101 protein-coding genes and 1 other annotated feature (2 of these 102 cut by a window edge) are annotated in these 115,343 nt (G+C 28.4%); of the genes, 18 read left to right on the top strand and 83 right to left on the bottom strand.

From position 1 onward, the window contains the following. Together ACTG45_RS05320 and ACTG45_RS05315 are read right to left on the bottom strand one after the other, a co-directional pair. A protein-coding gene (locus ACTG45_RS05320; RefSeq protein WP_479919972.1) for a hypothetical protein crosses the window boundary here: on the bottom strand, window positions 1-139 show its 5' portion. 485 nt of this gene lie to the left of the window's left edge; 139 of the gene's 624 nt are visible here — the first part of the coding sequence; it begins with the start codon at window positions 137-139; its stop codon lies off the left edge, out of view. A gap of 54 nt (window positions 140-193) precedes the next feature. Then, window positions 194-1,273, bottom strand: a complete 1,080-nt coding sequence (locus tag ACTG45_RS05315) for an amidohydrolase family protein (RefSeq protein ID WP_479919971.1) — start codon at window positions 1,271-1,273, stop codon at window positions 194-196. 205 nt (window positions 1,274-1,478) lie between these two features. Here ACTG45_RS05315 and ACTG45_RS05310 point away from each other — a divergent pair, with 205 nt between their 5' ends. Together ACTG45_RS05310 and ACTG45_RS05305 are read left to right on the top strand one after the other, a co-directional pair. Beyond that, on the top strand, window positions 1,479-3,035 hold the full coding sequence (locus tag ACTG45_RS05310) for a PucR family transcriptional regulator (protein ID WP_479919970.1): 1,557 nt from the start codon (window positions 1,479-1,481) through the stop codon (window positions 3,033-3,035). A gap of 72 nt (window positions 3,036-3,107) precedes the next feature. Beyond that, a complete protein-coding gene (locus ACTG45_RS05305; RefSeq protein ID WP_479919969.1) occupies window positions 3,108-4,190 on the top strand; it encodes an immunity protein Imm33 domain-containing protein in 1,083 nt (360 codons plus the stop codon). 189 nt (window positions 4,191-4,379) lie between these two features. On the opposite strand, the gene ACTG45_RS05300 is transcribed toward ACTG45_RS05305, so the two are convergent. The 3 genes from ACTG45_RS05300 to ACTG45_RS05290 all read right to left on the bottom strand — a co-directional run bounded on the left by ACTG45_RS05300 (window position 4,380) and on the right by ACTG45_RS05290 (window position 8,404). Next, window positions 4,380-5,993 (bottom strand): sensor domain-containing diguanylate cyclase, encoded by a 1,614-nt coding sequence (locus tag ACTG45_RS05300; RefSeq protein WP_479919968.1) that lies wholly within the window; start codon window positions 5,991-5,993, stop codon window positions 4,380-4,382. Window positions 5,994-6,210: 217 nt separating this feature from the next. Beyond that, window positions 6,211-7,698, bottom strand: a complete 1,488-nt coding sequence (locus ACTG45_RS05295) for a HAMP domain-containing sensor histidine kinase (RefSeq protein ID WP_479919967.1) — start codon at window positions 7,696-7,698, stop codon at window positions 6,211-6,213. After that, window positions 7,688-8,404 carry a response regulator transcription factor gene (locus tag ACTG45_RS05290; RefSeq protein WP_479919966.1) on the bottom strand — a complete coding sequence of 239 codons (717 nt, stop codon included), beginning with the start codon at window positions 8,402-8,404 and terminating at the stop codon, window positions 7,688-7,690. The genes ACTG45_RS05295 and ACTG45_RS05290 overlap by 11 nt, the downstream gene beginning before the upstream one ends. A 482-nt stretch (window positions 8,405-8,886) precedes the next feature. Here ACTG45_RS05290 and ACTG45_RS05285 point away from each other — a divergent pair, with 482 nt between their 5' ends. Next, window positions 8,887-9,306, top strand: a complete 420-nt coding sequence (locus ACTG45_RS05285; RefSeq protein ID WP_021383785.1) for a hypothetical protein — start codon at window positions 8,887-8,889, stop codon at window positions 9,304-9,306. Window positions 9,307-9,396: 90 nt separating this feature from the next. Here the strand turns inward: ACTG45_RS05285 and nagB are convergent, their stop codons facing one another. The 3 genes from nagB to ACTG45_RS05270 all read right to left on the bottom strand — a co-directional run bounded on the left by nagB (window position 9,397) and on the right by ACTG45_RS05270 (window position 12,127). Further along, window positions 9,397-10,146 (bottom strand): glucosamine-6-phosphate deaminase, encoded by a 750-nt coding sequence (gene nagB, locus ACTG45_RS05280; RefSeq protein WP_479919965.1) that lies wholly within the window; start codon window positions 10,144-10,146, stop codon window positions 9,397-9,399. 103 nt (window positions 10,147-10,249) lie between these two features. After that, window positions 10,250-11,383 carry an N-acetylglucosamine-6-phosphate deacetylase gene (gene nagA / locus ACTG45_RS05275; protein ID WP_479919964.1) on the bottom strand — a complete coding sequence of 378 codons (1,134 nt, stop codon included), beginning with the start codon at window positions 11,381-11,383 and terminating at the stop codon, window positions 10,250-10,252. Between the two features lie 9 nt (window positions 11,384-11,392). Beyond that, window positions 11,393-12,127: a GntR family transcriptional regulator gene (locus ACTG45_RS05270; RefSeq protein ID WP_021383802.1), complete on the bottom strand. Its 735-nt coding sequence runs from the start codon at window positions 12,125-12,127 to the stop codon at window positions 11,393-11,395. A gap of 293 nt (window positions 12,128-12,420) precedes the next feature. On the opposite strand from ACTG45_RS05270, the gene ACTG45_RS05265 reads away from it, so the two are divergent. Next, window positions 12,421-13,263: a CvfB family protein gene (locus tag ACTG45_RS05265; protein ID WP_021383740.1), complete on the top strand. Its 843-nt coding sequence runs from the start codon at window positions 12,421-12,423 to the stop codon at window positions 13,261-13,263. 409 nt (window positions 13,264-13,672) lie between these two features. Here ACTG45_RS05265 and ACTG45_RS05260 read toward each other — a convergent pair whose 3' ends face one another. Both ACTG45_RS05260 and ACTG45_RS05255 read right to left on the bottom strand, forming a co-directional pair. Next, a complete protein-coding gene (locus ACTG45_RS05260) occupies window positions 13,673-13,936 on the bottom strand; it encodes a zinc ribbon domain-containing protein (RefSeq protein WP_021383769.1) in 264 nt (87 codons plus the stop codon). Window positions 13,937-14,060: 124 nt separating this feature from the next. Then, on the bottom strand, window positions 14,061-14,945 hold the full coding sequence (locus tag ACTG45_RS05255; protein WP_479919963.1) for an AraC family transcriptional regulator: 885 nt from the start codon (window positions 14,943-14,945) through the stop codon (window positions 14,061-14,063). Window positions 14,946-15,240: 295 nt separating this feature from the next. On the opposite strand from ACTG45_RS05255, the gene ACTG45_RS05250 reads away from it, so the two are divergent. Beyond that, window positions 15,241-16,020: a class I SAM-dependent methyltransferase gene (locus ACTG45_RS05250; protein WP_021383800.1), complete on the top strand. Its 780-nt coding sequence runs from the start codon at window positions 15,241-15,243 to the stop codon at window positions 16,018-16,020. A 102-nt stretch (window positions 16,021-16,122) separates the two neighbouring features. Here ACTG45_RS05250 and ACTG45_RS05245 read toward each other — a convergent pair whose 3' ends face one another. The 37 genes from ACTG45_RS05245 to ACTG45_RS05065 all read right to left on the bottom strand — a co-directional run bounded on the left by ACTG45_RS05245 (window position 16,123) and on the right by ACTG45_RS05065 (window position 60,667). Further along, entirely contained in the window at window positions 16,123-16,503 is a 381-nt protein-coding gene (locus tag ACTG45_RS05245; protein WP_479919962.1) for a GNAT family N-acetyltransferase, read from the bottom strand. A gap of 215 nt (window positions 16,504-16,718) precedes the next feature. Beyond that, on the bottom strand, window positions 16,719-17,900 hold the full coding sequence (locus ACTG45_RS05240; protein ID WP_479918318.1) for an NAD(P)-dependent malic enzyme: 1,182 nt from the start codon (window positions 17,898-17,900) through the stop codon (window positions 16,719-16,721). Window positions 17,901-17,966: 66 nt separating this feature from the next. Next, a complete protein-coding gene (locus tag ACTG45_RS05235; protein ID WP_021383770.1) occupies window positions 17,967-18,515 on the bottom strand; it encodes a Fe-S-containing hydro-lyase in 549 nt (182 codons plus the stop codon). A 12-nt stretch (window positions 18,516-18,527) separates the two neighbouring features. After that, on the bottom strand, window positions 18,528-19,367 hold the full coding sequence (locus ACTG45_RS05230) for a fumarate hydratase (protein ID WP_021383781.1): 840 nt from the start codon (window positions 19,365-19,367) through the stop codon (window positions 18,528-18,530). A gap of 198 nt (window positions 19,368-19,565) precedes the next feature. Further along, on the bottom strand, window positions 19,566-20,036 hold the full coding sequence (gene ybaK / locus ACTG45_RS05225) for a Cys-tRNA(Pro) deacylase (protein WP_021383743.1): 471 nt from the start codon (window positions 20,034-20,036) through the stop codon (window positions 19,566-19,568). A gap of 121 nt (window positions 20,037-20,157) precedes the next feature. After that, window positions 20,158-20,856: an ABC transporter ATP-binding protein gene (locus tag ACTG45_RS05220; RefSeq protein ID WP_479919961.1), complete on the bottom strand. Its 699-nt coding sequence runs from the start codon at window positions 20,854-20,856 to the stop codon at window positions 20,158-20,160. Then, window positions 20,844-21,629, bottom strand: coding sequence for an ABC transporter permease (locus ACTG45_RS05215; RefSeq protein ID WP_479919960.1), 786 nt, complete (start codon window positions 21,627-21,629; stop codon window positions 20,844-20,846). The genes ACTG45_RS05220 and ACTG45_RS05215 overlap by 13 nt, the downstream gene beginning before the upstream one ends. After that, window positions 21,601-22,596, bottom strand: a complete 996-nt coding sequence (locus tag ACTG45_RS05210; RefSeq protein ID WP_479919959.1) for an ABC transporter substrate-binding protein — start codon at window positions 22,594-22,596, stop codon at window positions 21,601-21,603. The genes ACTG45_RS05215 and ACTG45_RS05210 overlap by 29 nt, the downstream gene beginning before the upstream one ends. A gap of 106 nt (window positions 22,597-22,702) precedes the next feature. Next, entirely contained in the window at window positions 22,703-24,637 is a 1,935-nt protein-coding gene (locus ACTG45_RS05205) for a YgiQ family radical SAM protein (RefSeq protein WP_479919958.1), read from the bottom strand. Between the two features lie 183 nt (window positions 24,638-24,820). After that, on the bottom strand, window positions 24,821-28,369 hold the full coding sequence (locus tag ACTG45_RS05200) for a sensor domain-containing diguanylate cyclase (RefSeq protein ID WP_479919957.1): 3,549 nt from the start codon (window positions 28,367-28,369) through the stop codon (window positions 24,821-24,823). Between the two features lie 677 nt (window positions 28,370-29,046). Further along, window positions 29,047-30,297, bottom strand: coding sequence for a DUF1015 domain-containing protein (locus tag ACTG45_RS05195; RefSeq protein ID WP_021383787.1), 1,251 nt, complete (start codon window positions 30,295-30,297; stop codon window positions 29,047-29,049). A 30-nt stretch (window positions 30,298-30,327) separates the two neighbouring features. Then, window positions 30,328-31,269, bottom strand: a complete 942-nt coding sequence (locus ACTG45_RS05190; RefSeq protein WP_479918310.1) for a D-2-hydroxyacid dehydrogenase — start codon at window positions 31,267-31,269, stop codon at window positions 30,328-30,330. A 226-nt stretch (window positions 31,270-31,495) separates the two neighbouring features. Beyond that, window positions 31,496-32,572, bottom strand: coding sequence for a pyridoxal-phosphate-dependent aminotransferase family protein (locus tag ACTG45_RS05185; RefSeq protein WP_021383755.1), 1,077 nt, complete (start codon window positions 32,570-32,572; stop codon window positions 31,496-31,498). Window positions 32,573-32,924: 352 nt separating this feature from the next. Continuing rightward, entirely contained in the window at window positions 32,925-33,440 is a 516-nt protein-coding gene (locus ACTG45_RS05180) for a PaaI family thioesterase (protein ID WP_044212935.1), read from the bottom strand. A gap of 282 nt (window positions 33,441-33,722) precedes the next feature. Then, a complete protein-coding gene (gene leuB, locus ACTG45_RS05175; RefSeq protein WP_479919956.1) occupies window positions 33,723-34,793 on the bottom strand; it encodes a 3-isopropylmalate dehydrogenase in 1,071 nt (356 codons plus the stop codon). A gap of 6 nt (window positions 34,794-34,799) precedes the next feature. After that, on the bottom strand, window positions 34,800-35,291 hold the full coding sequence (gene leuD, locus ACTG45_RS05170) for a 3-isopropylmalate dehydratase small subunit (protein WP_021383791.1): 492 nt from the start codon (window positions 35,289-35,291) through the stop codon (window positions 34,800-34,802). A gap of 14 nt (window positions 35,292-35,305) precedes the next feature. Continuing rightward, window positions 35,306-36,583: a 3-isopropylmalate dehydratase large subunit gene (leuC, locus tag ACTG45_RS05165; RefSeq protein WP_479919955.1), complete on the bottom strand. Its 1,278-nt coding sequence runs from the start codon at window positions 36,581-36,583 to the stop codon at window positions 35,306-35,308. Further along, window positions 36,540-38,282 (bottom strand): 2-isopropylmalate synthase, encoded by a 1,743-nt coding sequence (gene leuA, locus ACTG45_RS05160; protein ID WP_479919954.1) that lies wholly within the window; start codon window positions 38,280-38,282, stop codon window positions 36,540-36,542. Before leuA ends, leuC begins: the two co-directional genes overlap by 44 nt. 127 nt (window positions 38,283-38,409) lie before the next feature. Continuing rightward, window positions 38,410-38,656, bottom strand: a binding site (T-box leader). A gap of 156 nt (window positions 38,657-38,812) precedes the next feature. Further along, a complete protein-coding gene (locus tag ACTG45_RS05155) occupies window positions 38,813-39,259 on the bottom strand; it encodes a hypothetical protein (RefSeq protein ID WP_021383765.1) in 447 nt (148 codons plus the stop codon). Window positions 39,260-39,279: 20 nt separating this feature from the next. Beyond that, window positions 39,280-39,999, bottom strand: a complete 720-nt coding sequence (locus ACTG45_RS05150) for a phosphatase (RefSeq protein WP_021383759.1) — start codon at window positions 39,997-39,999, stop codon at window positions 39,280-39,282. 117 nt (window positions 40,000-40,116) lie between these two features. After that, window positions 40,117-41,382: a 30S ribosomal protein S1 gene (locus ACTG45_RS05145; RefSeq protein WP_021383773.1), complete on the bottom strand. Its 1,266-nt coding sequence runs from the start codon at window positions 41,380-41,382 to the stop codon at window positions 40,117-40,119. A gap of 210 nt (window positions 41,383-41,592) precedes the next feature. Then, complete coding sequence (locus tag ACTG45_RS05140; protein ID WP_021383746.1) at window positions 41,593-42,960, bottom strand: MATE family efflux transporter; 1,368 nt, start codon at window positions 42,958-42,960, stop codon at window positions 41,593-41,595. A gap of 253 nt (window positions 42,961-43,213) precedes the next feature. Continuing rightward, window positions 43,214-43,651, bottom strand: a complete 438-nt coding sequence (locus ACTG45_RS05135; RefSeq protein WP_021383745.1) for a COG2426 family protein — start codon at window positions 43,649-43,651, stop codon at window positions 43,214-43,216. A 31-nt stretch (window positions 43,652-43,682) separates the two neighbouring features. After that, window positions 43,683-44,312, bottom strand: a complete 630-nt coding sequence (locus ACTG45_RS05130) for an HAD family hydrolase (RefSeq protein WP_021383778.1) — start codon at window positions 44,310-44,312, stop codon at window positions 43,683-43,685. Between the two features lie 21 nt (window positions 44,313-44,333). After that, window positions 44,334-45,221, bottom strand: a complete 888-nt coding sequence (locus ACTG45_RS05125; RefSeq protein ID WP_479919953.1) for a decaprenyl-phosphate phosphoribosyltransferase — start codon at window positions 45,219-45,221, stop codon at window positions 44,334-44,336. 28 nt (window positions 45,222-45,249) lie between these two features. Next, on the bottom strand, window positions 45,250-46,470 hold the full coding sequence (locus tag ACTG45_RS05120; RefSeq protein WP_234781101.1) for a DUF6080 domain-containing protein: 1,221 nt from the start codon (window positions 46,468-46,470) through the stop codon (window positions 45,250-45,252). A 307-nt stretch (window positions 46,471-46,777) separates the two neighbouring features. Then, complete coding sequence (locus tag ACTG45_RS05115) at window positions 46,778-47,920, bottom strand: aldo/keto reductase (protein ID WP_021383748.1); 1,143 nt, start codon at window positions 47,918-47,920, stop codon at window positions 46,778-46,780. Between the two features lie 140 nt (window positions 47,921-48,060). Then, window positions 48,061-48,927, bottom strand: coding sequence for a cation diffusion facilitator family transporter (locus ACTG45_RS05110; protein ID WP_021383688.1), 867 nt, complete (start codon window positions 48,925-48,927; stop codon window positions 48,061-48,063). A 252-nt stretch (window positions 48,928-49,179) separates the two neighbouring features. Beyond that, a complete protein-coding gene (locus tag ACTG45_RS05105; RefSeq protein WP_479919952.1) occupies window positions 49,180-50,727 on the bottom strand; it encodes an ABC transporter permease/substrate-binding protein in 1,548 nt (515 codons plus the stop codon). Then, complete coding sequence (locus ACTG45_RS05100; protein WP_479919951.1) at window positions 50,720-51,856, bottom strand: ABC transporter ATP-binding protein; 1,137 nt, start codon at window positions 51,854-51,856, stop codon at window positions 50,720-50,722. The genes ACTG45_RS05105 and ACTG45_RS05100 overlap by 8 nt, the downstream gene beginning before the upstream one ends. A gap of 340 nt (window positions 51,857-52,196) precedes the next feature. Next, the gene (gene dinB, locus ACTG45_RS05095) at window positions 52,197-53,294 is read right to left on the bottom strand and encodes a DNA polymerase IV (protein WP_021383701.1); all 1,098 of its coding nucleotides are present in this window, start codon (window positions 53,292-53,294) and stop codon (window positions 52,197-52,199) included. Window positions 53,295-53,684: 390 nt separating this feature from the next. Next, complete coding sequence (locus ACTG45_RS05090) at window positions 53,685-55,190, bottom strand: DUF1846 domain-containing protein (RefSeq protein WP_021383690.1); 1,506 nt, start codon at window positions 55,188-55,190, stop codon at window positions 53,685-53,687. A 261-nt stretch (window positions 55,191-55,451) separates the two neighbouring features. Next, entirely contained in the window at window positions 55,452-55,802 is a 351-nt protein-coding gene (locus ACTG45_RS05085; protein WP_021383697.1) for a DUF6483 family protein, read from the bottom strand. Between the two features lie 222 nt (window positions 55,803-56,024). Next, window positions 56,025-56,216, bottom strand: coding sequence for a hypothetical protein (locus ACTG45_RS05080; RefSeq protein WP_021383686.1), 192 nt, complete (start codon window positions 56,214-56,216; stop codon window positions 56,025-56,027). Between the two features lie 119 nt (window positions 56,217-56,335). Then, complete coding sequence (gene blaAHM / locus ACTG45_RS05075; RefSeq protein ID WP_021383692.1) at window positions 56,336-57,250, bottom strand: AHM family subclass B3-like metallo-beta-lactamase; 915 nt, start codon at window positions 57,248-57,250, stop codon at window positions 56,336-56,338. 162 nt (window positions 57,251-57,412) lie between these two features. Beyond that, entirely contained in the window at window positions 57,413-58,909 is a 1,497-nt protein-coding gene (locus tag ACTG45_RS05070; RefSeq protein WP_021383683.1) for a 4Fe-4S dicluster domain-containing protein, read from the bottom strand. A gap of 267 nt (window positions 58,910-59,176) precedes the next feature. Beyond that, window positions 59,177-60,667, bottom strand: coding sequence for a 4Fe-4S dicluster domain-containing protein (locus ACTG45_RS05065; RefSeq protein WP_479918300.1), 1,491 nt, complete (start codon window positions 60,665-60,667; stop codon window positions 59,177-59,179). Between the two features lie 466 nt (window positions 60,668-61,133). On the opposite strand from ACTG45_RS05065, the gene ACTG45_RS05060 reads away from it, so the two are divergent. Then, on the top strand, window positions 61,134-61,334 hold the full coding sequence (locus tag ACTG45_RS05060; protein ID WP_003418660.1) for a cold-shock protein: 201 nt from the start codon (window positions 61,134-61,136) through the stop codon (window positions 61,332-61,334). Between the two features lie 173 nt (window positions 61,335-61,507). Here ACTG45_RS05060 and speB read toward each other — a convergent pair whose 3' ends face one another. The 4 genes from speB to ACTG45_RS05040 are packed head-to-tail and all read right to left on the bottom strand — an operon-like array spanning window position 61,508 to window position 65,210. Further along, window positions 61,508-62,386, bottom strand: a complete 879-nt coding sequence (gene speB, locus ACTG45_RS05055; protein WP_479919950.1) for an agmatinase — start codon at window positions 62,384-62,386, stop codon at window positions 61,508-61,510. Continuing rightward, on the bottom strand, window positions 62,376-63,227 hold the full coding sequence (gene speE, locus ACTG45_RS05050) for a polyamine aminopropyltransferase (RefSeq protein ID WP_479919949.1): 852 nt from the start codon (window positions 63,225-63,227) through the stop codon (window positions 62,376-62,378). Before speE ends, speB begins: the two co-directional genes overlap by 11 nt. 35 nt (window positions 63,228-63,262) lie before the next feature. Next, complete coding sequence (gene speD, locus ACTG45_RS05045; protein WP_003418655.1) at window positions 63,263-63,676, bottom strand: adenosylmethionine decarboxylase; 414 nt, start codon at window positions 63,674-63,676, stop codon at window positions 63,263-63,265. A 58-nt stretch (window positions 63,677-63,734) separates the two neighbouring features. Continuing rightward, window positions 63,735-65,210 carry an aminotransferase class I/II-fold pyridoxal phosphate-dependent enzyme gene (locus ACTG45_RS05040; protein ID WP_479919948.1) on the bottom strand — a complete coding sequence of 492 codons (1,476 nt, stop codon included), beginning with the start codon at window positions 65,208-65,210 and terminating at the stop codon, window positions 63,735-63,737. A 711-nt stretch (window positions 65,211-65,921) separates the two neighbouring features. On the opposite strand from ACTG45_RS05040, the gene ACTG45_RS05035 reads away from it, so the two are divergent. Both ACTG45_RS05035 and ACTG45_RS05030 read left to right on the top strand, forming a co-directional pair. After that, a complete protein-coding gene (locus ACTG45_RS05035) occupies window positions 65,922-66,356 on the top strand; it encodes a MarR family winged helix-turn-helix transcriptional regulator (protein ID WP_479919947.1) in 435 nt (144 codons plus the stop codon). Then, entirely contained in the window at window positions 66,349-67,680 is a 1,332-nt protein-coding gene (locus ACTG45_RS05030; protein WP_479919946.1) for an MATE family efflux transporter, read from the top strand. Before ACTG45_RS05035 ends, ACTG45_RS05030 begins: the two co-directional genes overlap by 8 nt. 146 nt (window positions 67,681-67,826) lie before the next feature. Here the strand turns inward: ACTG45_RS05030 and ACTG45_RS05025 are convergent, their stop codons facing one another. From ACTG45_RS05025 to ACTG45_RS04975, 11 genes are all read right to left on the bottom strand, one after another. After that, a complete protein-coding gene (locus tag ACTG45_RS05025; RefSeq protein ID WP_479918296.1) occupies window positions 67,827-69,131 on the bottom strand; it encodes an MATE family efflux transporter in 1,305 nt (434 codons plus the stop codon). Window positions 69,132-69,228: 97 nt separating this feature from the next. Continuing rightward, window positions 69,229-70,023, bottom strand: a complete 795-nt coding sequence (locus tag ACTG45_RS05020; RefSeq protein ID WP_479918775.1) for a MerR family transcriptional regulator — start codon at window positions 70,021-70,023, stop codon at window positions 69,229-69,231. A 190-nt stretch (window positions 70,024-70,213) separates the two neighbouring features. Continuing rightward, entirely contained in the window at window positions 70,214-70,852 is a 639-nt protein-coding gene (locus tag ACTG45_RS05015) for a GntR family transcriptional regulator (RefSeq protein ID WP_021383687.1), read from the bottom strand. 240 nt (window positions 70,853-71,092) lie between these two features. Then, window positions 71,093-72,958: a glycoside hydrolase family 13 protein gene (locus ACTG45_RS05010; protein WP_479918295.1), complete on the bottom strand. Its 1,866-nt coding sequence runs from the start codon at window positions 72,956-72,958 to the stop codon at window positions 71,093-71,095. 4 nt (window positions 72,959-72,962) lie between these two features. Next, window positions 72,963-75,383 (bottom strand): glycogen/starch/alpha-glucan phosphorylase, encoded by a 2,421-nt coding sequence (locus ACTG45_RS05005; protein WP_479919945.1) that lies wholly within the window; start codon window positions 75,381-75,383, stop codon window positions 72,963-72,965. Between the two features lie 13 nt (window positions 75,384-75,396). After that, a complete protein-coding gene (gene glgA / locus ACTG45_RS05000; protein ID WP_021383699.1) occupies window positions 75,397-76,839 on the bottom strand; it encodes a glycogen synthase GlgA in 1,443 nt (480 codons plus the stop codon). A gap of 28 nt (window positions 76,840-76,867) precedes the next feature. Further along, window positions 76,868-77,998: a glucose-1-phosphate adenylyltransferase subunit GlgD gene (gene glgD, locus ACTG45_RS04995; protein WP_021383704.1), complete on the bottom strand. Its 1,131-nt coding sequence runs from the start codon at window positions 77,996-77,998 to the stop codon at window positions 76,868-76,870. Window position 77,999: 1 nt separating this feature from the next. Next, complete coding sequence (locus ACTG45_RS04990) at window positions 78,000-79,160, bottom strand: glucose-1-phosphate adenylyltransferase (protein ID WP_021383694.1); 1,161 nt, start codon at window positions 79,158-79,160, stop codon at window positions 78,000-78,002. A 771-nt stretch (window positions 79,161-79,931) separates the two neighbouring features. Beyond that, window positions 79,932-80,975: an SPFH domain-containing protein gene (locus ACTG45_RS04985; protein WP_021383684.1), complete on the bottom strand. Its 1,044-nt coding sequence runs from the start codon at window positions 80,973-80,975 to the stop codon at window positions 79,932-79,934. 20 nt (window positions 80,976-80,995) lie between these two features. Beyond that, window positions 80,996-81,442, bottom strand: coding sequence for an NfeD family protein (locus ACTG45_RS04980; RefSeq protein WP_479919944.1), 447 nt, complete (start codon window positions 81,440-81,442; stop codon window positions 80,996-80,998). A 181-nt stretch (window positions 81,443-81,623) separates the two neighbouring features. Continuing rightward, on the bottom strand, window positions 81,624-83,210 hold the full coding sequence (locus tag ACTG45_RS04975) for an NAD(P)H-hydrate dehydratase (RefSeq protein ID WP_479919943.1): 1,587 nt from the start codon (window positions 83,208-83,210) through the stop codon (window positions 81,624-81,626). A gap of 801 nt (window positions 83,211-84,011) precedes the next feature. Between ACTG45_RS04975 and ACTG45_RS04970 the strand changes: the two genes are divergently transcribed. The 7 genes from ACTG45_RS04970 to ACTG45_RS04940 all read left to right on the top strand — a co-directional run bounded on the left by ACTG45_RS04970 (window position 84,012) and on the right by ACTG45_RS04940 (window position 91,441). Beyond that, complete coding sequence (locus tag ACTG45_RS04970; protein ID WP_284181726.1) at window positions 84,012-84,914, top strand: ABC transporter permease subunit; 903 nt, start codon at window positions 84,012-84,014, stop codon at window positions 84,912-84,914. Then, on the top strand, window positions 84,901-85,656 hold the full coding sequence (locus tag ACTG45_RS04965; RefSeq protein WP_021383681.1) for an ABC transporter ATP-binding protein: 756 nt from the start codon (window positions 84,901-84,903) through the stop codon (window positions 85,654-85,656). Before ACTG45_RS04970 ends, ACTG45_RS04965 begins: the two co-directional genes overlap by 14 nt. A gap of 97 nt (window positions 85,657-85,753) precedes the next feature. Next, a complete protein-coding gene (locus ACTG45_RS04960; RefSeq protein ID WP_021383680.1) occupies window positions 85,754-86,791 on the top strand; it encodes an ABC transporter substrate-binding protein in 1,038 nt (345 codons plus the stop codon). Window positions 86,792-87,586: 795 nt separating this feature from the next. Then, window positions 87,587-88,489 carry an ABC transporter permease gene (locus ACTG45_RS04955; protein WP_479918289.1) on the top strand — a complete coding sequence of 301 codons (903 nt, stop codon included), beginning with the start codon at window positions 87,587-87,589 and terminating at the stop codon, window positions 88,487-88,489. Continuing rightward, on the top strand, window positions 88,476-89,231 hold the full coding sequence (locus tag ACTG45_RS04950; protein WP_021383597.1) for an ABC transporter ATP-binding protein: 756 nt from the start codon (window positions 88,476-88,478) through the stop codon (window positions 89,229-89,231). The genes ACTG45_RS04955 and ACTG45_RS04950 overlap by 14 nt, the downstream gene beginning before the upstream one ends. Before the next feature lie 139 nt (window positions 89,232-89,370). Beyond that, window positions 89,371-90,393 carry a CD0873 family tyrosine ABC transporter substrate-binding lipoprotein gene (locus ACTG45_RS04945; RefSeq protein WP_021383586.1) on the top strand — a complete coding sequence of 341 codons (1,023 nt, stop codon included), beginning with the start codon at window positions 89,371-89,373 and terminating at the stop codon, window positions 90,391-90,393. Between the two features lie 31 nt (window positions 90,394-90,424). Further along, entirely contained in the window at window positions 90,425-91,441 is a 1,017-nt protein-coding gene (locus tag ACTG45_RS04940) for an ABC transporter substrate-binding protein (RefSeq protein WP_479918287.1), read from the top strand. 211 nt (window positions 91,442-91,652) lie between these two features. Here the strand turns inward: ACTG45_RS04940 and ACTG45_RS04935 are convergent, their stop codons facing one another. From ACTG45_RS04935 to modA, 4 genes are all read right to left on the bottom strand, one after another. Continuing rightward, window positions 91,653-92,210, bottom strand: coding sequence for a sugar O-acetyltransferase (locus ACTG45_RS04935; RefSeq protein WP_021383565.1), 558 nt, complete (start codon window positions 92,208-92,210; stop codon window positions 91,653-91,655). Window positions 92,211-92,215: 5 nt separating this feature from the next. Beyond that, a complete protein-coding gene (locus tag ACTG45_RS04930) occupies window positions 92,216-93,292 on the bottom strand; it encodes a sulfate/molybdate ABC transporter ATP-binding protein (RefSeq protein WP_021383641.1) in 1,077 nt (358 codons plus the stop codon). Further along, the gene (gene modB, locus ACTG45_RS04925; RefSeq protein WP_021383675.1) at window positions 93,293-93,976 is read right to left on the bottom strand and encodes a molybdate ABC transporter permease subunit; all 684 of its coding nucleotides are present in this window, start codon (window positions 93,974-93,976) and stop codon (window positions 93,293-93,295) included. A gap of 148 nt (window positions 93,977-94,124) precedes the next feature. Beyond that, window positions 94,125-94,937 (bottom strand): molybdate ABC transporter substrate-binding protein, encoded by an 813-nt coding sequence (modA, locus tag ACTG45_RS04920; protein ID WP_479919942.1) that lies wholly within the window; start codon window positions 94,935-94,937, stop codon window positions 94,125-94,127. Window positions 94,938-95,129: 192 nt separating this feature from the next. On the opposite strand from modA, the gene ACTG45_RS04915 reads away from it, so the two are divergent. Next, window positions 95,130-96,059, top strand: coding sequence for a helix-turn-helix transcriptional regulator (locus ACTG45_RS04915; protein ID WP_021383601.1), 930 nt, complete (start codon window positions 95,130-95,132; stop codon window positions 96,057-96,059). Between the two features lie 164 nt (window positions 96,060-96,223). Here ACTG45_RS04915 and ACTG45_RS04910 read toward each other — a convergent pair whose 3' ends face one another. From ACTG45_RS04910 to ACTG45_RS04845, 14 genes are all read right to left on the bottom strand, one after another. Beyond that, window positions 96,224-96,667 carry a hypothetical protein gene (locus ACTG45_RS04910; RefSeq protein WP_021383644.1) on the bottom strand — a complete coding sequence of 148 codons (444 nt, stop codon included), beginning with the start codon at window positions 96,665-96,667 and terminating at the stop codon, window positions 96,224-96,226. Window positions 96,668-96,868: 201 nt separating this feature from the next. After that, the gene (locus tag ACTG45_RS04905) at window positions 96,869-97,849 is read right to left on the bottom strand and encodes an alpha/beta hydrolase (RefSeq protein ID WP_479918283.1); all 981 of its coding nucleotides are present in this window, start codon (window positions 97,847-97,849) and stop codon (window positions 96,869-96,871) included. Window positions 97,850-98,024: 175 nt separating this feature from the next. Further along, entirely contained in the window at window positions 98,025-98,879 is an 855-nt protein-coding gene (locus tag ACTG45_RS04900; RefSeq protein ID WP_021383563.1) for a protein-ADP-ribose hydrolase, read from the bottom strand. A 294-nt stretch (window positions 98,880-99,173) separates the two neighbouring features. Next, complete coding sequence (locus ACTG45_RS04895) at window positions 99,174-100,502, bottom strand: 6-phospho-alpha-glucosidase (RefSeq protein WP_021383595.1); 1,329 nt, start codon at window positions 100,500-100,502, stop codon at window positions 99,174-99,176. A 147-nt stretch (window positions 100,503-100,649) separates the two neighbouring features. Then, window positions 100,650-100,979 carry a PTS lactose/cellobiose transporter subunit IIA gene (locus ACTG45_RS04890; protein ID WP_479919941.1) on the bottom strand — a complete coding sequence of 110 codons (330 nt, stop codon included), beginning with the start codon at window positions 100,977-100,979 and terminating at the stop codon, window positions 100,650-100,652. A 23-nt stretch (window positions 100,980-101,002) separates the two neighbouring features. Next, window positions 101,003-102,292, bottom strand: a complete 1,290-nt coding sequence (locus ACTG45_RS04885; RefSeq protein WP_021383625.1) for a PTS sugar transporter subunit IIC — start codon at window positions 102,290-102,292, stop codon at window positions 101,003-101,005. A gap of 17 nt (window positions 102,293-102,309) precedes the next feature. Further along, window positions 102,310-102,636, bottom strand: a complete 327-nt coding sequence (locus ACTG45_RS04880; protein ID WP_479919940.1) for an NAD(P)-dependent oxidoreductase — start codon at window positions 102,634-102,636, stop codon at window positions 102,310-102,312. A gap of 72 nt (window positions 102,637-102,708) precedes the next feature. Further along, the gene (locus ACTG45_RS04875; RefSeq protein ID WP_021383615.1) at window positions 102,709-103,338 is read right to left on the bottom strand and encodes a mgsA AAA+ ATPase; all 630 of its coding nucleotides are present in this window, start codon (window positions 103,336-103,338) and stop codon (window positions 102,709-102,711) included. A gap of 236 nt (window positions 103,339-103,574) precedes the next feature. Further along, window positions 103,575-106,187, bottom strand: coding sequence for a sigma 54-interacting transcriptional regulator (locus ACTG45_RS04870; RefSeq protein WP_021383607.1), 2,613 nt, complete (start codon window positions 106,185-106,187; stop codon window positions 103,575-103,577). 351 nt (window positions 106,188-106,538) lie between these two features. Next, window positions 106,539-107,483, bottom strand: coding sequence for an ABC transporter ATP-binding protein (locus ACTG45_RS04865; protein ID WP_479919939.1), 945 nt, complete (start codon window positions 107,481-107,483; stop codon window positions 106,539-106,541). Then, window positions 107,476-108,501 carry an ABC transporter ATP-binding protein gene (locus tag ACTG45_RS04860; RefSeq protein WP_021383619.1) on the bottom strand — a complete coding sequence of 342 codons (1,026 nt, stop codon included), beginning with the start codon at window positions 108,499-108,501 and terminating at the stop codon, window positions 107,476-107,478. Before ACTG45_RS04860 ends, ACTG45_RS04865 begins: the two co-directional genes overlap by 8 nt. 74 nt (window positions 108,502-108,575) lie before the next feature. Next, a complete protein-coding gene (locus ACTG45_RS04855) occupies window positions 108,576-110,144 on the bottom strand; it encodes an ABC transporter substrate-binding protein (RefSeq protein WP_021383674.1) in 1,569 nt (522 codons plus the stop codon). 112 nt (window positions 110,145-110,256) lie between these two features. After that, the gene (locus ACTG45_RS04850) at window positions 110,257-111,168 is read right to left on the bottom strand and encodes an ABC transporter permease (protein ID WP_021383569.1); all 912 of its coding nucleotides are present in this window, start codon (window positions 111,166-111,168) and stop codon (window positions 110,257-110,259) included. Then, a complete protein-coding gene (locus tag ACTG45_RS04845; protein ID WP_479919938.1) occupies window positions 111,152-112,138 on the bottom strand; it encodes an ABC transporter permease in 987 nt (328 codons plus the stop codon). The genes ACTG45_RS04850 and ACTG45_RS04845 overlap by 17 nt, the downstream gene beginning before the upstream one ends. 325 nt (window positions 112,139-112,463) lie before the next feature. Here ACTG45_RS04845 and ACTG45_RS04840 point away from each other — a divergent pair, with 325 nt between their 5' ends. After that, window positions 112,464-112,898, top strand: a complete 435-nt coding sequence (locus tag ACTG45_RS04840) for a MarR family winged helix-turn-helix transcriptional regulator (RefSeq protein WP_479919937.1) — start codon at window positions 112,464-112,466, stop codon at window positions 112,896-112,898. Between the two features lie 2 nt (window positions 112,899-112,900). Beyond that, on the top strand, window positions 112,901-113,299 hold the full coding sequence (locus ACTG45_RS04835) for an HsmA family protein (RefSeq protein WP_021383588.1): 399 nt from the start codon (window positions 112,901-112,903) through the stop codon (window positions 113,297-113,299). Window positions 113,300-113,429: 130 nt separating this feature from the next. On the opposite strand, the gene ACTG45_RS04830 is transcribed toward ACTG45_RS04835, so the two are convergent. The 3 genes from ACTG45_RS04830 to ACTG45_RS04820 all read right to left on the bottom strand — a co-directional run. Further along, entirely contained in the window at window positions 113,430-113,654 is a 225-nt protein-coding gene (locus ACTG45_RS04830) for a NifU family protein (protein ID WP_009888660.1), read from the bottom strand. Window positions 113,655-113,688: 34 nt separating this feature from the next. Further along, window positions 113,689-115,056 carry a M20 family metallopeptidase gene (locus ACTG45_RS04825; protein ID WP_479919936.1) on the bottom strand — a complete coding sequence of 456 codons (1,368 nt, stop codon included), beginning with the start codon at window positions 115,054-115,056 and terminating at the stop codon, window positions 113,689-113,691. An 82-nt stretch (window positions 115,057-115,138) separates the two neighbouring features. Further along, a protein-coding gene (locus tag ACTG45_RS04820; RefSeq protein ID WP_479919935.1) for a DUF6179 domain-containing protein crosses the window boundary here: on the bottom strand, window positions 115,139-115,343 show its 3' end. 1,307 nt of this gene lie beyond the right edge of the window; the window shows 205 of its 1,512 coding nt (coding positions 1,308-1,512); its start codon lies off the right edge, out of view — the gene reads right to left on this strand; it ends in the stop codon at window positions 115,139-115,141.

The raw sequence follows: 115,343 nt of genomic DNA, 5'->3' as shown, positions 1-115,343 counted from the left end.
ATTCCTTTGCAAAGCATTTTTTCATTTCATCCCATAATGCATTATCCCTACAAAATCTCTCAAATTCTATAAGTTCTTTTACACTATTTTTATCTATTATATCTTGCATAGAATTCTTTCCTGGTCTACTTAATAACATGTTCTCAATCTCCTTTAACATAAATTTCTTTTATTTTTAACACTACTCGGTTTACTATCTTACTTTATTGCCTTTTATCCATACACCTTTTATATTTCTAGTTGCTGTTATATCTTTAATTGGGTCACCTTCAACCATTACTAAATCAGCTCTTTTTCCTTCTTTTATTAATCCACGGTCATTAAGACCTAATAGTTTTGCTGGCAAACTTGTTGCACTCTCAAGTACCTCAATTGTATTAAGACCTGCCTTAACTAATAATTCAAATTCACGATGAAGGGACTCCCCATGTTTCACTATACTAACAGAATTCTCATCATTATTTGCATCAGTTCCAGCTAATATCACCACTCCAGCTTTTTTCAATGTAGCTGTATTTTCTATTGCTGTTTCTAACCTAACCTCTTCTCTTCCTGTAGCTTTTTTTATATTTGATATTATACTTTCCATCATAACTATAGTTGGAATTGATATAAGATTTTTCTCTTTTATCCTTTTTACTACATCATCAGATAATTTCCCTATAAAAGGAATATGATTTATTACATCAACATTTGCTTTTTCTGCATATTCATAAGCTATAGTTGTAGGTGCATGAGCAAATACTTTTTTCCCATTTTCATGAGATATTTCAACTACTCTTTTTATTGTCTCAAAATCAAAAGCTATTTTAGATGCTTTTGGGTCTTCTATTATAATTTTTACGAAATCTGCTCCTTGTTTAATTTGTTTCTTAGCAAAATGTTCAGCATCTTTAATAGTATGTATTTTACTATCTTTAAACCCCATGCCCATAAGATGAGGGTGTGATGCTGGTGCAACAGGTTCATATACACTACGAATATCTGTTAGTCCATCTATATTTCTTAAAGATTCTACTATCTCTTTGCTATTAGTTGCCATATCAAGCATAGTAGTTATCCCCCAGTTAGTTGCATCCTCCAAGTTTTTTATACTATCTAAATGCACATGAGAATCAATAAATCCTGGAAGTAAGGTACATCCTTCCCCATCTATAATAATATCAGCAGTTGTTTTTGATGATATTACTCCCTCTTCTATTACAATACTCTTTTGTTTTGAAAGTTTTTCTCCATCAAATATTTTAATATTTGTAATTTTAGTTATTGCCATACTCCACACTCCCTTTATTTTTATTTACTAAAAACCTTATTCTTATTTAATTAAAATTTTTTACTTTGATGCTTTCTTAGTTTATATAACTAATTATATATAAATTAATTTGCTTAAACTATGTGTTAGAATCTAAACTTTGATGTAAAATATACTATATCTATTGTGTTATAGTACAATCAGATATAATAAGAGGAGGTTTCCCATGAAATTAGTATATTTAATGAAAGGTATATCTCAATATATCTCAGTATTAAAGCCATTTCTAGATGAATATATAGATATCACTAGCTTAAATATTTATAAAAATAATCAAACTGAATTTAATACTGGATGTTTATATTTAGGAAATATAACAGATATTTCTGTAGATTTGACCAATATGAATTTTTTAGGTATCTTTATACAAAATGAAGTTAACATTGATTTAGAAAGATATAATTTAAACCCAAATATTTGTATCATAAAATCTAAAAAAGAAAAGTATGACCTTTTTGGTGAATTGTTAAATATCATGAATCAAGAAGTACATCTTAGTTTATGTTCTCAAAAGTTTTTTGATGTAGTTTCTGAGAATAAAGGCATACAATATTTAATCGACATAGCACATGAAGAATTCGGCTATCCTATAATAATTCGTGACTCTAGCTTCAAAGTTTTAGCTTATTCTTATGATGTCAGTGATATATTACAACTTACTGAGGATTCTAATGGAGATAAATATTTAGACGAAGAAACTATAAATTACATAAAATATCAAAATATCCATAAAAAAATACATTATAATAAATCTACTAAAGATGAAAATAAACCAGATAACTGGCTTGGAACATTAGTCTCATCCGTATGTGTAGAAGAAATTGAAGTAGCTCATATAGCTATCTGTGAATGGAAAAAACCACTTAATGAGTTTCACTTTAAATTATTAGAATCACTTAATAAAGCTTTATCTCTAGAACTACAAAAAAATAATTTGTTTAATATAGATAAAAAACTTATTCCTAATTATATACTTTCTGATTTGTTGGAAAAAAAGTACCTAGATGATGATACTATAAGCAAAAGATTCCATTATTTAAATTGGACTAAGTCAAATTCATTAAATATAATGGTAATAGTAAACAAAGATAACAATTATTTTGATAGTAAAGTTCCTTTTATCATGCAATCTTTAAGTGCATTTATACCATCTAATAACTGTGTAGTACATAAATCTGCTTTAGTCGTTTTTATTAATGATTCTTTAATTCATAATTTAATTGACAATGAGAATAAAGAATTTATTAATTACTTAAAACTAAATTCACTTTATGCTGGAATAAGTTCAAGATTTTCAAAGCTATCTGATAGTTGGAAGTATTATATTCAAGCTAAAAGAGCTAGTGAAATTGCTCAAAAATATGATATAAACTTTTCTCCATTTGGGAAAAGCATACCATATATACTCTACGAGCTACTTAGTACTAATTATGATTTATATGACCTCAATCATCCAGCTGTAACCAAACTAATTGAAGAAGATAAAAAAAATGGTTGTAATTTATTAGAGACCTTAAAACAATATATATACTTTAATAATTCACCAAGCAAGGCTGCTAAAATCTTAAATATTCATAGAAATACTCTGTTTTATAGAATTAATAAGATAAAAGAAATCACAGGTATTACACTAGACTATGCTGATGAAATACTTCAGATTTATATTTCTATAAAAATGATTGAAATTAACTCAAGAAATAAAAGCTATGAAACACATAATTAAACTATATACTTTATAGCTTTTATTTTTTATATGTATGTGCTTTTACAAATATAAAAAGTAAGGAGAATTTATATGAAATTATCTAGTAAAAAGGAACAAAATGTCGAAAACTCAGAAATGAAACAGTATATAACTGGAGCAGGAGGTTGTATTGTCAGTAAATCAATTCTCAATGGAACATCAAAATTGAAGTGGCTTTTTAGAGAAGACAGTGAATTTGGAAATGGATGGATTGCTTTTGGAGATACAGATACACAGGAGTATGTTGATAATCCTAAAAACATGACAATTGTAGATTTCAATACTCTTGTTAATATTGAACCAACTACTTTAAATATTTTTTATATGCCTATAGGAACAGACCTAGAATTTCGCTCTGATAAAAGTGGAAAATATTTTATTGACACAAACACAAGGAAAGAAATTAGAGAACCAGTTAAGCATCCTGCACAAATAGCCTTTGAAAAAAACCTAAAATTTTTAAATCAGGAAAATTATCCAATAGAATTTTTTAAAAGCTTGTTTCAAAAAAGTGACAAACTTGAACCATTTATCGTGGGGGAAACAGATTTTCCAAGCGGAGAAGTTGTCCTTGCAGACCCTCTTGCATATTTAGGGAGTGAGTATGAAACTTGTTTAGAAAGAAAAATACCAGTTGGAAGTTATTCTGTAGAAATATCTATTTGTCATTCTAAAATTGCTGGACTTAGAATTGCAGCAGCTAGATTAATTATTAGTGACAAGCAACCTATTACATATGAAATTGCTATGCCAAAAGGAAAAGGAATCGAAGACTTTGGAAAAGCAGGAGCATGGACTTTTTTTGGTGTGGATACAGGATTAGCTTGCTTTTCAGACGCAAAAGTTGCAAAGGAATATGCTAGTTTTACAACAAAATGGCAAAATGAAAATCCAGATAAAAATAAATATCATGATTATTTTTCAGCACTTTTTAAAAAAAGCTATGAAATGTATCCAAACATCCAGAATAAAGATGGCAATTTCTTAATTTGGCAATTGCCACAAACACCCTATAGATTAATTATGTTAACAAGTGGCATGGGTGATGGTATTTACAGTGGATATTGGGGACTTGATGCATATGGAGAGGTCACAGAACTTATAATACCATTTATGAATCCAATATATTTTTAAGCTATAAAACTTATTGTGGGTTTAGGCTTGCTAAATAATCTCCTTTTAAAATATATAATACTTAGTTGAATAGAAAAGTAAGGCTATGCTTTTTATTACCATAGCCTTGCTAATAAATGTTTATAAATTCAGCTACATGAGCCAACTTTTTAATAATTTATCTATATACTTAAACTATATATTCTAAATTCACTGTATATATAGTTCCTCCTCAAACAAACAATAAGAATTCTTACCAGATGCTTTTACATTATAAAGTGCTCTATCTGCATTTTTGAACAATTCTATAAATGAATTTCCATTTTGGGGATATCTTGCAATACCTATACTAACAGAAGCCTCAAAACTAAAACTTAAATCATTATAATTATCATAAAGAACTCTGTTTAATTCTTTTGCTTTTTTATGCAAGTTTACTTCTGAATGATAATCTTGCATATATACTACGAATTCATCACCACCAATTCTTCCAACTAAATCTTCATTACCAAAACTGGCTTGTATCTTCTCAGCAAAAGTTTTTAACACAAAATCACCAAATGGATGACCGAAATTATCATTTATTTCTTTAAAATCGTCTAAATCAATAATGAATAAAGCATCTTTCTTGTTACTTTTATTTGTAGATATAACTTCTTCTACTAGTTTTTCAAATGTACCTTTATTATATATATTTGTCAATGAATCACTTTCTGCTCTAGTTTTTAACTCTTCATATTTTTTTATATCACTATCTACATCTACAATCACGCCTACAACCTTTAAAAGTTTATTTTCATCATCAAAAATCTTTGTCACTGATGTTCTACACCAAATGTATTCGCCATTAGATTTTTTTAAACGATATATTACTTGATTATGTTTGTCATTTTCTTTAATACTTTCAAGAAAATCTTCAAATACACTGTAATCTTTACGATGAACTAATTCTTTATCTCTAATCTCTTTTAAAAGATTTTCACATTTACTGCTATATCCAAATTTTTCAGTCCAGGCCTGAGATACAAATGATTTATCTTCTTTAAGATTCCATTCAAAGACAACAGAGTCAGTCTGTTCAACAATAATCTTATAACGTTCATTACTAAGTCTTAATTCTTCCTTATGAATTATTTCTTGCTCAAGTATTTCATACTTCATAGATAATTTAGTTTTATCTATAATAGATTTAAATAGATAAAATACAATAAAATTAATATATAAAATACCAATACTTGATATTAAATTTAGAAATTTTAAACTTTCAGAACTAAAGAACTTGTTTATATCAAATATAGAAATAGCTAGAAATAAACTAAATAAAGGTATTGCAAGTAAAATAATCCAATACTTTATTGGCATATCTGAATGTACATCTTTTTTAAATAAACAAACAATCTTACATATAAATAAAAAAACGATTTTAGATAAAATTGTGGCTAATACTCTTATACCATTGTTTTCAAACATTATTTCAAAGCCTTCTTTTATAAATAAGACAAAAATACTTGTGACCACAATTTCTGATAATATAAAGAATACATTTAATAAAACAGTAGCAAATAATCGTGTCTGTATATTTCCTTCATATAAAAATGATGATGAAAAAATAAGGATGAAAATTAAAGGTATTGTGATTGCAGGATTTAAAGTTATTAAATTACAGACTCCTAAGCATATTATAAAACCCAATCTAGCATATCTTATAGCTCTTGTATATCCTTCTTTCTGACCTAAAAAATCTGATAAAAACATATGGACAACAAAAGCTTCAAATATAACAGTTACTAAATTTGTAATATCAAAAAGCAGTTGTTCTTTCATACATATTTTTTATAAAATAAGAAGCTTACTTAAGCTAAATACACTTCAGATTTTACTTTTCCTTTCTGCATATATATTTAAGCTTCTACTTTAATTGTCAACCATTATAATATATGTCAGCTTAATATTGTTCTTTTTTCAACAGTATACAATAGATATATGTAAAAAACAACTTCAAATATTGACATACTTTCTTTAATATTTCTTTATATTGTCTTTATAACTTGAATACTATAGTAAACTTAGCACCTTTTTTACCATTTTCCGCATATATGCGTCCACCATGTTTATTTACAATAGATTTAACTATTGATAATCCAATTCCATGATTACCCCCAACCCCCTTATAAAATCGTTCAAAAATATGAGGTAAATCTTCTTTATTAATCCCAATCCCATCATCTTCAACTATAACAACTATATTTTTTTGATTATGTTTACATACTATTTTAATTTCACTCTTAGCATATCTTAAAGCATTTTCTATAAGGTTCATAAATGCTTTTGACACATTTTTTTCATCACATTCAAACAAAACCATCTCTTCATCAAACTCATAAATAAATCTTATACCTTTATTCATTGCTCTTACATTTTGTCTAGAGCCACAATTTGAAAGTACTTCTCTTAAATCACATTCTACGAGGTCATAATCTTTAGTTATATTATCTATTTTAGATATATATAACAAATCTTCAACCATATCACTCAATCTATCACTTTCTTCAAGTATTATATCACTTGCATGTTTACTATCTATTACATTATACTTTATAGCTTCTGCATAACCTTTAATGGACATAAGTGGTGTCCTAAGTTCATGAGATGCATTTTGGAAAAATATTTTTTGTTCATTATCATACTTATCAAGATATTCAGCACTCTTATTCATAATATTTGAAAGCTCTACTAGTTCTTTATCTGAAAAATCAAAGTAAGTTCTTTTAAAATCTCCTCTACCCATTTTTTTTGCAAAACCACACAACTCTTTTATAGGTTTAGCGATTTTCTCAGATAAAACTACAGCTGTAAAAATTGCTAATATACCAGCAAACCCCATTACAAATATTAATACAATATTTATCTTTTGGACTAGATTTAAAGTTTTTGATATATCTATAAAAAGAATTAAATACTTATCTTGTTCTCCATATATACTAGTTATTTTTACAGTCGAAATATAGTAATCCTTACTTCCAGTAGATATACGTGTATTTTCATCTGAGTTTAAATCTAGTTTTTCATTTTGAATACACTTTTTAATCGATTCCATCTCGTCAATATTCTTTAAGAAGTCATCCTCTCTTGTTGGAAATATCAAGTTATACTTTGAATCAACCACCATAGCATCAGCATCTGATTGTGTTTCTGCCATCCTAACTTTATCTTGTACATTTCTCATAAAATTAGATAATGCTTTTGGAGGAAGCTTTCCATCATCTTGAGGAGGCTTAATAGGTCTAAAATTGCTATCCATATGTTCTACTATTTCTGTAGACTTTGTTAGCTCTTCATTTGCAGTTGTTTTTATGTACGTATCAAGCAATATATTAAAAGATACTAATATTATTATAAATACTACAATTATTAAACACAATATGCTCAATAAAATCCTAGTTTTTATGCTTATATTTTTCTTTGAAAATTTTAATTTAAATATGGATTTAATCTTATTTGCTCTCTTTTTATCATTTTTATTTTCCATCTGAATTTTTCTCCTTTAATCTAAACCCAAAACCCCAGACAGTTTCTATCAAAATATTTGTATCTAAAATCTTTTTACGTAGTCTTTTAACTGTATCATCAGCAGCTCTTGTCTCAACTTCTATATCATATCCCCATATTTTATTTAATAATTCATCTCTAGAAACTGCCCTGTCTCTATTTTCAAACAGATAAGTTAATAGATTGTATTCATTTGGTGTTAAGTCTATATTGTCACTTTTATTTGTAACGATTTTATTTTTTTTATTTATTGTTATATCACCAAATTTTAATTCCATATCGACAGAATCACCATACTTATCATAATTTTGTTTCTTTTCAAATTCTATCCTTCTAAATATAGACTTTACTCTCATAACTAAAGACATTGGACTAAATGGCTTTGTAAAATAATCATCACTACCTAAAGTTATCCCTGTAATATAATCTATATCTGTATCTCTTGCAGTAAGCATGATTATTGGAACGGTACTCTTCTCACGAAGTTTCGTACATACATCAAAACCACTTAAACCAGGCATCATTATATCTAGTATTACTAAGTCGCACTCATTTTTATTAAATTGCTCCAAAAGTTCATCACCTGTCTTAAAATCCATAACATCATGGCCTTCATTTTTTAAGAATGTCTTTACCAAATTTCTTATATTATCTTCATCATCTGCTATATAAATTAACTTCTGCATAAAACTCACTCCTTAATAGACTTTTATTATAAATTGAATAGTATAAATATATTGATTAAACAATTAAATCTCAATATATAAGATAAATTTTATTTTTTTACTATATTTAAATTATATCAGTTTTTTATGGCACATTAGTTTTAAAATTGTTTAGATTTTAAGGCAATTTTAAGGCAAAATAAATGATTATAAAATTTATTAAACTCAGTACAGAAATGTCATAAAATAATAATCCAATATTTAACTATATTTATTCATTTTTTATCAAAATTGCTATTTAAAAAACTTTTCATTGAATATTCAAACAATTAATATTATAGTTATATTAAATAATACAGTTTACTTCAAGCATAAAAAACATTTATTAATATGTCATACTTAGTCCATTCTCAACTAATTTTATGGATTTCTTAAACTCATTGGCAAAACTAGATTTCAACAGAATAAAACTAGATAAAGTCTTTATGAAAGGAGAATTTAAGATGAAAAAAGCTCTTAGATATTTTTTATTTTTAATTATTCTATTACTCATGTATTTTTTAGCTGTTAAATTAAATTTTGATTACTATCAGCAAATTCATACCAGTTTTACACAAGACTTTAAAAAATTTGTTTTTATTAATTTGATTTCCTCTGGTGGTATTGGTTTATTACTAGGCGTTGAATTATTTATTAATGAATATAAAAAAAGTGGTAATTGGTATCTTGATATTCCAAGATTAGTTATTATCTGTATTCCATCTTTTTTTCTAGCATTAATGCCTATGCTAATCTTTATATTTCCAGTTGGAAATATTCCAATTATAGGTAGTTTTATTATGCTTGACCGAATACCACTGAATATAACAATTTTTAATATCTTACTTGGATACTTCTTGATAACGAGTTTTCGTAAAAAGTAATAACTAAATAACTTAAATAAGAATAGCTGTCTTTAAATAAATTTGATTATTTAAAAGACAGCTATTTTTTACTTAAGTTATATTCTATTCTTATACTAATTTATAATCTTTTGGATTCAGTTTACTTGCTGCTGCTTCATCTATTATAACTATAGTATCCTTGTGAAGTTGAAGTATAGAACCAGGAACTTCTGGAGTTATATCTCCATAAACAGTTTTATATACTGCATCAGCTTTTTCTTCCCCTGAAGCTAAAAGTAATATTTTTTTAGATTTTAATATTGAACCAATTCCCATACTTACAGCCTTTTTAGGAACATCTTCTCTTGATTCAAAGAATCTTGCATTGGCCTCTATTGTAGATTCTGTAAGTTCAACTACATGAGTTCTTTTTGCAAATTTATTATCAGGCTCATTAAAACCTATATGAGCATTACGACCTATTCCAAGTACTTGTACATCTATACCACCGGCTGCATCTATAGAAGCTTCATAATTTATACATTCTTCTTCAATATCATCAGCCATCCCATTTGGTAGATGGGTATTTTCTGGCTTAATATTTACATGATTGAATAAATTTTCTTTCATAAAATAATCATAACTTTGGTCATTAGATACTGGTAACTTATAATATTCATCTAAATTAAAACTAATTACATCTGAAAAATCTACTATATTATCATTATATTTCTTTACTAAATCTCTATACATACCTACTGGTGTGCTTCCTGTAGCTAGTCCCAATATTGAATTTGGTTTTAAAACTATTTGAGCTGCTATCATCTCAGCTGCTTTTTTACTCATTCCATCATAATCTTTGCATACTAATACTCTCATTTTGTTCCTCCTAAATTTTAGCTAATACTTTAATTGATATAAATTTAATTTACTGTTACTTTTTTATGTTACTTTTATCTTCTTTAAATTTTGTTTTTATATATTATATATTTTTATATACTACTTCACCTAAACAAAGAGTCATCTTACAATCCAAATTCTCATCAAATACAGCTATATCTGCATCTTTACCGATTTCTAAACTTCCTTTTTTATCATTTATACCTAAAGACGTTGCTGGATTTAGAGATGCTAAATTAATTGCTTCATTCACCTTAAGATTTGTATTCTCTAAGAAGTTAAATACCATTTTATTTAAAGACAATACACTTCCAGCTAATGCTCCATTTTCAAGTCTAGCCTCATTACCTTTAACTATGACTTTCTGACCTCCAAGAGCATAATCTCCATCTTCAAGCCCACCAGCTTCTATAGAATCTGTTATTAAAATCAATCTTTCTTTCCCTTTATTATTCAGTATAAATTGAAATAAATCTTTATTTATATGGATTGTATCTGCTATTAACTCACTGTATACATTAGTTGTAAGTGCAGCACCAACAACCCCTGGGTCTCTATGGTTTAAACCAGTCATTGCATTAAACATATGAGTTACATTTGTTACCCCTAAATTTATAGCTTCTTTAGCTTGCTCATAATTTGCATTACTATGACCAATAGACAACACTATATCTGTACATCTTTTTATTTCCCTAGTAAAATCAAAATCAATGTCTTTTTCTGGAGCATAAGTTATGACTTTTATAACATCTTTATATTCTTTGATAAATTCGTATTTTGAATTTATTATAAATTTTTCGTTTTGTGCTCCTTTATAATTTTCATTTATAAAAGGCCCTTCTAAATGTGCTCCTAATATCTGTGCTCCTTCAAGTTTTCTATTTTGAGCTTTTTTAATGACTTCAAGAGCATCATAAACATGTTCTTTATCCATGGTCATTGTAGTTGGAAGAAAAGAAGTCACTCCATGTCTCATTATTGATTTTGAAATTGTTTCAATAGATTCATCAGTCGAATCCATTGTATCTTTTCCCATATTTCCATGTATATGAATATCAATAAGCCCTGGAGATATATACTTTCCATTAGCATCTATAACTTCACAATCTTTTGGTGCACTATCAGTTATATCCATTATTTTTTCATCAAATACTAGTACTTTATTTTCCAATATTTGATTCTTTAATATTATTTTTCCATTAATTAAACATTTCATATTATTCACCTACTCACTCAATACTATTTCATATTGATATTTATCTGTCCTAAATATTGATATGGTATATTCTATTGGATTACCTTCTCTATTATAAGAATTTCTATGAAGCTTAAGAGCCAAAGCGCCTTCTTCGGTCTCTAGAAGCTTACTTTCTTCATCTGAAAGTATTATTGGCTCCATTACTTGCTCAGCTTTTTGTATCTTATAACCATACTTTTCATTTAAAACTCCATATAATGAAGAATTATCTAATATCCCTTTTGTAAGACCTTTACACATTTCTTCTGATAAATATACTATTTCCAATCCAAATGGCTCTCCATCAGTATATCTAAGTCTAACAATCTTATATATATTTGTGGTGTTGTCATTTATTCCAAGCTTTCTTTTAACTAAATCATCAGGTAGTTCCATCTCAAAGGATAATATATCCGTTTTTATGTTTACTCCCTTTTCTTTCATAACATCAGTAAAACCTTTTACATTTGAAAACTGGTATTTCTTTTTTTGCTTTGCAACAAAGGTTCCTTTACCTTGTACTCTATAAAGAAGACCTTCTGTAACTAATCCAACAATAGTTTTATTTACTGTCATACGACTTACATTTTGTATGTTACAAAGTTCTCTCTCTGGCATTATTGCATCACCTTCTTTAAGCTCACCTGTCTCTATCATTTCTCTTATTATTGAACTTAATTGAGTATGCAATGGTATGTTATTAGATTTATCTACTATTTTCATATAATCACCACTTTTCGATATGGTATATACCAATTTTGGTATATACCAATTATACTTTAAAAGAAATTTTATTTCAATACTTTTAACTTATTTTGTAAAAATTTTAGTAAAATCTAAAGACAAAAAAGAAATTGGAGTTTATACTATATAGGAAGCTAGAGAATTGAAAAATGCATAAATAACTACATTATTTATTTCAAATTTCACTAATACTAATACATATACTGTGACAAACTACTACATAAGTATATTATGGCTAAATTATAAATATAAAATGAGAGGATGATTTTAATTTGATAAACATAGGTGATTTTAATAAACTTACAGTGAAAAGAAAAACTGAGTTTGGATATTTTTTGGATGGACAAACTAATAACACAAAAGACGATATACTTCTTCATAATAGATTAATCGGAAAAAATGAAGTAAATATAGGTGATGAAGTAGATGTCTTCATATTTAAAGATTCTGATGATAGAACTGCTGCTACTTTAATACCTCCTTTAGCTAAGGTTGGAGATGTAGCACATTTGAAAGTAGTTGACAATACAGATATTGGAACTTTCATAGATATGGGACTTTCTAAGGATATACTAGTTCCTTTTAAAGCTAAGACTTATCCATTATTTAGGGATGAAAAATATTTATTTTATATATATTTAGATAAAAGTAAAAGAATTGCTGCTACTACAGATATAGATTCGTATTTATCAACAGACCATACTTATAATGTTGGAGATGTTGTAACTGGAATTGTATATGGATTCCAAACCAATAACTCTGCCATGATATGTGTAGATAATAAATATGCTGGTGTAATACTTCATAATGAATACTTTACTGAATTAAAAACTGGTGATGTTCTTGAAAATTTACATGTTATAAAGGTATATGAAGATGGAAAACTAGGTCTTTCTCCTAGAGGAAATAGAAAAGATGAACTTGATACTTTAGAAAATAAAATCTTAAGTTATTTAGAAGGCTCTGATGGATATATGAGATTTAATGATAAGTCTGACCCTAAAGATATTTCTATATTATTTAATTCAAGCAAGAAAAATTTTAAACGTGCTCTTGGAGTGCTTATGAAAAAAGGATTAATTTATCAAGATGAAGAAGGAACTTATCTAAAGTAGAATAAAAATTTTATACTGTAAAAAAAGAAGTAAAAATGAAAGATATTTTCTATTTCATATTTACTTCTTTTTTAATCTGATAATTGGCTAAAGATTCTTAATCAGATAAATCTTGAGGTAAAAAAGACATGGATAGATAAATAGCGTAGAAAGGACATATTTTAAGCTTTGCCGTTTGAGGATAATGTAGATTTAACCATACAATAAGAATTGAACTCTCAGCCAACAACAAGTGGTATGCCATAAGGCATACCACTTGTTGTTAATATCATATTTTATATTCTTCTGCATACACTTCCTTGTAAACTGACCTAATACATTATTTAAATAAATCTAATCAGCATTCAGAATCAATATATTTATTATTAATTTTTATAAATTTTATGCTATCTACGAATTTTGTATAAATTTACTTCCAACGTTTTAATGTTGGAAAGAAACTATTCATCATTGTTCTTGCTTCATCTTCAGTCATGCCTTTATTACTTTCAAGCATAGGAGGTATACAAACCTCTATCATCTCTTTCATACTTATATCTGCTATAAATTCACCATCTTTAAAACAATAGCTACAGTAATCAGTACTTTTACTTCCATCTTTATTTGTCCCATATAATTCATCAGTTTGTCCCATTGGCATAGCACAACATTGGCAAAATTTAGTTTCTTCCATTTTAAATCACTCCTTATATTTTTCTTTGGCTCCTAACCATATTCAAATTATATCAAGACTAATATGACATTATTATGTCATATTAAAAATAAAAAAACTAATAAAATTATTCCATATAAAAAACTCATTTCAAGTTTTCCATATCTCTATATTCTTTTGGAGAATATCCTGTTTTTTCTTTAAAGCATTTACCAAAATGGCTCATTTGGTTAAACCCAATAGTTACAGCTATATTACCAATAGGTTCATTTGTATGTTTCAGCAGTTGTGTTGCTTTTAATAAACGAATTTCATTTAGATATTTATATGGTGTAGTATTTAAACTGGATTTAAAACATCTTGAACATTCTGATTTACTAATATTTGCACTCTTTGCTAAATCCTCTAAGGTTAAATTTTCTGAGTAGTTTTCTTCAATATATCGAAGTATTTTTTGTATACGGATATTCACTATATTTTTTTGTTTTCTTTTTGGGAAATTAATATTCTTTATCATTGTAAGCCAAAGAGAAGAAAGGCAAACTAGTACCTCATATATATAAAATTCTGTTTTATTATTTTCTATATCTGCTAATTGACTCAAAACAGACAATATTTCGTCATGCCAAACACTCCCCTGTATAAAGTGATAGAAAGTAAATTGTTCGTTCTCTACCACACTATCAACAAACGATTTTACATAAGCTCCAGCATAAAATTCTAAAAAATAGTTTGGAAAAATAAAACTATTATAATGACAATCTTTAATACGTTTTACATGATGTATAACATTTTTGTTGATGAAGATTCCTTCTCCTGTTTTAACTTGAACAATGTCATCAAGAGTCGTAACTTCGATTGCTCCACTCAGTACATATATAAATTGTAAATCATCATGCCAATGCATGACTTGAAAACCGAGATTTTTCGGATAAGATTTGTCATTGACTACATCAAGAGCAAGATAAGGAAAATCAGTATTTATATTCAGATTTATGGAATTGATGTATTTTTCTTTTTCTAAATCCAATGTTCATCTCTCCTTTGGTAATATTGTGATAATAATTGGTGTTTTTTTAATATTTTTTTGAAGTTTATCGTGATAAAATCATAATATGAACAATGATAAAAGTCAATATAACAATGAAGATATGACTATGATTTTCACATATGGAGACATGTAAATAGATACAGATTTATTCTCTTACACACTACATTATCAGTCAACAAATATCAATAAGAACACAAATTATAGTCTGTAAAAAGATTTAAAAAAGATAAAATAAGGAGGAAACTAACATTGAAAATAAGAAAGGAACCGCACTATGAAACCATCAAATTTAGAAATACTTAATCAGTCTTTCGATGTACAAGCCCCTAATTTTGAAAGTGATACTGTACAATTTTCAAAACAAGATTACTTAGATTATACTCTGTCCAATATAGCTCCCAATAAACATGATACTATTTTAGAAGTAGCTTCGGGAACTTGTATTTGTGGACGTTTCTTCTCACCTTTTGTACAAGCAGTAGTATGCTTAGACGCAACAATATCTATGCTACAAGCTGGAAAGAAAGAAGCAGATAAAAATCACTTAGATAATATGTTTTTTATGAAAGGTTGTGCAGAGGAACTTCCATTTTTAGATAACAGTTTTGATATTGTATTTTCTCGTCTTGCTTTTCATCATTTCACAAACGTAAGCACTGCATTTTCAGAAATGGTAAGAGTATTAAAACCTAATGGTAAATTAATAATGATTGACATGGAAGCTCCTCACGAAACATTGAGAAGTATAGAGGATAAACTTGAAACTTTGCGTGACCCATCTCATGTAAAAAACTTAAGTAGAGATGAAATGCAAAAACTATTTGAAAATTATGGTTTACACATAGAAAAATGTGACTCAAAGAAAATCGAGCAAAATTTAATGGCTTGGCTAGACTTAACCTTTACCAATGAAACAGCAAAAGAAAAGATTATCACTTGTATGCAGGAAGATATAAATGGTAAGAGAAAAACTGGCTTTTATCCTTTTCAAAATGATAAGGGCATATGTTTTAATCAAAATTGGGTTTTTATATTGGGAAGAAAAAGTATATAGTAAATATCATAACTTGTGTTAATAAAGATAGAGAGATACACAGATTAGCTGTGTAATCTCCCTTATCTTGTATCATCATATCAAGACTAATTCAATTGCCAACTATCGTTTCTTTTTTATTGTGTAGGATTGTAAGCTCCTTTGGCATCCGTTTTTTTCATAGAACTCTTCTACTCCTGATTGTGCACCAAAGTACAACATGGTTGGTGTATTTTCTTTGGCAAGCTGTAGAAGTCTACTGCCAATACCTTTTTTCTGATACTCTGGAAGAACAAGTAATTCTGTAATTGTTCCAAAATAATAGCCATCCGAAAGAATTCGTAGGCAGCCCACAAGCACTTTATCATCATAAGCAGTTATATTCAATGTTTTCGATAATGCTGTCTGTGTTTTATCCATATCATAATCACCTGGCCATATTCTGTTAACGAATGGTATAAATATTGATACATTAAGTTCTTGGTCATTAACTTTATATTCCATTATTTATTGCACCTCCACAAATTTAAATTTTTCACTTTATCATACCCGTATTATATCACTCACATATAAGCACAACAATAAAAATCAACACGACAAAATATAATGAGTATCATTAGATAGTAAAAATGCCCATATATCCAATAAAATAAGGATATACGAGCATTTATAAATATTTTTAAAAATAAGACAAATCATATATAAAGTTTATAAAAAGATTATATTCTATTTACTTTAGTTTTTATAGCTGCTTCTTTAACTGCCTCAGCAACATTTTTTACAACATTTTTATTAAATACATCTGGTAATATGTACTCTGGACATATTTCCTCATCACTTATAGTATTGGCAATTGCATATGCAGCAGCTATCTTCATCTCTTCATTAATTTCTTTAGCCTTAACATCAAGTGCCCCTCTAAATATTCCTGGGAAAGCCAATACATTATTTACTTGATTAGGAAAATCTGAACGACCAGTTCCCATTATAAATGCTCCACCTAATTTTGCTTCCTCTGGCATTATCTCTGGAGTAGGATTTGCCATTGCTAATATTATTGGCTTTTCAGACATACTTTCAACCATTTCCTTTGTAACAGCTCCTGGACCTGAAACACCTATAAATACATCTTTTCCTTTTATAATATCTTTTAAAGAACCTTTTTCATTTCTTATATTTGTTACTTCCAACATTTCTTTTTGAACATAATTTAGATTTTCTATACTAGCTTCTAATGCACCACTTCTATCACATAATATTATATTCTTAACATTCATATTAAGTAATATCTTTGCTATAGCTATACCAGCAGCTCCTGCTCCATTTATAACTATTTCTAAATCTTCCATTTTTTTGTTTTCAATTAACTTTATTGAATTTATTATAGCTGCTGCAACTATTATCGCTGTTCCATGTTGGTCATCATGAAAAACAGGTATACCTAAAGATTTTTTTAGTCTCTCTTCTATCTCAAAACATCTTGGAGAAGATATGTCTTCCAAATTTATTCCTCCAAATACTGGTTCCATCAATTCAACAGATTTAACTATCTCATCTACATCATTAGTCTTTAAACAAATTGGAAAAGCATCTACATTTGCAAATTGTTTAAATAATATAGCCTTACCTTCCATAACAGGTATAGATGCTTCAGCACCAATATTACCCAATCCAAGCACAGCACTTCCATCGCTAACTACTGCTACTAGATTACCTTTAGAAGTATATCTATAAACATCATCTTGACTTTCATGTATTTTTAAACAAGGTTCTGCAACACCTGGCGTATATGCTGTTGATAAATCGTCCTTAGTTTTAATTTCTACCTTACTTTCTACACTTACTTTTCCTTTATTAATTTCATGCATTTCTAATGCCAATTTTGCATAATCCTTATACATCAATTTTCCTCCTTAAAATATATACAACTGTTTTTAAATTTTGATATGCATATAAATTTCTAAACTTTATTTACATTCATAAAGTGCTCGACCTTGCTCATATATATTATTCCCATAGCTATCTATAGCTACTGTAAGTTTAAGGTCTTCTACTACAATCTTTCTTATAGCTTCAGCTCCTAAATCTTCATATGCAATAATTTCACATGATTTTATTGAATTTGAAATATATGCTCCAGCTCCACCTATCGCAGCAAGGTAGACTGCTCCATATTTTTGCATACCTTCTATAACTTCATCACTTCTTTTTCCTTTGCCTATCATCAATCTAAGACCTCTTTCTAAAAGAGGTATAGTTAAATCATCCATTCTATAACTTGTTGTTGGACCAGCAGCACCTATAATTTCGCCTGGCTTTGTAGGAGTAGGACCTACATAATATATTCCTTGACCATATACATCAAATGGTAATTCCTCTCCTTTATTTATACACTCTATCAATCTTTTATGAGCAGCATCTCTTGCTGTATAAAGTATACCACTCAAACTAATTGTATCTCCACAATTTAATTTAGCTATATCAATTTCACTTACAGGCGTAGTTATCTTTATCATTTTATTTTCCTCCTAAATTACTACCTTTTTATGTCTTGATGCATGGCAGTTTATGTTTACAACAACAGGAAGACCTGCTATATGTGTAGGAAAAGTCTCTATATTTAGACCTAAAGCTGTTGTAGTACCTCCCAAACCTTGAGGTCCTATTCCAAGCTTATTAATAGATGCTAATAATTCACTTTCAAGTTTAGCTATATTTTCATCTTTATTAAATTCTCCTAATTCTCTAAAAAGTGCTTTTTTAGCTATTTGAGCACATTTATCCACAGTTCCGCCTATACCAACTCCTATTACCATAGGAGGACATGGGTTAGGTCCAGCTTCTGAAACTGTATCTATTATAAATTTTTTAATTCCTTCCAGACCATCTGATGGTTTTAACATTTTCATCTTGCTCATATTTTCGCTTCCAAATCCCTTGGCTGCAAATTCTATTTTAACTTTATCACCTTTCACCATCTCATAATGAATAATAGCTGGTGTATTATCTTTTGTGTTCACTCTGCTAATTGGGCTTACAACAGATTTTCTTAGGTACCCTTCTTCATATCCCTGTCTTACTCCCTCATTTATAGCATCAGTAAGCGTATCACCTTCAATTACAACCTCTTGTCCTAATTCAACAAAAAATACAGCCATACCAGTATCTTGGCATATTGGTATATTTTTTTCTTTTGCTATTTCAGCATTTTCAACTAATATATTTAATATATTTTTTCCAACTTCACTCTTTTCACTTTTAGCTCTTTCTTTTATACAGCTTAAAACATCTTCTCCTAAATATAAACTTGCTTCTATACAAAGTTTTTTTACATGTTCAATAATTTGTTCAGACTTTATTTTTCTCAAGCGAACATCCCTCCATTACTTTATAAAAAATATTCGTGATTATACTTACACTTTACCATTATTCTTAAAATTTCTCAATATTTTTGTACAATTACATATAAGTAACTGAATATTTATTTCAGAGTTATTACTAATGTTATAAACAATATAACTCTTATCATTAAGCATATAGTCTCTATGTTTTTTATGTAATTTTTATTATTTTATTACATCTACAAATTCTACTTGTATAAGCTTTTGTAAATCAAATGGTGACAGTTCTATTTGATATCCTATTTTACCTGCACTCACGATAATTGTATCTAAATTTTTTGCACTTTCATTTACAAAAGTTCTATAAAGTTTTTTCATACCTATAGGAGAACATCCGCCTCTAATGTATCCTGTAAACTTATTTATATCTTTTACATGAATCATCTCCACACTTTTCTCCTTAGCTACTTTTGCAGCCTTTTTTAAGTCCAAGTTTTCATGTACTGGTATTACATATACATAGATATTCTTACTAACTCCTTGAGTTACTAAAGTCTTATATACTTCATTTACATCTCTTCCTATATCATGTGCTACCTCAACACCATCTACATGTTCACTTTTCACTTCATAAGACATTACTTTATAATCAATTTTATTTGAATCTAAGATTCTCATAGCATTAGTCTTAACCATATATTCACTTCCCTCTCATAAAATACGAACATTATACATCTTTTCGAATATTCTGTACTATTTTAATGTAGTCTTATACTTTTAAATAAGCATATTTTAAAATAACAGTATTATTATAACTCTATATTAACTTCAAAACTTCATTTTTTTCCAATTCCTTAGAATTTTTTAGTATTTTTTTTATTCTAATAGGAGAATCACCTAAAATAAATATTCTATCCGCTAAAAATAATGCTTCCTCAATATTATGAGTTACAAATAACACAGTTCTATTTTCTTTTTTTAGTATATCTCTAAAATTATCCATTATAATTTGTGTATTTTTTGCATCAATAGATTTAAATGGTTCATCCATAATAATATTTCTTGATGGATATATAAAAGCTCTAGCGATATTTACTCTTTGTCTAAGACCTCCACTAAGCATTTGAGGATAGAATTTTTTATATTCACTAATTCCAACCAATTCTAAATACTCGTCACAAATTTTATTTAGTTGAGTTTTATTATAGTATCTATTTACGACTACCTTTATGTTTTCTTCTACTGTTAACCAGTCTATAAGTCTATCATCTTGAAATATGTAACTAGCTTCCAATTTACTTTCTCTTTTATTCAATTCGTCTTTGATATTTAAATTGTTAGTATCATTTTTAATAATTCCACTTATTATATTCAAAAGTGTAGTTTTTCCACACCCTGATTTTCCAAGAATACAATTAACCTCATTCTCATAAAAATCAATATTAAAATTTTTAAATATAATATGCTTATCATATCTTTTATTTATATTTTCAATACTTAGCTTCATCTTTTCCATAAAAAAGCTCTCCTTGCTAAAGACTTTTGAGTTATTTGCAAAATGGCGGAAATTAAAAGAACAATAATTATCCATGCAAATATTCCAGATGTATTAAAATTAATTTTTTCAGTCTGTATCATAGTTCCAATACCATATGTAGGTTGACTATACACCTCTCCTGCTATAGCAACTTTCAAGCTCAAAGAAAAGGTTGATACTAATATAGATATAATTTGAAATTTTATGGCTGGCAAATAAATTTTTAATACCTTATCTACAAATCTTATTTTATACACACTTGCCATTTCTAACAAGTTCTTATCTATATTAAATATAGCTCCCAAAACGTTATCATATAAGATAGGAAAAACTATAGCAAAGCCAACTATAAAAGGTGTACTATCTTTTTCAAACCAGATAAGTGCAAGTACTACCAATATCATAGTTGGTATTGAACGTGCTAAAGCATTGATTGGTTTTAATAAATTTCTAAAAAACCTACTTAAGTAAGACATTATTGATAGTATAATAGCAAAAATCATAGCAAATAAAAAACTAAAAAAACATCTGCCCAGAGAATAAAGTACATCTATATAGAAAGTAGAATTTAGTATGATTTCTTTAATGCTATTAAATACTTGAGTTACTGTAGGTAAAAATATGTCATTATCAACTTTTAAAGCGATAATTTGCCATAAAAATAAGAGGATAACACAAGAAAGTGTTACCTCTAATTTATCTATAAATTGTTCTTTATTTTTTTTATTTCTCAACAAAGTATATTGCTTCATCTGGTACTTTGCCTCCTAATGTCTTATCATCAAAATCAGCCAATTTATCATAGTAGTTTTTGTAGTCTTTGACCATGTCTTTAACTGGAATATATTTTAAATTAGCTCTTTCAAGAGCTTTTCCTATTATCTTGGATTCCGTAGATATTTTTATTTTTTCAGAATATGCCCCTAATTCTTCAGGATTTTTATTTGCCCAATCTATACTATTTGATAATTGACCGACAAAAGAATCCACAAAATCTTTATTATCTCTTAAGAACTCAGATTTTACAATTAATGTAGATTGAGGATAACCATCTTTTGAACCACTTACTTCCTTCCATGAGTCATTTAAACTTTTTATAATTTTTATATCTGGATTTTTAGACATCAAGGCACTAAGTGCAGGTTCTGGAACAATACCTGTTGTAATTTTACCAGTAGCCAATAATGGTACTAATTCACTTGCTGAATTCACATAATTGAATTTTATATCTGAAGAACTTATATCTTTTTGTAATAAAAGGCTCTTTATAGTTATATCTGGAGTAAGTCCTTTACCAGTACATCCAACTTCTTTACCAATTAAATCAGAATAGTCTTTTATATTTTCTGTTGACACTAAATAAAGTGAACCCATTCCTACAGTACCAACAATGTTATATGCTGAAGTTTTATTATATGCTATTGCAGCCATGTTTGATGGAACTATAGCTATATCTATATCTTTTTTCATCACTCTAGTAGAAATCGCCTCTGGTGTCTTCTCAATACTATACTTTGTCTCGTAGCCTTCTTTAATTTCTGGATTTTCATTTGCAAGTTTAGCTATTGCTACTGCTGGTAATCCATCTGGAACAGCCACTTTTACTTCTTTAACAACTGATAACTCTTTTTTTGGAGATTTACCTTTTTCTGATGTACATCCTCCCAAAAAAACTACCCCAAATACTACTAACAATATTATAGAAATATACTTTTTCATCTTTTCCTCCCAAAGCTAACATCTTATAAAATAATTATATTTATTTATATTAATTTCTGTTAATTTATCGAATTATCCTTCTTATTTAAATATTTTTATTTATATTCTAATATTTTTTCTTTTTTTTAGTTGAATTTTTTTGTTGATTCTTATTAGTTTTGTTATTTGTATTAACTCTTTTATTTTTATTTGCACCTTTAGATGTATTTTTCTTAGAATTATTTCTGTTAAAATAAGGCTTCTCATCTCTTGGCTTTATTAGACATCTATGTCCAAAACCAATTAAATCTTCTCTTCCTGCTTCTACTAATGCAGAATACACTAAATCATAATTTCTAGGTGCTCTATACTGTAATAAAGCTCTTTGCATCGCCTTATCACGTTTTGACTTAGGTACATAAACTGGTTGCATTGTAAGTGGGTCTATACCTGTATAAAACATTGTTGTAGATAGTGTCCCAGGAGTCGGATAAAAGTCCTGAACCTGCTCTGGTTGATAATGAGTATCTCTTAAATACTCAGCTAACTCTATAGCACTGTTTAATGTTGAGCCAGGATGACTAGACATTAAATATGGTATTAAATATTGCTTTTTACCCAATTCTTCATTTATAGCAAAAAACTTCTGTCTAAACTTATCATAAGTTTTTCCTGCTGGCTTTTGCATATATTTTAAAACTTCTTCTGATATATGCTCTGGTGCTACCTTTAATTGACCACTTACATGATGTTCTATCAACTCTCTAAGGAACTTATTGTTTTTATCTGCCATTACATAATCGTATCTAATACCAGAACGCACAAATACTTTTTTTATTTTAGGTAATTTTCTTACAGTTCTAAGTAAGTGTAGATACTCACTATGGTCTGCATCTAGATTTTTACATGGTGATGGTGATAGACATTGTCTATTTTTGCAAGCACCTTTAGTAATTTGTTTATTACATGCTGGCCTTCTAAAATTAGCTGTTGGCCCTCCAACATCATGTATATATCCTTTAAAATCATCCAAATTTGTTATTCCTATCGCTTCATCGATAATTGATTTTTCGCTTCTACTTTGCACTGCCCTACCTTGATGAAATGTTATTGCACAAAATGAGCAACTACCAAAACAACCTCTTGAACTTACTATACTAAATTTCACTTCTTCTATCGCTGGTATACCACCAAATTTTTCATACACAGGATGATATGTCTTTTGATATGGTAATCCATAGACTTCGTCTAATTCTTCTCTGCTAAGTGGCTTCTCTGGCTTATTTTGCACTAAATACTTACTCCCCTGAGGCTGAACAATTACATTTCCTCTAAATGGGTCTTGTTCATCATATTGAATTTTAAAAGCCTCTACATACTTCATTTTGTCTTCACATATTTCTTTATATGATGGAATTAATATATATTTATCATATACTTCATCTAATGTATCTGCAACATAACATGTCCCATCAATATGTCTAATATATTTTGGGTCATATCCATCATTAAGTGCATTGGCTACCTCTACAATCTGCTTTTCACTCATACCATAAACTAATAAATCAGCTCCACTATCTATTAACATAGATTTTCTGACCTTATCACTCCAATAATCATAGTGTGCAAATCTCCTTAAACTCGCTTCAATCCCACCTATTATTATTGCAACATCACTATATGCTTCTCTTATTTTATTGCAATAAACTATAGTAGCTCTATCTGGTCTATGTCCCATTTTTCCACCTGGAGAATACATATCCTTCTCCCTATGTTTTTTGCTAACAGAATAGTGGTTAACCATAGAGTCCATATTCCCTGCATTGACTAAGAATCCAAGTCTAGGCTTTCCTAACCTCATAAAATCTTCTGTAGTCTTCCAATCTGGTTGAGCTATTATTCCAACCTTGTAGCCAGCATTTTCTAAAACCCTGGATATTATTGCTGTCCCAAAACTATGATGGTCTACATACGCATCTCCTGTAACTAGAACAAAATCTAATTCTTCCCATCCTCTATCTATCATATCCTGTTTACTTATTGGTAAAAACTTATTTTCCATATTATCACCTGCTTAATATATATTTAACAAATATTTTTTCATACAAAAGTATCTTTCTATTTTGTTCTTAACGCTTAATTATATCACAAAAAATACTTAAAACCACAACTTAAATGATTTATATAGACATTTTAAGTCTAATAAATTCAAATTGTGATTTTAAGTAATCTATAATACAGTATTTTAAACATTTTCTTCAGTCTCAATACTACTTACTTCATTTCCAAAGATTAGACATGCATCTTTGCCATCAAACCATTTCAAAGTAGTTGTAGTTATGTTTGCATTTACATCAAACTTTCTATTATGCATAAATGATTTACAAGTATCATCACTATCTTTTAAATGTCTCATAGGGCATTTTTTACAAGGTTCATTTTGATTGTTCCAGATTGCCTTATAACATAAATCACCTACATGAGTATTTGGTGCTGACTCAAGCATTTTTTTGTTGACAAATAACAATTCATAAGTATTTTTATCAATAACGTATGCCCATATATCCATATTATCCATTACAGACTTTTGAATCTTTAAAGACTCTTCTAGTTTGTTCTGCATACGCATTTTTAATAAAAACATACTAATCATTTTAGATATAAATATCAGTGTATTTACTTCGTCATTAGTCCACATACGATTGTATGAACATTCATCAAAACCTACAAACCCTCTAAATTCATTTCCTTCTAAAATTTTACATTGTAACATTGAGCGTATACCTTGTGGCTTAAGTATTTTTTTCTCATCACTGCCTAAGTTATCAATATCATTACAATAAAATAATCCATCTGCATTAAAATTTAAAAGATAATTACCTAAATCATCATAGTAAATATTTTTAAGATTATCAATTTCTGAACTTATACCTTCATTGCACCATTCAAATGTGTTTTTACAAGCTAGATTATCATCTGAATTCTCAAATATATAAACACGGCTTACATTAAAATACCTACCTACAATATCTAGAATTAAATTTACTGCCATTTCTATATCATTTGATTCATATAGTATATCAAATATATAATTTGTTATATGTTCTTTAAAAGACCTCTCTATATTGGTATTTTCATCTGCATTTCTCGTGTTAGTTATATACTGTGCTTTATAAATTCTTTTATCATATAATGTATAACAATTTTTACCTTTTCCCTTAGCTGAGTAAAGAGCTATATCTGCATTTCTAAACAACTGCATATAGTCCATACCATCTTGTGGGAATCTCGCAATTCCAACACTCAACGATATTTTATAATTGTACCCTTTCCCTATAAAAGACCTCTCAAAAGTTTTAACCAGTTCATCTGCTTTATTTATAATATCCCTTGTTTCAGAAATATCTTTCATAAAAACAATAAACTCATCTCCACCTATTCTTCCTACTATATCAGATGCTCTAAATAGATTGATTAAATCACTTGCAATTTCACTTAATACAGCGTCTCCATATAAATGTCCTAAGTTGTCATTTATTCCTTTAAAATCATCAATATCAATAATCATTAAAGCACCTTTTCTTTTTTTATCTAATGTTATGTATTCTTCTATAAGTGATTGGGATGCTTTTTTATTATATAAGTCTGTTAAAGGGTCTTTTTCTGCTCTTTCTTTCAACTTTTCAGCTTCTCTCTTTGACTCATCAATATCAGTCAAACTTCCTACAACCTTATAAGGTATTCCATTATCATCAAAAAGTGTTGTTGCCTTTATGCTAAACCAAGCATAAGTAGTATCCCTAATTCTAAGTCTAATTTCACACTCTTCATATTCACTACCTCCAGAAGTAAGTTTAATTAATGAAATAAACTTATTCATATCATCATGATATATATCTACTGATTTAATTATATTTTTTGTTGCGTTTTCAGTTATAGGGTCATAACCAAACTTATTATACCAATTTGGTGAGATATTCATTTGGTCTTTTTTTATATCCCACTCTACTATGATATTTTGTGTCTGTTTTATAATAATCTCATGACGCTCTTCATTTTTTTTAAGTTCTTGCTCTAATAATTTAGCAGAAGTAATATCTACAATAACACTACACAATACAGATTTTCCATTTTCATAAATTATTCTTCTCCCTTTTAATAAAACCCAGACAATCGTGCCATTTCTTTTCTCAACTCTTTGTTCACATTCAAATGTATCACTTACTTTGAGCTGTTCATTGATGCTACCAATCATTGCAACTCTATCATCTTTAAAAATCAGTTTTATTAGCTTATTATTTAATTCATCTTTTAGTTGTTTACGTGTATATCCAATCATATTTAAATAGCCCTCATTTAAATATATACTGTCAAAATCGTCATTTATTTCAGTTATAACTATTCCACCAACAATACTATTGTTGATAGCTTCTATTTCAAATCTTTTTGAATTTAACTCTTCCTGTATTTTCTTAAGCTCTGTTATATCAGTTAAAACACCCTGAATACACTCATTTCCTTTACTATCTTTTATAGATTTACTTCTCTCTAAAACCCAAATTATACTTCCATCTTTTTTTACAATTCTATATTCAACTTCAATTCTATCTTGTTTCTCTAATTGATTTAGAATAATACAATTAAACTTGTCTATGTCTTCTTTATAAATTATATCTTTGAATTTATTTTTAAATATGCTATTTAAATCTTCATTAGAGTAACCCGTAAGTTCTAGAAATCCTTGACTTACATAGGTCATAGTCATACACTCATCTTTAAGACAGTTTTTAACCCCTCCAAGTATATTATCAGTAAGTGCCTTAAATTTTTCTTTTTCATTTACAATGGCCTTAGTGTTGTTATTTATAATACATGCTATGTATACTATAAAAATCAATATAACTAGTAGTATTTCTAATGCAAATACATATACATCATAAGATATATTTTCTGACTGAATAGATACTATTTCATTTGGTACGACAGAAAAAATATACCAATCATTAATTCCAAGTGGCTGATAGTTTAACATAAATTTTTTATTATCTAAATTATAATTAGAATATCCTGATTTATTATTTTGCATATTTTCTTTTATCGTTTTTAGACAATCAACTTCATCACAATTCTCTTTGTCAAAAAGCTTAAATATACATGATAGCATTTGACTATTTTCATTTATATTTTGAGCAATTATATCTCCATTTTTCTTGGCAATAAAAACATCTGCTTTTTCATCAAATGCAGATAATCTTAACAACTCATTTAACCTTGTTGAATCATAAACTCCACTTAAAACACCAACTATTTTCCCGCTTTTATAAATTGGTGTAGATAGAACTATTATTTCTTTTTTATTAATAATAGACTCTAAAGGCTCTGATATATTACTTTCTCCTTTTTTAGCTTTTTTAAAGTAATCTCTATCTTGAATATTACTGATGATTCCATCATTAGAATAACTTTTGCCATCTAATGTAGAAACATTCATTCTAATCAAAGAACTTCGCTTTACACCAGAATCCATTAAATCAATTACCAATTCATCATTTATATTGTTCAAGTTTCCAATGAAATTAGCAATGGATTCAAGCATGTCAAATTGACCACTAAGCCTCGTCTTAAGATTAATTATATTATGTTCTGTAAACTCAGCCAAATACATATGCGTGGTTTCTTTTAACTTATTATCTAATTTAAACTTAAACTTAAAAATAGCACCACCAGTTAAAATAATTATAATAATAAACAAGATACTAATACCTAAAACTCTTGGTTTTAGTCTGTTCATCATACTCACATCCCCATTATATATAACTATATTATTTAATTCTTCAGTAGGAAGTTATCTTAAAATAGAAGAAACATTTAACTAAAGTTTAGTGCTCTTTATTCACATTGCAAACCTTTGCATGCACTCCTATTTTTAAGATTTTTCGATAAATATTTTCTGCATTCCTATATTAGAATTAAACAATATACCTTTATATTTATTTATAAAGCCTTCATTCATACTTCAATCTTAATAAATACTAAAACTGTAACTTCACTTTTAATATATCAACGCTAATAATGTAATATATTCATTATTATTCATTCCTTTTCTAATTAATTACTATCCCCTTCATTTCATACAAAAAAAATAATATGTATTATCTCCCCTAAAATACATTTTTTTATTTATCACTATTTTATAAAATTTCAACCTTATTCAAAAATCATACACTTTATATTCATACTTAGAATTTAGGTTTCCGGATAATAATTCTAGTAGAACATTATAATATCCTTTTATTTTTTCATTCTAAATTATAACATAGAATATCACCATCTATATGTTAAAATTATCCATTTCTAAAAAAATGGTAACTATTATTGAAAAAATTATATCCTAATGTTCATATTTGATGCATGATTTCCAATAAAAAAAGGGCTAAAAAGTGTAATTCTCACTTCTTAGCCCTTTATTAATTATTCATTTATTTCATGTAGAAATAGCCCACATCTTACTTTAGGTTCAAACCATGTTGATTTAGCTGGCATTATCTTACCTGCATCTGCTACTCTTATCAAGTCCTCAATACTAGTTGGATACATTGCAAACGCTACCTTCATATCTTCATTAACTCTTTTCTCTAATTCTTCAAGACCTCTTATACCACCAATAAAGTCAATTCTTTTATCTACTCTAGGATTTTCAATACCTAAAATAGCATCAATAACATAGTCTTGTAATATAGAAATATCTAATGAATCAACAGGGTCTTCTATTTCTAATAAGTTTTTATTAGCCTCCATTTTGTACCATTTATTACCTAGATACATTCCGAAAGTTCCTTTTTTGTCAGGTTTATATTTTTCTTTTCCTTCTATTTCTTTTAGCTCAAAATTTTCTTTTATTTTATTTATAAATTCTTCCTCACTTAAACCATTTAAGTCTTTGATAACTCTATTATAATCTAAAACCATTAAATTCTCATCTGGTGCAATCATTGCTATAAAATAGTTAAATTCTTCTTTTCCAGTATAGTTTGGGTTCTTAGCTCTCATCTCTTTTGCTACATTTTCTGCTGAAGCTGTCCTATGATGGCCATCTGCAATATATAGATAATCTAACTTTCCAAATTCATCTACTAAATTGCATATTATATCATCATTCTCAATCTTCCATACTGTATGCTCTATCTTGTCATCTGTTACAAAATCATATAAAGGGTCATTATTCTCCATAAAATCGTTGATTATATCATCTATTAATCTTTGATGTTTATAAGTTACAAGTATAGTTCCCGTATTAGCATCACAGTATTTTATATGCTTAGTTCTATCAATTTCCTTTTCTGGTCGAGTGTATTCATGTTTTTTTATTGTTCCATTTAAGCTTTCATCAACTGATATACATGCTACTATACCAACTTGAGCTCTACCATCCATGATTTGTTTATATATATATATACACTCTTTATCATCTTTTACTAGAATTTCTTGTTGTCGAAATTCATCTAAATTTTCTCGCGCTTTTAAATAAACTTTTTCATCATATAAATCTATATTTTCATCTAAATCAATTTCTGATTTATCTATATGCAAAAATGAATATGGATTCCCTTCTGCAATTTTTCTAGCTTCTTTACTATTCATAACATCGTAAGGAAGTGCTGCTACTTTATCTACTATATATTTATTTGGTCTAACCGCCTTAAATGGTTTAATCGTTGCCATTACTTATTTCCCCCTAATTATATAAATATTTTATAATGCTACCTCTATTATATTGTTGAAGTCAAGAAAGAAATCTTGAATCACATTTACGATTTCTTCTCCTATTCTTTCTTGAGCTTCTACTGTAGATGCACCAATATGAGGTGTAGGAGAAACTCTTGGATGATTCACTAAGTCTAGATTTAATGTAGGTTCTTGTTCATAAACATCTATAGCTGCTGCTGATAATTTACCTTCATCTAATGCTTTTAGTAAATCTTTCTCATCTACTAAACCACCTCTTGCACAGTTTAGTAAATAAGCACCATCTTTCATCTTGTTTATTTCTTTTTCAGTAATTACTGCCCCCTTATTCTTATCAAATGGTATGTGTAAAGATAAGAAATCTGCCTTTTCTAAAACTTCTTCCATATCACAGAATCTATATTTGTTAAAGCCTTGTGCTTCACCCATTATGTCAGTATATATAACATCCATACCTAATAGTTCGGCTCTCTTTGCAACTTCTTTTGCAATTCTTCCAAAACCAATAAGTCCAAGTGTTTTTCCATTAATTTCTGTACCTTTATATTTTTTCTTCTCCCATTTTCCATCTCTCATAGTTACATTTGCAGTATTTATGAATCTTGCAAGTACAAACAATTGACCTATTGTAAGTTCTGCAACAGATATACTACTTGCATTTGGAGTATTCATAACTTTTATGCCATTAGCCTGTGCATATTTAACATCTATGTTATCTAATCCTACTCCACCTCTTACTATTAACTTCAATTTTTTTCCCTCTAATGCTTTATCTATTACCTCTTTAGTAACTTTAGTAGCTGAACGTACTACAAGTACATCAACATCTTTAAGTTTATCTCCTAAAACATCTTTTTCATAAAACTGCTCTATAACATTAAAATTTAACTCTCTCAATTTTCTCGCTGCTTCTTTCTCTATTCCATCAGTAATTAATATATTATACATAACAAACTCCTCCAATTTTTATTCACTTAATTTTCCCAATTTTTATTTTTTAAAGTATTTTTATCCATAAAACACTTTATTTAGTTTAACTTTCTGTTTATATAATTTTCAAAATATTTTTTATTAAAGTCATATCAAATTTTCTTATTCTTTGTTAAAAATTTAATATGTAATTTTTATAAAATATATTCTAAATTTATCTTAAAATATACATAATTTTATAATATTATTTATTAAAACCTAATATATCATCAATATTATCTAATAATTCTTGTACATCTTCGACAGTATAGTCACCCATATGTGAAATTCTAAAAGTTTTTTCTTTTAAATCGCCATAGCCATTTGCTATCTGGAATCCTCGTTCTTGTAATTTTGAATTTAAATTTGATACACTAATACCTTGAGTATTTTCTATAACAGTAAGTGTATTGGATAAGTGATTTTCATTGGTAAAAATTTGGAAGTGTTTTTTAGCCCAGTTTCTAACTAAGTTTGCCATGTCTTCATGTCTGTTAAACCTGTTATCTAAGCCTTCATCTAATATATTATCTAATTGGAAATCTAAAGCGAACATGTGAGAAAGAGATGGTGTTGAAGGGTATTGGTAGTTTTTCTTGATTAAGTATTCATACATTGCTAACAAATCAAGATATACTCCTCTAAAAGGTACTTGCTTAGCTCTATCGATTGCTTTTTGAGAAAATGTGCAAATAGACATTCCTGGTGGTAATCCCAGTGCTTTTTGTACTGATGTTATACAAATATCTATTCCAATCTTATCAACCTCGACTTTTATTCCACCGGCTGAACTTACAGTGTCTACACAGTAGACCACATCTTTATACTTTTTAACAACTTCTCCAATTTCTTCTATTGGATTTCTTATTCCAGTTGAAGTTTCATTGTGAGTTACAGTTATTAAATCGTATTCTCCGGTAGAAAGCACCTTATCAACCATTTCTGGTGTTGTTGCCTCTCCTAATTCAACTTTAAATATATCCGCTGGGACATTATTAGCCACTGCCATTTTGTACCATCTATCACCAAAGGATCCACAGGAAAATACTGCTGCCTTTTTGGATGTACAGGAACGAATGGAGCCTTCCATTAAACCAGTTCCGGATGACGTGGATAAAAGTATCGTGTTGTTTGTATAGAATAGTTTTTGCATTTTTTCACTTATACTCTTTTGGAGTACAGATGCATCTTTTCCTCTATGTCCTATCATTGGTGTAGCCATCTTTTGCAAGACTTCTTCTTTAACATCAATAGGACCAGGAATAAATAATTTCTTACTCATTATAATTCCCCCCTTTTTTAGTTTGTAATATGGATAGCGTTTTTACTGTCCTTATTTTTAATAACTATAATATCAAGCTGAATTAACTATGTCAACATAAAATTTATTTTTTATGTATAATTTATATTATATATTTTATGAAATCATTCATTTCGTGCATTATCACAAGTCTGAATATTCTGAAATATACTCTCAAAAAAAAATAGACTTTTTAGCTATATAAATTAATTTTTTTGATATGTAAATTTAACGCTATTAAGAGAAATCTTTTTAGTATAGCTAATTTATTTTTATCTTATATTTTTTATATAATTTTTTAATTTTATCTTTTTTAGATATAAACTTTTTTTAATTAAATTTCAATATATTCTACATTTTCTTTTGATTCTTCAAAAAACCATTCTTCATTAGAAAAGTCACCTTCTGAAATTTGACCAATAGGCATTTTCATATACTTTCCTGTTGCTGTTACTGCTATATCTCCATTTGGTAGAATTATTTCTCCTGTACCTTCAAACAATTTTCTATTCTCTTTAGTTATTCTTCCAACAACTTTTATAGTAGCATCTGTTGGTACTGGCTTTTTATATTTTAATTCTAAAGACACTGTTACACCCCAAATTTGGTCATCATTTATACTTACAGCTCTTCCAATAGTCTCATCTAATATTGCAGCAGACATACCTCCATGTACTCTTCCTGGATAACTCTGATGCCAATCTTTTGTATTACAAATTGATACAAGTTCTCCATTTTCAAGTTCATAAAAATCTGCTTTAAGTCCTAGTTCATTTTGTGTCCCACAAACTAAACAAGATTTGCTACTATTTTGCTTTTTTAAAACCTTATACTTTGCCAAAAATTCCATCTCCTAACCTACATTAATAGTGGCTTAATGTTAAATAATTCTAAAATACATTATATAATATTAATTAAATCCCTGCAAACTTCTAATAATAAAAATAGACTATTTTAAATATTAGAACTTTAATTTTATATATTACTTTCTAAAAAAACACAATATAGTTTTATGTAATTAAAATTACTTAAAACTATATTGTGTTCTAAAGATAAACTATATTATAATAGATTTTTTACTAATTTTCCAAATTATACATTCAACTTATATTATACAAATTAAATTATAATTCTATATTTCATTTACTATTAATTCGCCCATTTTTTTCGTTCCTACAACAGTTCCCATGCCATTATAGATATCACTAGTTCTATATCCTTTATTAAGTACATTTTGCACAGCATCTTCAATACACTTAGCTTCTTCTTCTAAGTTAAAACTGTGTCTTAGCATCATGCTTACAGATAGAATAGTTGCAATTGGATTCACAATATCTTTTCCCGCTATATCAGGTGCACTTCCATGTATTGGTTCATACATACCAAAACTATCTTCTCTAAGTGATGCTGATGGTAACATACCTATAGAGCCTGTAATCATAGATGCTTCATCAGATATTATATCTCCAAATATATTATTAGTTACTATTACATCAAACTGACTAGGTTCTCTTACAACTTGCATAGCAGCATTATCAACATACATATGGGATAACTCGACATCCTCAAACTCTTTAGCTAGTTCTTCCATTATACTTCTCCAAAGTCTTGAACTCTCAAGTACATTTGCCTTATCTACACTTATAAGTTTTCTTTTTCTATTTCTGGCTATTTCAAAAGCTCTCTTACCAATTCTTCTTATTTCATTTTCGTTATATGTCTCTACATCATAAGCATTTTCAATGCCATCAATAATTTTTCTTCCACGTTCTCCAAAATAAATGCCCCCTGTTAACTCTCTTACAACAACAAAATCAATGCCTTTCTCAACTATATCTGCTCTAAGTGGTGAAGCTTCTTTTATACTTTCATACATTGTTGCTGGTCTTAAGTTTGCAAATAATCCCAATGACTCTCTTAACTTTAAAAGACCTGCTTCTGGTCTTATATCACCCTTACATTTATCCCACTTTGGGCCGCCAACAGCACCAAGTAATACCGCTTCGCTTTTTCGACAAACTTCAACACTTTTATTTGGTAAAGCTTCTCCAGTTTCATCAATTGCGCATCCCCCAGCTAATACATATTCACAATCGAATCTATGGTTAAATTTACAACAAATTTTATTTAGAACCTTTATACCTTCATCTATTATTTCTGGTCCAACACCATCACCTTTTATGACTGCTATATTATAATTCATACCCCACTACCCCCTGTTTGCTTTTATCGAATTGATTAAGCCTTCTTTTAGTATAATATTTTGCATAAACTCAGGAAATGGTTCCGCCTTATACTCTTTTCCTTTTGTTATATTTTTTATCACACCTGTAGAAAAATCTACTTCTACATTATCTCCTTCTTCTATATTATTAGCAGCCTCTTCACATTCAAGTATAGGAAGCCCTATATTTATAGAGTTTCTAAAAAATATTCTAGCAAAAGTAGAAGCAATTACACATGACACTCCACTTTCTTTTATTACAATTGGAGCATGCTCCCTTGATGAACCACAACCAAAGTTTTTAGTGGCAACTATAATGTCTCCTTTTTTTACCTTAGAAACAAATTTATCATCAATATCCTCCATACAATGCATAGCTAATTCCTTATAGTCAGCTATATTTAAATATCTAGCTGGTATTATTACATCTGTATCTATATTATCACCGAATTTAAAAACACTTCCATTAGCAATCATAAACTTTACCTCCTTTAAATTATATCTGATGGTTTTGATATTTTACCAGTTATAGCTGATGCTGCTGCTACGGCTGGACTTGCAAGATATACTTCTGAATCAACATGACCCATTCTTCCTACAAAGTTCCTATTTGTTGTTGAAATTGATTTTTCTCCTGACGCAAGTATTCCCATATGACCTCCTAAACAAGGTCCACAAGTTGGAGTAGAAACTGCTGCTCCTGCCTCTATAAAAGTAGTGATATAACCCATTTCTATAGCTTCAAGATATACTTGTTGAGTTCCAGGGAATATCATAACTCTAACTCCATCTGCAACTTTTTTACCTTTCATGATTTCAGATGCTACTTCAAGGTCTGATATTCTTCCATTTGTACAAGAGCCTATTACAACTTGGTCTATCTTTATATCCGTATCAATCTCATCTACTGTTTTAGTGTTTTCAGGAAGATGAGGAAAAGCTACTGTCTCTCTTAGTTCAGCTAAATCAATTTCATATACTTCATCATAAACTGCATCTTTATCTGCTTCGTATACATTTACATCTTTTGTTATTGTTGTACACTTATGTGAATTTATATATTCCATAGTTTTATCATCTACTGAAAAAATTCCATTTTTAGCTCCTGCCTCTATTGCCATATTACAAATAGTAAATCTATCATCCATAGATAAATACTTTACTCCATCTCCACAAAACTCCATTGACTTATAAAGTGCACCATCAACGCCTATCTTACCTATTATATGAAGTATTACATCTTTACCACTTATCCATTTATTTGGTTTATTCTTTAAAATAAATTTTATTGCTCCAGGTACCTTAAACCAACATTTTCCTGTAGCCATACCTGCTCCCATATCAGTCGAACCTACACCAGTAGAAAATGCTCCTAATGCTCCATATGTGCAAGTATGAGAATCTGCACCTATAATTACATCTCCAGCTGTTACTATCCCTTTTTCAGGAAGAAGAACATGTTCTATTCCCATCTCTCCCACATCAAAGAAATTTATAACCCCTTTTGATTTCGCAAAACTTCTTGTAAACTTGCATTGTTCTGCGCTCTTTATATCTTTGTTAGGTGCAAAGTGGTCTAAAACCATCACTACTTTAGTCTTATCATAAACATCTTTAATGCCTAATTTTTCAAATTCTCTAATAGCTACTGGCGATGTTATATCATTTCCTAAAACTATATCTAAATCTGCTTCAATTAACTGCCCTTTCTTAACCTCATTTAAATTAGCATGTTTGGCTAAGATTTTCTGTGTCATAGTCATCCCCATCTTTTACTTCCTCCTCAATATAACTTTTATTTATTGCGTTCATAAGTGCATTAATAGCTGCCGTATTTATGTTTTCCGATATACTTACACCAAAATAGACTTTATCGTTGTGTTCTATCCCTACATAAGCTACACCTCTTGAATGTGAACCTTCTTCTAGTGCATGTTCCCAATAGTATCTGAATTTGTAATCTTTCATACCACATTCTTTTAATGCATTGTTAAATGAATCTACAGGCCCATTTCCTACACCAACAATCCTTTGTTCATTTCCCATGTAAGTTATTCTTGCAGTCATCTCAATCATGTTGGTATCATTAGAGTCATCATTTTCATAGTTTAGTTCATCCATTGATTTTATTTTATATTTTTTAACTTTATAAGGGCTTTCAACATCAATATATTCTTTCTTAAATAAGTTAAATATTGCTTCACTACTAAGTTCTTCCCCTATTCTATCAGATTCCATTTTTACTACATTTCCAAAATCAGAATGCATATTCTTAGGTATCATAAATCCATAATCTGTTTCCATTATATAAACAGCTCCTCCTTTACCAGATTGGCTATTTATTCTAATAATCTCTTTGTATTCTCTTCCTATATCATGAGGGTCTATTGGCAAGTATGGAACTTCCCAGTAATCATCAGCTCTGTTTTTCATTGCTATCATGCCTTTTCTAATAGCATCTTGATGTGAACCTGAAAAAGCACAATGTACAAGATTACCTGCATATGGATGTCTATCATGCACTATAAGTTTTGTACATCCCTCATATATTTCTCTTATCTTATCAATATTACTGAAATCTAAATCTGGGTCTATCCCTTGTGTATAAAGATTAAGTCCAACATTTACTATATCCATATTTCCCGTTCTTTCACCATTTCCAAACAAAGTACCTTCAAGTCTATCTGCTCCAGCCAATAACCCAAGTTCACTTGCTGCTGTACAAGTTCCTCTATCATTGTGAGTGTGCAAACTTAGTATAATAGAATCTCTACAACTTACATTTTCACAAAACCACTCTATTTGGTCTGCATACACATTTGGTGTTGCCATTTCCACTGTTGATGGAAGGTTTATTATCACCTTCTTTTGTGGAGTTGGCTTCCAAACATCTATCACTGCCTCACATATTTCAAGTGCATAATACATTTCTGTTCCTGTAAAACTTTCTGGTGAATATTCAAAAGTGAATTCTGTCTCTGGGTATTTTTTTACTTCTTCATTAAACAATTTTGCCCCTTCAACTGCTATATCTATTATTTCTTGTTTACTCATATTAAAGACCACATCTCTTTGAAGAACCGATGTAGAATTATATAAATGTATAATTGCTTTCTTACATCCTCTTATTGATTCAAATGTTTTTTCTATAAGATGGGCTCTAGATTGTGTAAGAACTTGTATCGTCACATCATCTGGAATCATATCCTCATCTATTAGTTTTCTTAAAAATGTATATTCTGTATTTGATGCTGATGGAAATCCCACTTCTATTTCCTTAAATCCCGTATCCAAAAGCATTTTGAACATTCTGACTTTTTCATTTACACTCATAGGTGTTGGTAGTGATTGATTTCCATCCCTTAAATCAACACTACACCAAATTGGAGCTTTAAATATCTCATTATCTGGCCATTTACGATTTTCTATTTGCATTTTACCATATTTTTTATACTTACCATATTTCATGCTATTTCCCCCTTTTTTGTTTTTTGTATCCAGTATACTTTATATCGACGCAATCTTACCCTATTTAATTCATAAGAATAAATGTTAATTTTATCATTAGAATAAAAATAACCTCATCTCTAATAAAATTAGAGACGAGGTTTTGCTCGCGGTACCACTCTATTTAGCTTTATAAAAAGCTCTCTTAGTAATAGCCAAAATCAATACTTGTAATGACTATATTCCCTATAACGTGGAATTACTCCGATTATCCTAAGACTTAAATCCTGGAAACAGCTCCTAGACAAGTTCAGAACTATCAACTGCTAAATCACACCACACTTTAGCTCTCTGAAAGTTTCATTGTTCTTACTACTTCTATTCATCGCTTTTTTAATCATTTAAATTTTCTAAATATTTTGATTTAATAGTTATTATATACACATTAAAAAGTATTGTCAACACAAAAAAATAATTATCTATGTTTTTTTATTTTTTATTTTTGATAAGTAATTTTATAAACCATGCTAACTATTGAAAATAGTATAGTATTATACCTTAAACTTTTTCATCTTTTCCTCTATGATATTCAATAATTTTTTTTCATCTTCTACACTCAATGCACTCAATCTAATTTTGTAACTAGAATCATCAGTATATATATTTAATATTTTTTTTGCCACTTCTATTTTTTCTATTATTTTATAGTTAAACTTTTGATTTTTTTTAGATTTTATACTGAATATATATTGATTATTTATTGATATTGAATGATTATCGAGAGTAAGATATACCTCTCCCTCATATTTATTTGAAAAATCACGACCTTGTTTAAAAAGAAAAACTGCTGTTATTATACATAAAAGGTATAAGATTGTCGTTGAATATATAAAAATCGTAGCTAAAATTACAAGTGCCAAGACCATATATATAGCCATTCCTTTTTTAAAATAACCATTGTCATAATAATTCATATAGATAAACTTGTTTTTACTCAAAATTTTTCACTCCTACGATTCTAAAAATTAATATCAAAAAACTCTATAATTTCATCTTCATGATAATTTATGACTAATTCATCTGGAAAATCTACTGATTTTAAAACTTTCTCTGCATTTTCAAATTCTCCTATAGAATAACATATATGAGAATCCGTACCAAGAATTACTCTTACACCATATGTTTTACATAGCATTAACATGTGACTTGCATTTTCCCAAGTTCCAGTTCTATGAGAATTTGAACTTAATGATGAATTATTTATTTCTAAAAGAATGTTTTTTTCTTTAGCTTTCTTTACTATAGATTCATAATCTAAAGGATATCTACTATCATCTGGATGACCAATTATTTTTACTTTAGGTTTATCCATTACATTCAAAATAGCATTTGTATTTTCTTCTTTTGTTCCTGAAATTATACAAGGTCTATGCAGACTTGCAATTACATAGTCCAAGTGTTGTAACATATCTTCCTGAACATCTAAATTTCCATCATAATCCATTATGTTCCCTTCTATTCCTCTAAGAACTCTTACATTTTGTACTTTTCGTGGAAGTAGATGTAAATTATAAAAATAAAATGGATGTGGACCTCCTGGCATATTAGGTCCATGGTCTGATATTCCCAGATATTTTATATTTTTCTGAATTGCTTCTTCAACATTTTCTTTAAAAGTACTGTGTGCATGTCCACTTATTAAGGTGTGACAATGTACATCTATAATAGACTTTTTCATTAAACTTCCTCCTAACATCTTATATAAGTTTTTGTAGATAGCTAAAGGGCTATTTCAAAACTAAAGCTGTCATAATAGACAGAGTAATGTTTTAAAACAGCCCCATTTTCAATTATTTTACACTTCTAAATCTTTAAATTTATCTTTAAATAATTCTCCAATACTTCCTAAAGATTCTTCTACTTCTAAGTATTCTGTTATATCTTCTTCTGGCTCTCTAGTTGCCTCTTTTATTGAAACTAACATTCTTTTAGTCTTTGGTTTAAAGTCAAGAATTTTAACTTTAACTTCATCTCCAATATTAACAACATTAGTAACTTTAGCCACTCTAGTATCACTCAATTCAGATATTGGTAAATAAGCATCTACACCTTCTTTAATCTGAACAAAAGCTCCCTTTTCTATTATTCTAAGAACTTTAGCATTAACAACATCATCAATTTTTACTTCTTTTGCTATTAAATCCCATGGGTCATTATTTATGTCTTTTAATGCTAATGCAATTTTTTTAGTATCTTTATTTACATCTAGCACATAAACTTCTACTTCTTGACCTTCTGAAACAACTTCTTCAACACTTTCAACTCTTGTCCAAGCTAAATTGTTTATATGTGCTAATCCTTCAATTCCACCAATATCCACAAATGCACCATAAGGCATTATTTTTGTTACTTTACCATCTCTTTTTTGTCCAACTTCAAGTGAATTAAATAATTCTTCTTTTGCAACTTTAATACGAGCCTTTTCTTCTTCTCTTTCTTGTTTGATTCTAGCTCTTTCAGCTTCTTTTTCTGCTTTAATTTGGGCTCTTCTTTCTTCTTTCTCTTTATTTATACGTTCTTGTAATACGTCTCTATGAGATGCTACAAGTCTGTTTTTCCTAATATCAAAGTCTTTTATATAAACTTCTAAGTTAAGTCCAACAAATTTAGATGTGTCTGTAATGAATTTTGTATCAAGTTGAGAAATTGGTATAAAAAATGTATATGTATTGTAATTAGCAAACACACCTTTTTCTATATTTTTTTCAACATTTACAGTTATTATTCTATGTTCATCATAAGCTTTTTGTAATTCAGCAAAATCATTTCTTTTATCAAGTTGTAATTTAGATAAAGTTATTGTCCCATCTTTTTGAGATACTTTTGTTATTACAGCAGTTATTTCATCACCTATATGGTATAAATCTTCTATATATTGATTTTTTTCTATGTTTAATTCACTTATAGGTATTATTCCATCAAACCCATAGTCTAATCCTAATTGTACTTCATCATTTCTAACTGCAGTTATTTTTCCAGTTATTAATTCTCCAACTTTCACTTTGCTGAATACTTGTTCTTGCTGGTCAAGTAATTCTTGCATTGTTAAATCATTTTCCATTATATAAACATCCTTTCCTCTTATTAATTATCATATCTGTAAATATTATACCATTAATATTGCAAATACTTACATTTTTCTTACTGTAATTTTTAAAATTAATTCGACTTTATATCTTTATACATTATAGAAAATATCTTATTAAATTAAAATACAAATTCTAATTTTTATCTACTAAAATATTTTCATGGAAATTTTATTATATATATCCTATTCTTCTGTTGTTTTAGATTTTGATAGAGAACTTTTATAAAATACAAAGAAACAGATTGCTGTTACAGTAGCTGCTGTTATATCTGCAACTGGCTCTGCTAAAAGCACTGCAAAAAGTTTTTCATTAAAAAATGCTGGAAGTATAAATATTAAAGGTATTAAAAGTACAACTTTTCTAAGAAGAGCTAAAATCAAAGATATCTTTGCTTTTCCAAGTGCTAAAAATGTTTGTTGACAAGCTAGTTGAATTCCAAACATAAAAGAACCTGCAAAATATATTTTTATACTCCAACTAGTCATGCTAAGTAACTGCGGATTATTATTAAATATACCAACAAAAAATGCAGGGAACATCATAAGTAGAATCCACAAAATAGTAGAATATGTAAAACATGACAATAGACATAATTTAAATGTCTTTTTGACTCTATCAAGTTGTCCTGAACCATAATTGTAACTTATTATCGGTTGTGCTCCTTGTGTAAATCCCATATTAGGAAGCATAAGAATTTGCATTATACTACTCATTATAGCCATTGAGCCTACCGCTAAATCTCCTCCATACATCTGCAATTTACTATTTAATGCTATAAGTACTAGACTTTCTGTAGATTGCATTATAAATGGAGATATTCCTAACCCCAAGACTGGTAATATAATACTTGCTTTAGGTATCATATACTTCTTTTTTATCTTAAGTATACTTTTCTTTCCAAATAAAAACACCAATACCCAAATAGCAGAAACACCTTGTGCAATTATAGTAGCTAATGCAGCTCCCTTTACACCCATATTAAGACCAAATATAAAAATTGGGTCAAGTATTATGTTTATCAAAGCACCTATAGCAACTGTAATCATACCAGTTGTAGCAAATCCTTGGGTATTTATAAAAGTGTTCATTCCCAATGAGATTTGAACAAATACTGTACCTATTAAATAAATTTTTAAATAATCCATTGAATATCCAATAGTAGATTCACTTGCCCCAAACATCCAAAGCAGAGGCTCTTTTCCAATCTGAAAACCTATAGTTAAAAGTATTGCTAAAATCACTAGTACAGAAAAACTATTACTCATTATTTTCTCTGCACCATCATTATCTTGTTCACCCATTTTTATGGCTGCTAATGGGCCTCCTCCCATACCAATTAAATAACTACATGAAGTTATTATAATTATTATTGGAAATGCTACTCCAACACCTGCCATAGCAACTTCTCCACTTTCCATTCTACCAATAAAAATCCTGTCCACTATGTTGTATAAAACATTTACAATTTGTGCGATAATAGCGGGTGTAGCAAGTTTAAATAACAATTTTCCTACACTTTCATTGCCTAAATTAGTGTTTGAATTTTCCACTTTAAAACCTCCTTATTCTGTTAATTAAAATTTATTGTAATTGAAATCTTATTCCATATAAAAATTTTATTTTACTTGTAAGAAAATTTGTAGTACTTTCCTCACAAGTAATACTATACTATATTTCTTTATCCATAGTAAACATTTTAGAGCTAAATGAATTTAAATACTCCATCAGTTTTTGTGGCTATTTTTAAAAATAGTTTTGTATCTACTCACAAAAAAACTATCCAAATATATTGTTTGGATAGTTTTATATTATATGTAGAGAAAGAGCTGAAACTATAACTCCTGATAGCAAATTGCCAAGAAATACTCCTATAAAAGCATCTTTTATTCTCATTTTTAATATAGAAGCTATAGCAGATGCCGTCCATGTTCCTGTAGTTGGAAGTGGTATCCCTACAAATAGTATTATACCTATTATTGAAACACTTTTTAATTTTTTCATCCTTGAATTTATTTTCCTATCAATTGTATCTGCAATCCCTTTAAATAGCTTTTTCCCTCTTAAAAATTGCAATATGTGCCTAAATGTTAATATCAAGGGAATTGATACCAAGGTAGAACCAATTACACTAAATACATAAACCCACATAGGATTTAAGCCCATTGCAATACCTATAGGAATTGCTCCTCTTAATTCTGTTACAGGAACCATAGACAAAATTAATATGTGTAAATATCCCAAACTATTCCCTCCTATTCTAAGTGATATTAAGTTATGAATTTATTTGTTCTATAACTTCACCATTCTTTTTACTAACCAAAAATGCGTTTTTAGCTAATGAAAGCATCGGTAAATCACTCTTAGAGTCCGAATATGCATATGAATTTTCATAATCAATCTCTATCCCAAGCTTATCTAACACAGTCTTTATTCTTTGTATCTTTTCAATTCCCTTACAGTTTTCTCCAATGAATTGATTTTTATATCTTGAATTTTTGTAAAATAACTCAGTGCCTATGACCTCGTCTGCAAAACCATAATGTTTAAAGTATTTCATATATGCATATGGAGATGCTGTTATCATAATTATAACATTATGCTCTTCTTTGTTTTTGTAAATAACTTTTTTCATAGACTCGTTAATTTTTTTCATTATACAGTCATCAAAAAAAATTTTTAAATCTTCTTCACTAAAATCTACTATTGGATGAAAGATTGCCTCTTTTGCTCTTTTCAAAGGTACTATTCTAATTAAATACATAGCTAGAGTAAAAATAATGTATGGCAACTTTATAATAGTTTTAAATGTTTTATTTTTTAAAGAATAAATAAAAAAATCTAACATGCTATCAGTATTTATAACAGTATAATCTATATCGAGTAATAGTACACTTTTTTTCATAAGTATTTCCCCATCCTATCACTAAAAAATTAATATTATAAAACATGCAATTATCCATAATATTACGTTTATTTTTAAAGCACTGTCTTTTAATACAATATCGGTGGGATTCCCTTCATTTGTAGTATTAATTATATAATTATATCTAAGTACACCATAAACTACAAATATGGTTGTAAATATCATATGTGGCTTTTCTGGATTACTTGTAGAGTACAATGCATAACATACAATTGTAGAACTTAACATTACTACCATCATTTGATTTAGATTTTCTATATCATAATCTTCTAATATCTTTCTATGTTCAATTGCATCATCTCTTAAAGTCACTATTTCTTTTTCACGCTTTCCAAAAGCTAAGTATAAAGATAAGAAAAAGGTACATAATATTATCCAATTTGATAAGTTGACATTTATGGCTACACACCCTGCATAGACCCTAAGTATAAATCCAAGAGATATGGAAAACACATCTAATAGTATTATATTCTTTAACTTAAGAGAATATAATATATTGTTTATCAAATAAAGAACAAGGATTATAGATAAATTAAAATTAACAACTGTTGATAAACAAATTGAACACAAAGCCAATATTACAAATAGTATATTAGCATTTCTTTTACTTATTCTTCCACTTGCAACTGGTCTATTGCGTTTTTTGGGATGTTTTTTATCCTTGTCCATATCTATGGCATCATTTAATGCATATACTGATGATGACATAAGGCAAAAACATACAAATGCAATAAATGTTTTTAACAATAAATTTGTATTTAGCATATTATTCGAAAAAATTATAGCAGAAAATACAAAAAAATTCTTTATATATTGCTTTATTCTCATTAGTTTTATATAATCTGAAATTTTAGTAAGAAGCTTTATATTTGTATTTGTCTGTTTCATAAACTTACTACCCTTTCAACATTATTTTTTAAACAGGATATGACTTTATTCCTATATTTAAAATTTCTATAAATCCATTTACATTACTGATTATTATAGTAACCAATAACAATGATAGAAATATATTATACATATTTTTTTCATTTTTTCTAAGTGCTTTAGTAAAGTAAGCCAATAAAACTATAACTGCAAAACTAAAATTTATAGCCATAATACTTGAATTAACTAGATTGTATCCTATTATTCCATGTAAAGTTAAGTTAAATATAACTATTCCCATACATAGTTTAGGTACTCTTTTGTCTGAGTTTTCAATAACTGATAAAACACAAAAACAAAATGCTAATAATGTAAGAATAACTGGTATTGTTGAAACTTCACCATTTTGCAAAAATAGACCTTTTTTTAACGCTGCTCCAGGAAAATAAAAAACTGAGTATAGTAGTCTCTCTATAATCATTGCAATTTTTTCTAGAATTGGTTCTCCACTTATAAATTTAGTATCATACTGTATTACATTTCCAAGATTCATGAAACTCTCATAAGATTTCGTTGAAATTACACAAATGTATGCCATTAAGATAAATGTAGCTAAATGTTTTAACATTTTTCCTATTTTTAATTTAAATTCAAATATCATATTAAAAAAATACAAATATATATTACTAATAGTTATTCCAAATAGAGGAATAGCAGCGAATTCCACCAAATAAGAATACTTTCCTTTCATCTTATTTGCAATAACTATGAAAAATATTAATGAAAATTGACTATATATAAACCTCTCTACATTTAAAGTCATAAATAGTTGTGGGAAAGAAAATATCATTATCATAGTAAGTAAAATTAAAGTTAACCTCTGCATTTTTATCTTTTTAATATGATTAAAAACTAAAGTTATAGACATAGCACTAGTTATTATTTGTAGACAAATTAATCCAAATCCATAAGCACTATTAAAATCGGCTGTCCCTGGATTTGCTATTGAAGTACAAAATAAGTATATTGGATATGCAAAAATTGATATAATTGCTGAAAATAATATGTGTTTACTATTATCTTGATTTATAGCAAATACATTTAAATTGAATAAAACACCTGTATCTGTATCTAACAATACATCATAAGTATTGTTCAAGTCATAAAATATAGTAGTCTTGGAAAAAAATATCTTAGTTATTATTAGATAAGTTATTACAACTAATATAAACAACAACATCTCATTTTTGTATTTTAATATTTTACTCATCAATATATATCACCATCCATTCATCATATAGGATTTGCTGCTACCTACAATTTATTCCTTTAATTTTAATAATTCCCCTTTATAATATCCTTACTTGTTTTATTGTAATTGAATAACTCTTTATTTACAACCACAATATTCACTTTATTAATGCTATGTTTAAATAGATACTATATATATAGTATTTATTTTTATAAAATACAAAAACATAATTTAAGGAGACAAAATTATATCTTGTCTCCTTAAATATTAAAATTATATTTTAAAATATTACTAAACAATAAATTTCAAGTATGATATAAATTAATTATACTGTAACATCATTAACTCCATTTTCTTCCCACTTTTTAATCTCTTTTAATCTATCAATTATAGGTAAATGCTGAGTACATTCAACTTCACATTTTCCACAAGATATACACTCTTCAGCTTTTGCATCACTATTCATTGTATAATTCCAATGCCCTAATCCATAAACTAATTTTGTCATCTCTTCATCACTCTTTTTAAACATCTGCTTTTCATTATAAAAAAGCATATAAGCTGGAGTATTAATACCTTTTGGACATACCTTACAATACCCACATCCTGTACATATTTCATTCATATTTTGATTTAATCTTGTTTCAATGTCATGTATATCTTCATCTGAATAAATTCTATTTTCATCCGCAATTTTACATGCATCATCTATATCTTGCTTTTTATTAAACCCTATCAAAGATACGTTTATTTGTGGAATTCCTATATTAAATCTTAAAGCTGCTTCTATAGTACTTTCCCTATCTTTTGCTAGAAAAGAAAGCTCTTTATTGTATTTTGGAATAGTTCCACCACTTAATGGATTCATAGCTACAACACCATATCCATTATCAACAGCATACTTAGCACCTTTTAGTCTATATGGAAAGTTTAATATATTGATTCCCATAGTTACACCTTCAAACTTATTTTCATCGAGGATATCTATAACTTCATCACCTGGTTGATGTGATGAGAATACTATATGGTCTATCAATCCTTCTTCTTTACATTTTAATAATCCTTCATATTGACCCCCAGGTTTCATAGCTAGTTCATAATGCTCCATCTTTCTAATATTCCAAACATGATAAAAATTTATTTTAGATACGCCTAATCGTTCTATTGACTTTTTTACTGCTGTTATGGCTTTTTCTGATGTATCGCATACTTTCGGTTTTTCTTTAGTTGATACATAAAAATCGGTCTTACCTTCATCTATCATTTGTCTAAAAGCTAGTCCAAATATATCTTCACTTCTGTCATCACAATATCCTGGTGCTGTATCGAAATAATTAATACCTTTTTCATATGCGTATTTAACTAAATCAGCATTTTCTTGGTTGCTTTTCTCTAAATCAAACCTTAATCCTCCATAACCAACTACTGAAACCATTTTCCCCGTCTTGCCATATTCAACGTATCTCATTATAAATTCCTCCTTAGATATATTAAGACTTAATTTCTTTATAAAAAATATTATACCATAAATATTTTTTATAAATTATTTATGGTATAATATTTTTTTTATAAATTATAATTTTTTACAATTGACCTTTTCTAATCAAATTAAAAGCTATAAAAAGGTTCAATATGAACTATTACTTGAGCATTTTCATTAATCTCTTCTTGTATTTGTTTCTCGATTTTATGTGTTAAAGCATGAGATTGCTCTATACTTATAAATGGGTCAACCATTACATGCATATCAATATATATAGAACTTTTACTTCCCCTACTTCTGATATTGTGAACATCTCTTACTTCATTAAATTCAAACACAATTTCTCTTATATAATCCTCATCTACAGCTACTCTATCTACTAAGATTCCAATAGATGGTCTAAATATCCCATAAGCTGAGTAAATTATAAATGCAGAAATAATAATAGGAACTATAGATTCTATTATTACTGGAAAACCTAATTTTACACCAACTAAAGTAATCAATACTCCTAAAGATACAAAAATATCACTTCTTGTATGCAATGAATCTGAAATCAAAACATAACTATTTAATTTAGTTCCAATCCTATATTCATATATACAGACAAAAATATTTATAAAAAGTGTAATGATTAGAGCAATTAGACTTTCTATAGTTATAGAAGGTGTAATTGGATTGGATATTCTTGATACTGCACTAAGAATTATCTTAATCGCTATAACAAATAACATACCACTAATAAATAAGCTAGTTATAATTTCGAATTTTTTATGTCCATAAGGATGATTTTTATCTTTTGGCTTAGATGCAAAGAAAATGCCTATGATACCTACTATATTTGATGCTCCATCTGACAGAGAATGGAATCCATCAGCTGTCATACTATAACTTTTGATTTGATTACCAATAATGATTTTTAATAACGCTACTGCAAAATTAGCAAATAAAATTATCCATAATACTTGCTTCACTTTCTTATAATTATCCATAATAATCTACCTCCTCCCTCCGATTTAATCGAAAAAAGACTATGTATCAATATTAATTAACTAGACAATAAAATTGTATATAAGCACATTTACTATATTTATATTCAAAATTGGTTGTACTTGTTCACTCAATTTGAAACTTAATTATAAATAAAAAGTACTTTTATAATTTTGATACAAATAAAAATAAGTTATAGATAATATATAAAATATTATCTATAACTTAAAGTTTTGATATAAACTATTAATTTTTTATACTAATCCTTCTTTAACTAAGAATGAATGAGCAACATCTTCTGGTGATTTACCAAGTTCATCAACTTGATAGTTAAGTTCTCTCATAGTTTCTTCATTTATTTTACCTGAAAGCATATTCATTACTTTTTCTAAATCAGGATATTTCTTTAAAGTATCTTCTCTTACTAATGGAGCTGCATAATATGGTACAAAGAAGTTTTTATCATCTTCTAATATCTTAAGATTGAACTTTTTAATAAGACCATCAGTTAAGAATGCATCTATAACTTGAGATTCATTATTATCTAAAGCTGTATATCTTAAACTTCCATTCATTGCTTTTACATCTTTGAATTTTAAGCCATAATCTCTAGCAATTCCTATAAGACCATCTTCTCTATTTTCAAACTCTAGAGTTGGTGAGAAAGTAAGGTCTTTACTATATTTAGTTAAATCAGATATAGTGCTTATTCCATACTTATCAGCAGTCTCAGGCATCATGGCTAATGTGTAAGTATTATTGAACCCAAGAGGGTCAAGTAAAGTTAACTGATTTTCTTTTTCCATAGTATCTTTTACAACCTTATATGCTTCATCAGCATCTTTAATTGGAGCATGTTTCATTACATTTACCAAAAGTGTACCTGTATAGTCTACATACATATCTAGCTCTCCAGACTTAATTGCATTAAATGCAACAGACGAACCACCTAGATTTAAATTCTTCTTAACTTTAAGATTTGTATTTTTTTCTATTAATTCAGCAAAAACATTACCAAGTATAAGTTGTTCTGTATAATCTTTAGAACCAATAGTTATTGTATCTTTCTTTCCTGAAAAACTTGAACTAAAAACAACAAACAACATTGAAACTACAACTACAACAGATATTACTTTAAGTGCTATATAATTTTTCTTTGGTACTTTTGGATTTAATCCTTTTGGAGTAACTGCAACTTCAATTTTACTAAATAAATAATCAACTAGTAGTGCAATTATACATGATGGAATTGCACCTGCCAAAATCATATTATTGTTTACAGTTTGAACACCTGAAAATACTAAATATCCTAAACCACCTGCACCTATAAACGCCGCAAGAGTCATCAAACCAACAGCTGTAACTGCAGAGATTCTAACCCCACCCATTATTATAGGAAGCGCTAAAGGAAATTGTATTTTAAATAAGGTCTGATTTCTTGTAAGACCAATCCCTTTAGCCGATTCTAATACCACTGGGTCAATACTGGTTATACCTATATACGTATTTTTTACAATTGGCAGTAATGAGTAAACTACTACCATAAATATGGCTGGTCTACTTCCTATCCCAAGTATGGGTACAAGAAGACCCAAAAGTGCCATAGATGGAACTGCTTGGACTAAGTTTACAAATCCAAGTATTATTTTTCTAAGAGATGAGACTCTTGAAATAATGATTCCAAGAGGAACCCCAACTATTATAGCTATCAGAATAGATGTAACTGTTAAACTCATATGTTGTATTAAAAGCTCTATAATCTTATCTTTTTGTAATAGTATAAAGTTTAAAAAATTATCCAAGGACACTCACCTCCATTTCTAGGAATTGTTCACTTAAAACAGAAAGTAAACTACTTCTAGTAATTAGCCCTACAAGTTTATTCTCATCAGAAATAACCGGAATATATCCAACCGAATTACGATTCATTACATTCAGTATCTCAACTAAATTATCGCCTTCATTTACATGTAAAGGCTCTCTTGACATAATATCAGAAAGTAATATTGATTTATCATTAATGTCTTTCATATCCTTTACAGTAACAATGCCTTTTAATGTTTTAGCTCTGTCTATAATTAGTAAACTGTCAACCTTACTTGTTCTCATAATTTCTATCCCTTGAGTTACAGTTCTCGTTGAAGTAACGGCAATAGGATTTTTTATCATAATATCTCTTGCTTTTATATATTCTGGATTATCCCAAACTCTATCTTCTCCAATAAAATCTTTTACAAAATCATTTGCAGGTTTTCTAAGTATATTTTCTGGAGTATCATATTGTGCTACTCTTCCATCCTTCATAATACAAATTTTATCAGCTATCTTTAAAGCCTCATCCATATCATGAGTTACAAATATTATAGTTTTTTTCAATTCATCTTGAAGAGAAAATAATTGCTCTTGTAAAGATGTCCTTGTTATTGGATCTAACGCACTAAAAGGCTCATCCATTAATATTATTTCAGCATCAGTCGCAATGGCCCTTGCAACACCAATTCTTTGTTGTTGACCACCACTAAGTTCTGAAGGATACTTATTTAAAAAATCATCACTATTAAGACCTACCATCTCAAGTAGTTGCAATGTTCTTTTCTCAATTTCTTCAACGGACTTTTCCTTTTTTAGGCGTGGAATTAACTCTATATTTTCTTTTATTGTAAGGTGAGGAAATAGGCCTGTGTTCTGTATAACATATCCTATTTTTCTTCTAAGCTCTATTTCATTTTCCTGAGAAATTGGTTTGCCATTAATATATATTTCACCAGATGTAGGTTTTATTAATTTGTTTATAAGCTTCAAAGTTGTAGTCTTCCCACAACCACTTGAACCAATCAAAACTACCAGTGTACCTGTTTCTACAGTTAGAGAAATATCATCTAATATAACATTATTTCCTATCTTCTTGGTCACATTTCTTATTTCTATCATAATTTATCATCCCCTCTATCGACAAGCAACCTTCACCAATGCTATAAGTTGTTTTTTTAATTATATCATATTATTCGCTTTATGTAAACTAAGTACAACTTTTAGGTCAATATATGTCTGAATATTGCTACAGATGCAACGTATTTATGTATTATATAATCTAAAAAACAAAAAAAGAATAAAAATATTCATAAAATAACATAAGAGGGTCTTAAAATGAATGTTTCAGTTCATGATGTACTCTTTTTTGTATGAAATCAAATGTATTTTCATCATTTAACAATAAAAAAGAGGCTTATCTCTATTTTGAGATAGCCTATTAATTTATTTAAATAAAAAATTATGGTTGAATACTATCCATATACTCAAATAATGTAATATCTTTATAAGTTTCTTTTTTATCACTTAAGTTTGAAATTGTAACTCCCAATAACCGAATTTGTTTTCTATTCATCTCAACATTTCTTAATAAATTATCTACACAACTTCTTATATCATTATATTCATCAATATAATGTTCTACGCTAAGGCTTCTAGTTATCTGTGTGAAATCCTCATATTTAATTTTTAATGTAAGTGTCTTTCCAAATTTTTCAGAGTTTTTTAATCTATGACATACCTCTTCACAAAGTTCATCAAGGATATTGCGTGTTTCTTCTTCATCAATATCCAAATTATGACTTAATGTAGTCTCAGCTCCAACAGATTTTCTAACTCTATTTGGCTCTACAGGTCTATCATCTATTCCTCTTGCAAATTTATACAATTCATAACCTTTTTTCTTGAATATATTTTCAAGTTCAAATAAATTTAAACACCTTAAATCGTATCCTGTTTTTATACCTAAATTTTTAAGAGTATTTGAAGTGACTTTTCCAACACCAAAAAATTTATTTACAGGTAATTTATCTAAAAATTCTTGAGCATTTTTTTCATTTATTACAGTCAACCCATTGGGCTTTTTTAAATCTGATGCAATTTTAGCAAGAAACTTATTGTACGAAACACCAGCTGAAGAAGTAAGACCAACTTCTCTAAGTATATCTCTTTTTATTTGCTTTGCTAACTCAATTGATGAATCAATATTTTTTTTATTTTTTGTTACATCTAAGTAAGCTTCATCTAAAGACAACGGCTCTACCAAATCAGTATATCTATAAAATATGTCTCTTATTTGATTTGATACATTTTTATACACTTCAAATCTAGGCCTTATAAAAACTGCATAAGGACATCTATTATAAGCTACAGCTGATGGCATAGCTGAATGTACGCCAAATTTTCTAGCTTCATAAGAACAGGTTGCAACTACACCTCTACTTTGTGGATTTCCACCAACAATAACAGGTCTTCCTTTTAATTTTTTATTATCTCTTTGTTCTATAGATGCATAAAAAGCATCCATATCTATATGAATTATTTTTCTATGAAGTTCCATCCTTATCACCTTTTAAAATATAAACATATTAATTTTATTTAGATTACTTTTTAATTATACCAAACTTATGTTTCTTTATGCTCTTTTTTTTATAATTCTCTTTATAGATTGACATTTTCCATATATAAAGCATCCTATAATCAACCAATTTAATATAATTTATAAAAAATCCTTAAAAACACTTGCAAAAACTATATAAAAGCTTTACAATAGGTATTCCAAGGAACTAAATTTAAAATTCCTTATGGATAACAGTATATATATTAATTTAAATGGGATGTTTTAAAAACAAAAGACTGCCTTATATAAGACAGCCTACTGATTTTATTATAATTGTAATGGACTGCTCAAACTATTACTTTAAAACAGCCCATATTTTTTTATATAATTTTAGCTATAGTAAAGATTTTGTGAAGGATACTCTGGGTCACAAGTTACATCTATACCAAGTTTTCTAAATGTTTGTTCATCATCTCTATTTAGTATAGTAGTAGAATGAGCTTGACACCCTTTTAATAGTGCCAATTTTTCCATAGCAAATTGTGCAGTTGGATTAGTTACAGCACAAATGCTAAGTGCAGTTAAAACCTCTTGGCAACTAAGTGACACATTTCTACTAGCTAAAGTTTTTGTTTTTAAATTTATAATAGGTTCTAATATTACAGGTGATATTAAGTGCATATCATCAGATATATTAGCTAAGTGTTTAATTGCATTTAATATTGCAGCTGCTGTTCCATTCATTAAGTCAGAACCCTTACCAGTTAATATTGTTCCATCCTCTAACTCTAATGCTACTACAGGGCAAGTATCATTTTTATCAGCATTTTCTTTTAATTTATTACTGTAATTTCTAGCAGGTAAGACAACTTTTCTATCTTCTGGCTTTAAGTTAAGTTCTTCCATAATCATTTTCATTCTATCATAGGCACCCTTATCAACTTGTCCTTTTTTATATTCACAAGCAGTTTTAAAGTATCTTCTTATTATTTCTTCTATAGATGCTCTTCTTATTACTTCATCATCTATTATTCCAAATCCAACTCTATTGACACCCATATCAGTCGGAGATTGGAAAATTGATTCTTTTCCAGTTATCTTTTCTATTATTTTCTTAAGCACTGGGAATAATTCTAAGTCTCTATTGTAGTTTACTGACATTTCACCATAAGTTTCAAGATGGAATGAGTCTATCATATTTACATCTTTTAAATCAACCGTAGCTGCTTCATAAGCTATATTTAAAGGATGCTTCACAGGTACATTCCAAACTGGGAATGTCTCAAACTTAGAATATCCAACTACATTTCCTCTTTTGTTTTCATGATATAACTGGCTTAAACAAGTACCAAGTTTTCCACTATTAGGACCTGGCGCTGTTACTACTACTATTGGTTTTGTAGTTTCTATATACTCATTTGCCCCATACCCTTCATCACTAACTATAGTCTCAACATCTGACGGATATCCCTTTGTTGGATAATGCTTATAGACTTTAATTCCTCTACGTTCCAATTTATTTATAAATACAGTTGTAGCAGGTTGTCCTTCAAATCTAGTAATTACTACACTGTTTACATCTAACTCGTAACCTCTTAAATCATCTATTAATCTTAAAACTTCCATATCATAAGTGATACCAAAGTCTCCTCTTATTTTATTTCTTTCTATATCTCCTGCATATACACAGATTACAACTTCAACTTTTTCTTTCATATGTTGTAGCACTTTTATTTTTGCATTTTCATCAAATCCTGGAAGCACTCTTTTTGCATGAAGGTCTCCCATCAATTTTCCTCCAAACTCTAAATAAAGCTTGTCAAAATTGTTTACTCTTTCTAAGATATATTTAGACTGCTCTTCTAAATATTTTTTGTGGTCAAATCCTACTTTCATCTTAACACCTCACTAAATTAAATTTCTTATTGATAACAGTATATTTATATATATTTTTTTAGTAAAACATCTTATAAAAAAATGTTAATACTTTTTCACTCAAAGTAATATTATACAATTAAGATTAATTTTTTTCAAGATAGTTTTATTGTAATTTAGATATACCTATATAACTAATAAAATAAGAATATTATATTCTACATATCTAAATATAATATTCTCACCTTATCATTAATTTATTTCAATATTCTCATATATCTTTTATTCTAAGTTCAATACTTTTCTAATATCTTCTATTCCTTGATAAACTTCTTGTTTAGAGAAATTCATAGCCTCTAATTCTTCATCAGTTTTTTCCATAAGCATAGTATAAAATTCTATTGCTATATACTGCATATTTTCAGTATTCACAGTGTTAGCCTTATCGAATAAAATCTCTTCTGCTTCATTCACTTTTCCTTGAAAAACTAGTCGTTTCAATGTTATAAGTATAACTTCTTCTTCTGTATTATACACTAAATCTTTTTCTTCATATTCACTGTATTTTTTTCCCAATAAAAGTCTTGCGACCATAAGTTTTATCTCATTGAAAATCTTATCCACTATAGCCATTTTTACATCTCCTATAAATAAAATTTATTTTCTTTTTAATTATATCAGACTTTATAGTAAAAATTATTATATGTAAATGAAATAATTCAAAAATAGATTTTAAACATAAAAAAAAGAAGGTAGCGGGGGATTTCCGACTACCTTCAAACACTAGATTGTGATTGGTTTGGTATTTTACTTATACCCACCATAAGCTTCGTTAAATCATCTAAATTGATTTTTCTAGCATCCACATCCTCCATCAAAAACGTCACCGCATTCACAAAGTATTAATAATACTATTAAGAAAGGTATCCATGCACATAAGTCCATCTCAGCCCAACAGTCTTGGAATGCTAAGAATAAGAAGAATAATATTATTATCCACCAAGCACATCCGCCAAATCCGCCTTCACCAAAAAATCTATCCAACATAATATGTTACCTCCTAGTAATTTTGTATGTGGAGTTTCAGCTCCTAAAATATACTATGTTTAAGGGGTAATATTTGCTAATGATTTTTTAAAATTTTTTTAGAGATTTTCTCAAAAAAATTATTGGCTTACACTCAATACCTTGCCATCACTATTGATGACTACATCTCCATCAGAAGTCAAAAATGTTTTTATATTCAGTTTTTCTAATATTTTTAAGACATCCTCTTCTGGAGCTTTTTTCTCTGAACAAGTTATAACAGCATATTCTGGGGATATAGAGTCTAAAAATGCTTCAGTTAATTTGTCATATCTCCCATGATGAGGGATTTTAACAAAATCATATTTCAAAGTATTTTCACTTATAAATTCTGCCAACCTTTTTTCCTCTGCATCTCCTGCAAACAAAAATTTGTGTTCTCCATAATTTATACTAGTCATTATTGAGTAATCATTTGAACCCTCATACTCACTTTTTGAAGCTGGTTGTATACTTATTTCTGCATTACTGATTACAATATTCATTTTTTCCTTAAGCACTACTGGTTCTACATCAGCTTTTTTAAGTGAATCAATATACTCATCATATTGTTTACTGTCTTTCTTATAATTTGCTTGTATCAGATTCTTTACTTTGACACTAGATAGTACACTATCGACTCCACCTATATGGTCCTTATCTAAATGAGTTAAAATCAAATAATCAAGTGTGTTTATTTCTTTTTCTTTTAATTTATCGACTATTTGTTTTCCATTTTTATCTTCTCCTGTATCAATCATTATGACTTTATCACCTATCTCAATTAGTATACAGTCTGACTTACCAGTGCTTAGTATAGTAGTCTTAAATGCAGTATTTTTTGTGCTACTCTTAATATTATTTTGACTTACACTATTTTTGTCACTCTTTAAATAAGATTCACTTGTTGATTTTATCTTACCATTAGTAGTTACATTTACTACAATCAATAATATTGCAATTACAGATAATGTAGTAACAAAAAACATGATGTCTCTTAATATTATTCTCTTCATCCAAAGTCTCCTATAAATTTTATTTATTTCATATTTATAGTATAACAATCCTGACTTAGTAAAATACACATATAAACAGGGCAAATTCTAGGCATATTTGTGGCATTAAAAAAAAGAACAATATAGTTATAAACTGTACTGCTCTTTTTATAAAAATTAAGTCTATCTTTCTAAAGTTACATCTTCAAATTCTTTAATTTTATCATTAGATAAAACACTTTTTTTAGTTGATTGTCCATTTTTTCTATCAAAGGTATTCTTAGCTTTAGCACCTGATAAAAACTTACCAGCTCCATTAATACAACCTTCTTCACACATCATTCCTTCTATAAAATTACCTTCTAATCTATTCAATTTAGCCATTGTCATTGTTTTTTTAATTTGTCTTGGACCAGATACTTTTATAGGTTCAAAATCAAAACTAATTCCCTTCTCAGTAATATAGTTCTGTATTGATTTAGTAAGACCTCCAGATGCTCCAAATCCTCTTCCAAAAATTGACCCATCATTTATATCTTCATTCGAACATTTTGATAAATCTATATTAAATGATTCAAATAATGCCATTAACTCTTCAAAAGTAAGCACATAATCTACTGCATCTTTTAAGTATGTCTCTGTTGCCTCACTCTTTTTGGCTGTACATGGTCCTATAAATACAACTTTAGCATCAGAATCAAATTTTTTTACTAATCTTCCTGTTGCTATCATAGGAGATACTGTAGATGATATTTTATCTTTTTCATCAGGGAACATCTTCTCTATGTACTTAAAAAATCCAGGGCAACATGAATTTGTCATGTAATCATCTCCAGATTTTATTCTCTCAATAAATTCATTACTTTCATGAACTGTAACCGCATCTGCCCCACAAGAAGCTTCTATCATATCTACAAACCCCAACGACTTTATAGCATTTTTTAACTGTCCATATGTAATATTGCTATCAATTTGACCTGTTATAGCTGGAGCTACTATTGCATACATATTTTCCTTCTTTGCAAGTTTTTTTGCAACAGGTGCTATCAAACTTTTGTCAGATATTGCTCCAAATGGACATGCTGACATACAAGCTCCACAATTTATACAATTATCTTCATGTATCATGGCTTTCATAGTATTTCTATTAAAATCCAATGCTCCTGTTGGACAGACACTCTTACAAGGTCTTACAACTTCAGATATAGCATCGTATTGGCATGAACTTTTACACATTCCACAAGCTTTGCATAAATCATGATTTATATATGCTCTTCCATTTATGTAAGAAATTGCCCCAAACTTACATGCTTCTTTACATCTATGAGCTAGACAACCTCTACAAAGTTCTGTAACTGTAAATTCATTTATTGGGCATCTATCACATGCTGCTTCTACTATATATATAATTTGCTCATCCGTATCTAAATTAACTAAATCAGGATTTATATCTCCATATTTACTATTTGGTGTTAAACTTAATGCAAGTTGTGCTCTTTCAAGAACTACTTCTCTCTCCTTATAGACACAGCATCTATATCTTGCTTTTTCTCCTTTAATTATTTCATATGGAATTTTTTCTATATTTTCTTTTGTTAATTTTTCTTCAATCGCTAATCTTGCTACTGCCGTTAAAACTTCATGCTTCAACCTTTTTAGTTGCGTTTCGAACTCAAACATAAGTAATCCTCCCCATAAATCACATCTTTTTCGCTATATTTCTACTATTATGTATATTGTATTTTTATTTATTTCCATAAATTATTATAACACAGGCATATACTTTGTTAAGTTATATACAAAATATTATATATGTAATTTTTATTTTAAGTGCATATAGTTTTTGTTTTAAATTACTAAATAACCAAATATATAAATAAAAATAGAGTTGTCCAAAAGTTAAACTGCAACTTAGAACAACTCTATTAATTATATGTATTTCTCTTTTTATTTTTCTAAATTTATTTTACTAAAATCTTTTATCTTTGTATTTGCTAAAACACTCTTCTTAGTTGATTGAGAATTTTTTCTATCAAAAGTGGCTTTAACCTTTGCACCTGATAAGAACTTACCAGAACCATTTATACATCCACCTTCACACATCATTCCTTCTATAAAATTACCTTCTAATTTTCCTAAATTAGCCATAGTCATAGTTTTCTTGATTTCTCTTGAACCAGAAATCTTTACAGGTTCAAAATTAACACCTATACCTTTTTCAGCAAGATAATTCTCTATAGCTTTTGTAAGACCACCAGCAGCTCCAAAACCTCTTCCAAATATTGACGCATCATCTATATCTTCATTTGAACACTTAGCTAAGTCTATATCAAATGCTTCAAATAATGCCATTATTTCTTCAAAAGTCAGTACATAATCCACTGCTCCTTTTAATTCTTTCTTAGCTGCCTCACTTTTTTTAGCTGTACATGGTCCTATAAATACAACTTTAGCATCTGGCTCAAAACTTTTTATAAATCTTCCACTAGCTATCATAGGGGATACTGTAGAAGATATTTTCCCTACATGATTTGGGAATGTCTTTTCTATGTAACCAACAAATCCTGGACAGCAAGAATTTGTCATAAAAGCTTCTCCTTTTTCCATTCTTTCAGCAAACTCTAAACTTTCATGAACTGTAACTGCATCTGCTCCACAAGCTGCTTCTAATACATCGACAAATCCTAATGATTTTATAGCATTCTTTATTTGACCATATGTAACATTTGCTTCAACTTGACCTGTTATAGCAGGAGCTACTACTGCATACATTTTTTCGTTTTGAACTAATTTTCTAGCTACAGGAGCTATCAAACTTTTATCAGATATTGCTCCAAATGGGCATGCTGACATACATGCACCACAGTTTAAACACTTATCTTCATGTATCATAGCTTTCATATTCTCTCTATCAAATCCTAAGGCATTAGTTGGGCATACACTCTTGCATGGTCTAACAACCTCTGAGATGGCATCATATTGACAAGCTTTTTTACACATTCCACAAGCCTTACATAATTCATGATTTATGTAAGCCATTCCTCCGACGTGTGTTATAGCACCAAATTTACAAGCTTCTTTGCATCTATGTGCTAGACAGCCTCTGCAAATATCAGTTACTGTGAATTCATTTATTGGACAACTATCACATGCAGCCTCCAAAATATATATAATTTGTTCATCTTCTCCTATATCCATTGTATCTAAATCTATCTTATCTTGACCTGGCTCTAATCCCATACTTACATTTACTCTCTCAGATATTATAGCTCTTTCTTTATAAACACAGCATCTGTATGTAGGTTTCTCACCTTTTATTATTTCATATTGAATATTATCCATTGCTTCTCTTGTAAGGTTATCATCTTTTCCAAGTCTAGCTATTGCAGTTAAAACATCATGTCTTAATTTGTGTATTTGTGTTTCAAATTGAAACATTTTAATACCACCCCCGTAAATGATTTTATACGATACCATTATAACATAATATTTCCTTTTATTAATATATACATAAAATATTATATGTTTAAATTTTATTTTATCGAATATATACAATGTTTTTTCATTTGATTATATAATAATATTGATATTTCTGAAATTTCACTATTTTTATTTCAAATTTTTAATCGAATATATAATATTTTTTATTATAAAATTTAATTCCACTTTTTACTCACATTCCTTTTTATTACATTTTTTGATATTAAATTTATTCCTTATATTCATATTTTTGTACGATTTTATACTGCTTATTTTTGCATCATTTAACAATTTTTTTTAAATTCTAAAATTAATTAATCTTTTTAAAAATTTTATTTGCTTTTATTTTAAATTTATGCTATATTAATAGAACAGACTTATTTTTTTAGTTTGTATTTTTTAATAAAGCGGAGGTTTTCTTATAATGAAAAACGGAATAGTAAAATGGTTTAACAATGAAAAAGGATTTGGATTCATATCTGTAGAGGGAGAAGACGATGTTTTCGTACATTTCTCAGCTATACAAAATGATGGATACAAAACTTTAGAAGAAGGCGAAAAGGTTAGCTTTGATATAACTCAAGGTAATAGAGGACCTCAAGCTGAAAACGTGAATAGAATATAATTATTTAATTTAAATATATATATTTTAGAAAAGGAGCTATAGTAGGCTCTTTTTTGTTGTTCATTATACTTATAATACATTACAAAAACAAGAAGTTACTTTAAAAAAGACAATTCAAAACATCTTTTTAAAATAACTTCTTTTATTATAATATATTACTATCAAAAACTACTCTATTTAATTTTATCAGATATTATTAAGCATAACTCTCTCAATATTTTACAGGCTATAACTGTTGATACACCTGTAATATCATAATCAGGACTTAACTCTACAATATCACAACCAACGATATTTATATTAGAGTTTTTTATGATTCTAAAAACTTCTTGAAATTCTCTATAATTTATACCACCAGGTTCTGGTGTACCTGTTCCTGGAAATACAGATGCATCTAGTATATCTAAATCTACAGTTAAATAAACATTCTTTCCATTCAACATATTAATTATATTTTCAAAAGTGTTTATTCCTCCAATTTCCATATATGTATGCTTTTGTTCTGTCGCAAACTTAAATTCTTCTTTTGTACCAGACCTTATACCAAATTGAAATATTTTATTATCTCCTACAACATCCCATATCCTTTTAATTACTGTTGCATGAGAAGTTTTGCTATTATTATACTCTTCTCTTAAATCTGCATGAGCATCAAAATGAATTACATATATATCATTATACTTTTCATACACTGCTTTAAAAGCTGGTAGTGTAACTAAATGCTCTCCTCCAATCATAAATGGAACTTTTGAATCTCTAACAATCTTAGATGTTTCTATATATATTTCTTCTAATACCTTTTCTGTACTTCCTACACTTATTTCTAAGTCTCCATAATCACATATACTGTAATCTTCCAAGTCCAAATCTAAAAACGGGCTATACGTTTCAAGGCCATAAAATTCTTTTCTCATAGAACCACTTGCAAATCTAGCTCCTGGTCTATTTGAAGTAGTTCCATCGAATCCAACACCAAATACTATAAGATTAGATTCTTCATAATTTTTGTCCATACTCATAAAGGTATTCATGTAATAGAAATTATTGTTCATCTAACATCTCCTTTACGTATTGAGGTAACATAAATGAACCTAAATGTATATTACTATTATAATATTTAGTTTTTAAATTTAATTTTTCCCATCCATCCCTATCTTGATTTTTTATTGGACTAAATTTTTTCGAAGCAAAACCAAACAACCAATGACCAGATGGGTATGTTGGTATATGTGCTTGATAGACTTCAGATATTGGAAATATCTCTTTTAACTTCTTATTAGCTCTTTTCATTTCCCTAGCATTAAAATCAAAATAAGGACTTTCACTTTGATTTACCAAAATTCCATCATCACTCAGTATTCTATGGCAATCTCTATAAAAATCAGTTGAAAAAAGACCTTCTCCTGGTCCTATTGGGTCAGTTGAATCTACTATTATCAAATCATAAGATTTATCAGAGGCACATTTAACAAAATTAACACCATCTTCAAAATATAAATTTACTCTTTCATCATCTAATTTGCATGAACATATATCCATATACTCTTTAGATACATCTACAACCATTTTATCTATTTCGACCATATCAATCTTTTCTATTTGTGGATAACGGCTTAATTCTCTTACAGTTCCGCCATCACCCCCACCTATTACTAATACTTTTTTTATGTTTAAATTTGTAGACATAGGAACATGAGTTATCATCTCATGGTATATAAATTCATCTTTATCTGTTACCATCATTAACCCATCTATTGTTAGAAACTTTCCAAATTCATCACTCTCAAATACATCTATTCTCTGAAATTGAGACTTCCCCTCAAACAAATGTTTATTTACTTTTATAGAAAATCTTACATTCTCTGTCCATTCTTCTGTATACCAAAGTTCCATATAATAATCCTCACTTTCTCTCATATATTCTGCATTTATACTGCTTCTGGTTTATGAGTAATCTTACCTAAATCTTTTTTTGAATATTTTTTTATTTTTGTAGTCAAACCTCTTGGAATTTCTGTAGACTCACTTCTTTCTGACTTTAAAAGCTGTTCTAACAATTCAAAACTTTTCCATGGGTCTATATCACCACAAGTGAAAAAATCCGCTGCTGCATAACCATATTCAGGCCAAGTATGTATTGTTAAATGAGATTCTGCAATTATAACGGCACCTGAAACACCCCAAGGATTAAAATGGTGAAATACAGAATCAACGATTGTAGCCTTTGCATTTAATGCTGAATCATTCATAAAATTTTCTATAAGACGTGGGTCTTTGAGTACATTCTCATCACAATTATAATATTCTACTAGTATATGTCTTCCTAGTGTTTCAAATTTCATTTCAATCCCAACTCCTCTACATATTTAATCTATTCTTATATTTTCTAAATAAATCAATTTATTTTATTACAAGTATTCTATCTAAGTTTTTATCTTGCACATCTGTTAGATATGCATTGCTGTTTTTTAAGAAAATAATATATTCCATAATTTCTTTTGTTATCAATTCTCCTGGAGCAACAATTGGTATACCTGGTGGATATGCCATTATTGATTCTCCGCAAATTCTATTTATACACGAATCAATTTCTACACTTTCTTTTGGTGCATAAAAAGCTTCTCTCGGATTAAGCTTAATGGTTGGATTTATTTGAACCATATTAAATTCATTTAATGCAGTTTCTTTTCTATAGACTTTTGCAATTATTGAAAGTGCTTTCACTAATCTATCAATATCAGACTTGTTCGTTCCAATAGACACAAGTGCAAGAATATTGTATGAATCTCCTAATTCCACTTGAATTGAAAAATTTTTATACAATAAATCATAGACTTCAAATCCTGTTAAATTTAATTCTTTCACGTTTATACATAGTTTTGTTTCGTCTATAAATTTAGCACCTTTTTGCTTTAGCATTTCAGTAGATAAGACTTTTATTCCATCAATTTTGTTTAATCTAGATTTTGCATACCTAGATAAGTTTAATGCTTTTGATAGTTGCTTTTCCCCATTCTCAACTAGATTTGCTCTAGCACCATCTATACTTGCCATAAGCAAATAAGATGCAGATGTTGACTGTAGCATGTTTATTGATTGAAGAACTTTTTCGAACTTCACATTATCTCTATTCAATAAAAGTGCTGAAGACTGTGTCAATGCTCCTCCAGTTTTATGTATGCTTACGGCTACCATATCAGCTCCCAAGCCTATTGCAGAAGGAGGTAAATCTAAATGGAATGGAAAATGAGCTCCATGAGCTTCATCCACTAGCACCAAAATATTATTTTTATGACATAGCTCTATGATATTTTCAATGTCCGCACAAACACCATAATAAGTTGGATTAAGGAAAAACAATGCTTTTATATCACAATTTTTTTCTATCTCTACTTTAATTTTTTTAAGAGTAATATTTAAACTTATGCCTAACTGTTCATCAAACTCTGGCTGTATAAATATTGGTATTCCTCCACAGAGTATTAGTGCATTTATCACTGATTTATGTATATTCCTTGGAAGTAATACTTTTTCACCTGGTTTTATCACACTTAAAATCATTGCATGTATTGCCTGAGTTGTACCATTGGTTATAAAGAATGCTTCATCAGCGGTATATGCTTGTGCCAACAAATCCTGTGCATTTTTTATAACACCATTTGGAGCAGATACATTGTCCATAGTTGGTGATGAATTTATATCCATTTTCATGAGATTTTCACCTAGATATTTATTTAATATATCTACACCTCTATTTTTTACATGCCCAGGCACATCAAAACAAGCTATATTTTTTTCTGAGTATTCCTTTAAAGACTCTAATAATGGAGCACATTCATAGCTTAATTCAACCGCATTTGCAAACTCACTATCCATGATTTTGAATTCATCCCCTCTCTATATTAAAATAATTATTGTATTTTTATTTATTATTTCTATTTTTTATTTTTACTTTTATTAAACTCATGATATTTATTATATTAATATCCAAGACTTTTTACAAGTGTTTTTTTGGCTCTATCCAAAAACTCACACATTAGTAATGTCAATATTTTTAAACTTTTTTATTTTTTATTGTTTATATTAATTTTTTTTAAAATTAGTATTTATAAACTTTTTTGTTTTTTATTTTTTTAGCATTTCTATTTTTTTGAGATTTACTAAGCTTTTGAGTTTAATATTTTTAAGTTGTAAGTATTTTATTACTAAACTTTTATATTATTCTGATTTCATATGTCAAAATTTCTAGTTTAGTTAGACTAAATAAATTTCCTATTTTTGTATTTTTATTTGCTGTTAAAATTTATTAAATTTTTTTTATTTGATGAAATAAATTCTATTCTTATAAACAAAAACAGATACAAAATTAAGATTATTCACATAGGTACTGCACTTACTAGGAAAACAACGAAACATAAAAGAAAGATTTACAACGAATAAAAGTGTCTTGATATGACAAAACAACCTTATTTAGAATGACAAATAGTCAAGGAAGATATTTTTTGTTTCTTTTTATTTCTTATTGACAATAGTACTAATTAGTACTATACTACATAAAGTACCGATTAGTACTATTAGGAGGATGTTATGGATATTAGAAAACAAATCAGACTTGTAAACTCTGCTTTAAGCAGTACATTGGATTTATATAGGATATGGGCGAAAAAGAATAAGTTGAATTACAATTCTTTGGTTGTTTTATATACCTTGTACGATTTTAAGACATGCACTCAAAAACAAATATGTGATTGGTGGGCTTTACCTAAACAAACAGTTCATGGAATTTTATTTGATTTTGAAAAAAAGGGCTATATTTTAATTACTCCAAATGAAGAAAATAAAAGGGAACGATTGATTACATTTACACCTAAAGGAAGTGATTTCGCTTGTGAAATATTAAAACCATTACTTCGAATGGAAGAAAATGTAATGGAAGAATTAGGTGAAGAATTGATAAATCAGCTCATTGTGAGTAACACAAAATATTATGAATTACTCAAGGAGGAAATCAATAATGAATAATGTTTTGGCTAAAAAGTTTTCCTTTTGTTCATTATTACAATTTGCAATACCTAACATTGTGATGATGATTAGTTTATCTATGTATATTATTGTTGATGGAATGTTTGTATCACAATTAATTGGCACAACTGCTTTATCTGCTGTTAATATGTTTTATCCTGCAATATGCTTTGAAATGGCAATCGCAATTATGATTGCAACTGGCGGTAGTGCAATAGTTGCAAGAAAATTAGGCGAAGGTAAACAAAAAGAGGCACAGGAAAATCTTAGTTTTTTAATTGTTATAGAGGTTTTAATAGGAATTTTGATTGCGATTCTAGGGAATGTTTTCATTGATGAAATTATTTCACTTTTAGGTGTAAGTCCCATTCAGTCTCCCTTAACTATCTGTTATGCAAAAATTATATTTTCATTTGCTCCAGCTTTCTTTCTTCAAACAGCTTTTCAAACGTTCTTTGTTACAGTAGGAAAACCAACATTAGGATTAGCCGTTACTTTATTAGCTGGTATTACAAATATTGTCTTAGATTATATTTTTATGGCACCCTTGAATCTAGGTGTAAATGGTGCCGCAATTGCTACAGGAATAAGTTATTGTATTCCTGCAATCGTGGGCTTGTTATTTTTCTTTACATCTAAAAAAAATTCATTATGCTTTGTAAAACCTAAAATGGATTGGCAAGTACTTATAAAATCTTGTACAAACGGTTCATCTGAGATGGTAACAAATTTAGCAAATGCTGTAACAACTTTTTTGTTTAATTATGTTCTATTAAAATTTTATGGAGAAGATGGTGTAGCTTCCATTACAATCATACTTTATTTTCAATATATATTCACTGCTCTTTATTTTGGATATTCTAATGGAATTGCACCTGTCATAAGTTTCAAATATGGAAATGATGACAAAGAGCAGTTACAGAGTATATTTAAAAACAGTATTGTTTTTTTGCTTATAAGTACAGTATTAGCAAACTTTTTGATTCATTTGACAGTAACAAAAGCAATCACAATTTTCACTCCAGTAAATAGTAGTGTTTATGATATTACACTTCATGGATTTTCTATTTACTCCCTATCTTTTATTATTATGGGATTAGGAGTTTTTGCTTCTGCAATGTTTACCGCATTTTCAGATGGAAAGACATCAGCCATTATATCATTTTCAAGAACTTTCATTTTTATTGTAGGTGCTATTCTTATTCTTCCTAATATATTTGGAGAATTTGGTGTTTGGATGGCAGTTCCTGTAGCAGAAGCTCTTGGATTCATTGTGGCAGTATTTTATATATTTAAGAAAAAGGATACCTATACTTATATTTAAATATATCATCAAATAACACATTCCTGTTGAGTGTTGTATGAATTAGGAAATTTTTTATAAAAAATATAAAAGAGTTGAACTTAAAATTTGATTAAAAAGGTCAGCTTTAAGACAACTCTTACTCATATAATTTATAATATTAAATGCTATAAACTTATAGCATTTTTTGTACATTCCTTTATATTCACTGCTTTACTTATAATCAAAACTGTTAAAAGCTCTGAAATAGCCATACTTACCCATATTCCATTTACTCCAAATAATTTAGAAAAAATAATCAATATAATAGGTAAAAGCAAAATTGAACGCAAAGCCCCTATAATATTAGAATGTATTGGCATTTCTATTGCTTGATAATACATAGTTGTTGTTAAATTTTTTCCAATCATAAGGTAAGCTATATTAGCCATATTAAGTGCAATATATGCCATCAAAATAATTTCTTCATCACTTGTAAATACTTTTATAATCTCTCTTCCAAACAAGAAGCACACTATTGTAAATATTACAGACACAAAAATACTCATCTTCGTTGCCATACTATAATAACTTAACATTTTATTACTTTCTTTAGAACCAAAATTATAGCTTATAAGTGGTTGAACACCCAAAGTTATCCCCATTAGGAGATTATAAATATTTGTAGTTATATAGTTTACTACAGCATAAGCTGAAAGACCTACCTCTCCAACTACTCTTGTTAAAACTATATTGTGTGCAAGTATTATAATTGAAAAAGCACATTCTGCAAAAAATGAAGGAAATCCTATTGTAAATAGTTCTTTTAAAACATCTTTTTCTATTTTAACTGAACCAAAAGACAATTTACCTTTCTTAAATACAAAATGAGGTAGCATTATCATTAGTGTTGATAACTGACCTAATCCACTTGCGATTGCTGCACTCTTTATACCAAATCCAAGTTTAAATATAAATATATAATTCAAAGCTATATGAAAAATTGTCCCTGACAAAGTGGCTATCATTGCAAGTTTTGGTCTTCCATCATTTCTTAAAAAGCTACAGAAAACAAGTCCTAATAAGTTTGGAAGACAAAAAACAGCATAAAAGGTTAAGTACTCAGCAGATAATCCAACCAAACTTTCAGTTGCTCCCATAAATCTAACAATATGATTTGAAAAAAGTATACAAAATATTGTAAGAGATACACTACCCAATATTAAAACTTTTATAACTTGCCTAAATATATTTATAGCCCTTTCATCATCTCCAGAACCAAAGTTTTTTGATACTAATGCTCCTCCTCCAACTGCCATTAAACTGGATAACCCTAAAAATACCATAACAAGAGGTACCACTATACTAACAGCTGTAAGTGCTGCATCACCTAGTCCTTTACCCAAAAATATTCCATCTAATATAGTATTAAATGACGATACAAACATAGCAAGAGCTGATGGTACAGCATATTCTAAAAATTTTTTTATCATTATAAATCTCCCCTCTATATATTATTATGATAATTATTATTCCACTATATAAAATATTAATATATCCTCTGAGGGGAGAGTCAAGTTTTTTTGTATACTATTTTTTTCTTATTTCTAACTGAACTAATGTCTTTTCTTTTGAATCTGAGTCTACTCTAGAGAGTATCCATATTTCATTAAAATCACCAACAATTTCTATATTGTTATCCTTAGTATAATCTATTATTTTTTGATAATAATCATATGCATTATTCCAATTATCATCATATAAGATAGTTAGATATTCTCCTTCTGGCAAAATATATTCATTTTCATAATTGTCTCTCCTTGTAAAATCTACTATGTTATCATACAATAATGTATCTCCTTCCTTAATTACTTTTTCATAAGAAATACTACCTGATATTATAGGATAGACATCGTTATACTTATCTTGAATATGTAAAATAACACGTCTAAGATACATCTCAAACTCAACTTCATCTTTTGAATCACACTTATATACACTTACTTTTCTTTCTTTATTGTACTTTATAAACACCTGATTTAAACCGTATTCCAATAATTCATTTACATTAGATTCTATATCATTTAAGTATTTTTTTACATATGACAATTCTTTTATTTTGTTTTCTATCATTTTTTTCTGTTCATTAATTGTATTCAACATAGATTCTATTGAACCATCTGAGTCAATCAATTTTTTTATATCTTCAAGAGTCATCCCCATAATCTTGCAGTACTTAATTACATCTATACTCATAAACTGCTCTCTTGAATAATATCTATATTTATTTTCTTGATTTACATATGCTGGTTTTAGTATACCTATTTTATCGTAATATCTCAAAGTTTTTATTGATAATTCAAAAAGCTTAGATACTTCACCTATTGAAAAATATGTTTTTATATAATCTCCCCCTTTATATTTTGCATTAAAATAATACTATATTACTATACAAACAGCAATATAAAATTAATTATATCTTTAATTAATTTTATGCTTATTTTTTCATTAATAATTACTTAAGAAACAGTAAAATACTATAAAAAATAAAGAGAAGCTTTGTAAAAGCTTCTCTTTATTCCATCTCTGATATCGGTATCGTTTTCCAATGTTCCCTCAAAATTCTTTCAACATTTTCTAAATCATTTTCTCTCATAAATTTGACTACCTCAATATGTTGATTATTACTGTATATCAACATTTTATATAACTCATCTTCATTATTACTAGTATATGACTTTGACATAAAATTATATCTTAAAGAATTCAATAAGTTTATTAACACTTGATTTTCTGATTTAGCTATGTATATATCATGAAATTCATTACTTAATTTTAAATAGTTACTGTAATTTTTATACTTTATAGATATTGTCATCATTTCTGTTAATTCTTCCATTTTTACTAAGTCTGATTCAGTTAAATTTTGTAATGCTGAAGAACCTGCTAACGCATCCAATGCTCCAATTACAGAGTAGGTATCTAGTTTTTCCTTTTCTTGAAATTCTTTTACCACAAACCCTTTATTAGGTATCTTTTCTAGTAAATTTTCACCTGCCAACCTCGTTAGTGCTTCCCTTGCTGGTGTTCTACTAACTCCTATAGAGTTACAAATCTCTGATTCAGTAATTCTCTGATTAGCTTCATACTCTCCATTTTGGATTTTCTTTGATATATAGTCATATACTTGAGTTGTAAGTGGATCTACCTTCATAAGACGTTCCTCCATATTAAGATTATAAAAGTTAAATCTCCCTACAACTTTGGTAGAGAGGTTACGTTTTATCTTACTAATTTATATAATATCACAATTATCAATTTTTTTATACTTCTTTGTAAGATTTTAAAATACTAAAATTTTTATAATAATTTAAACAAAAAATGTAGAAAAAGTTTTGATTTATCAAAACTTTTTCTACATTTTTACTTTCTATTTATATTTTAACTCACATATTTAATTTACACTAAAAACTCCAAATGATTTAGCTTCTAAATCAACTTTCAATTCATTACTTTCAATATTTATTGTATCATTTACATTTTTAGGGCTATATTTTATTGTTATTTCTTCAATAAAACTACCATCTATATTTAATGATATTCTTTCAGTGTTCTCACTTCTATTTACCAAAATTAATATTCTATCATTATTTTCATTAAATCTAATAAAAGCGAATACAGAATCATTTCCAGTATATATAAATTCTGTATCTCCTGAGTTTAAAAGTTTATTTTTATTTCTAATTTTTATAATATCCTTATAAAAACTAAGTATATCTTCATCTTCATTTTTCCATGGATATGTCCTTCTATTATCTGGGTCAACGCCTCCACAAAGACCTGCTTCATCTCCATAGTATATATATGGTACACCCTCAAATGTCATCTGTATAGCTACTGCAAGCTTCATTAAATCCACATCATCACCTAATTCAGTTTTAGCTCTTGTAACATCATGTGTACCAATTAAATTTAAATTAGACTTAAATGATTCTTTTGGATAATGCTCCTTAATCTCCATATATCTATTACAAAGTTCATATGAGTTAATTTCTCCTTTTAGAAAAGAAAACATGTTGTTTCTGAAAGGATATCCCATAACAGAATCTAATTCTTCTCCTAATAGATAACTTCTTCTTTGACCATAACTAATCTTATTTGATGCATCTTCCCAAACTTCTCCTATAAGAATTGAATCATCGTCAGCTTTTTTTAGTTCCTTTTTTAACTCTCTTATAAACTTAGTTGGTAATTCGTCTGCAACATCCAATCTCCAACCCTTAACACCCATATCTATCCACTTATTTATAACACTATCTTTGTCATATATTATATAATCCATATAGGTATTTTCTAATTCATTTATATTTGGTAATGTCTTGACACCCCACCAACTTTTATACTTTTGAGGAAATTCTTCAAACATGTACCATGAATAATATGGAGATTCTTTTGATTGGTATGCTCCTAGACTATTATAGTTTCCATACATATTAAAGTATTTACTATCTGCTCCAGTATGACTAAAAACGCCATCTAATACTATTGATATATCTTTTTCTTTTGCTTTATTGATAAGCTCCTTAAATATATCCTCATCTCCAAACATTGGGTCAATCTTTTTGTAATCTCCAGTATCATACTTATGATTACTAGATGCTTCAAATATAGGGCTTAAATATAATATACTTACTCCTAGTTTTTTTAGGTAGCCAAGCTTATTAATTATACCTTTTAAATTACCACCATGGAAGTCCCATCTTACAATATCACCTTCACTATCCTTTATGTACATAGGTGTATCTTCCCAATTACCATATATAAAGCTATTCTTTTTAGGATTATCAACCTTACCATTTCGGTTACCATTATTAAATCGGTCTACAAATATATGATAAAGTATTCCTTCTTTATACCATGTTGGCACTTTGAAATCTTTATAAACAGTGATTTGATATTTATTAATATCATTATAATTATACTCACAAGAGTATCCATTTTCTCTATTCTTTCCATAAAATACAGTTTTTTTATTACCATCCACTTCAACATCAACTTTAAAATAATAAAAATAAATACCTGTCTCTTCAAGTCTTTCCATTTTGCAACAAAAACACTTTCCAAGTTTGTCATTACCGAATTCTTCATTTAAAGTTATTGTTCTCATTTCTTCTTCTTTATTTATTTCTAGGGAAATAGAATCGACATTATAGCCTTCATTTACTTTAACATAAATTGTCAATTCCTCATCAAATTTTAAAGCTCCAAACGGAGCCTTAAAATTTTTATCCCAAGAGTTATATTCTATTATATCTTGCATCTAATCACACCCTTTTAAACCAAATGTCTTTTGCATATTCAGAAATTGTTCTGTCTGAAGAGAAAAATCCCGAGTTAGCTATGTTAATCAAAGACATTGTATTCCATTTTTCTTTATCTCTATATAATCTATTTATATCAGCCTGAGCTTGACCATAATTTTCAAAATCTCTCAATACAAAATATTCATCATTGTAAGTAGTAAGTGAATTATAAATACTTCTTCCTTCTTCACCTAGATTAGGAATAAATCCATTTATTAAATCATCTACGACTCTTTTTATATTCATATTAGAATGATATAAATCAAGTGAAGAATATCCACCATACTTATTATAATTCAATACTTGTTCTGCACTAAGCCCAAATAAAAACATGTTTTCTTTACCCACTTGTTCACATATTTCTACATTTGCACCATCAAGTGTAGCCAAAGTTATAGCACCATTCATCATAAACTTCATATTACTTGTTCCAGATGCTTCCTTTGTTGTAGTTGAAATTTGCTCACTAACATTTGCTGCTGGTATTATTATCTCTGCTAATGATACTCCATAATTCTCTAAAAATACTACTTTTAACTTGTCCCTTACTCTAACATCATTGTTTATAGTACTTGCAACAGAATTTATAAATTTAATTATACACTTAGCTAAATAATATCCTGGTGCAGCTTTTGCACCAAATATAAAAGTTCTCGGGTCAATATTTAAATTAGGATTATCAAGCAACTCATGATACATATGAAGGACATTAAATATATTCAACAACTGTCTTTTATAAGCATGTAATCTCTTAACTTGAACATCAAATATTGAACTTGGGTCGATATTTAAATCATATTTACCTTTTATAAACTTTGCTAAATTTGCTTTATTATCGTATTTTATATCATCAAGTCTCTGTAAAACAGAAGAATCATTTTTAAATTTTTCAATATTCTTTAATTGTAAAGTATCCTTCTTCCACGAATCACCAATTAAATCTGTAATTAAATTACTAAGTTGAGGATTTGAACTTATAAGCCATCGTCTATGTGCAATTCCATTAGTCTTATTATTAAATTTATTTGGTTCATCTTGATAGAAATCTTTCAATACCTCAGTTTCAAGAATCTGAGTATGAAGCTTAGCAACTCCATTTACACTATGACTTGTGACAATACATAAGTTTGCCATGTTGATGTTATCCCAGTGTATTATACTCATTCTATTTATTCTATCTTGGTCATATCCTTTATTATTTAATTCCTCTACATATCTTCTGTTTATTTCTTCTATTATCATATAAATTCTTGGTAATAGCTCTTTCATCATACTTACAGGCCATTTTTCCATAGCTTCTGACATTATAGTATGATTAGTATAAGATACTGTTTTTTTAGTTATTTGCCATGCCTCATCCCAAGATAAATCTTCTTCATCAAGCAAAATTCTCATGAGTTCTGGTATACATAAGGTAGGATGTGTATCATTTATATGAATTGCTACCTTATCAAATAAATTGTTGATATCCAATTTGTTCTTTTTATATTTTCTTATTATATCTTGTATACCTGCACTCACAAAAAAGTATTCTTGTTTTAATCTCAATAACTTTCCTGCATAATTTGAATCATCTGGATATAGCACCTGTGATATTTCCTCAGTATAATACTTATGTTTTAAAGCCTCTTCATAACTACCAGAATAATTTAGAGCATTTGAAGTAAGTTCACCAAAATCTCTCTTTGGTATCTCACTTTTAAACAATCTTAAAGTATTTATACATTGATTTTGATACCCAATTATCGGTATATCATAAGGCATTGCCATTACAGGAAGGTAGTTTTTATGGATTACTTTTAAATGACTACCTTCCTTAACTAATTCCACCTCTCCACCAAACTTCACCATTGTTGCTTCATTTGGTCTTACAGTTTCCCAAGCATATCGTCCTTCTGTAAGCCAGTTATCAGGTACTTCTACCTGATAACCATTTATAAATTTTTGTTCAAACAAACCGTATTTATATCTTATTCCATACCCTTGACCACTTATATTCAAGGATGCCATAGAATCTAAAAAGCAAGCTGCTAATCTACCAAGACCACCATTTCCTAAGGCTGGGTCTGTTTCAGCTTCAATTAAACTATCCAAATTAATTCCTAATTCTGATAAACCTTCTCTAACTTCTTCTTCAATATTCAAATTTAGTAAATTGGATTTTAATTGTCTTCCTATCAAAAATTCAAGACTAAAATAATAAACTTCTTTTTTCTTGTCTAACTTTGTAGCAACCCATTTTTTTGCTATTTCATCTTTCAGTAAACTACATAGTGCATTTAACAATTGTTCATCAGTAGCTTCCTTGATAGATTGTGCATATAAGCTATACATTTTCACTTCAAATTTTTGCTTGAATTTCTTTTTGCTTATTGTTACCAAAAAAACCACTCCTTTAATCACATATGTCTCTATATGTTTCTATATACTCCTTAGCTGATTTTTTCCAACTATTATCTGTGTTCATTGCATTTTCAACTAATTTCGTCCATTCTTCTTTATCTTTAAACACTTTGATTGCATTTTGCAAACAGAAAAACATCTCATGAGCATTGTAATTTTTAAAACTAAATCCATTACCTTCACCAGTAAATTTATTGTAAGGTATTACAGTATCCTTAAGTCCTCCGGTCTCTCTAACTATTGGTAAAGAACCATATCTCATAGCCAACATTTGCCCTATACCACAAGGCTCAAATAGCGATGGCATTAAGAATATATCACTTGCAGCATATATCTGTTGAGCTAATGATGTATTAAAAGTAATTCTAGCTGATACTTTATCTGAAAAATTAGAGTCATAATAATTGAACATTGATTGATATTGATGTTCTCCTGTTCCTAAAACAACAATTTGTAAGTCTTCTCTCATAAGTTCAGGCATCATATACGCTATTAAATCAAATCCTTTTTGAGAAACTAATCTTGAAACTATTCCTATCAATGGAATAGACGAATCTTTTTTCAACCCTAAAATATCTTGTAACTTCAATTTATTTTCTACCTTTTTATCAATAGAATCTACATCATAGTGAACAAATATGTCTTTATCTTTTGCAGGGTCGTTTAAATCGTAGTCTATACCATTTAATATACCTTTTAATTTTCCTGATTCTTTTCTAAGCAAACCATCTAATTGTTCACCATAAAATGGTGTTTGTATTTCATTAGCATAAGTAGGACTAACAGTTATAATTTTATCTGCAAAATTTATTCCAGCTTTCATAAAGTTTATTGAGCCATAATATTCTATATCTCCATTATCAAAGTATTTTTGAGGTAAGTCCAATATATCATCTAAAACAAACTTATCAAACACACCTTGATATTGCAGATTATGTATAGTATACATAGTTTTTATATTTTTATACCCCTCAAGGGTTGCATATCTCTCTTTTAAAATCAATGGTAACATGCCTGTATGCCAATCATTTATATGTATTACATCTGGATAAAAGTCAATTCTACGTATAGCTTCTAAAACAGCATTTGTAAAGAAAGTATATCTTTCTGCATCATCTCCATATCCATATATACTCTTTCTTTCGTCTTCCCTTCTAAAATAAAATTCATTATCTATAAAGTAAAATTTGACACCATCCAGTTCCATTTCTAAAAGTCCACAATATTGATTTCTCCATCCAACACGTACACTAAACACAGCTATTTCTTTTAATTGATCTTTTAAATAACTTGGTATAGTTGAATATTTAGGCATTATAACCCTTACATCTACACCTTCTTTTTTTAATTCTTTAGGCAATGCATAAGAAACATCTCCTAATCCTCCAGTTTTTGCAAAGGGCCAACACTCTGCTGTTACATAAAAAACCTTCACTAGTCATTCCCCCTTCTAAAAAATATATTTATATACTTGTATTCTTTTCTACTACAAGAGGATATTTTTCATCTCCTCTTAACTCTTTTCCATTTGATATATTTGTATTTTTATCTAATATTGCATTATATAATTTTACATTTGACTTTATTACACAATTTTGCATTACTATTGAGTTTTCTATAACTGTTCCCTTTTCAACATTGACCTTTCTAAATATAATACTATCTTTTACAGTCCCTTCAATTAGGCAACCTGATGCTATAAAACTATTTTCTACTTTAGCACTATCTGTATAAATTGTAGGAGATTCATTCTTTTCTTTTGTAAATATCTTTCTTTCAGAATACAATAATTCATCAGCAATTTCTAAATTTAATAAATCTTTGCTCATTTCAAAATATGATTCAACAGAATTTACACATTTTAGATATCCTGTATACTCATAAGCTCCTACTTTCATATTTTCTGCTTCTTCAATAATGAATTCTTCTAGATAACAATAATTGCCTTTATTTACAATATTATATATACATTCTACAAAATCTTCACGTTTCATAATATAAGTTTCCATACATATATTTGCTCTAGGGAATTTACCCAAATTATTTCCGACATTTATTACCCTATTGTTACTGTCTAAATTTAAAGTTAAATTACCAGCAAAATCTTTATTTGCATTATTTACATTTTTATATACTATAGTTATATCATTATGAGATTTTTTATGGTATTCTAATGCCTGAGAATAATCTAAATTGCATAGCATATAACTAGGAGCTATTAAAATATATTCTTCTTCACTCTTTTCTATATAATCTAGATTTGCTAAGATAGTGTATATATCACCTTCTCTATGTGAATAAGTATTTCTGTACTTAGTGTTTTCTGGACTAAAAATTGATAAGCCACCTTTTTTTCTACTTAAATCCCAATCTTTCCCACTACCTATATGGTCTGTCAATGATCTGTATTTTTCCTTTGCGAATATTCCAACTTTAGTGATTCCTGAATTTATCATATTAGATAAAGCAAAGTCTATTATTCTATATCTTCCAGCTATTGGTGTAGATGCTATTGGTCTTCCATAATTAAGTTTGTTTATTGCTGGGTCTCCTTTTTTGTTTAAATTTATTATACCTAAACATTCATTTCTCATCTTAAAGACCTCCTTCTATTAATACGCATCTAGGTTCGATATTTTCATACTCAGAAACTACATTTATTTCATTATTTACATTTTTTATCTGAACATTATCATTTATAGTTGCACACTCACCTATCATAGCTTTTTCTATAGTTACATTTTCACCTATTACAACATTTGGCATTATTACTGAATCAATTACTTTACTTCCTTTACCAACAACAACTCCATGTGATAATACAGAGTTCCCTACTTCACCTAAAATCCTACAACCATCTGCTATCATTGATCTATGAACATTTGCATTTTTGCCTATATATTGTGGAGGCATCGCCATAGTATTTGTATATATCTTCCACTTAGGGTCTGCTAAATCAAGTGTTTCTGGAGATTTTATTATATCCATATTGGCATCCCATAAACTTTGTATAGTTCCTACATCTCTCCAATAGCCTTTAAATGGATAGGCATACATTCCAACATTATCCTCTAACATTTTAGGTATTAAATTTTTTCCAAAATCATCATAATTTATTTCTGAATTTTTTTCTGCTTCTTTAAAGTAACTTCTCAACATTTTCCAATCAAATATGTACACTCCCATAGATGCCAAATTACTCTTAGGTTCGCTTGGTTTTTCTTCAAATTCATAGACACTTGAATCTTCATTTGTATTCATTATTCCAAATCTAGAAGCCTCATCCCAAGGAACTTCAATTACTGCTATTGTAGCTTTAGAGCCTTTTTCTTTATGAAACTTTAACATCTTGCTATAATCCATTTTGTATATATGGTCACCAGATAATATCAATACATATTCTGGATTATAAGTATCTACAAAATCCATATTTTGATATATTGCATGTGCTGTACCATTATACCAATTTCCCTCTTTTTCATTCATAAATGGTTGTAAAACATATACACCACCATTTATTCTGTCCAAATCCCAGTGACTTCCCATACCTATATGTGAATTTAATATCAATGGTCTATATTGAGTTAAAACACCAACTGTATCAATACCAGAGTTTGAACAATTACTTAACACAAAATCAATAATTCTATACTTGCCTCCAAATGACACAGCTGGCTTGGCAATTCTCTTTGTAAAAACGCCTAACCTTGAACCTTGCCCTCCTGCCAAAATCATAGCTAACATCTCTTTTTTCATTTAATGACACTCCCCTCATCTAGTAATTAATATTTATAATTGCATTTTTACTTTTATAAACTCTATCAGTCAATAAATGCTGTGTATAAATCTTGCTAAAATGATACTTTAATAAAAATAAAATAATATCAACTATACAATTGATATAATGTATACCCCATAATGGACTTATCTACGTATACATTATTTTCCATAAAGACTATAGTATTTATTAATATTCAATTCTCAGTTAAAAAATAATACAAATTTTATTTTATAGACATAAAAAACATTTTTTATAAATCTTTTATATTGTATAAACATACTTATTTTTTATTTATTAAATTCATAATAGTAAAACATAATTCTAATTTTGTAAAATAATTATATAAAAATTTTTAAATAACCACTAGTCAATTTTATCTTTATATTAATATTTATTTTCTTGTTATCTAAACAATAAATTATGAAATTCCAACTCAATTATTAGTTTTCTTAGTAGTATCATTGATACTTTTATAACTATGTATGCTAATAGTACAAATGATTAGTTAAAATCATTCTCATTACCTACATGTTTTATATATTATTATATAACACTTTTTATATTAGTAAAGTATAAATTGTATAAAGATTCTGTTAATTTATTTTTATAATACCATTTTTTAAATAAAAACAAAGAAGAAGACTTAAAAAGCTATAAGTCTTCTTCTTTTCAACGTGCATTTTTGTGCTATATTTAATTAATTCGACCTTTAATTTCCATTTCCTTCCTTCGATAACAAAACTCTTTTATTTTTTTAATGACTCATTGTCACCTAGAACTTCTTTTACATCTAATATATCTTTGTTATCATCACTCATAACTTCTTTTATACCTTTAAATGTTCCTAAGAAATTAACTGCTTCTGAAGGTAAAACAAGTTTTGTTGACTTACCTTCAGCCATTTTTTCAAGTGCTTCCATAGATTTTAATGCTAAAATATTATTATCAATATCAGACTCTTTCATTGCTGAAAATACTAGTTTCAAACCTTCTGCTGTTGCCATTTGAGTTCTCTTTATCATTTCAGCTTCACCTTGTGCCTTAGCAATAGCTGTCTGTCTTATAGCTTCAGCTTCACCTTCTGCAACCAATATAGCAGATTCTTTTTCACCTTCCGCTACACGTACCATAGCTTCTTTTCTAGCCTCTGCTGTTAATATTGCAGATTGTTTTTCTCCTTCTGCTTGTAATATTGCAGCTGATTTATTACCTTCTGCTTGAAGTATTGCTTCTCTTCTTTCTCTTTCTGCTCTCATTTGTTTTTCCATAGCAACTTGAATATCATGAGGAGGCATTATATTTTTTAACTCTACTCTATTTACTTTTATTCCCCATTTATCTGTTGCTTCATCTAGGATAGTTCTCATTTTTACATTTATTATATCTCTTGATGTTAATGTTTCATCTAAGTCAAGTTCACCAATTATATTTCTTAATGTTGTAGCTGTTAAGTTTTCAATAGCAGCTATTGGATTTGCTATCTCAAATACATATCTAACTGGGTCTGTAACTTTATAATACACAACTGTATCAATCTGCATAGTTACATTATCTTTAGTTATAACTGGCTGAGGTGGGAAATCTATTACGATTTCTCTCAAGTCAATTACATATGCCATTTTATCTAGAAATGGTATTAAGAAATGTACACCTGTCTCTGCTACTTTCTGAAACTTACCAAGTCTCATTATTATACCTACTTTAGATTGTTTTATAACTCTTATGCAGGTTAAACTTATTGCTACGACTACTACAATTAATACAATACTTAAAACAATTTTAGTACCCATACTATAAATCCTCCTCTATTCTATTGATTCGTAACACTAGTTGTAGCATTTACTTTTTTAACAACTAGTTTTACCCCTTCTATTTTCAATACTTCTACTGTGGCATCTTTTTCTATCTTTTCACCATCTATAGAAATAGCCGTCCATGTTTCATGTTCAACTACAACTAGACCTGTGTTATTTGGAGAAATCTCTTCTGTAACAATACCTTTCTTAGACATCATTGCTTGTAAATTAGTATTAGACTTATATCCTTTATCTTTTTTTACAATTTTTTTAGTAGCTACAACCAACATTGCTATAGAGATTACTGCAAATATTAAAATTTGTAATAATATACTCTCTATAAAGCTACTTAAAAATATAAGGATTACCGCTCCTACACTAAACCATATTAGTGTCAAGCTTGGTGTCAACATTTCTGCTATTCCAAATAAGATTGCTACTATCAACCATATTAACTTCATACTATCTACCCTCTTCTCATATGAATTATATAACCCTATATAAATATTATGTTTATACAATGCTTTTAACTATAAATTTAAACTCTAAATCAATAAAATAAATTAATTTTAAATTAATTTAATAGTATTATATCAACATACTTTGTTAAAGTTGTTACAAAGTAGTATCAAATATAATTTGTTATCCAAGCAAAAACTCCTTCATTGTTAACGAAATGTTACTTATTAAATCTGTGGCATTTATTGTATACATCTTTTTACTTAATTTATCTCCTATATAGCCATGTATATATGCTCCACTAATTGTAGCTTCAAATATATCCATACCTTGACCTATAAATGAAGTAATCATACCAAGCAAACAATCTCCCATCCCACCAGTTGCCATACAGCTATTTCCTGTAGGATTTATATATGTTTTTTTACCATCTGTTATGACAGTTTGATATCCTTTTAAAAGTACAACAACATTATATTTTTGAGCAAATTCTTTTGCTACATCTACTCTATGTTCTCTTATATACCCAATTGAGTCTCCTGTCAACCTGGCCATTTCTCCCAGATGAGGTGTAATCACGAATCTATTTTTCCATTCTAAAAAGCTATAACATCTATCTTTCATAATGTTTAATCCATCAGCATCTAATACAATTGGGCAATTAGAATTTTCTACTATTTTGAGTAATTTATCAAATGTTTGATTATTATCTCCCATTCCCGGACCAAAACCAATTGCATCACTAGAACTCAATAGTTTATCTAATCTTTCTTCTTCAAAATTTGCAGTCATTGCTTCTGTAAGCCTAATAGATGCCTTGTTTTGTACATCTTCTTCACTAATTAACGTTACAAGTCCACTTCCACTCTTAACAGCAGATTCAGTTGCTATAAAACTTGCACCATAAAATCCTTTTGAACCTGCAACTATAGATACTTTTCCAAAATCGCTTTTAAAGCCATGTATATCTCTTCTTCTAATACTATTTTTCACAAAATTCTCATCAGTTATGAACTCATCTTCATGGTATTTTCTTGTAATAAAATCTGGAACGCCGATTTTTTCTACAATTACATCACCTATAAGTGAACTAGTATCATAGTTTAAAAAACCTCTCTTATAAAACTCAAAACTAATTGTCTTATTTGCTTTAATACAAGTTCCTAATACATATCCTTTATCACTATCTATACCAGATGGAATATCTATAGAATATGTATTTTTACTGTTATCATTTACTATATCAATTACTTCTTTAAAAATACCAGTTATATCTCGTTTTAATCCAATCCCAAATATAGCATCTACTACAACATCACTTTTAGATATTGTATTTTTAAATATTGTTAAATTTTTATTTTTTATAATATTTTCTTTCTCAACCTTAATAATTTTATCAACTTCTTTTTCATTTGTATTTCCAGCTTCTTTTTCATTTAAATCATTTTTATTAATATTTATAATATTAATTCCCATATTTAAAAGTATGTTGTAGTTTATTTTAGAACATTCACTTAGTTTTTCAAGATTACCAACTAAAAATACTTCTATATCTTTTCCTTTTGTATTTAAATGTCTTGCTATTCCAAGACCATCTCCGCCATTATTTCCAACACCACATACAACAACATAACTATTATATATATCTATATCCATATTTTTCATTGCAGACATCACAGCGTTTTCCATTAATACAACCATTGGAATTCCCAACTCTTCCACACATGCAGCATCAACATTTTTACTTAAATTAGATGTACCTATCAGCATAAATCATCACTCCTATAAAGTTAAAGACTTCTTAAATATCCACAGATAAATATCTATTGAAGTCTTTTTAATATCATAAATGTCATAATAAAATTACTAAAGCTAAAATTTTAAAGCAATTTAAAATAACAAAAAATTTTGAATTAAAATAATTATTTAATTTTATTATATCACATAATTTGAGTTATTATGTTGGTTTAAAGCCTATTTGAACTAATCATCTAAAGATTTTTTACTTTTTATAATCTTTTATTGCTTATTGATATTTTTTATTTTTATTTAGAAAATAGTAATCAAGAATATTACTATATTCCACACATAAAAATTTTTTTATTTAAATCAAATTTTCTGATAATTTAACAATTTTTCAAAATTTATAGTTGACTTTTATTTTTTACTGTATTAAACTAATTACTATACAAAATAGAAAACAAAATTTTCAAAATTATTAAATTAAAAGGAGAGATAAACATGAAGACTTTATTAAACAAACAAGTACGATTTTTTAATAGCCAATTTAGTTAGGGTTTGTAGCTAAGTTAAGACAAATTGTCATGACATAGATACAAACCCCTTAGGATTATGATTTTTAAGGATTGTATCTGTGTTGGCTATAGTAATTGTTGTTAAAGTTTTTATTTTATCATCATAATATAGAGCCACATGGATTATACTGTGTGGCTCATTCGTGTTTTTGCCATACAGTTATATGTACTGTGTGGTTTTTTTATACCAAAATTCAATTTTAAAATTAAATTTAAAAAATTATTTAAAAATATTTTTCAAAGGGGTGTTTTATTTATGTCAGGTATTATATCTGTAATGACGCAAAGTTTAATTTTATCAATCATGGCACTGGGGGTTTATATAACTTACAAAATCTTAGATTTTCCAGATATGTCTGCCGATGGTAGCTACACAATGGGTGCTTCTATCGTAGCATTTTCTCTTACTAATGGTATTTCCCCTGTAGTGGCAACACTAATGGCTATATTATGTGGTTGCACTGCTGGTCTTGTTACTGGAATTCTTCACATTAAGTTTAAGATTTCTAACTTGCTTTCTGGTATTTTAGTTATGGGGATGCTATACTCTATCAATTTAAGAATAATGGGAAAATCAAATATCCCTCTATTTAGTTTCAAGCACTTATTCAATGGAGAAGTATCTCCTATAGTTTTAGCCTTAGTATTCGTTTTTATCTGTAAAGTCTTCTTAGACTTATTCTTAAAGACAGGTCTTGGATACACTTTAAAAGGTGTTGGTGATAACTCTCAAATGATTAAATCTTTGGGTATAAATATCGGTTCTATAAAGATACTAGGACTTATGATTTCAAATGGACTTATAGCTTTATCTGGTAGCCTTATGGCTCAGTTCTTAGGATTCTCAGATGTAAATATGGGTATAGGAACTTTAGTTCTTGGAATTGCATCTATCATAATTGGTATTACTTTATTTAAGAAATTCACTTTTATTAAAGATACTACTGCAATAATCGTTGGCTCTTTTATATACCAATTCACTATATACTTTGCAATGAGTTTAGGAATGTTATCAACCGACTTAAAACTAATAACTGCTATAGTTATAATAGCTTTCTTAGCTACTGGTAACTTAAATATTTCACTAAAAAAAAACAACCACAAAGCTAGTACCAAAAATAAATCCGAAAAAAGAGGTGTTATAGATGTTACAAATTAAAAATCTTTCAAAAAGTTTCCCTAATCCATATGGTCAACCTAATACTATATTTGAGAATTTATCAATTGATATAGAAGATGGTGAATTTGTAAGTATCATAGGCAGTAATGGAACTGGTAAATCTACTTTACTAAACATAATATCTGGGCTTATAAAAGAATCTTCTGGTGAAATTACTTTAGACAATAATACCATAACAAATTTAGCCGAATACAAAAGGACTCAGATAGTAAGTAGAGTTTTTCAAGACCCAAGCCTTGGAACTTGTCCTTCTATGACAGTTAGAGAAAACTTATCTTTAGCTCTTAATAAAGGGAAATTATTGAACCTAAAAAGATGTCTTCGTCATAAAACGAATGACTTAGAACATTTACTTGAAGGAATTTCTTTAGACTTAAAAAAATACTTAGATATAAAAGTACAATATCTTTCAGGAGGTCAAAGACAATCACTATCATTAATTATGTCTAGTTTATCAAGTCCTAAAGTTCTCTTGCTAGATGAGCATACGGCAGCACTTGACCCTAAAACATCAAATGAAGTTATTGGATTAACAGACAAAATAGTAAGAGAAAAAAATATAACTACACTTATGGTTACTCACAACTTAAAACATGCTCTTCAATATGGTGATAGGTTGATAATGCTTCATAAAGGCGAAGTTGTTTTAGATGTAAGAGATAAGGAAAAAGAACAATTAACAGTTGAAGAAATCTTAGAAAAATTCGAATATGCAGTTTAAGAAATAAGAAACTTAGTCTTAAGCAAGTATACTTATAATCTTTTATATGAATATATGAACAAATATAATTATTTAAATTTTGAGGGAGGAAAATAAAATGATAAAAAGTAAAAAAATATTAAGTTTAATTATAGCAGGAGTACTTGGTGTATCAATGCTTACTGGATGTTCTCAAAATGGTGACTCTAGTGCCTCTAATGAAAAGAGCAAAACAGATAGCAAGAAACAAAAAAATATAGGTATCACTCAATTAGTAGAACATCCATCTCTAGATAAGGCAAAGAAAGGATTCATAAAAGCACTTGAAGACAAAGGCTATAAGGATGGAGATAATATAAAAATAGACTTCCAAAATGCACAAAATGATATGCCTACTACACAAAGTATTGCAAGTAAATTCGTATCTGATAAAAAAGATTTGATATACGCTATATCTACTCCATCTGCTCAAGCAGCTTATAATGCTACTAAAGATATACCTATAATCATGACTGCTGTTACAGACCCTGTAGAAGCTGGGCTTGTTAAATCTATTGAAAAACCAGGTGGAAATGTTTCTGGTACATCAGACTATCTTTCAATTGATAAAACATTGGAATTAGTTAAAACACTAGCTCCAAAAGCAAAAAAAATAGGTGTTATATACAATACTAGTGAAGTTAATTCAAAAACTCAAGTTGATTCTCTACATGATTATGCTAAGAAAAATAATTATGAAGTTGTCGAAAAAGGAATTAGCTCTTCAAGTGAAGTCAATCAAGCTATTTCTAGCCTAGTTGGCAAGATAGATGTTTTATATGTTCCTACTGACAATTTAATAGTTTCTTCTATGCCAATAGTTTCTAAAGTTGCTAATGAAAACAAAATTCCTATAATAGCTTCTGAAGAAGGCTCTGTATCTTCTGGTGCTTTAGCTTGTTGTGGAATAGACTATGAAAAGCTAGGCTACAAAGCTGGAGAACTTGCTATTGAAGTGTTAGAAGGAAAATCTGTTGGTGATATACCAGTTACTATGTTAGATGAAACTGAAATAATAATTAATGAAGATACACTAAAAGCACTTGACATGCAAAAGTTATCAGCAGATAATATAAAGTATATAAAGTCAGATGAAAATACAAAATCTGCAGAATAACACTTATTAATTTCAACAAAGTAGGTAATATGAAAACTTTATATAATAAGTACTCTTATCCACCCTAACCCTTTGAAAATTGTGCTTATTTTAGCAATTTAAGTATTGCATATAAAGTTATTCATTTTCCATAAAAGTCGTCTATATTGACGACTGATTATGAAAGTTACATAACTTTCTAATCACAACTTGAGCTGTCCAAAAGAATTTTAATATTCTTTAGACAGCTTTTTTTTATAAAATTGTATGGATGTATATACATATAGACTCTATGCTTAGTAAATATTTTCACAAATTTTCCACATTAATCAAAAACTAGGATAACGTTTCTTTCAATTACCACATTAATTTAAAAGTTATCTAAGCATACATTATTTAGTATTTTAATTAAATTTAGCAGTTGACTTTTATTATTGTATAATTTATAATTTATAACAAGTCGAGAATACATATAATTTTCTGACTAATTAAAATATTAAAAGGGAGAGATAATTATGAATACTTTATTAAACAATAAAAAATATTATTATTATTATAGCCACTATTTTTAGGGTTTGTACCTACGTTTTAACATAGATACAGGCCCCTTAAGACTATTAACATTTTGGGATTGTATCTATGTTGGCTATATTGTTTATAGAGTTTTCATTTAACTATATAAGAGCCACATAGATTAAACTATGTGGCTTATTCGTGTTTTTCACCACATAGTTTTGTATACTATGTGGTTTTTTTATACACAAAATTAGCAAATAATTAAAATTATAAAAATATTTTCAAAGGAGTGTTTTATTTATGTCAGGTATTATATCTGTAATGGCGCAAAGTTTAATTTTATCGATTATGGCACTGGGGGTTTATATAACTTACAAAATCTTAGATTTTCCAGATATGTCTGCTGATGGTAGCTACACAATGGGTGCTTCTATCGTAGCATTTTCTCTTACTAATGGTATTTCCCCTGTAGTGGCAACACTAATGGCTATCTTATGCGGTTGCACTGCTGGTCTTGTTACTGGAATTCTTCACATTAAGTTTAAGATTTCTAATTTGCTTTCTGGTATTTTGGTTATGGGGATGCTATACTCTATCAATTTAAGAATAATGGGAAAATCAAATATCCCTCTATTTAGTTTCAAGCACTTATTCAATGGAGAAGTATCGCCTATAGTTTTAGCCTTGGTGTTTGTATTTATCTGTAAAGTCTTCTTAGACTTATTCTTAAAGACAGGTCTTGGATACACTTTAAAAGGTGTTGGCGATAACTCTCAAATGATTAAATCTTTGGGTATAAATATCGGCTCTATAAAGATACTAGGACTTATGATTTCAAATGGACTTATAGCTTTATCTGGTAGCCTTATGGCTCAGTTCTTAGGATTCTCAGATGTAAATATGGGTATAGGAACTTTAGTTCTTGGAATTGCATCTATCATAATTGGTATTACTTTATTTAAGAAATTCACTTTTATTAAAGATACTACTGCAATAATCGTTGGCTCTTTTATATACCAATTCACTATATACTTTGCAATGAGTTTAGGAATGTTATCAACCGACTTAAAACTGATAACTGCTATAGTTATAATAGCTTTCTTAGCTACTGGTAACTTAAATATTTCACTAAAAAAAAACAACCACAAAGCTAGTACCAAAAATAAATCCGAAAAAAGAGGTGTTATAGATGTTACAAATTAAAAATCTTTCAAAAAGTTTCCCTAATCCATACGGTCAACCTAATACTATATTTGAGAATTTATCAATTGATATAGAAGATGGCGAATTTGTAAGTATCATAGGTAGTAATGGAACTGGTAAATCTACTTTATTAAATATAATATCTGGACTTATAAAAGAATCTTCTGGGCAAGTATTATTAAATAAACATAATTTATCTAACTTAGCTGAACATAGAAGAACTCAAATAGTAAGTAGGGTTTTCCAAGACCCAAGTCTAGGAACTTGTCCTTCTATGACAGTTAGAGAAAACCTCTCTCTAGCTCTTAATAAGGGAAAATTATTAAACTTAAGAAAATGTCTTCGTTACAAAAGAGATTTCTTAGAAAACTTATTAGAAGGAGTATCTCTTGATTTAAAAAAATATCTTGATGTTCAAGTACAGTTTTTATCAGGAGGTCAAAGACAATCACTATCACTAATTATGTCATGCTTGACAAATCCTTCTGTCTTATTACTTGATGAACATACAGCAGCACTTGACCCTAAAACATCAAATGAAGTTATTGAGTTGACTAATAAGATTGTAAGAGAAAAAAATATAACTACACTTATGGTTACTCACAACTTAAAACACGCTCTTCAATATGGTGATAGGCTAATAATGCTTCATAAAGGTGAAGTTGTCTTAGATGTAAAGGGTAAAGAAAAAGAGCAATTAACAGTTGAAGAAATCTTAGAAAAATTTGAATATGCAGTTTAAAATATATCTATTATACTAATTTAAGTTTAGTTTATTTCTAAAAATAAACTAAAAAATATAATAATTATGCTAACTTTACAACAATTCATATGAATATATGAACATATATAATAACAAAATTCTTGAGGGGGATATAAAAATGATTAATAAAAAAAGATTGGCAAGTTTAGTTTTAGCTGGTGCACTTAGTGTATCTATGCTTACAGGATGTTCACAAGGTGGAGATTCTGGTAATTCAAAACAAGAAAGTACTTCTAAAAATAAAGAAGTTAAAAAAATTGGAATAACTCAATTAGTTGAACATCCAGCATTAGATGCTACCAAAGCAGGATTTGTAAAAGCATTAGAAAAGAATGGATTTAAAGATGGAGAAAATATTGATATAGACTTCCAAAATGCTCAAAATGATATGCCCACTACACAAAGTATTGCAAGTAAATTTGCATCTGACAAGAAAGATTTAATATTTGCTATATCTACTCCATCAGCTCAGGCAGCTTTCAATGCTACTAAAGATATACCTATACTTATGACTGCTGTAAGCGACCCTGTTGCTGCTGGATTAGTTAAAACACTTGAAAAACCAGGTGGAAATGTATCTGGGACATCAGATTTTGTTTCTGTAGACAAAGGCTTAGAACTTCTTAAAATATTTGCTCCTAAGGCAAAAACTATAGGAGTTATGTACAATACTAGTGAGGTTAATTCAAAAGTTCAAGTAGATGCCTTAAAAGAATATGCATCTAAAAATGGTTTTAAAGTTGTTGAAAAGGGTGTAACTACTTCAAATGAAGTCAACCAAGGAATTTCTAGTTTAGTTGGTAAAATAGATGTCTTATATGTTCCTACAGATAACTTAGTAGCTTCTTCTATGCCTATAGTTTCTAAAATAGCTACTGAAAATAAAATTCCTGTTATAGCTGCTGAATCTGGACCAGTCGAAAAAGGTGCTCTTGCTTGTCAAGGTATCAACTATGAAAAATTAGGTTACAAAACAGGTGAAATGGCTGTTAAAATTTTAAATGGAGAATCTGTTTCTGATATGCCTGTAGCTACATTGGATGATACGGATATCATAGTTAATGAAGATATATTAAAAGCTTTAGGCATGGAAAAACCTTCTAATGATAATATTTCTTATGTAAAAACTAAGCAAGAATAGATATAATAGATTTTTTGAGGGAGTGGTCAAAATGAAACGAAGTAAACTAATAAATCTAACTTTGATTGGTGTTCTTAGTATATCTACCATTACAGGTTGCTCTAAGAATAATGAAGGTGATTCAGATGAATCATCCAGCAAAAACAATGATATAAAAAAAATTGGTATTACACAATTAGTTGAACACCAAGCTTTAGATGCATCTAAAGAAGGCTTTGTTAAAGCTTTAGAAGATAATGGATTTAAGGATGGTAAAAATATAGAAATAGATTACCAAAATGCACAAAATGATATGCCTACTACACAGACTATAGCAAGTAAATTCGTCTCTGATAAAAAAGACTTGATATTTGCTATATCTACACCATCTGCTCAAGCTGCATATAATGCAACTAAAGATATACCTATACTTATCACTGCTGTAACTGACCCTGTTTCTGCTGGGTTTGCAGATTCTTTAGATAAGCCAGGTAAAAATGTTTCGGGAACTTCTAACTTTACACCAATTGAAAAAAGTATGGAAGCTCTTGATGTACTCGTTCCAAAGGCGAAAACTATAGGTGTCATATATAATACTAGTGAAGTAAATTCTAAAGTTCAAGTTGATAATCTGAAAAAATATGCTGATAAAAAAGGACTTAAGATTGTTGAAAAGGGAATTAGTTCTTCTAGTGAAATAAATCAAGCAGCTTCTAGTTTAATGGGAAATGTTGATGTTATTTATGCTCCTACAGACAATTTACTTGCTTCTTCCATGCCTATAGTATCTCAACTTGCTACTAAAAATAAAGTACCTATAATAGCAGCAGAGGAAGGAATGGTAAAAGGAGGAGCGTTGGCTTGCCAAGGTATAAATTACGAAAAATTGGGATATAAAACTGGTGAGATGGCTGTTAAAGTGCTAAAAGGAGAATCTAAAGTTTCAGATATGCCTATAACAAGTTTAGATGAAACTAATTTAATTATTAATGAAGATACATTAAAAGCACTTTCTATAGATAAACCTTCTGACAATAATATAGTTTACGTTAAGACTGAAAATAAATAATTTGACTACTCTAGTTTGAACGATATAAAATTAAATATATTTTCTCTATAATTACTATGCCTGTTTCTATAAGTTTTTTAAACCAAGAAACAGGCATATATTTTTACTTTAATATATTTTCTATTTAAAATTATGTGTAAACACTCTTAATTTATTTTTATAAGCTTTCTTTTTATAGACTTCATTTTTACAAGATTTATATAATCAATATTTATTCCTCTATTTTCTTTATTACTCTGCATGGATTTCCAACAGCCACAGTATCTGATGGAATATCTTTTGTCACTACACTTCCTGCGCCTATTACTACATTATCACCTATAGTAATACCTGGAGTTATGATTACTCCACCACCTATCCATACATTATTACCTATTTTCACAGGAGAACCATACTCTATACCAGAATTTCTAAGTTGTGCATCCATTGGATGATAGGCTGTATAGATTTGAACATTTGGTGCTAGCATTACATTATCACCGATTTCTATTTTACATACATCTAAGAATATACAATCATAATTTGCAAAAAAATTTTCACCTACATGGATGTTATATCCATAATCACATCTTATATTTTGTTCTACATTTATTTTACTACCTACTGAACCAAATAGTTCGCTTAGAATTTCTTCTCTTTTCTCATATTCATCCTCTAAAGTGTTATTAAACAGTCTAGTTAATCTTTTACATTTCTCTCTTTCTTTTGCTAGAATTTTATCACTTGCATAGTAACCTTTCCCTGACAACATTTTTTCTTTTTCAGTCATATAATTTACTCCTTTTCGTTATAATTGTATCTAAAGCAAAATAAATATTCCTGTGGAAAATCTAAATAAATGCTGTCTCCCTTCTTAAATCTCATTTTACTCTTTTCTAATTCTATTTGAATAGGCATACACTGGTTAGATAAATCGTGTTTTCTAACGTATATAGTATATGTAAATGGATTTTCTATAATGTTAATCAACTCAAAACATAGCTTTCCACTTAAATCTTCATTAGAATCCAAGACATTAATATGATGCTCTCTGATTCCCACATATTCTATATTATCACCTATTACTCTATTTAATGTCAACTCACATCCCCAATCTGTAGCATAAACAGTATTTTTATCTATCCTATTTAATTTAGATATATTTTTACATCCTGTTATCTTTGCTTCCATAAGATACTTTGGAGATTCAAACAATTCTTTTTTAGGTCTTTTGGGAAGACCTTCTCCTTTGTTATATACCATAATATCATCACAAACTCTATAAGCTTCCTCAATATCATGAGTAACAAATAATATATCTCCTTTGTAGTCTTTTAGCATATTCATAAGTTCTTTTTCCATGTTACTTCTTAAATGATGGTCTAGTGCTGAAAAAGGCTCATCTAGAAGTAATATATTTGGAGATGTAGCTAATGCTCTAGCTAGTGCCACTCTTTGTTGTTGACCACCAGATAATTGCCAAGGATATCTCCCCTCAAATCCATTTAATTTAAGTATGTCCAGGTATCTTTCTACTATTTCTTTTTTTTCACTCTTACTCAGTTTTAAAAGCCCAAGCTCAATATTTTGGCTTACAGTCATATGTGGAAATAAAGCATAGTTTTGAAATAGAAAGCCGACTTTTCTCTCTTGTGTTGACAAATTTATCTTTTTTTCAGAATCAAACAATACTATATCGTTTAATACAATCTTACCTTTTGTTGGTTTCTCAAGCCCTGCTATACATTTTAATGTCATACTTTTTCCAGAACCAGATTCTCCTAGAAAACCTAAAATTCCTTTTTCTTGTTCAATTTTTACCTTTAATTTAAAAGAGGATAAATCTTTTTCAATATCTACATATAAGCTCAATTATCTACACCTCTTTCCTATAATTTTCTGCTGAAATTCAGACCAATAATTTAATAATAAAATCATCGCTATGGATATTGCTACAATAATCATAACCCACATCATAGCCTTATTCATATCTCCGCCCTCAACTGCAAAAAATATAGCTATTGGCATAGTTTGAGTTTTTCCAGGTATATTTCCAGCTATCATAAGTGTAGCACCAAATTCTCCAAGAGCTCTAGCAAATGACAGCACCAATCCACCAATTATTCCAGGCCATGCTAATGGAACTGCAATCTTAAAAAATATGTTCCATTCATTAAGACCTAACGTCCTAGCAGCTGACAACATATTATTGTCAATCTGCTCAAATGCCGACCTTGAAGTTCTATACATCATAGGAAAAGACACCACTACTGCTGAAATTACAGTTGCTGTCCAACTAAATATCAAGGTCTTATCAAAGTTTAATAAAAACTTACCTACAAACCCATTTTTACCACATAACAATAATAAAAAGAATCCTACAACTGTTGGTGGCAAAATTAATGGAAGTGTAAATACCCCATCTATAAGACCTTTCCATTTACCTCTATAGTTAGCCATAATATATGACACAAATATTCCTATTATAAAAGTTATCACTGTTGACAAAAAAGATGTCTTAAGTGATATCCATAAAGGTGACCAATCTGTTCCCATCTTTCCCTCCTTAATCTTAAATGGAAATAGTGAAATTAATATGTCTATTAATTTCACTATTTCCATTTTATTATAATATACAATTATTTTCAATTTTCATTTATTTATATATAATTTATACTTAAATATACATAACTTATTTGTAAACTTATTCTACTTTTTTGTACCCAAATTCTTCAAAAATCTTTTGACCTGCATCACTTAACAAAAACTCTTCAAATTTCTTAGCAGCATCTACATTTTTACTAGCTTTAATTACTGAAACTGGATATGTAATAGGTGAATGAGTTTTTTCATCTGTTTTTTCAACCACTTTTATCTTATCATTATTAACAGTATCACTAAAGTAAACGAATCCAACATCAGCATTTCCTGATTGCACCCATGCTAGAACTTCTTTTACATCCTTTGCAAATACTAACTTGTCTTTTAATTTATCTTTTAAATCTAAATTAGTTAATACTTCATCTGCATATTTCCCTGCTGGAACACTTTCAGCTTCACCAACAGCAATTTTCTTTACTTTATCCGATGTCAAATCTTTCATACTAGACACATCACTATCAGTAGAAGAAATAAGAACTAAATCATTTTTTACTAAGTCTTTCATAGTATCAGAAACCAGTAGCTTTTCTTCATCCAAAGCTTTCATTTGTTTTTGACCTGCTGAAATGAATAAATCACATGGTGCTCCTTGTTCTATCTGTTGTTGTAATGAACCTGATGCTCCATAATTAACTGTAAGTTTTACATTTGAATCAACTTTTTTGTATTCTTCTTCAAGCTTTGCCATTGCTTCTTTTAAACTTGCAGCAGCCGATATGTTTAACTCTACTGCATCACTACTTTTATTTGTTTTTTCTTGTCTTTCATCATCTTTCTTGCTTTCATTATTATTGCATCCAACTGTCCCCAAAGTTAAACATGCAACTAGCCCTAATATTCCCAATATTTTTTTCATACCAATCTCCCTTTTTGTAAATTTAATACACATTTTAATATGTTTTATCATGTTTTATCATGTTTTGTTACGTATAACTTAATTATATATACCTACTAATAAATTTTCAAGTAAATTATTTATATTACTTTTAAATATTTTCCTACATTTTTCTTTTTTTAATGTTAAAATAACCTTATATGGAGGTGTATTATGGACTCATTATCATCTTTGACGCCTGTTGAGGTAGCTGAATTATTAAAGATAACAAAAAATACTGTATATGAATTAATCAAAAGAGGTGAACTTCCTTCTTATAAAGTAGGAAAAAAAATAAGAGTTGATATTAAAGATGTTGAAGAATATATCAACAGTCAAAAGACTGGTAAAATAAAAGATACACATTTTAACAATAAAAATATGTCTATAAATAATAATTTTAAAGTTATTATTTCTGGTCAAGATGTAATATTAGATATTTTAGCTAGGTCTGTTGAAAAAAAATTAGATGGAGTAAATACATTTCGCTCTTATATAGGTAGTTATAATGCTTTATATGAATTATATAATGGTAGAGTTTCTATAGCATCATCTCATCTATGGGATTTTGAAACAGATGAATATAATAGCACTTTTGTTAAAAAACTATTACCAGGAATCCCATGTGTACTTATAAATTTGGCTTATAGAATGCAAGGTTTTTATGTTGCTAAAGGCAATCCTAAAGAAATAAAAACTTGGGAGGATTTAACTAGACCAAACATAACTCTTGTCAACAGAGAAAAGGGGGCTGGTACTAGGGTTCTACTTGATGGTAAGCTTAGACTTCTAAATTTTAATGGTAACCATATAAAGGGTTATGACAATGAAGAGTTATCACATCTTGGAGTTGCAAGTACTGTTTCTCGTGGAATAGCTGATGTTGGTTTAGGGAATGAAAAAGCAGCGTTACAAGTAAATAATATTGACTTTATTCCTCTTCACAAGGAACGTTATGATTTAGTTATTAAAAAAGAAGACTTACAAAATCCAGTCTACCAAACTATAATTAACATAATAAACTCAGCTGAGTTTAAGGCTGAACTTCAAGGTCTTGGTGGATATGATTTAACTGATACAGGTAAAATCATAGCAGAAGTATAGAATTAAAATCGCAATCTATTTTATAAGATTTATAATTTTTTGCAAAATTTATAACTCGAGGACAAAATAAATTGCGATTTTGGTGTATTTTTGAAAATATTCACCTTATTTATTTTAACACCTAATACAAATTTCAATATAGTAAATTTTATAGTACTATTATATTAATAGATATTTACATAATAGTACTTTTCCTTAACATAGATTAACATATGATGTACTCTAACAAGCAACACTCTTCCTTGGTTATATATATGTGGCAATATGTATGAATTTAATACATTATATACAATGTTGCTTTCTTCTTGTATTTTTTCAACTAATAAGCTATTTATAAAGGTATCCTTTTCATTTTCAGTAACTTTACACCAATTTATTTTAACTTTTAAGATATATCTTCCAACTAGGTATATACATTCTACAATAAATAATAAAAATACAATATAATCAGCACCCCCTACCTGATATAAACTCCCTGATACCAACGGTTTAGCAAAGAAATTATAAAAATTTAAAGTATCTCCTGTATAATCAAAAAGTATTAATAGTAATCCTAAAACTCTTAATACCTTCATATTCAACATTTCTTTATTATTTTTGTTTTTCATATATATTACCTCTCTTTTCTTTAGTTTTTATTGTAATATAATACTAACTCTTTCATTTGAGGTATAAATGAATTTAATTGGTAGTTATTTTCATTTTTACTAGAAATTAATTCACATTACTAAATATTATTTATATTTAAACATAAAAATAGCTTATCTATTTTTGCTAAATACCAAAATAAATAAGCTATTAATATACAACTAATTTTTATCATTAACAACATTACTATCTATAAATTTAAAGATTTTATTGAAATATACCGTTTTATCATGCTCATATCCATCAACATGACCAACACCTTCTATAAGCCATATCTCTTTTTTATCGTGTTTAACTAAATTATACATTTTTTGGCTGTTTTGATAATCACAGACATTATCATTTGTTCCATGTATAAATAGTATAGGAGCATTAGACTTTTTAACTGCCTCATCTGGTCTTACATCACTGTACCAAAATCCAGATTTGAACTTATTATATAAATCTCCACATGTTATTACATAGTTGACTAATACCTTTGGTATGCGCTTTTCTATTACCCCCATTCTAATCGCTTCTCTCATTTCAGAATAAGGAGAATCCAGTATATAAAAATCAACTTCTCTATTTCTAAGGTTTATCTCTGTATGCATAGCAGCTGTTCCTGCCCCCATAGAAAACCCATGTATTCCTAGTCTTCCCTCTGGAAATTTATTTTTTACAAATTTAACTAAACTATCTAAATCATACCTTTCATAAAGTCCAAATGTATAATTATCGCCTCCACTATTACCAGTATTTCTTTGATTGTAGATTAATACATTATAACCTTTATCTAAGTATCCATATGCTACCTTTAGCATTTCATAGTGACAACTTCCTATTCCATGAACAAGTATAATAGTATCTTTTGTCTTTATATTTGAAGTTATAAAAATACTTTCAAGTTTGTAATTATTAGAACTCTGTATCATTAATTCATCTGTCTTATAGTTTTTTAATTTCTCTAGTGGTTTATCTTTTCTCTCAGAAAATACTTTTATCACATCTTCTTTTTTTATTAGTTGCTCTGAACCAACTGAACTATCATAAACTAATTTACCAAATATATAAGATACAATTAATAGAATTAACAGAAATACAACTGATATAATTATAATCTTACTCCTTAAACTAACATAATTTTTAAAATTATTTTTCATCTTTATTTACCATACAATTTTCCTATATTATATTTTTTAAGTAATAGAATAACTACTTATACTACTCTTATCATTTCTATTATACCTATTAACATACTAAATTTACAAACTTTATTTAATTTTAATAAACTATTATATTATGTAATAAATATTCTTAGAATTTTATTATATAATATTATTTAAATATTCTTCTGTATTTTTCTTCTTCCTCTTCAGTAAAAACATTAAATACAACTTTCAAATTTTTCTCAGGATTTTCTTTTAGCCATAGTCTCACTCTGCTTACAGCAAGATTAGCTGCTTCTTTTTTTGGATAACCAAATACTCCTGTAGAAATTCCACAAAAAACAATGTTTTTTATTTCATCAATTTCTTTTATAGTATTTAGGCATGATTTGTAACAATGAAGTAGTTGTTTTTCCTGTTCTTTGCTTGGCTGACCACCAGATACAATAGGACCAACAGTATGTACTACAAATTTTGAAGGTAGACAATAACCTCTTGTTATTTTAGCGTCTCCAGTATATTCTAAATGGCCTTGTTTTTTTATTATTTTATCACAATCTTCTCTAAGTCTAGGACCTGCACATGAATGTATCTCGTTATCCACACATAAATGCAGAGGTTGTAGACACCCTAATAACTTATTATTTGCAGCATTTACTATTGCATCTGCTTTTAAATTTGTTATATTACCTCTCCATATGGCAATCCCTTCCTCTACTTCTTCTATATCATTTACATCTACTAACTCTCTTTCTTCACATTCAATTAATAATAAATTATGTAACATACTAAGTATTTCTGGAGCAATTTCTTTTGGTGGATATACATTCAAAAGTCCTCTAAGTATATCTCTAGGCTTAATTTCATCATTTGATAAATTGTATATTTTAGAAGGAACTTCTTTTGAAAAATATGCAATTAAAGTGTTTATATTTTTCTTTCTTTGTTCGTCAGTTAGAGGCTTGATACTTTTATCAAAATCCTCAAATAAATTTACATCATCAGCATAATCTCTCCACTTCATAGCCATCTCTCCATTCTCATATTTTAGGATTATAAAATAATTATGTATTATGTACATATTTATTTATTTCTATAAACACTTACATAAATCCTGTTAAAAGTGTAAATTTTTTAATATTATTATATTTAAAGACAAAATATAGAATTATTTTAAGTATTTTATAGAAACCTTTATAAAAATAATATGCAATTTGTTATTACTTTAATAGTAAAATTTTTAAATAATAATAAAGGTGAAAGCTTCTAAAGCTAACACCTTTATAAATTAAATATTCTAAAAAAACATATATTATTCTTAGTTAAGTTCTGGCCAATAATTTTTATTTGCTTTTATTAAATCATCTAATAGTTCTTTTGCTACTGTTGCACTTGGAACTGTTTTAGATAGCATAAGTGCTTGCCATAGTTTATTATATGATTTCTCAATCCAAGCATCAACCACTAACTTTTCAACTGCTAATTGTTGTTCTATTAAGCCCTTTTGAAATGTTGGTATTTTTCCTATTGATAATGGTTCATACCCGTCTTTGCCAACTATACATGGAATCTCAACCATTGCATCAGATTGTATATTTTCTATAGCTCCATTATTTTGAACTATTAAGAGCATACGTTCATGAGTATTAAAAGCTAGAGCTGTAGCTAAATCAACTATAAACTCTGCATGTATTCCTATCTCAAGTCCACTACCAGTAGAATGCCCTTGCTTTTCTATTAATGCACATGAGCTAAATACCTCTTTTTCTCTTCCATCAATCACTTCATTGGCACGAGTGTAATTTACATCAGAATGATTTACAACATAATCTGGGAATAGATAGTACTTTAAGTAACTACTTGGTATTGTAGTTAAATCTGTTTTTACTATTTCTCTAGTAAATAAATTAGTTTCAAACCAACTATCTTTCTTGTTATTTTTCATTCCTTCTTCGCCATTTATAAATCCATACTCTTTTATATGCTCTACTAACTTTGGCAAAAGTTCATTTCCTTTTTTGTCTTTAATTGAAGTATACCAACCAAAATGATTTAATCCAAAGTATCTTATATCCATATCTTTTCTAGATTCAAGTCCTGCAATCTTCGCTATACTATGTTCCATACCTATTGGCATATCACAGATATTTATTACTCTAGAAGTAGGTCTTAACCTTCTAACAGCTTCTGCTATTATAGATGCTGGATTAGAGTAATTTAACATCCAACAGTTTGGAGAATACTTTTCCATATAGTCTATGTTTTCAAGTACACCTTCTATAGACCTCATTCCGTAAGCTATTCCACCTGGTCCACAGGTTTCTTGACCAACTATCCCATGCTTTAGAGGTATTTTTTCATCTAGTTCTCTCATTTCAAGTTTTCCAACTCTTATATGAGCTAAACAAAAGTCTACATCTGTATAAGCTTCTTTCGGGGATGTTGTTGCTAAATATTCTATAGTAGAATCTTTTTCTTTTATTAATATTTCACATGCTTTAGCTACTTTATTTTGTCTTTCTTCATCGTTATCATATAATTTAATAGCTCTTAATGGTAACCTATCTAAATTATCTAACAACATTAATATGATTTCTGGAGTATATGTACTTCCCCCTCCAGCTATTACTACTGAAAACTTCTCCATAACAATTTCTCCTTTTCTATTTAAAAATTTACTATATTTATAAATAACTTTATAAATACTAGCACTTTAAAGTAAAAGGGAGTTCATTTATTAAATTTTTTAAATTAATAAACTATAGCCAAACTTCAAGCACTATCTATATGAAAATTAATTTTCATCACTTCTTGGGTCCATTATTTCAAATATGTCTACAAGTTCAGATACTAAAGAGTGAGCAAATAATGCATTTGAATAATGGTCTTCAGAGTGTACAACTAAAAAATTAGTTCCACTATCTTCACTACCCATAGCATTTGATAGTAATTCTAAATGATGTTTTGATGCTGTTTGTATTTTTTCTGATGCTGATTCTAAAAGTTTTTTCGCTTTATCATAGTCACCTTTTTTTATTTCTTTAAGAGACATCATTACATCACTTTTAGCATCTCCTGATTCTGATATTATGCTAAACACTTTTTCTTCTATTTCAGGTATCATATCCTTCTCCTTCTAATGACTAATTAAAAATCAAAGCTATCGTCATTTAATTCCGTAGCTAATTCTGCATTTTTGTTTAATTCTTCTTTTTCCATTATCTTAAAGAATGGATAATATATCAAGGTCATAAGTATTATACTTGCAAATACTAATACTACAGCCTTCCAGTCTAATGTCATTAAAAATGCTGCAACTCCTGGAGGTAAAAAACCTGGTGGCTCTGCAATAGGCAATCCTACTAATCCTAATTTTAGAGCCATAAAGTTAAGTGCTCCAACTAGTACAGGGCCAAATACAAATGGTACAAACATATATGGATTCATAACTATTGGTGTTCCAAATATTACTGGCTCATTTATTCCAAATAATGATGGTAACAGTACAACTTTTCCCATACTGTTTAAACTCTTACTCTTACTTCTTGACATAAGATATACTAGCCCTAAAGTTATTCCTGACCCAGTTACTTGTAGGAATCCATAGTAAAACCCTATCGTAAATACATATTTTGGGTCTCCTCCTGCTGCTATTAGTGTTGCATTTTCTGCCATATATGTAGCAGCTATTGGCATCCATATACTTGAAGTTATTGCTGCCCCATGAAGTCCAAAGAACCATAGTAATTGAGTTATGAAAAGTATTATAATTACTGCAAAAACATTGTCTACACTACTTATAGCTGGAGCCAAGAAATTCATTATAATAGCTGGTAAGGGTTGACCTAGTACATTTTTAGTTATTGCTGCTATTGCTGTAAATAACATTATACAGACTATCATTGGTGTTAAATTTCTAAAACTTTTATTTACTACACTTGGTACTTCTTTTGGAAATCTAATAACAAGATTTTTATCATTCATAAACTTAGTAATATCAACTACTAAAAGCGCTATTAATATACTTACAAATAAACCTTGAGCGTCTAAATAGCTTGTATCTAACGCACCATCTACTACTTGTCCGCATACAACAAGTTGTGCTATAACGGCTGTCATCCCTATTTCTACATGATTAAGATTATATTTTTTAGCTAATGCTTGAGCTATAAAAAATGCTGAGTATATAGATAATAAACTCATAGTAAATTTATTGGGAATAAGTAATGTATCCATATTCTCAGATAATAAAGTTTTTGCACTTCCTTCAGGTAACATATTATTTAGTGCTACAAATAACATACTTAAAGAACCAACAATTATTACTGGGGTGATGCTTATCATACCTTCTTTTATAGCTTGAAGATGCCTTTGCCTTTCAATCTTTTGTGCTATTGGAAGAAGAAATTTTCTCAAATTATTTTGAAGTGCTTCCATGTTTATTTTCTCCCTAATTATCTATTTTTATATAACTCTATTGCCGACTTCATGACAGAAGGGGCATCCATACGACCATAATGTTTAGTATCTATTACACCAACTGCTATTTTATGGTTTTTGCAAGCTTCAACTATATCTTCCTCTTTAAATCTAATCTGTGGTGCTACAAGAACTACATCTATATCATTAACTTGAATATATGATTTTAAATTTTCAAATGATGTTGCATCTATATTTATAGTCTTTGTTTTTAACTTTACATGCTCACTGCAAAAACTTTTCATTTTTTCTACGAGTACTCCTGTTGACGCTCCGTTTGCACATACTAATAAAATATTCATAATACATTCCCTCCTGCAATATTTAATCGCTTTTATTTTTTATTTTATATACTCTAATTATTATTTTAATTCTTAGTACTGCCAGTGATTAAATTTAAAGGCTGTATCTATAGCTTCTTCTGGTTTATATTCTTCTAATATTTTTAAGTATCTTTCTTTATAATCATTATCTACTTCTTTTTCTGGAATTACTATACTAGCTTCATTTAAAAAGTGGAATGAATCCCTTCCCATTTCTAATCCTCTATATGTATGCTTATCTAGTGCCACATCCATAATTTCTGGAACTTTGCCCATTGCAAATCCTTTTATAATTATATTTTTTAATAAATCACTTGACCTATCTTTCTCACATGCACAAAGATATCTTATTGCATGTATGAAAAATAAAGGTCTATCTCCATCTGCATATGAATATTCCTTTCTCACTTGATTTAAATTATTTATGATTATTATAGCTGATGGGTCTCCCATTCCTATATCTTCAACTGATATTGTAAGTATTCTTCTCCATAGCTTATCTTCTAATTCTGGTGATGATATATATAACTCATACGCAAATTCACATGCTTCTTCTACCATATTTCTTCTTATGGCCTTTTGAAATGATGATATTATTTCATCTGCACTAAATCCGTTTCTTGTAGTCATTCTTGCCCATGGGTCATTTGCCTTTTTATCTCTTAATATTTTCTCATGCATATTATTTACTCCTTTTGATTTAAATTTTAATTCTTTATATTATTTATTAATATATAAAGCAAGTATTGTGCCAGTTTTTTTAGACACTTTTAAATGTGATTATTTCAATCATATTTATTGCCAATACTCAGATACTTTGTCTAAATTTATTTGTATGTGTCTAATATTAATGTCATTTTAGACTAAAAAAGACTACCAAATAAGTTTTCATACTTATTGGTAATCTTTTTTAGTATTTATACATACTCTAATATTAATAATATTTGATAACATTCCTTTTTATTAATTTCTATGTTGTATTTTTTATCTAGTTGAGCTAATATATTTTTTATCTTACTTAAATTCTTTTCATAATTAAGTGCTTTTTCTCTATCAAGTTCTTCAATTACTCTAGTATTTCCAATTAATCCATCTACCATGAAAGCCAAGTGCATCATAAGCCCAATTACTTTGTCATATTTTTTTTCTACATTAAATATTAAAAATAGTTCATCCGAAACAGATTTTATATCTTTAAATATTCTGTTATAATTAGAACTTTTTAGAGAGGTTCTTAGTCCTTCAACTACATCGTCATAACCAATACTTATCTTTATAATATTTTTTAATTTATTTATATTTTCATCTTTATCTATATCTTTTTTACTTATATAGTCAATTCCTTTAATATTAATCTTTTGTTCATTGATTAATGCTACAACATTACTGCTTTCTTTTAGTTTTGTAATATTTAAACTTAAATCTTTTTCTGTTTTATATGGTATAGATATAATATCTATTCCATCTAAGTACCTATTCATTTTTTCTTCTAGAATTTTTCTTGTTTTATTATCTACACCTTCTGAAACATGAGATGCTATAATAATTGTTTTAGACAGATTTTCTTTATCTTGAATTTCACTAGTTCCAAAATAGTACTTTCTTGTATTAACAATAGAATTATATACATCATTTAAAGCTAGTCCCATATTAGCTTTTTGAACTGCTTCTAACACAGTTAATGTGGTCACCATAGGAATTACTCTTATATCACACTTTTTTTCTTTCTTTATAATTTCATCAAAAGAATTTAATGAACCCATATCTGTAAATAGTAGTATATCTTTATTGTCTATACTGTTAATCAGTTTTTTAAAATCTATAATTACTTTGTCATAGCTTTTATCTAACTTCATATCAAACGAAATAGCACTACATTCTCCAATAATATCACTAACTGCTTTAACCATACTACTTGCTGTAGTTTCTCCATGCATAGCAACTATAATATTAAGCTTATTCACTATTTTATTTTGTTCCTCTTGTTTAGCTTGTACTATAAATAATGTAATATATGCCACAGTTTCTATAGATAAAAATAAATCAAATTCATTCTCAATTATTCCAACTATTTTTAAGGCTGTCTTAAATTCACTTCTATTATTTCTTCTAATTTGATTTAAGTCTATGTTATTTGTAGAATTACTTTTATCTAATACATTTTTTATGTATATTGCCATTGACCTAAATATTGATTCATTTATATTTATTTCTTCATCTTCTTTAATAATTTGTCTTATTGATTTACACATATTTTTAAACTTAACATCATTGAATAATTGGGCATCTGCCATATTCATTTCTACAGATTCATTAAGATTAGAATTTACTGCATTAATAATATTCATGTCATCATATTTAATAATTTCCTCTTCTCCTAATGGTGTGAATACAAAAAATTCTATTCCATGTGTTATAACTTCATCTGCTTTAATAGACTTATCTCTATAATCATCATTCACTTCATTTATCGACTTATCAAAGTATTTTTTCTCTATATAAATTGGCTCTTTATTGTTTATTTTATATCTTAAGTATCCATTTGCAACAGCTAACTTTATATCATTTTGAAGTTGACCTACATTATTTTTACAATCATAAAGTAGTAATGATTTAATTATTTCCCTATGTACTTTTATAGAGATAGAAATACTTTTTGATTCTTGCTTAAAAAAATTTTTAACTAATTCTATTCTTTCAATCATAGTTCTATTTCTCAATGAAGGTATTTCTATTTTCATAGGTATTCTTCTATTAAATGTGTCTAATAATGTTGATGTTGGATTTTCTGTAGTAGCGCATATTATTAACACCTTAGACTCTCTTTCCTTAGTTGCATCTCCTAGTCTTTTAAATGTTCCTTTATCTATAAAAGTAAACAACATTTCTTGCCCTTCTGCTGGTAACCTATGAATTTCATCTAAAAAAAGTATCCCTCCATTTGCAATCTCTAAAAGTCCCTTTCTTGAAGATTCTGCTCCTGTGTAGGCACCTTGTTCTACTCCAAAAATATGTCCCATAAGTAATTGTGGGTTATTTGCATAATCTGCACAGTTAAATGTTACAAAGGGTGCTTTCTCTCCTCTAATTCCACTATCTATAGAATAATCATACATGTACCTAGCAATCATACTTTTTCCTACTCCTGTTTCTCCATAGATAATGGTATGGAGTCCATTTGTAGGATAGAGCATTGCGACTTTACATTTTTCTATTATAGGTCTTAAACTTTGTGTTCTACCTATTAAGGTTTCAAAACTATCTTTTTTTATTTTAGTTTCTATTTTTATTTCTTTTGGTGCATCAAACGATTCCTCTTTATCAATATTAACATTTGCAGGGATATAGTATACAGGTCTTCCTTTTATCTTTGTAACCATCCCTTGATTGAATAATTGATTTAAATATGTACTTATATTGTTTCTTGCTATTCCAGTTTTTTCTGACAATCGATTAGCTGTAATACCTTTTCCATTCTCTCTATATGATGATTTTAAAACTTCCATTACTTTATCTTTTTTATATATCATTACGCCCTCCCTCCACATTTGTAATATTTTATTAGCTAAAACTTTTATATTCGCTTTATTTATTTTTAATAAACCTTATTCTCTGATTCTAACTACAATTTCTTAATGCTCCTTTGCTTACCTATATAGAATTCTTTTAGAAACATTAGTATTATTGGTCATTTTTCTATATTTCTATTTTAAAAATTTTATGGTATTTTATGAATAATATATTTTCCTTGTTTTTAATTTTATTATATTTGAAAAATGGAAATAAAAAAACCTATTTTTGGAATGGTTTTAAAATTTTTCCAAAAATAGGTTTTTAGTTTATAGTTAAAATAATCAGCCATTACTTAGAGTAACCTTATACTAAACAACTTTTAAATTTTCTTGGTATTTATTTATGTCTGCTTTAGAAGAATATACAAAGTGACCCTCTGAAACTTCAATCCAACTCAATGACTTCTCATTTGAACAATTAGATATATTAGAATTGTACTCTACTCTATTTTTTGCCTTAGCATACTTAGGGTCAGGAATAGGAATTGCAGAAAGCAAAGATTTTGTATACGGATGAATAGGATTATTATATAATTCATTTGAACTTGCTAATTCTACTAATTTTCCATTATACATAACTCCTATACGGTCACTAATATGTCTCACCATAGATAAATCATGCGCTATAAATAAACAAGTCAAATTTTTTTCTTGTTGTAACTTCTTAAATAAATTTACAATTTGTGCTTGTATAGACACATCCAAAGAAGCTATAGGTTCATCAGCTATTATAAACTCTGGGTCTACTGAAAGAGCTCGTGCTATTCCAATACGCTGTCTTTGCCCACCTGAAAAATCAGAAGGATATTTATTTGCATAACTTCTATCAAGTCCAACTAGATTTAACATCTCATATACTTTATTCATTCTCTCTGTTTTATTTTTACAGACACCTTGAATTTTTAGTGGTTCTGAAATTATATCTGCAATTGTCATACGTGGATTTAATGATGAAGTAGAATCTTGGAAAATAATCTGCATACTTTTATTTACATCTTTTTTTATAAATTTATACGTTTTTTTGTCTGAGATACAATTTCCTTTATAAATTACTTCTCCACCAGTAGATTCATGTAACCTTATTATAGTTTTGCCAGTTGTAGATTTTCCTGAACCTGACTCTCCTACTAATCCAAATATCTCACCTTTATATATATCAAAACTTATATCATCAACTGCCTTTACAGTAGTACTTTTATCCAAATGAAAATATTGTTTTAAGTTTTTTATTTCTAGTATTTTTTCTCTATTCATTAGAAATCACCCTTCCACAATTTACTCTAACTGGTGTATCTACTTTAGGTGCATCTGGATGCAATAACCAAGTTGCAGCACTATGTGTATCATTAATTTTAAACATCGGCGGTTCTTTTTCATAATCTATTTTAAGAGCATTTTTATTCCTTACTGCAAACGCATCTCCTTTTGGAGGATTTAATAAATTCGGAGGCATACCAGGTATATTATATAAATAGTCATCCTGTGAATCTAAAGTAGGTAATGAGCCTAATAAACCCCAAGTATATGGATGCCTAGGGTCGTAAAATATATCTTCTACTGTTCCTATTTCTACAATCTTTCCTGCATACATGACTGCTATTCTATCAGCTATAGTTGCAACTACGCCTAAATCATGAGTTATAAATATTATTGATAAACCTATCTTATCTTGTAAATCCTTTATTAAGTCAATTATTTGAGCTTGTATAGTTACATCTAAGGCTGTTGTAGGCTCATCAGCAATCAATACATCTGGATTACAAGCAAGTGCTATAGCTATTACTATACGTTGTCTCATCCCACCAGAAAAATGATGTGGAAATTGTTTAAATCTCTTTTCAGGGTTATCTATTCCAACTAATTCAATAAGTTCCATAGCTCTTTTTTTAGCTTCACTTTTACTTATACCTTGATGAATCACTATAGCTTCTGCTATTTGCTTTCCTATTGATATAGTTGGATTAAGAGACGTCATAGGGTCTTGAAATATCATTGACATATTCTTTCCTCTGATAGACTCCATCTCTTTTTCAGACTTGTTAACTAAATCATTTGATTTAAGTAAAATCTCTCCATTTTTAATATATCCATTATATGGGAGTATCCTTATTAAGCTCTTACATAATACAGATTTACCACAACCAGATTCTCCAACTATAGCCAATGTCTCACCTTTTTTTAGATTAAAAGATACATTTCTTACAGCCTGTACTTCTCCTTCTTCTACTTTAAAACTTACAGATAGATTATTAACCTCCAATAAATGTTCCAAAAACCATCAACCCCTATGCTATTCAAACCTTAGGGATATATTTTTATCCCTAAGGTTTCTAATTAATTTAACTATTATTCAATTGTCCAATCAGCTATGTTCCAGAATATACCTACACCATGATGACCTAGAACTGTATCAGGTGTTAGCCCTTTGATATTTGGTTTTCCAACATAGATTGCATCTATGTAAGCAATAAATGTATAAGGCATATCTTTAGTCATTTCTACTTGGAATTGTTTATATAACTTTAACTTTTCATCTTTATTTTCTGTTTCTCTTGCTTTTTGAAGTATTGTATCTATAGTAGGATTAGAGTAAGCATTGTAATTTGAACCTTTATCTGTTCCAAACACTTTATATGTATGGTCATCTGGGTCAAATGGACTTCCCCAACCTATTAAATGAGCATCTTGATTAGCCCAATCTGTTTCAGTTACAACCACAGCTTTAGCATCCACACCTATTTCTTTTAACTGTTGTGCACATATTTTAGCCATATCAACTCTAACTTGGTCACTCTCTCCTGCTGTTATTTCAAAAGCTAATTTAGTACCTTCTTTTTCATAAATTCCATCAGAACCTAATTTCCATCCTAATTTTTCAATTTCTTGTTTAGCTTTTTCTGGGTTATATTCAAACTTCTCTATATCAGGATTATTATATTCCCCCATTTGTAAAGGTGAATATGCTGGCACACCATGTCCTAATAATACGCTATCAACTATTGCTTTTCTATCTATTGCATAGCTTAAAGCATTTGGTAATCCTTTAGTTTTTTCATCTTTAAAGAACTTAGAATTAAAATTATATAATATACCTCTATAGTCTGCTGTTTTCATTATATTTATTTTAAAGTTCTTTTCATCTTTTTCAAAATTAGACATATCCTTAGGAGTTACTTGAGCTAAGTCTAATTCTCCTGATTTTAATTGCATTGCTTTAGCCTTATCATCTGGAACAATTTTAAATACTACTTTATCTAAACCTGGCTCTTTTACGAAATAATCACTATTTTTAACAAGAGTTATACTTTGACCTTTATCCCATTTTTCAAGTTTAAATGGCCCAGTTCCTATTGGTTTTTGATTAAATTCATCAGTAGCTATATCCTTACCTTCTAATACATGTTTTGGTAATATTCCTATTGTAAGATAATCAAGCATTGCTGTATTTGGAGCTTTTAAAGTAATTTTTATAGTATTATCATTAACTACATCAATTTTTGTTATATCTTCATAATTTGATGCTATTTCAGAAGCATTCTCTGGTTTCACTATAGTTTCTATTGTAAACTTAACATCATTTGCTGTAAATTTCTCTCCATCATGCCACTTAACATCATCTCTTAAATTAAAAGTATATGTATTTGTTGCCTCATCAAATTTCCAGTCCTTTGCTAAACAAGGAACTATTTTATTATTTTCATCATGAGCTGTTAATCCATTAAATATTAGTGAATTTATCTCCCCATGCTCATATAGTGCAGGATTTATACTTGTATAGTCATTACTTCCATAAACAAGCACCTTTCCATCTTTAGATGTATCTGCTTTTTTATCTTTGTCTCCTCCACTAGAACAACCTGCCATTAGACTAAGTATCATTACTAAACTTAAAACTTTTAACTTCTTTAATTTCATGATGCTCCCCCTTTTGCTTTTTATAAAATATTTTTCAAAGCTTTGACCCCATTTATTTAAATAGATATTTCAAATACCTCAGTATTTGCTTATTTAGTTCTCAAATGCTGATTTATAAATTACTAGATTTTTTATTATTATTTTTTCTTATATAATTACCTATATTAGTTATACACACCAATGTAGTAACTAAAAATATACCTGGAATCAGTATAATCCACCATCTATTTGAAAGTAATGCTTCTTCTGATAAAGATAACATACTTCCCCAAGAAACAATTTCTATTGGTAGGCCTATTCCTAAAAAACTTAGTGTTGATTCAGTCCCAATAGCTGCACCTATATTTGTTACAACCATAAACATTATCGATGCTACAAAATTTGGAAGTAAGTGTTGCTTTAGTGTATAGAAGAATCCTCCTCCCATACTTTTAGCTGCTAATATGTATTCGCTATTTCTTATTTGCCTAACCTCTGTTCTTACAATCTTAGATATGTTCATCCAACTTGTTATCCCTATTACTATAGACATAGATATTGGACTCGAATTTCCAAGTATAGCTTGTACAAATATTATGATTAATATTGAAGGTATACTAAGGATGATTTCTGTAAATCTCATCATTGCATCATCTACAAGTTCAGATGCTGAGCCACTTATACTTCCATAAATAACTCCTATACAAGTTGATATTACAGTAGAAAATAATCCTATAAATAAAGATATTTTTCCTCCATACCATATCATAGAATATATATCTCTACCCATTGAATCTGTTCCAAATAAAAAAGTTTTATTTGGAGCTAAATTAGAGCTTACTAAATCCATGTAGGTTGGTTCATGTGTCATTATGAAAGATGAAAACACACTTCCAATAATAATAATTGATAAAATAATAATTGATATATATGGTAATTCTTTAATTTTGTTTAATAAGGTTTTCTTTGTTTCTACATGTTTCTCTTCTGCTACTAAAATATAATTTTCTCCTACAATTTCAAAATCACTACATTGTGGCTTCATTAGTATCACCTCTATCATATTTCATTCTAGGGTCTATTTTATTGTTTATAATTTGAGCTAGCATATTACCAAATACTACTAAAGCCCCTGTTATTAAGCATAAAACTAATAACATATTATAATCATGATACTTTGCACTTTCAAAACAAAGAGTTCCTAACCCTGGGTAAGAAAAAACTTTTTCAACTACATAAGTTCCTCCCAATATGTGAGGTATTGAAATGGCCATTATACTGATATATGATGGCATTATATTTCTCAGGCAATGCTTAAAAACAATGGTTCTATTATTTAAACCTTTTGCTTTACATAACAGTACATAATCTTCTCTTATCTCTTCTAGCAATTTATTTCTTATCATATATGTGTAATACCATAAGTGACTCAGTATAAGTACTGTAAGAGGTAAGATTAAATGCGATATCCTACTTAATATGCTGGTCTCCTCTCCCATTGCATAAGCACCACTGCTTGGAAGTATGTTTAGGTTTATACTGAATATGAGTATAAGTACCAAAGCAACCCAAAATGATGGAATACAGTTGGTTATCGTTCCTAGTTTACATATAATTCTATCAATGAGCTTATCTTCATGTAGTGTACAAAATATTCCTAACAATAAAGCTAGTATAAAGGTAAGTATATACCCTGAACCACCTAATATTATAGTATTTATATAGACATCATTTATAACAGAAGTAACATTTTGTTTATATTTAAATGAAATTCCAAATTCCCCTTTTGATGCATTTGAAATCCATTTTACATATTGACTGTATATTGGTTCGTCCAAACCGAGTTTTCTCATGGCATTTTCTTTTTCTTGAGTACTCATTCTTTCTACCCCATCTCCATAGTAAGAGATTAATGGGTCTCCTGGAGCAAGTCTTGCCATATAAAAAACAACAAACGATAATAAAAACATTACTAAAATAAACTGCAACAACTTTTTCAGTACATCCTTTAACAAACCCCAATTCCCCCTTTGTTGCAATAAAAAAAACCACATAAAAGCAAACGTAAAGTAACGTTAAAACCTTCGTGGTTTCATTATCATTAAATAATTAAATTTTCACTATTTATCTATGAGTTAATTTTAGCATCATTTATTCACTGTGTAAACAAACTTTTTAAAAATTGTTAAAATTTCATCAAATTATTTTATTTATACCTAAAATAAAATTTTTATACAGCATTTTCCACTATTTAGTATAAAATTATTAATTTTTAGGTTGACTATATTGATAAATTATATTATATTAGTTTCTACGCAAACTATTTAAGAGGTGATTTTATTGAAGACTAATTATGATTGTTTTAGAATAGCTATGCTTTTAAAAGAACTCTATTCTAAAACTATGTACACAGTAGAAGAAAATTTTAAAGAGAATGGATTGACACATCAACAGATTATAGTTATAAAACTAATAGCTCATAATCAAGAGCTTACAATATCACAATTATGTGATGAAATGTCTCTAGCTAAGGGTACAGTTTCAGGTATAATCAGCAGATTAGAACAGATTGGATATATAGAAAAATTCAAGAAATCTGAAGATAAAAGAAATACATATGTTAAATTTACAACATCAGGACTTGAATTTGCCACAAGTTTTAAAACTAAAATGCAGGAAAGTTTTGATGATATCTTTAAAAACTGTGATGAACAAGAATTAAATGACTTAGTAAAAAATCTTAGAAATATATTAGCAAAAATAAAGGAGAGATAATTATGAATTCTAAATTAATACTTGCAATAGTATTTATAACATCAGCTTTAATTTTTTACACTATAGGTGTATTTGGAGAAAGGAAAGCTAAAATTTTAAAAAAGAAGCATGTAATCATATTTTGGCTTGGTTTGATATTTGATACTTTAGGAACATTTACAATGAGTAACATAGCTAAAAGCAATACATTTTATGTAAAATCCGCTTTATCTCAAAACCTTCATAGTATAACAGGTCTTCTTGCAATCGTACTTATGCTTTTTCATGCAGGTTGGGCTACCTTTGTCCTATATAAAGATGATGAAGATAAGAAAAAATTCTTCCATAAATTTAGTATAGTTGTATGGACTATATGGCTAATTCCATACTTTATAGGTATGTTTATTGGCATGGCTGGATAATAGATATGTAGTAAAATATATAAAATAAAGTGTGTAAGAAAGTAAATATACACTTACACACTTTTTATATATTATATTTTAAATAATTTCTTAAATTGATTTATATATATTTATCTATAAAATCTATTTATTAAACACCTAATACTTGAGTTACTCCTGGAACTTCACTCACTAAAACATTTTCAATAATGGCTTTTATTGTCATAGTTGCTCCTGGGCATCCACTACATGCACCTTGTAATCTAACTAAAACTACGCCATTTTCATTTACATCTATAAGTTCTACATCTCCACCATCTCTTTGTAATACTGGTTTTATCTTTTCTTCAAGTACTTTTTCAACCTTTTCTCTCATAGTTATTCCCCCCAGAAATATTTTATTACCAAGATTATACCAATGGTTTAAATTTTTGTCCATCTAATGATTTGTCAAATTCAGTTTTTGCTTCATTAATAATTTCAGTATTCATAAATACATCATAAGCACTACAAGCCAACACTTTAGCTGAATTTATCATAGCAGAAAATCCCATGCTTGAACCTGCTGATGAACATGACTGCCATGTATGACTTGCAATTCCAACAGGCCATGCCGCCATTGCAAATTGAGCCACTGGTATAACATAACTTACATCTCCAACATCAGTAGAGCCAGCTAGTCCTTTATCTTGGTCTCCATCAACTATCTCCTGATGTATATAACTTTCTACGATAGATTTATCATTTTGTAATGATGTTGCTACACCTAGTCTTTCTTCTCTAGTAAGAGTTTCACATAGTTTTTTAGCAAATTCTTCTTCTTCAGGAGTAGCTTTAGGGCAACCAACAAAAACCATATTATTGTAAACCAAATCAGTCAAACATTGATTTGGTATATAATCATATATTCCATCTGTAACAGTATACTCCATCTCAGTTTCTGTCATCATTGCTGCTCCCTGTGCCACTTTTATCAATCTATCAAGAACATGCTCTGCATCCTTTGCTTTTTTCCCTCTAATAAAATACCAGCTCTCAGCAAAACCAGGGACTACATTAGGTCTTCCACCACCATTAGTTATAACATAGTGCATTCTTATAGAATCAATAACATGTTCTCTTAAATAATTTGCTCCAACATTCATAATTTCAACAGCATCGAGTGCACTTCTACCATTATGTGGAGCTTGAGCTGCATGTGCTGTTATTCCTTTAAACTTGAACTTTATAGATAAGTTTGCTAGACTTCCTCCTCTCCAAGGTGCGTTTATATCAAAAGGATGCCATGTAAATGCACAATCTACGTCATCAAAACATCCATTTACACACATATAGGTCTTTCCCCCACCTTCTTCTTCAGCAGGACAACCAAAATATTTTATTGTTCCATTAAACTTATTTTCTTCTATTAATTTTTTTATAGAAACAACCGCTCCTACACCTGCTACACCTAGCAGATTATGCCCACATCCATGACCTGCTTCACCTTCTACCAATGGCTTTTTTTCTGTACTTACAGATTGTGACAACTCTGGTAAAGCATCATATTCTCCAAGTATTCCAATCACTGGCTTACCTTCTCCAAAACTTGCTATAAATCCAGTAGGTAGATTTTCTACTTCTTCAATTTCAAATCCCTTTGATTTTAGATATTCTTTTTGAATGTTACTTGCATACTTTTCTTCAAAAGCTAGTTCTGGATTTTCCCATATTTTTTTAGACAAGTCTATTAGTTCTTCTCTTATTTCTTCAATATTATTTATGATATACTCTTTCATAATTCCCTCCAGATATATGTATTTTTGATATGCTTTACAGATTATATTATATACTAACATTCTATTTATTCATAATTTTTTGTTAATTAATTTGATTCATATATTCTTCTATAGATTGTATCTTCTCTTCATTTTGTATCTTCATAAATTCAATGTATTTCATTTTCCATAATGTAGTTTCAGTTTTCTTATTTAATATAAATTCTAATAAATTAATTTCTTTCATTATTATGTCCTCACAAAATACAACACTACCCAATATTGCCAATTCTAATTCACTTAATGAT

It is taken from the genome of Clostridioides sp. LIBA-7602, assembly GCF_056688945.1.
This window is presented reverse-complemented; position numbering and strand designations above follow the sequence as displayed.

Bases quoted from the DNA above. Each gene is read 5' to 3' on its own strand.
- blaAHM (WP_021383692.1), bottom strand. From the start codon at position 57,250: ATGAAGAGAATAATATTAAGAGACATCATGTTTTTTGTTACTACATTA.
- leuD (WP_021383791.1), bottom strand. From the start codon at position 35,291: ATGATTGCTAATGGAAGTGTTTTTAAATTCGGTGATAATATAGATACA.
- ACTG45_RS05040 (WP_479919948.1), bottom strand. From the start codon at position 65,210: ATGGATAGTGAGTTTGCAAATGCGGTTGAATTAAGCTATGAATGTGCT.
- ACTG45_RS05300 (WP_479919968.1), bottom strand. From the start codon at position 5,993: ATGAAAGAACAACTGCTTTTTGATATTACAAATTTAGTAACTGTTATA.
- ACTG45_RS05210 (WP_479919959.1), bottom strand. From the start codon at position 22,596: ATGAAAAAGTATATTTCTATAATATTGTTAGTAGTATTTGGGGTAGTT.
- ACTG45_RS05235 (WP_021383770.1), bottom strand. From the start codon at position 18,515: ATGATAAAGATAACTACGCCTGTAAGTGAAATTGATATAGCTAAATTA.
- ACTG45_RS04855 (WP_021383674.1), bottom strand. From the start codon at position 110,144: ATGAAATTAAAGAAGTTAAAAGTTTTAAGTTTAGTAATGATACTTAGT.
- ACTG45_RS04885 (WP_021383625.1), bottom strand. From the start codon at position 102,292: ATGGAAGCACTTCAAAATAATTTGAGAAAATTTCTTCTTCCAATAGCA.
- ACTG45_RS05125 (WP_479919953.1), bottom strand. From the start codon at position 45,221: ATGAAACAGACAAATACAAATATAAAGCTTCTTACTAAAATTTCAGAT.
- ACTG45_RS05065 (WP_479918300.1), bottom strand. From the start codon at position 60,667: ATGTTTCAATTTGAAACACAAATACACAAATTAAGACATGATGTTTTA.
- ACTG45_RS05150 (WP_021383759.1), bottom strand. From the start codon at position 39,999: ATGAAAAAGTCTATTATAGATGTACATTGTCACACCTTAATAAGTGGA.
- ACTG45_RS05200 (WP_479919957.1), bottom strand. From the start codon at position 28,369: ATGATGAACAGACTAAAACCAAGAGTTTTAGGTATTAGTATCTTGTTT.
- speB (WP_479919950.1), bottom strand. From the start codon at position 62,386: ATGAACAATAATTTCTATTACATGAATACCTTTATGAGTATGGACAAA.
- modB (WP_021383675.1), bottom strand. From the start codon at position 93,976: ATGGGAACAGATTGGTCACCTTTATGGATATCACTTAAGACATCTTTT.
- ACTG45_RS05305 (WP_479919969.1), top strand. From the start codon at position 3,108: ATGAAATTATCTAGTAAAAAGGAACAAAATGTCGAAAACTCAGAAATG.
- ACTG45_RS05115 (WP_021383748.1), bottom strand. From the start codon at position 47,920: ATGAGATACGTTGAATATGGCAAGACGGGGAAAATGGTTTCAGTAGTT.
- ACTG45_RS05090 (WP_021383690.1), bottom strand. From the start codon at position 55,190: ATGAAAGTAGGATTTGACCACAAAAAATATTTAGAAGAGCAGTCTAAA.
- ACTG45_RS04990 (WP_021383694.1), bottom strand. From the start codon at position 79,160: ATGAAAAAAGAGATGTTAGCTATGATTTTGGCAGGAGGGCAAGGTTCA.
- ACTG45_RS05195 (WP_021383787.1), bottom strand. From the start codon at position 30,297: ATGGCAACGATTAAACCATTTAAGGCGGTTAGACCAAATAAATATATA.
- ACTG45_RS05250 (WP_021383800.1), top strand. From the start codon at position 15,241: ATGAAACCATCAAATTTAGAAATACTTAATCAGTCTTTCGATGTACAA.
- ACTG45_RS05085 (WP_021383697.1), bottom strand. From the start codon at position 55,802: ATGGCTATAGTGGATAAGATTTTCAATGAGATAAAACTTATGGTCGCA.
- ACTG45_RS04880 (WP_479919940.1), bottom strand. From the start codon at position 102,636: ATGAATATTTTATTAGTATGTGCAAACGGAGCGTCAACAGGAGTACTC.
- ACTG45_RS05185 (WP_021383755.1), bottom strand. From the start codon at position 32,572: ATGAGTAAGAAATTATTTATTCCTGGTCCTATTGATGTTAAAGAAGAA.
- ACTG45_RS05190 (WP_479918310.1), bottom strand. From the start codon at position 31,269: ATGTATAATATATTAATTACTGATGGAATAGAGAAAGAAGCAGCGAGA.
- ACTG45_RS04865 (WP_479919939.1), bottom strand. From the start codon at position 107,483: ATGAATAGAGAAAAAATACTAGAAATAAAAAACTTAAAACAATATTTT.
- ACTG45_RS04950 (WP_021383597.1), top strand. From the start codon at position 88,476: ATGTTACAAATTAAAAATCTTTCAAAAAGTTTCCCTAATCCATACGGT.
- ACTG45_RS04945 (WP_021383586.1), top strand. From the start codon at position 89,371: ATGATTAATAAAAAAAGATTGGCAAGTTTAGTTTTAGCTGGTGCACTT.
- ACTG45_RS04830 (WP_009888660.1), bottom strand. From the start codon at position 113,654: ATGAGAGAAAAGGTTGAAAAAGTACTTGAAGAAAAGATAAAACCAGTA.
- modA (WP_479919942.1), bottom strand. From the start codon at position 94,937: ATGAAAAAAATATTGGGAATATTAGGGCTAGTTGCATGTTTAACTTTG.
- ACTG45_RS05145 (WP_021383773.1), bottom strand. From the start codon at position 41,382: ATGGAAAATGATTTAACAATGCAAGAATTACTTGACCAGCAAGAACAA.
- ACTG45_RS04900 (WP_021383563.1), bottom strand. From the start codon at position 98,879: ATGAAGTGGAGAGATTATGCTGATGATGTAAATTTATTTGAGGATTTT.
- ACTG45_RS05310 (WP_479919970.1), top strand. From the start codon at position 1,479: ATGAAATTAGTATATTTAATGAAAGGTATATCTCAATATATCTCAGTA.
- ACTG45_RS04890 (WP_479919941.1), bottom strand. From the start codon at position 100,979: ATGATACCTGAAATAGAAGAAAAAGTGTTTAGCATAATATCAGAATCA.
- ACTG45_RS04835 (WP_021383588.1), top strand. From the start codon at position 112,901: ATGAATTCTAAATTAATACTTGCAATAGTATTTATAACATCAGCTTTA.
- ACTG45_RS05220 (WP_479919961.1), bottom strand. From the start codon at position 20,856: ATGGAAAAGATGAAGCTAAGTATTGAAAATATAAATAAAAGATATGAT.
- dinB (WP_021383701.1), bottom strand. From the start codon at position 53,294: ATGGAACTTCATAGAAAAATAATTCATATAGATATGGATGCTTTTTAT.
- ACTG45_RS05205 (WP_479919958.1), bottom strand. From the start codon at position 24,637: ATGGAAAATAAGTTTTTACCAATAAGTAAACAGGATATGATAGATAGA.
- ACTG45_RS04935 (WP_021383565.1), bottom strand. From the start codon at position 92,210: ATGACTGAAAAAGAAAAAATGTTGTCAGGGAAAGGTTACTATGCAAGT.
- ACTG45_RS05110 (WP_021383688.1), bottom strand. From the start codon at position 48,927: ATGGATAATTATAAGAAAGTGAAGCAAGTATTATGGATAATTTTATTT.
- ACTG45_RS04960 (WP_021383680.1), top strand. From the start codon at position 85,754: ATGATAAAAAGTAAAAAAATATTAAGTTTAATTATAGCAGGAGTACTT.
- ACTG45_RS04970 (WP_284181726.1), top strand. From the start codon at position 84,012: ATGTCAGGTATTATATCTGTAATGACGCAAAGTTTAATTTTATCAATC.
- ACTG45_RS04895 (WP_021383595.1), bottom strand. From the start codon at position 100,502: ATGGAGAAGTTTTCAGTAGTAATAGCTGGAGGGGGAAGTACATATACT.
- ACTG45_RS05010 (WP_479918295.1), bottom strand. From the start codon at position 72,958: ATGCAAGATATAATAGAATATAACTCTTGGGATAAAAATTTTAAGGCT.
- leuB (WP_479919956.1), bottom strand. From the start codon at position 34,793: ATGAATTATAATATAGCAGTCATAAAAGGTGATGGTGTTGGACCAGAA.
- ACTG45_RS05240 (WP_479918318.1), bottom strand. From the start codon at position 17,900: ATGTATAAGGATTATGCAAAATTGGCATTAGAAATGCATGAAATTAAT.
- ACTG45_RS05060 (WP_003418660.1), top strand. From the start codon at position 61,134: ATGAAAAACGGAATAGTAAAATGGTTTAACAATGAAAAAGGATTTGGA.
- ACTG45_RS05120 (WP_234781101.1), bottom strand. From the start codon at position 46,470: ATGAGTAAAATATTAAAATACAAAAATGAGATGTTGTTGTTTATATTA.
- ACTG45_RS05070 (WP_021383683.1), bottom strand. From the start codon at position 58,909: ATGTTTGAGTTCGAAACGCAACTAAAAAGGTTGAAGCATGAAGTTTTA.
- ACTG45_RS05270 (WP_021383802.1), bottom strand. From the start codon at position 12,127: ATGAAAATAGTAGATAAATCTAATAACATACCATTGCATACTCAATTA.
- ACTG45_RS04985 (WP_021383684.1), bottom strand. From the start codon at position 80,975: ATGGGTACTAAAATTGTTTTAAGTATTGTATTAATTGTAGTAGTCGTA.
- nagA (WP_479919964.1), bottom strand. From the start codon at position 11,383: ATGAAATGTTTAATTAATGGAAAAATAATATTAAAGAATCAAATATTG.
- ACTG45_RS04965 (WP_021383681.1), top strand. From the start codon at position 84,901: ATGTTACAAATTAAAAATCTTTCAAAAAGTTTCCCTAATCCATATGGT.
- ACTG45_RS05130 (WP_021383778.1), bottom strand. From the start codon at position 44,312: ATGAAAAAAAGTGTACTATTACTCGATATAGATTATACTGTTATAAAT.
- speD (WP_003418655.1), bottom strand. From the start codon at position 63,676: ATGAAATTTGAAACACTAGGAAGACATATACTAGTAGAATATTATAAT.
- ACTG45_RS05035 (WP_479919947.1), top strand. From the start codon at position 65,922: ATGGATATTAGAAAACAAATCAGACTTGTAAACTCTGCTTTAAGCAGT.
- ACTG45_RS04915 (WP_021383601.1), top strand. From the start codon at position 95,130: ATGGACTCATTATCATCTTTGACGCCTGTTGAGGTAGCTGAATTATTA.
- speE (WP_479919949.1), bottom strand. From the start codon at position 63,227: ATGGAACTTTGGTATACAGAAGAATGGACAGAGAATGTAAGATTTTCT.
- glgD (WP_021383704.1), bottom strand. From the start codon at position 77,998: ATGAGAAATGAATGTTTAGGTATAATAAATTTAAACAAAAAAGGAGAC.
- leuC (WP_479919955.1), bottom strand. From the start codon at position 36,583: ATGGGGATGACTATGACACAGAAAATCTTAGCCAAACATGCTAATTTA.
- ACTG45_RS05080 (WP_021383686.1), bottom strand. From the start codon at position 56,216: ATGTTGGATAGATTTTTTGGTGAAGGCGGATTTGGCGGATGTGCTTGG.
- ACTG45_RS05180 (WP_044212935.1), bottom strand. From the start codon at position 33,440: ATGGAATTTTTGGCAAAGTATAAGGTTTTAAAAAAGCAAAATAGTAGC.
- nagB (WP_479919965.1), bottom strand. From the start codon at position 10,146: ATGAGAGTATTAGTATGCAAAGATTATGATGGAATGAGTAAAAAAGCA.
- ACTG45_RS05245 (WP_479919962.1), bottom strand. From the start codon at position 16,503: ATGGAATATAAAGTTAATGACCAAGAACTTAATGTATCAATATTTATA.
- ACTG45_RS04875 (WP_021383615.1), bottom strand. From the start codon at position 103,338: ATGCATGAGAAAATATTAAGAGATAAAAAGGCAAATGACCCATGGGCA.
- ACTG45_RS04975 (WP_479919943.1), bottom strand. From the start codon at position 83,210: ATGCTGATAGGTACATCTAATTTAAGTAAAAATGTTGATGCTGCATGT.
- ACTG45_RS05260 (WP_021383769.1), bottom strand. From the start codon at position 13,936: ATGGAAGAAACTAAATTTTGCCAATGTTGTGCTATGCCAATGGGACAA.
- ACTG45_RS04825 (WP_479919936.1), bottom strand. From the start codon at position 115,056: ATGAAAGAGTATATCATAAATAATATTGAAGAAATAAGAGAAGAACTA.
- ACTG45_RS05025 (WP_479918296.1), bottom strand. From the start codon at position 69,131: ATGATAAAAAAATTTTTAGAATATGCTGTACCATCAGCTCTTGCTATG.
- ACTG45_RS04910 (WP_021383644.1), bottom strand. From the start codon at position 96,667: ATGAAAAACAAAAATAATAAAGAAATGTTGAATATGAAGGTATTAAGA.
- ACTG45_RS05100 (WP_479919951.1), bottom strand. From the start codon at position 51,856: ATGATAGAAATAAGAAATGTGACCAAGAAGATAGGAAATAATGTTATA.
- ACTG45_RS05015 (WP_021383687.1), bottom strand. From the start codon at position 70,852: ATGAAGGTAGATCCACTTACAACTCAAGTATATGACTATATATCAAAG.
- ybaK (WP_021383743.1), bottom strand. From the start codon at position 20,036: ATGGTTAAGACTAATGCTATGAGAATCTTAGATTCAAATAAAATTGAT.
- leuA (WP_479919954.1), bottom strand. From the start codon at position 38,282: ATGAAATATGGTAAGTATAAAAAATATGGTAAAATGCAAATAGAAAAT.
- ACTG45_RS05285 (WP_021383785.1), top strand. From the start codon at position 8,887: ATGAAAAAAGCTCTTAGATATTTTTTATTTTTAATTATTCTATTACTC.
- ACTG45_RS04940 (WP_479918287.1), top strand. From the start codon at position 90,425: ATGAAACGAAGTAAACTAATAAATCTAACTTTGATTGGTGTTCTTAGT.
- ACTG45_RS04955 (WP_479918289.1), top strand. From the start codon at position 87,587: ATGTCAGGTATTATATCTGTAATGGCGCAAAGTTTAATTTTATCGATT.
- ACTG45_RS04870 (WP_021383607.1), bottom strand. From the start codon at position 106,187: ATGATATATAAAAAAGATAAAGTAATGGAAGTTTTAAAATCATCATAT.
- ACTG45_RS05030 (WP_479919946.1), top strand. From the start codon at position 66,349: ATGAATAATGTTTTGGCTAAAAAGTTTTCCTTTTGTTCATTATTACAA.
- ACTG45_RS04980 (WP_479919944.1), bottom strand. From the start codon at position 81,442: ATGAAGTTAATATGGTTGATAGTAGCAATCTTATTTGGAATAGCAGAA.
- ACTG45_RS04850 (WP_021383569.1), bottom strand. From the start codon at position 111,168: ATGAAGCCACAATGTAGTGATTTTGAAATTGTAGGAGAAAATTATATT.
- ACTG45_RS04905 (WP_479918283.1), bottom strand. From the start codon at position 97,849: ATGAAAAATAATTTTAAAAATTATGTTAGTTTAAGGAGTAAGATTATA.
- ACTG45_RS05295 (WP_479919967.1), bottom strand. From the start codon at position 7,698: ATGGAAAATAAAAATGATAAAAAGAGAGCAAATAAGATTAAATCCATA.
- ACTG45_RS05215 (WP_479919960.1), bottom strand. From the start codon at position 21,629: ATGAAGCAATATACTTTGTTGAGAAATAAAAAAAATAAAGAACAATTT.
- ACTG45_RS05315 (WP_479919971.1), bottom strand. From the start codon at position 1,273: ATGGCAATAACTAAAATTACAAATATTAAAATATTTGATGGAGAAAAA.
- ACTG45_RS05290 (WP_479919966.1), bottom strand. From the start codon at position 8,404: ATGCAGAAGTTAATTTATATAGCAGATGATGAAGATAATATAAGAAAT.